The sequence below is a fragment of the Maribacter sedimenticola genome (assembly GCF_900188415.1).
Classification (GTDB): Bacteria; Bacteroidota; Bacteroidia; order Flavobacteriales; family Flavobacteriaceae; genus Maribacter; species Maribacter sedimenticola.
This window is the reverse complement of the sequence record NZ_FZNV01000006.1, coordinates 1-115,343: the sequence shown is the minus strand read 5'-3', so window position 1 is coordinate 115,343 and position 115,343 is coordinate 1. Positions and strand designations below refer to the sequence as shown.

The following is a 115,343-nucleotide window of genomic DNA, read 5'->3' as shown; positions in this document are numbered from 1 at the left end:
GCAACTCATCATTGTGCTGGGACTATTAATGCCTTTGGGGCTACTTGCACAAACAGAAAGTAAAACCTATAAAGAACGCTATAATGTGGCAGATGATGCCGTATTGGAAATCAATACCAGCTATGCCGATATAGAATTTGAAACCTGGGGCAGGGACGAAGTTGCCATAACCGCAACCATTACCCTTGAAGGAGCAACAAAGGAAGAAGCCGAAGCATATTTTAATGGAAATCCTATTGAAATATTAGGAAACAGCAGCACCATCTCAATTGCATCTAAATCTAAGAACAACAGGTTTTTTGCTATGGAAGGCACTGAGTTTGACCACAACGATCTTCATATAGAAATACCGGAAATTGCCACTTTTGTCATGAGTATGCCACAAGTTGCCCCCTTTCCAAGTATGCCCCCATTACCACAAACGGAAGCATTTTCGTTTGACTATGAGGCTTTTCAGAAAGATGGTGATAAATACATGAAGCAGTGGCAAAAGAATTTTGAAAAAAGTTTTGATAAGGAACATCAAAAACGATTGGAGGAATGGGCGGAAAAGATGGAGAAACGCGCAGAAGAAATGGAGCAACGTTTAGAGGAACAGAATGAACAACGTCAAAAAAGGCTTGAGGAACGTGCGGAAGAGATGGAACAACGACTTAAGGAGCGAGAAGAGGTCCGTGCCAAGCAAATGGTGAAACGAGACTCAATAAGGACAAGTTTTTTTGTACGAAGAGACAGTTTAAGGAGTGCACCCAATATTTTTTATCTAAATACCGATCAAGGCACTAAAAACTACAAAATAAAGAAAACCATAAAGATTAGTTTACCCAAGTCTACCCGAATTAAAATGGATGTAAGGCATGGGGAAGTTAAATTGGCGGCCAATACCAAAAACTTGAATGCGAAACTTTCGCATTCAAGCCTTTGGGCCAATAGTATAGATGGTAAGGAAACCAATGTTTGTGCTTCTTATTCCCCGGTGACCGTTGCTCAATGGAACCATGGTCAATTGAGTACCTCTTATTCTGAACAAATTTCCTTGAATCAAGTTGTACAGCTACAATTAGAAACAGTTTCCTCAGAAGTAACCATAGAAAAATTACTTAAAAGCGCCCTTGTAAAAAATAATTTTGGTGCGGTGCATATTCTTGAGCTCGGCCCTGATTTTAAGGATTTGGATATTAGTCTAAAAAATGCGGAATTTAGATTGGCACTCCCAAAGGTGGCCAGTGATATATACGTAAAAGGAAACTCTTCAACCTTTGACAAGCCCAAAGGGTTGAACTTAAAAGAGACCGTCAATGGATCCACAAGAATCAGTAAAGGTTATCACTTAAATGACAACAGTGGTAGGTCTATAATGATTACTTCTGATTATAGTGAAGTTGTTGTTCAATAACTACTTATCCAAAATCAATGTGCCAAAAGAGTTTGCATTGATCCAACCTTGATTTTTATCTTCTCCGGGAATAAAGACAGATCCAATTAAATTTTCCCGTTTTTCACTTTGGTCATTATCTCCATAGGCCAAGGCAAAACCAATTTTATCACCCTTTTTTAAAACTGCCGGTTCTACATTTGAACTTGTTGTATAAGTATCCGGATATACTTTCACCAATAGCTCCCAGTAGGTCGTGTTTCCTTCGGTTTTATGGGCAGAAATTATATGATCATTAAAAAAATGGGCTTCCTTGTCTTCAGCAAGATCAACCACATTGCCATCCAATGCAACGTGATAGGTAAAGGCATTGCTATTAAAGCGGTGTAGCCCACCAGAATTGTCCTGATCAACATAGACTAGAACAGAATCATCGTTCCACCAAAGTTTCAGTGGGTCTTTGGCCTGTTTATAAATAGAATCATCAACAATTTCTAAAAGCAGGTATAATCCTTCTTCTTTCCAAGCTATTCTATATTTACCGTTGAAATCCGTATGTTCAAACGGGCCGCCTATCCAATTTTGATCAATGGGATACCACTCTAGGGTATTCCAGAAATTTTCAATTGGCCTACCATCTAACTTGGGCGCATCTTCTATATAGGTAACGGTGGTAATATGGGTATCTTTCTTTTTTTCGATATCACTACATGATAAAAGGGATACCAAGACAATCAAAATGAGAGTCCATTTCATAACGTAAAGGTTTGAAATCTTAAGTTCAAAGATAGTATTTTATTGAGAAGTAAGATTTTAAGCACACTACTATATTAAAGACATTGACATTTAGAAAGAAAACAGCCTGCAGCACCTATGACGATGGTGCAGGCTGTTATAACCATAATAATATAACTTATAGGTGGGTTTTTTATAATTTTGGTTCCCAACCATTTTCGTAGGTACGCTTCCAAGACTCCATTACTTTGTCGTTATTGGTTACTTTACCGGTCTTTGCATCTATTTGTATGGTTTCTCCCGCGTCTTGGGCCATATTGCCCAAATGGCACAACATGGTAGAAATACTGGCATCCCTAATATCAGAATTTAAGTTTTTGTCCTCACGTATGCCCGCAAAGAAATTAGAGATATGGTTAATGTCCAAAACACCTTCTCCACGAGTATTTGTTGTCAGGCTCGTGCCACCTTCCAACTCTTCTTTTATAAGGTTACCTTCCAAATCAAAAAGGCGATAGAAATTACGGTCTAGCATAATGGTTCCTTTAGAACCATAGATGGTACTACCTCGTCCAGGTCTCTCCGGTTTCATCATTCCTCTACTGTGCCCTGTCCATGTCAGGAATTTATCATTATCAAAGGTATAGGTGACCTGCTGGTTGTCCACAAACTCCCAATCATCTTGAAAAGTATATTTTCCTCCAAACGATGTAACACTATTGGGAAGGTCTACCCCTAATGCCCATCTGCAAATATCTATCTCATGGGTTCCGTTATTATGAATTTCCCCAGTTCCATAGGTGCGGAACCAATGCCAATTATAAGGGTGAACATTGTTTCTATAGGCTTGTCTTGGCGCAGGACCCTGCCATAAATCCCAATTTAATGTTGAAGGGACGTCTATTTCCTTGCCAATGCCTATGGAGCCCCTATTGTTGGAATAATAAGCCTCTCCTTTATATACATCGCCAATGACACCTTCCTTAATATCCTTGATTGCACTGATTGATGTTTTGGCGGAGCGTTGTTGGTTACCCATTTGCACTTTCTTTCCATACTTTTTATGGGCAGCAACCAAAAGGTCGTTCTCATAAGGATTATGGCTACAGGGTTTTTCAACATATACATGTTTGCCCGCTTGTAAGGCCATTATGGCCATAGGAGCATGCCAATGTTCTGGGGTTGCTATAAAAACGGCATCAACATCCTTATCCTCCAATACCTTTCTAAAATCTTTTTCAACCTTAGGAATATAGCCAATGGTTTCTTGGCACCATTCATTATGTTCCTTAAGTATTACGTCGTCCACATCACAGGAGTAAACGATTTTGGCATTTTTATCTTTATGAATGGCCATTATATGTGCCTTTGCCCTGCTACGTACACCTATAATTGCACAATTTATATGGTCATTTGCACCTAAAATATTAGCATATGAACTAGTTGGGAATACTAAACCACCTAAGGTAACTGCCGCTGATCCAGCAGTTGTTTTTTTTATAAAATTTCTTCTTGTCGTCATGTGCTATTCCTTTTCAATTGGTTTTATCTTGATATTCTTAAATGATACCCTATCTCCATGATCTTGCAATAGAATATGACCTTTTTCAGCTTCGCCAAAATTTGGCCATTTTACATATTTGCTCTCGGATACCAATTTTCTAAAATCGTCACTTTTGCGTTCGTACTCCAACACTTTCATACCATTAAGGTAATGTTCTACGTGGTTGTCCTTAGATACGATATGGGCAGTGTTCCATTCTCCCGGGCCGTTCATAGGTTTGTTTGGGTCTGCTTTGATAAGGTCATATAATGATGATACGGTACGGCTACCTTCATGGTTTCCAAGCTTGGCATCCGGATGTCTTGCATCGTCCAGTATTTGATATTCCAGTCCTATAGAAGATCCAGGTCCTTTATTGATATCTGTATCAACATAATATTTTATACCGCTATTGGCACCTTCGGTAATTTTAAAATCCAACATCAATTCAAAATCGCCATAAAGTTCTTTGGTCACAATATCACCACCGGCAGCAGATTCTTCACCGCCAGAGGAAAGTACGGTCAGTATTCCATCTTTAATCTCCCATCCTTTTGTTGGGAACTCATCTAAGCGGGCCCCTCTCCAACCATTGGTGGTTTCTCCGTCCCATAACATTTTCCAGCCTTTTTTGGCCTCGTCCGCGCCTAAGGCATTTTTGGTAATTATGGGTTGAATTGGTGTTTGTCGAGAATATTTGGATAGACTATCGGTCAATATCTTTATATCTTTCCAAATAATATCCGTTCCATCTTTTTGCTCATCGGATATGCTGTGTACCTGTAGCGCAATAAAACCTTCTGATGTCCTATCATCTATTAAATGAGCCGCAGGTACATCATTGATCCATGTTTTTATGGTATCTCCAATGGCTTCTATCCTATAATGGTTCCAATCGTTTTGTTTAAACGCTTGTTGCGCAGTAGGGTTATCGGTCATAGGATTTAGCCAACCACGTCTGGCCTCATCATAAATACCGGCACTCCATGCCCTTTCTGAAGGGTCAATTTCTATTTGATACCCATGTACGCGACCATCCATATAGTGCGGTAAGCTGTTGCTTCTTATCTGTACACCGGAATTCATACTAGGATCTACTTTGTAGTCCAGTTCCAAGATAAAGTCCCCGTACATTTTATCCGTCTTCATAAATGAATTTGGTGTGTTATGCACGGTAGTACCCACAATGGCATTGTCCTTTATGGTATAGGTAGCTTCACCACCTAATTGTGTCCATCCATTTAAAGTTTCTCCGTCAAATAGATTAACCCATGGGGTATCATCCTTTGGTTCTTGCTGACAGCTATGGAGTAGTGTTGTTAGGGCTACGGTACATAGCAAGTAATTGATCGTTGATTTCATTGGTTTGGTAAATTTTGATTTATAAAAAAGCGCCCGACATAGGGCGCTTGAATATAGTAATTTTTTAGGAGTCTACTAGTGGGCATCTACCTTTAAATAATCCCCAAAATTTTCTTTAAACCTGTTTAGCCTCGGTACGGATACATTACGTATATATGAATTGTTTGGATTATTTTTTTCATAGTCCTGATGGTAGTCTTCTGCCTTGTAGAATATAGTGTGCTTGGTAACCTCGGTAGTAATGGGGTCATTGTCATAAACCTTTTGATCGGTTAGTGCTTTCATATAATTTTCAATGATTTTTTTTTGTTCTTCCGTTTTATAAAAGGCTATTGAACGGTATTGCCTACCACGATCTGGTCCTTGTCTGTTTAATTGAGTAGGGTCATGAGATCCAAAAAACACCTGCACCAATTGTGTAAACGAAATTTCCTTAGGGTCATAATACACTTCAACCGCTTCGGCATGGTCCGTTTTTCCATAACCCACTTGTTCGTAAGTCGGATTTTTCTGTGTACCCCCCGCATATCCGGAAATGACCTCTTTTACTCCTTTAACACTTTCAAAAATGGCCTCTACACACCAAAAACAACCACTTGCAAAATATGCGGTCTCATATTTGTCTAGTTGCTGAGGTGTAAGTTTTTCCGTTTTTTGACTTTTATCAACGGTAGCTTTGGTGGTATCTGAAAGTTCCGGAAGTATATTTTTTTTGGCTTTGGATTGACAGCTGGTTGCCAATAAGGTGGCACCTAGTAATAGGGTCAGTTGAACTAATTTCATAACAATTTTCTTTTAACAATTGGTAGGTAATTTACAAAGACCTTACGTGGTATAGGGTTAAAAAATGTTAAGAACATGTATAGATCAATTATTTTTGATAAATGGATGCATTCATTAAGGATTTAATTTCAGTATCGGATACGACTATTCAAATTTTGGATAAAGATCTAGGAACGGAACAATATGTGCCTCTTGATCTATCTAAAAATAATGTTGAATTATATAATTTAAATATAACCGAGCCTACGGTTTGTCAAGATTATATTGATAAGGTACTTGACTACGAAAAAGGCTCTGTAGCTTTTGGCGGGTATTTGGAAGAACGAAATCTTTATAATGACAAGGAAAGCTTTACCTCCAGTACCGCGCCAGTAAGAAATATACACTTAGGGATAGATTTTTGGTGTCAGGCCCATACAAAGGTCATGGTGCCTATTGATGGGATTGTACATAGTTTTAAATTTAATAACGTTCCAGGTGATTATGGACCCACTATAGTTTTACAGCATAGCCTAAACAACCATATCTTTTATACCCTATACGGTCATTTAAGTTTGTCCTCCTTGGATAATCTAAAATTGGGCAAAGCCTTTTATATGGGCGAAGTATTGGGTGTATTAGGGACTCCGGATATAAATGTAAACTATGCACCACATTTGCATTTTCAAATAATACGCGATATGGAAGGTTATATGGGAGATTATCCAGGAGTTTGTTCCAAAAATAAATTGGAACACTACAAAGGTAATTGTCCTGATCCAAATTTATTATTGAAGTTTTAAAGGACATATCGATAAACTACTTGTTTGATCGCTATGAGGAATTGATGAGGTTTATTGTTCATCGGACGTAATTTACACTTTGTCCATGTTGTTGTATCGTAACGGAAAAACGTGTTTTTGAGCGAATTGGAATGGGGTAGGACTAGGTTTGCTGCGTTATTTAAGTGTAACAAGTCAAGTCATGAAAACAATAGTATCTATCATCTTTATCCTCTTTATAGGAATTGCTGTCCAAGCACAGGATAAAGGTAAGGACGTTAAGGTTGAAACTATTGAAATGATCAATGCACCTAAAATTACCAAGGAATTCAACGCCAAGGATTATAACCAAACAGCACGTTTGTACAGGTCTAAAAATTCGAAGATAAAAAGAGAGCTGAATTTCATCACCAAGGCCAATAAGTCCAAAAAGGTCTAATGTTATCTATAGGGTATTATATTGATAATGATATTCTTCAATTCTTTTTCGTATAAATTGTAAACCTAAGATAAAGACCTGTAACTGTGATTATAAGTAAGTAAATTGTTTTGTAAGAAGGAATATACTGGATATTGAATAATTGTAGGAATTTAATTACAATACGGATGAAATGTACGGTTTTATCGATTATCGGTAAATGTTTTTGTAGGAAAACGGACTACAAAAAATGGTAATACATCGAAAAGCTAACATTTCATCGTAAAAAATATACCTTTTGTCGAATTGAAAGTACGTAAAATTAGAAACGGGTAGTTATCTACAAACCAAATTTACCTACTTATGCGTACCCTTATATTTTTATTCCTTGTTATCTGTTTGGGAACATTGTCCCAAGCACAGGAAAATCCTCCGGCCAAAAGAGTACAGGTTATTGTTATGCCTATGGCGCAAGCAAAACCTTTGGCAGAAAGATTATCTATGAGTTCCCAAACAGCTGCAAGGTTTTTTAAAGTCAAGAATGCTAGAATTAAAAGAGCTTTGGCGTTTAAGCCAATTTCAAGAAGAACATTGGTAGCCTAATTGTTCATTGTATTCTTATCGCTTTCCAAAATTTCCGAATTTTCCAAACCTGTGGTGACTATAGGCTTTAATATTTCCCAAACATTTTCGGCCACAATTTTTTGACCTTCTGCCGTAGGGTGTATACCATCTTCCAAATTCAATTCAGGTATTCCTGCAACGCCTTCCAATAAAAATGGAATGAGATAAATATTATTGGATTCTGCCAAGGCGGGATACATTTGCTTGAACTGTGTAGCATAATCTGCACCCATATTTGGAGGTATCTGCATGCCGGCAAGTATTATTCGGGTTTCTGGGTTCCTGTCTTTAACCATGTTGATCATGGTCTGTAGGTTGTTCATTGATTCCGTAATGGGTATTCCCCTTAAACCATCATTGGCTCCTAGTTCCAATACAAAAATATCTACTGGCTGGTTTAGCACCCAGTCCAACCTGTTTAGACCTCCAGAAGTGGTTTCCCCACTTAAACCGGAATTAATGACTTTATAATGTAAGTCTAAGGAGTCCAAACGCTCTTGTATTCTTTGTGGAAAACCCTGCTCGGTATCCAATCCATAAGCGGCGGTAAGACTGTTTCCATAAAATAAGATGACCTTTCCATCCGTTTCCAACGTTTCTTGTTCCGTTACTTTCGTGCCATTTTCATTAGGTTCAACTTTCTTTTTTTCAACATTTTCCTTACAACCTATAATAAGCAATGCACATAAAAAATAACGAAACTTTAATACTTTCAACATAGCCTTATCTAATTAGAATCCAAATCATTTGCTTATTTTGTTCTCTTGTAGAAAATGATTTATGACAAAGATATTAAACGTTCACAACCTAAAGAAGGTCTATACCAGTGGATCAAAGAAATTAACGGTTCTCGATAATATTTCATTCTCAATAGAGGCAGGTTCAAGTTTTGCCATAGTAGGTCCATCGGGCAGTGGTAAAACTACTCTGTTAGGACTATGTGCGGGTTTGGACCAAATTGATGAAGGAACAATAACTTTATGTGGGGAAGATTTAAACGGCTTGAACGAGGATCAACGTGCTCTTCTTAGAAATGAAAAGGTTGGTTTTATTTTTCAGGATTTTCAACTGCTTCCTACGTTAACGGCGTTGGAGAACGTTAGTGTGCCCTTAGAGCTACAAGGGGTTAAAAATGCGTCCAAAGATGCAAAGGAACTTTTGGATAAAGTTGGGTTGGGCAGCAGATATGACCATTATCCTTCCCAATTATCAGGCGGGGAACAACAACGTGTAGCGCTTGCACGTGCATTTAGTACCAAACCCGAAATTTTATTTGCTGATGAGCCTACGGGTAATCTTGACGAAGAAACCGGTAAAAAAGTGATCAAATTATTGTTTGACCTAAATAAGGAAATGGGAACTACTTTGGTAATAGTAACCCATGACCTGGACTTGGCAAGATTAAATCAGCATGTGTTGCGCTTAAAAGGTGGTAAAATAGTAATCAACGAAACCACGGCGATATCTTGAGCAACTTAAAACGGATTTCAAAGGCAGACTTTAGCTGGTTGGTTAAAATGGCTTGGCGAGATGGCAAAGCCAGTGGCAAACGATTGTTATTGTTCATGGCCTCCATTATTTTAGGAATTAGCGCCGTGGTTTCCATACAATCCTTCAGCAATAATCTAAAAGAAAATATTGGCCTGCAGTCCAAAGCGCTTATGGGTGCAGATTTTTTAATAGACAGCAACCAACCTGCCAATGAAAGGGTAGAGGAATTAATGGATTCCCTTGGTGGGGCAGATGCTAAAGAAGTCAATTTTGCCTCTATGGCAGCTTTTTTGAAAAACGGCAATACAAAATTAGTACAGGTACGTGGTATAGATGGTAATTTTCCATTTTACGGGGAGCTGGAGACGGAGCCTGCCAGTGCCGCAAATTCCTATCAAGAATTAGGCGGGGCCTTGGTAGATGCTACCGCTATGTTACAGTATAATCTTCAGCCGGGCGATAGCGTAAAATTGGGTGACATTACCTTTCCTATTGTAGGTTCATTGTTAACCGCCCCGGGTAGTACGGCCATTGGGGCCACTGCGGCACCGCCCATTATTGTACCCTTTCGTTTCATGGAACGGAGCGGACTATTACAACGTGGAAGTAGGTTGGAATATAACTACTATTTTAAGAATGCTACAATAGATTTAAAACAGCTGGATAAAATGGTTGATCCTATGCTGGATGCCGAAAATGCAGATATGGATACGCATACGGATACCAGTGAACGTCTGGGACGACGCTATGACAATGTTGGCCGGTTTTTAAATTTGGTAGCCTTTATTGCCCTATTGTTAGGGTGCGTGGGTATTGCCAGTTCCGTACATATTTATATTAAGGAAAAATTGAAGGCGGTCGCCGTACTAAAATGTTTGGGGGCGACCCGTAAACAAACATTCATGATTTTTCTACTTCAGATTGCTGGAATGGGTCTTTTGGGCGGACTTATTGGAACGGTAATAGGATTACTATTGCAACAGACGTTTCCATTAATATTACAGGAGTTTTTACCATTTGAGGTGGAGATTTCCACTTCGTTCCAAGCTATTTTTGTAGGGTTGTCGTTAGGGGTGATTATGTCGGTTCTATTTGCACTGTCCCCTTTAATTAATACCTGGTTTGTATCTCCATTACAGGTACTGCGTGTACAAGAGGACACTGGTAAAAAATCTAGACCGTATCAACTTTGGGTCATGTTGACCATTATCCTGTTTGTTTTTTGGTTTGCTTATTGGCTATTGGGCCGTTGGACTTTTGCTGCCGGTTTTGTCCTAGGTATATTGGTAACGTTCTCCATTTTGGGATTGGTGTCCATTGGGTTTATGCGCTTGATAAAGAGATACTTTCCAAAATCATGGAGTTTTGCGGCCCGTCAAAGTTTGTTGAATCTCTTTAGACCGAACAACCAAACCGTAGTACTGATATTGGCAATTGGTATAGGTACATTTTTAATTAGTACTTTATACTTTACCAAAGATTTTTTATTGGCAAAAACTGCTTTTGAAACGAATGAGCAAAGTCCTAATCTAATACTTTTTGATGTACAGACCGATCAGCGCAATGAGGTAGCAAATACAATTACCCCAAAAGGATTGCCCTTAATAGATAATATTCCAATAGTAACCATGCGATTGGAACGTATAAAGGACCGATCCGTAAATGATATTCGATTAGACACAACTACGCGGGTGAACAAGTGGATTTTAAATCACGAGTTTAGAACCACCTATAGGGATTCCATGATCGGGTCAGAAAAATTATTGGAAGGGGAATGGATAGAACGTGTAGACCCCAATGCAAAGGTAATACCAATATCATTGGCGAATAATGTGGCCAATGATGCACTGGTTACCATTGGAGATACATTGTTGTTCAATGTTCAAGGTAAATTAATGACTACAGTGGTAGGTAATATAAGGCAAGTGGATTGGGCACGGATGCAACTTAACTTTTCCATTGTTTTTCCGCAAGGCGTATTGGAGAATGCACCGCAGTTTCATGTTCTTACCACGAACGCACCAGATAAAAAATCATCGGCCAATTTGCAGAGAGAGCTAGTGCGTAAGTTTCCAAATGTATCTATCATTGATTTAAGACAAGTTGTTTCCCTAATCGAAAATATATTGGACAAAATTTCATGGGTCATCACCTTTATGGCATTTTTTAGTATCCTAACAGGAATCATTGTTTTAATAGGTTCCGTACGCAATAGCAAATACCAACGAATACGTGAAAGTGTCTTGTTACGTACATTGGGAGCACAAAGCAAACAGATTTTAAAAATAAATGCTTTGGAGTATTTATTTTTAGGCATATTAGGTAGTGGGGTAGGTGTACTACTTTCATTGCTCAGCAGCTTTTTGCTCGCCTATTTTGTTTTTGACACGCCATTTGTACCTTCTTATGTTCCGTTTATAATTCTTCTGCCTGGCATTACCTTATTGGTGTTGTTTATAGGATGGTTCAATAGCAGGGGGATTTTAAAAAGTCCGCCTTTAGAGGTGTTACGTAAAGAAGGAAGTTAACAGTATTTAATCTAGGGCTAAACAAGGACTAAATACAAAACACCCCACGGTAGTGGATTATTATTGGTCTAAACCCTAATTTTATACCAATAACCTGATAATTGTCTCACTTTGCGTGATTTGTCAACTAATCCACATAGCTTTGCATTTTAATACAAAAGTCATTATATGTCCTTGTTTACCGATTTAAAGATTTCTAGAAACCTTGAAAAAGCGTTGGCAGATTTAGGTTTTGAACAAACTACCCCTATTCAGGAAAAAGCTTTTCCAATAGTTATGAGTGGTAGTGATGTGGTAGGAATTGCGCAAACAGGTACAGGAAAGACATTTGCCTATTTGCTTCCTATTTTAAACACGTTGACATTTTCTAAAGAAATTCATCCTAAAGTAGTAATCTTGGTGCCCACTAGGGAGTTGGTGGTCCAGGTTGTGGAAGAAACGGAAAAACTTGCTAAGTATTCTGGTATTCGTGTACTTGGAGTTTTTGGAGGTAAGAGCATGCTGCGTCAGAAAGAGGCATTGGCTCAGGGTACGGATGTTTTAGTGGCTACTCCGGCACGGTTATATGATTTAATATTGACCAAGGCGGTGCAACTCAAGCAAGTTAAAAAACTGGTGATTGATGAGGTCGATGTAATGCTAGACCTAGGTTTTAGATTTCAATTGATAAATATTTTTGAATTGTTACCTCAAAGAAGGCAGAACATAATGTTCTCTGCCACCATGACCGATGATATCGATATTTTTATTGCTGATTTTTTTAAGGGAGTCCAAAAAATAGCTATTGCCGTTAGTGGTACACCTTTGGAAAATATTAAGCAACTTGGCTATGCCACACCTAATTTTTATACCAAAGTGAACCTTTTGGTGCATCTATTACAGAATGAAACTGAATTTCATAAGGTGTTGGTTTTTGTTTCTAGCAAGCGAAGTGCAGATTTACTTTTCAAGGAAATGGCAGAGTTTTTTAGTGAAGAGATTTGTATCATCCATTCCAATAAAACCCAAAACTATAGGTTACGGTCCATTAACCAGTTTGATGAGGGTAAGAACCGCATTTTGGTGACAACAGATGTAATGGCTAGGGGGCTGGACCTACAAGAAATCTCTCATGTCATCAATTTTGATACCCCGGTATATCCAGAAAATTATATGCATCGTATTGGTAGAACCGGTAGGGCAGAGAAGGAGGGTACTTCAATATTACTGTATACTCCTGCAGAAACTGAATATAAGGAAGCTATTGAGACTTTAATGGGACAGGAAATACCATTAAAAACGTTGCCCGAAGATGTGGAAATAGCAACCAAACTCACCTATGATGAACAACCCAAACATAGGGAGCGTGAAAATCCTCTACACATTAATGAGGAGGAACGTGGTGCCAGCTTTCATGAGAAATCGGAAAAGAACAAAAAGCAGAATCAAGGTGGTTCCTATAAGCGCATTATCAAAAAGAAATATTCCAAACCAAAGACCAGGGGAGATAAAAATTATGCCAAACGTAAGAAAAGATAATTTCAATATTATTTTTAAACTACCCTAACAACAATTCTTTTATATAAAGTACGATAAACATAACCATAAGGTATTGCAGATGATCAAATCTGCTCATATCTAGTGCTTCTTCATCATAAATTGTACTCGGCAATCTAGTTTTTTTTGTACTGAATTACTCCTGTTGAACATTCTTGTAATTTAATATCATCGACGAAATGCACACTGTTTCGACATGTGGTTTTTGACCTAAAAACCATTCGTCGATACTTTTTGTCTATTCATCAATGAAAATTACAATAAGCGAAAATTATAGCACTTCAGCGAGGTCAACGGGCACTCTTCAACACCTGAAGGTATCTTTACATTGTATTTAGATCAGTTATGAAAACACTTTTTACCTTATTAATAATTCTTTTTGCCGGTGGGGTTGCACTGGCTCAAAATACAAAGCAAAATGATAAAGTTGACACTCTTGAAATGGGTATTGTTATGGTTGGTAGCATTAGTGATTCTGACCTTGAGGAAAAGGTTACAGTTTCTGACGAAACTTCAATAGCCCGTTTATATAGATACAAGAATTCTAGGGTCAGTAGGGAATTGGCCTTTATTACAAAGAAAAATTACGGTAAATTGGCATAATCTTTGCCATATTAAAAAAGGTGCAACGAAGCACCTTTTAAATATTGAATTATGATTTTACTTACGATTTTAATACCAGTACTTATTGTTCTTGCAGTGTTTACCATTAATACAAGAAAACAAAATAAACTACAAGCGATCAAAGTGCGTGTGGACAAGAAGAAGTTTTAATTCTTGATACCGGGCTGTTTAATGTTATAATTACTTTTTGCCTTGGCTTCATCTACTTGTCTTTTAACATCAGCCAGTAGGGCCTTGGCGTCATATACGATACCATCTTTGATCGTATACTTTACACCACCAATACGAACCACCTCATTGTCCTCGGTAAGCTTTATGGCTCCAGTTCCATATAACACTTTAAAGTTTTGAAGTGGATTTTCTTCTACTACTACAAAATCTGCGTATTTACCAATACTGACCGAGCCTATTACATCGTCCATTCCAAGAGCTTCTGCGCCATTTAGTGTGGCAGATTGTATAATTTCCAACGGATGAAATCCAGCTTCGCGCAACAACTCCAATTCACGTATATATGCAAAGCCGTATAGTTGAAAAATGAAACCGGAATCCGATCCTGTCGTTACACGGCCACCTCTATTTTTATATTCATTGATAAAGGTCATCCACAGCTTGTAATTGTTTTTCCATTCCACTTCCTGCTCTGTACCCCAATCATGCCAATAGGATCCATGGGAAATCTTACTTGGTTGATAAAACTCCCAAAGAGATGGCAGTGTATAATCATCATGCCATTCTGCACGTCTAGCTCGTTGTAAATCCCTACTTGCCTCATAAATATTGAATGTGGGGTCAATAGTAAAATCCAACGCCAATAGTTCGTTCATTACATTGTTCCAATGTTCAGAGTATGGTGCTGCCGCCTGTTTCCATAATTTACCCGCATTTTCAAAACGGTCCTGCTCATTTTGGTAATTGTAGTCCAACGGAAAATCTTGCACCGTACGGTCCTCAAATAGTGCCTCTGGCAAACCATACCAATGTTCCATTGAGGTCAACCCGGCCCTAGCGGAATGTAAAACGTTCCACCTGGCTACGCTCATCTGTGCATGGTGACATGCCGATCCTAGCCCCAACTTTTTGTTTTCATCCAAAGCGGCTGCCATAATTTCAGGTTCGGCCCCAAAGAATTTAATTCCGTCCGCGCCTTTTTTTGCATTGGCACGTACCCACTCCCGAGCCTGTTCTGGTGTAGAAATAGGTATATCGTTCAAGGGGTTGAAGGTTTTACTTGTCTGTCCAAAGGCAGTATAGGAAATTATGCGTGGCGCAATTATTTCGTTTCTTTTACTCTTTTCTTTTAGATCTAACGCTATATCGATACCTCTTCCCGCTACTTCTCTCACCGTAGTAACTCCATGTGCCATCCACAGTTTAAACACATAATCCGGGTCTGCTCCTTGCGCATCGCCCCCTATGTGGGTATGCATATCTATAAAACCGGGCATGAGGAACATACCAGTACAATCAAGTTCCTTTCCACCGGGTTTAAGTTTTGGTCTTCTACTTTCATCTATTATTACTCCCGGGTAACCAACAACCTTCACATCTTTAATCATGTTGTTCTCAACAACAATATCAACAGGTCCTTGAGGAGGGGCTCCATTACCGTTAATAAGCATAACTCCTCTAATAATCAATTGGTTATGTGGTCCGTCACCTTGCAAAGACTGAGCAGATATATTATTTATAAAAATAGTGGCGATGACCAGTGCTATATGACCTAATTTTTTTTTCATGTTCAATTTTAAAATTTTCAAATATGTATTATTAATCCTGCGAGGGAACTTTTATTTTATCTCCAAGAAAAAGAGCGTTTAAGAATAGCCTGTTTGTTCCATACCATGAGCCTCTAAAATTTGGATTGTCAGCAAATAATACGGCCCTGCCTTTGCCTACCTTACTGACAATAAGCGATGCCGAATTCATAATATGTTCCGCCATGTTTTTTTTGGTTATAAAACCATCAATATGTGGGTCTTCAGCATATTTGGCAACGGTGGCATACGGATTTTTACTGGGAGCCAACCAAACGGAATTGTTTTTATAAACAGGTAATTGATTGTCCCTATAGCCATAGGAGAGTGGATGGGTAATATCCAAGTCAACTTTTAAGATAACACCACCAATACTTTCCTTACCAATATTCTCACGTGCATCTACATAGGGTTTTCTATCAGCTATTTGGGTAGAATCCTTTTCTTTAGCAATGAGCTCTTCTTGAACTATTTTTTTGTCTATAGCCCATTTACTGGCAGAGCCTATAGTCACCAAAGTATTTCCTTTTTCCGTCCATTGCTTTATTTTTTCAATTTGATTTTTAGTAAAATTATATTGTCCCGAAACCATTACTAGGGAGGTATACTTATCTAAATTCAACTTGTTGAAATTGCGAATGGGTACCTTCGTAATAGGCATATGTACACGGGTATCCAGTAGATGCCAAACCTCACCTGCCTCATAGGACCTTACTCCATTACCAATCAACATTACGGCTTTTGGTTGCTTTATAGGTGAGATATTGCCGCTGCCCAAATCAATACCATTATCGCTAAGTCCAGTGTTCACCGCATAAAAAGGAACATTGAATTTTTCCTGTGCTTCTGTTATCATTTGATGAATTGATGTGCCATCTACTTTTTGGAGACTTACCGGAATCAAGACTGCACCATAATTAAATGATTTGTTATCCTTGTTGGCCCTAACTGAAAATGGCTTTGCAGCGGACGAGGCTATAATTCCTTTTTGCTGTAAATAATATAAGGCTGCCGGTGCATTATAATCGTCCCAATCCATGATATAAGCATAGCTGGATTTGGATACGGGTTCTAATTTGATCAGCTCCTGCGTGGTGGAAATTTTCTCCCCTAAGTCCAAATTATTAACGGGTCTATATTTCATATTGTAAAAATTGGCAACGGACCATGCAGAGGCATCATAGTATACACTGTCTCTATATTTTTCATAGGTCTCAAACATTGTTTGCACCATACGGTATTGTGGTTGCTGGGTGGGTACCGCAAACCTATTGCCAGACCGGTATACCTCTACTTTGTGAAGAAGCAATTTATCAATAAAGGCTTTTGTTCTGTTTTGATCATGTGTATCCCCAAAAAGATAGCCTTTAACCTTGTTTTTGGTAGCATTGGTCAAGGCGCTCTTGAAAAAATCTTGTTGATACTTACGCATTATATCTTTATTGTCCACCGCTGTTTTTACAGTGGTTAACCCAGATACATATTGGTTTCTTATCGTAAATGCAAAGGTAATTTCACCAAATGCCGTAGTTTGTCTATGTCCTCTTGAGCTGGCCTGTTCAAACAATAGTCCTAGTCCGCCCTGTAGGTCTGGGTAGGAAGAGCCATAGCCGGGATAAGTACCATCAAAAACTTCCTTTGTAAAATATAATGATCCTATGCTATCCAAACTTTTTGCAAATTCATTTCCAAATAGGGTGTTCAAATCTTCATAATTCTCTTTGGGCATAATGGGGTCAAAAGAGGCATTCGTTTTCATTGGTTCAAAAAAGTATGTGCTTTGGGTTCCCATTTCATGAAAATCTGTCACAACGTTGGGGTACCATTGATGGTACCATTTCAATTTACCCCTACTTTCAGGATTAATGGCCAATAGCCAATCCCTGTTCAGGTCAAACCAATAATGGTTAGTTCTTCCCATAGGCCAATATTCATTATGCTCCGCGTCTTGGGGGTCTGCCACTTCTGGACTCCCTTGATATGTATTTACCCATTGGGTATGCCTATCCCTACCATCAGGATTAATGGTGGGGTCAATAAAAATGACGGCATTGTCTAAATATTTTAAAATTTCAGGATTTTGGGAAGCTACTAGTGTATACGCCGTTAACAATGCAGCCTCTGAACTTGAAGGTTCATTGCCGTGGACGTTGTATGCTAAGTTAATGAAGATAGGAACCTCGTTATAATTGGAAACTTTTTGTATTGGGTCAGTAAAGGCCAAGTGCGCTTCACGTAAATTGTTTAGGTTGTTTAAATTTTTTGGACTGGTAACGGTAAGCATGACCAGTTTTCTACCTTCATGGGTTCTACCGTATTCTTCTATGCTTGCCCGATCGGAAAGTTCGGCAAGTTTTTTCAGGTAAGCTACTATGAGATCATGCCGTGTATGATGTTCACCAATACCATAGCCCAAAAACGTTTCGGGAGAAGGAATTTCAGCTGTAAAGGGTTTGTATTTTTGAACAAAATAATCTTGGGCAGATAAGGTAAATCCAGAAAGAATTACCAAAAGGAGTAATTTTTTAAGCATGCAGTCAGTTTTTTAGTTGGTTGCTTAAATATAGACAAATAACTGCAATTACTTTTGTGCTGAATTTTTCTGAACACCTATTAAATTACTGGCATTTTTCTCAACATAAACTTATAGGGTCTGGTTTAACTGCTGATTAATTTCTTGAAACTGTATGATGTAATTAGTTCCTTTTTTAGAATGGTCCCTTTCTATGGTGCCTCTTAATTGGCGGGTAAGGTTATGTATTAGTTTTAGCCCTAATGATTTAGTATTCTTATAATTTACCGTATCTGGGAAACCTTTTCCATTATCGCCAATTTCCAAAATATAACAGTTTTGTTTGGCCTGGTCTTTTTGTAATTTAATATGGATTTCTCCGGAATCGTCACCTTCAATTCCATATTTTAAGGCATTCGTCAATGCTTCATTGATTAACAATCCTAAAGGTATGGCGGTATCAATACCTAATTTAATATTGGGGATTTCAATATTTAACACAATTGAATTTTCAATTCCTTTTATGGAACGTATAAGGTATTCGCTCAATTCTTGCACGTACGATTTATATTCTATATGGCTAATATCATTACGCATATATAACATTTCGTGAACCATAGCCATGGCTATAACCCTGTTTTGTGTCCCTTTTAGAAGTCCTTTCATAGGTCCGTTTTCAATGTTCCTGGATTGCAGGCTCAATAAACTTGAAACGGTCTGTAAATTATTTTTTACCCTATGGTGTACTTCCTTTAATAGGTTCTCTTTTTCATGAACCTGAATAGCCATATTTTTTTTGGACGTATATAAAGCATTGTAGGTTTTTAACAAACTTTTGCCAAAGGTATTACCCAATAGGAATACCGAGATCAATATGGAAAGAAAACTAAACGTTCCAAAGTATTCTACCGGAACTACATTTTCCGTAACCCTTAAACTTGGTATAGTTTGCGTAAAAAGCAAGCAAATTAGAACGTAAATTAGATTAAAATAATTTCTGCCATATTTACTACTATTGACAAACCCGCCAAAACCTATTAAGGGAAGCATGAATATAAACGGACTTTGAATACCACCACTATAAAGGGTTACCACAAATGCAGATATAAGCCCAATGACCGATGAAAAATTGAACGTAGGTAAAATTTGCTTATGGACCTTGAAATATTGTAGGTTTATAAGGTTTATTATACCAAATGCAACTAATACAAACGGTATTATTTGGGTAACATGCAATATGAAATAGCATATGGCCCCAAATAATATGGAGATGATACTAGTGGCATAACTTACCCTTAAAAATAATTTGGTTTTATCCTGTAGACGCTCTTGGTCAATGGTAAATCCGGGCATAAATGTGGTTTAGGTACTATAAATTATACTGTTTATACAATGTAAATCTAATTATGTTTTTAACATTATACTAGTAAATTTTAGGATAGTATAGCCTTATGCGACAAAAAAATAATTATGAACGTATTTTTTTAGGTTCCAGGTCTGTTAAATCACCAATTTTAATAGCTTTTCCTGACTCTATACTCCTTCTTGCTCCAATTCCTATTAAGACGGACATGGCCCCATCCCTAATGCCTGCAGTTCTGCCATAAGGGTCTGTAGTTTCTGGATTGACAAAGATTTTATCATGAAGACGCTTATCACCGCCTCCATGGCCCCCTTTTTCAATGGGTACTTTGACAACCTCATGTTTTTCCCATAATTTATGCACAACGATCGAACCAAAATTTTCTTCCTCTTTATTATTCTGGGCCATTTCCAAAGCATGTTTTTCAGCTTCACTGACCGTGCTGACCGAATGGTAGGGTATATCCTCAGAAGCTTCAATTCTGCCCTTTGTTCCGTTGAACGAAACACGCCAACCTTCAAAAGGGGAGTAGGTCGTTAAGCTATAATTGACTACCGTATTATCGGTATATTTAACCTGTGCGGACATTTTATCATAAATATCTATCTCGTTCCTAAAGAGACAATTGTCCCTGATATAACCATCTTCATGCTCATGGTCGGCATAAAGTTTTTTCATGGACTCATCCTTTGTAATATCCCAATAGAACTCACAAGTGGATTTATGGTCACATGACCTGCAATTGGGACCTCTTTGCGGTCCGTTTTTGCCATAAAATTCCAAATCGCCATAGGCAAATACTTCTTTAGGTTCAGAATTTATCCACCAATTTAACAAATCAAAATGATGGGTAGATTTATGAACCCATAAAGAACCACTGCTTTCCATTTCTCCATGCCATCTCCTAAAATAAGATGCACCATGATACGTATTAAGGTACCAATGGAAATCTACGGAAACCAAATCTCCTATGGTTTTGTTGCTTATCAATTCCTTGATTTTTGTAGCATACGGACTCCATCGATAATTAAAACCTACAATTAACTTTTTGTCCGATTTCTTTTCTGCATCAATAATTTCTTGGCATTTGATTTCGTCCGTAGTCAACGGTTTTTCCGTAAGGACATCACAGCCCATTTCCAATCCTTTAATAATGTATTCATGATGAGTGGAGTCTTTAGTGGTAACGATGACCAAATCAGGTTCAGTCTTTTGTATCATCTCTTCAAAATCCGTAAAGAGCGGGCAGTCCGCTCCTATGAATTTCATGGCATATTTTAAGCGGCTTGAGTTAATATCGGATAAACCTACAAATTCCAATATTTCACCATATTCATCTACCAAACGTTTACCCCAAAAAGTGGTGCCCCTAATACCGGTGCCTACCAAGGCAACCTTTAATTTAGAAGTTTTGTTAAACGCAAAAGTTGATATAGGAAATGCCGAACTGGCTGCAAGCATTCCTATAGAAGTAATGAATTTTCTCCTGGTATTGTTCATTTTTCGGTTTTTTAAGTGGTAATTTAAATATACCGTTTTTTTTATACCAAAATTTTATAATATTCTGATTTAACAAGTTGGGATTTAAAAGTGAGGATTTTACACATAAAAAAAGCATTTCAATAAAATGAAATGCTTTTTTAAAAGAAATGTATGTTAAATTAGTCTTGTGTTAACACCCAAGAGCCACTTTGAATCAGCGGTTCTGCCTGTTTAAACTTTACGGTTTTACTTTCACCGCTCATTACATTTTTAATGGTAACACGTTCGTTTCTACCAATTTTTGGTTGTTCCCTGGTAATGGTTTCTGTAACAGCAGGTCGCTGTCCTTGGTTTTGACCAACTGCTCTATTACGTGCCGCCAATTCATCACTATTGGGTATTTCCTCTTTGGTGGTTTTTAAATTTTCCCTTGAACGCTGAACCATACGTTCTTCTTGAATAGCATTGGTGTTTTCTGAAGGTAGTTCCCCTTTAAAAAGAAAGGAAACAACTTCTTTGTTCACTTTTTCTATCATGGACTTGAAAAGCTCGAATGCTTCAAACTTATAAATTAACAATGGATCCTTTTGTTCGTGAACCGCCAATTGTACAGATTGTTTCAATTCATCCATTTTACGCAAATGGGTTTTCCAAGAGTCGTCAATAATGGCCAACGAAATATTCTTTTCAAAATCTGTTATTAATTGTTTGCCATTGGTATCGTAAGCATCTTGAAGATTGGTAACAACGTTTAGACTTTTAATGCCATCTGTAAAAGGCACAACGATACGTTCAAAATTATTGGCATTATCCTCATGTACTTTTTTGATTACCGGATACGCAGCTGCGGCATTACGTTCCATTTTTTCATTATAATGTTTGTAGGCAGCCTTGTATACTTTGGCGGTAATTTCCTGTGCACCGGATTTGTCAAACTCAGTTTCCTCTACGGGAGAGGTCATTGAGAAATACTTGATCAGTTCAAATTCAAAATTCTTGTAGTCACTGGCATTTTTATTGCCCTCAACGATTACCTCACAGGTATCATAGATCATATTGGCAATATCTAGCTTTAAACGCTCTCCCTGTAACGCATGACGTCTTCTCTTATAGACCACTTCACGCTGTGCGTTCATTACGTCATCATATTCCAATAGACGCTTACGTACGCCAAAGTTGTTCTCTTCAACTTTTTTCTGTGCGCGTTCTATGGATTTGGTCATCATACTGTGCTGAATGACCTCACCGTCTTCCAAGCCCATCTTATCCATCATTTTGGCTACCCTGTCAGAACCGAACAAACGCATTAGATTATCTTCCAAAGAAACATAGAACTGAGAACTTCCCGGATCTCCTTGACGTCCGGAACGACCACGTAGCTGTCTGTCCACTCGTCGTGAATCATGCCTTTCCGTACCAATGATTGCAAGTCCTCCAGCTTTTTTAACTTCTTCGGACAATTTAATATCCGTACCACGACCCGCCATGTTGGTAGCAATTGTAACTACTCCGGCATTACCGGCCTCAGCAACTACGTCTGCCTCCTTTTTATGAAGTTTGGCATTCAGTACATTATGGGGAACCTTGCGTACACTCAATAGTTTTGATAAAAGTTCTGATATCTCTACAGATGTTGTACCGATCAATACGGGTCTACCAGCTTTACTGATCTTGGTAACCTCTTCTATGATCGCATTGTATTTTTCCCTTTTGGTCTTATAGATTAAGTCGTTACGATCATCTCTGGCTATTGGTCTGTTGGTTGGAATTTCCATAACATCCAATTTGTAGATCTCCCAGAATTCGCCCGCTTCGGTAACTGCCGTACCCGTCATACCCGCAAGCTTGCTGTACATTCTAAAATAATTCTGTAAGGTAACGGTTGCAAAGGTCTGTGTTAGGGCTTCTATTTTTACATTTTCCTTTGCTTCAATGGCTTGGTGCAAACCGTCAGAATACCTACGGCCATCCATAATACGACCTGTCTGTTCGTCAACGATCATCACCTTATTGTCCATGACCACATATTCGGTATCTTTTTCAAATAAGGTATACGCCTTTAATAATTGGCTCATGGTATGTATACGCTCACTCTTAACGGTAAAGTCCTTGAACAATTCTTCCTTTAGTTCCGCTTCTTTTTCAATATCAAGATTCTGATTTTCTATTTTGGCAATTTCACCACCAATATCCGGCATGACAAAGAAATCCCTGTCCTGCTCCCCAGAGATATAGTCTACGCCTTTATCCGTTAATTCTATTTGATTGTTTTTTTCATCTATTACGAACAACAGGTCCTCATCTACTTTAGGCATTTCCCTATTGTTATCCTGCATATAAAAATTCTCAGTTTTTTGAAGCAGCTGTTTTACGCCTTCCTCACTCAAGAATTTTATTAAGGCCTTGTTCTTGGGAAGCCCACGATATACGCGCAGTAAAAGGAATCCTCCTTCTTTGGTATCACCTTCGGCAATCAATTTTTTAGCTTCCGCCAATACACCAGTTAAATGCTGCCGCTGCTTTTGTACTATTTCGCTAACCTTAGGTTTTAACTCATTAAACTCATGGCGGTCACCTTCGGGTACGGGTCCGGATATAATAAGCGGTGTACGCGCATCATCTACCAAAACGGAATCTACCTCATCTACAATGGCGTAATTATGGGGGCGTTGTACCAAATCTTTTGGGGTATGCGCCATATTATCCCTTAAATAATCAAAACCGAATTCATTGTTGGTTCCATACGTAATATCCGCATTATATGCAGCCCGTCTACCATCGGAATTTGGTCTATGGTGATCTATACAGTCTACGGAAAGACCATGAAATTCAAAAATTGGGGCCATCCATGCGCTATCCCTCTTGGCCAAATAATCATTTACGGTAACCAAGTGTGCACCGTTTCCACTTAATGCATTTAAATATAAAGGTAGGGTAGCCACAAGAGTTTTACCTTCACCTGTCTGCATTTCCGCAATCTTACCTTGGTGTAAGGCAATACCTCCTATAAGTTGTACATCATAATGCACCATGTCCCAAGTTACTTCTTTACCTGCGGCATCCCAGGAGTTTTTCCAAATGGCATTATCACCGTCTAAGGTAACATAGCCTTTACTACCTGACAATGTTCTGTCATATTCAGAAGCGGTAACGGTAATGGTCTCATTATTTGCAAAACGTTTGGCCGTTTCCTTGACCACTGCAAATGCTTCTGGAAGTATTTTGTTCAATGTTTCTTCAGAAAGTGCATAAGCTTCTTCCTTTAATTTATCTATCTCCGTATAGATATCCTCGTTCTTGTCAATGTCATTTGAGTTTTTGACCTCCTCTTCCAATGCATTGATCTGTTCAGTCTTTTCTTTATAGGAATCTTGAATGATTTGTTTAAAATCCAAGGTCTTTTGCCTTAATTCATCATGGCTCAGGCTTTCCAACTGTACTTCAAAAGATTTTATTTGGTCCACTAAAGGTTGAAGCTCCTTTACATCTTTTTGCGATTTATCACCAACAAAGGCCTTTAGGATAGAATTTATGAAACTCATATGTTTTAATCTAATTAGAAATGATACCTAACTTGCGTATAGTTGAACAAGGTAGGTTTCAAAATATTATAGAGTCGGCAAATGTGTCGACGTTGAAAAATAGCAAAAGGTATTCCAGTCTTTGTTTTTCTATGAAATAACCTTACTACCTGTCAAAATTACATAAAAAAAAAGCCTCCTAAGAGACTTTTTTGTAGTTATTATGATATCGAATATTAATATTCGTCCTCGTTCCAGAGGTAGTCTTCTTCCGTTGGATAGTCAGGCCAAATCTCTTCTATCGATTCATAAATCTCTCCACCTTCTTCTTCCATAGACTGTAAATTTTCTACGACTTCCAAAGGGGCTCCAGTTCTAATAGAGTAATCTATTAACTCATCTTTACTTGCCGGCCAAGGTGCATCACTTAAATAAGATGCTAATTCTAATGTCCAATACATAGTAATTGTTTGATTTTAAAATTTTTGCAAAAGTAATTTTTAAATTGAGATAGCCAAGAAATTAGCCTTAAAAATCAATTTTTGTTTCATTATTTTTTGCTTTGATAAATTGATAACGAATAAATTAGCTTTTTATTAGTCCTTTTTTTCAGGAACCCATTTTATTTCATTCGCTTTATGATCTACAGACAATTTTCGTGCCAATACAAATAAATAATCTGATAACCTGTTCAAATATGACAGCACGGTCATATCAAATTTTTCATTCTTAAATAACAAGGTGGACATTCTTTCCGCTCTTCTACAAACAGTTCTGGCAATATGACAGTATGACACGGTCGTGTGACCGCCTGGTAGAATAAAATGGGTCATTGCCGGTAATTTTAAATCTATTTCGTCAATGGCCTTTTCTAAAAATTGGAGCTCTTTTGTACTTATTGTTGAAATGGCCAGTCTCTTTTGCCCATTTTTTAAAAGCGCTTTATTGGGATCCGTAGCCAGAATAGCGCCAACCGTAAACAAATCTTTTTGAATCTGTATTAATTGTTCCTTTGTGGTAGTGTCTATTTTTTGATCGCGTATAAGGCCCAACCACGAGTTTAACTCATCAATAGTGCCATAGCTTTCTATCCTAATATGGTGTTTGGGAACCCTGGTCCCACCAAAGAGTCCGGTAGTGCCATCATCACCTGTTTTTGTGTATATTTTCATTGTACTATAAAACTTTAAGGGATAATGAACATATTGTTCTTATTTACCGTTTGTTGATTGTAACTTATTTTTTGGTTCACGAAATTAACGGCTTAATTTTTCTTGTGCTTATCCTTACGCTCATAATCGCCCATGAATTTTTTTGATTTGCGGGATTTGGATTTGTTCCTATTTATTATCGTAAGTGCCAAATAAAGTGCAAATACTACTGCCAGTATAATGTAAATAGTATTGTTCATTTTTATTGATGAGATTAAGTTTAAAATTACAGGTTTATATCCGTATTTTAAAATGTTCTTTAACTTGTTCCTTTCTAACGAAAACCAAGCCACAATAAAACAAATCTATAGTAACGGTTACTTGATTATGTGCCTGTATATGTTTCCATTGCTCAAAAGTATTTTGATTTTTATGGATTTTATCAATGAACAGCATTGTTTTATTTTCAAGTTTCTGATCTAGAATTTTACTGTGCAGGATCTCATTAACGGAGCCAACAATTACAATAGGGTTTTCTTGGGTAAAATTGACATTAGGGCAATGGTCAAATATATCTTTTTCCAGATTTTTGTTCGCGGTCAATAACCTTGCGGTTTGGTAATTAAAGTATAAAATACTTTTTACTAGAACTTTTATACTTACAGGTAGCCTGATTCTTTCTTTTTTATACAAACATTTTGTGACGTAGTCATAGACAAAAGGGGAATGTACACCGTGTTGATTGGTAGCCGTAACATAGAATTTTAAAAAGGACAATATTTGATACAAACCATTTTTTTTTCAAAAATAAGTATCCTTTGTCAACTGTTATTGTTTTGAAGTATTTAGTTTGGAATATGAGTTGGCTAAAATGCGCACGTATAATAAAAAGAGTTAAACGTAACGTTAAGCCATTTTTGGTTGGTTCGCTTTTACGTCGAACGCCAATGCCTTAATTATTCTGTTGTTCTTATGTTTATGCAACCTAGCTACTTCAATTTTGTCAGTTGTACTTTTAATTGGTGTTGCCTTTTTGGTCTCTATCTTTTGAACTAAAATTGTCTTTGTTGTCCTTGTTGTAGCAGGATTGTCTTCTGTTGTTTTTTGGGCATGACCCAAAAAGCTAGTTAAAAATAGTGCGGCAAAAGCGATAAACAGTCTCATATTCGTTTAATTATACTGCTAAAGTAGTAGCATAGTCTAACTAAATTCTATGATGTTAGGTGAGTATCATTTTACTGTAGACGAACGGTAATTTTTGTTCGTTGGTTATTTTGTCCAAACAAGAGCATACCGCTTAATTAGTTTATTGTACCACTAACCTTCAATAATTGCCGATAGTTCAAACCAACGCTCTGTCTTTTGGTCAATGGAATCCGTTAATTCATTAAGTTCAATGGACAGGTCTTTAATTTCATCTGGAGATAATGAGGTATCCGTAAATTTTTCTTGCACTTTTACCTTTTTTTGTTCCAGTTTCTGTATTTCCCGTTCCAATTTTTTAAACTCCTGTTGTTCCGCGTATGAAGCTTTTGCATTTGAGGAAGTATCTTTCCAGTTAGATTTAGGCGTGCTCTTTAATTCTTTCTGTTCTCGCTTTTCCTGTATCTGACTGTCCTCATAAGCCCTATATTCCGAGTAATTACCGGGAAAATCCTCAATTACGGCATTACCCCGAAAGACAAAAAGGTGGTCTACGATTTTATCCATAAAATAACGGTCATGGGAAACGACCATTAGACAACCTTGGAAATCCATCAAAAAACTTTCCAATACATTCAGGGTAACAATATCCAAATCGTTGGTTGGTTCATCCAGTATCAAAAAATTGGGATTTTGAATAAGTACGGTACATAAATATAGCCGCTTTCTTTCCCCACCACTTAATTTTTCAACGAAATCATATTGTTTTTTTCTATCAAAAAGAAATCGCTCTAAAAGTTGCTGGGCAGAAATTTGCCTGCCTTTCATTAACGGAATATAATCTCCAAACTCACGTATGACATCTATTACTTTTTGACCCTCTTTTATCTGAATGCCCTTTTGGGTGTAATAGCCAAACTTTATGGTATCACCTACCACCACCTTTCCGGCATCTGGTTGGTCCTTGCCTGTAAGAATGTTCAGGAAAGTAGATTTTCCTGTGCCGTTCTTACCAATAATGCCAATGCGCTCACCTTTTTGAAATACATATTCAAACTTATCAAGTATTGGTTTATTGGGGTAAGATTTTGAAATCTTATGCAACTCCAATATTTTACTGCCAACACGCTCCATATTCAACTCTAGCTGAACTTGATGGTCCTTTCTCCGCTGGCTGGCTTTTTCCTTGATTACCGCAAAATCATCTATTCTTGATTTTGATTTTGTGGTACGTGCCTTTGGCTGACGCCTCATCCAATCTAATTCTTTCTTGAACAGCAATTCCGTTTTATGTTGCTCTGTGGCCTCCTGTTCTATACGGGCTTCCTTTTTCTCCAAATAGTAAGAATAATTTCCTTTATATGGGTATAGTTTGCCATTTTCCAATTCAATGATTTCATTGCATACACGCTCTAAAAAATAACGGTCGTGCGTTACCATGAAAAGGGTCATGTTTTCTTTTGCGAAAAAATCCTCTAGCCATTCGATCATTTCAAGATCTAGATGGTTGGTTGGTTCGTCTAGGACCAGTAAGTCCGGTTTATTGATAAGTGCATTGGCCAATGCCAATCGTTTTTTCTGCCCGCCGGATAACCTGCCCACCTTTGCATTGAGGTCATCCAATTTTAGCTTGGACAATATTTGTTTGTACTGGGTCTCAAAATCCCAAGCTTCAAAACGGTCCATTGCCTCAAATGCCTTTTGGTAAGCATCTGCATCTTCAGGATTTAATAAGGCTTTTTCGTAGTTTGAAATAACTTGTAAAATTTCATTATCAGACGCAAATATGGTCTCTTCAACGGTTAAGTTGGGGTCCATTACCGGCTCTTGTGCCAAAAAGGAAACTCGGGTAGACTTACGATAATTCACTTGACCGGAGTCTGGGGTGTCCGCCCCGGATAGAATATTTAATATGGATGTTTTTCCTGTACCGTTTTTTGCTATCAAGGCAATTTTTTGGTCCTTGTTAATACCAAAAGAAAGGTTGTCAAACAAGACCAGCTCGCCATAGGATTTTGAAATATTTTCAACGGTAAGTAAGTTCATATATTTTTTATTGTTCGTTATTGATGCTACGTTCTAAAACCAATTTATTCGTGAGAATTTTAATTAATATTGGTTTTTTGGACGGTTTTAAAAAATGAATACAAGAAGATATATCTAATGCCCAATACCCCTAAAACAAGTATCATTAAAATGGAAAATACCTGGATTTTTAAAATCCATATTAAAATGGATAATAGGACCAAAATCATTACAATGATCAAATAGGTATTTATCCATTTAGGAGGGTCGTTTTTTAGAAGATATATTGCCACAATTGCATTTGGAGCAAACGCCCATAAAGCATTATAATTCATTTTTGTTGCCAGGTGGTCGGTACCAAACCAAAGAAAAGCAATTAAAATTCCTGAAAGTCCAGTAAGGATAAACAGTGAAAAATCTAGCCACTTGGTACGTTCTCCTTTGGAATGGTCTCTATAGGTTATCCAGCTAACCAGAACTAAAAGCAATCCTAGCCAAAAAGCGGGACTAAAAACAAAAATAGAACTATAGTCCTGTTCCGGAATATCTAAAAGAACCGTTTCTTTTTTAACAAATGGCTCTCCATTTAGAGTAGTGTGCTTCATCTGCCGATAAACATAAATAGGGAGGAATAAATGTTCATACGGGGTAGCTTTACGGTCTATTACTGAACCTAAAGCCAAGTCTATTCCAAAATTGGACCAGCTATTAGGGTTGAGCTTTAAACGTATAAGTTGCCTAAATGTTAAATGCTCGTTTAGATGATCAAAATTAAAATGTAATTCATTGGCTAGCGTTTTTTCAAATACCATTGGTATTCTTGTGGCACAATTATCAAACAGGAAATCATACTTGTATCTCTTGTTTTCAGGAAGTAAGTTATGCTCTAAAAAGCCAATTATAGCATTGCGTTGTTGTAAATTTAAGTTAAGTGATTGTTCCTTGACCCAACGTTGCTCTTGTTTGTAAGATCTCTCAAAATAAGAATATGGAATTCTGGAAATAGTATAGGCCAATTTACCCCTTGTAAAATTTAAATAAAAATTGGGGTCCTCAAAATCATAGGTGCCGTAACCATATACCTCATCTATTCCTAAGGAAGGATCCTGTAAACGAATGGCGCTATGACCAAATTTTGCGGCCAAATCATCACCGGTACCCACGGTAAGCAAGCTTATTTTGGATAGCGGGGATAACTGCACCTCTTGGGATTGCCCCAAAAAGTTAAAAAGGAATATGGTAAAATAAAAAAGTATTTTTTTGAACATAACGAAACATGCACGTGGCGGATACAAAGATGCGAATAATAACAGATTTAATTCTAAAAGCTTTTATAATTTAGTATTGTCTAGTGGGCTCATAATTTTACTTTCATATATTACATCTATGATCCATTAGAATTATGTTATTTTTATGGCGCATATTTTGTTCCCTGTTGCCAACATGGTTTTAAAGTGTACCTAACTAAGATTCTTATGAAAAAACATATCCCTAATTTTATAACCCTTTTAAATGTCTTTTGCGGTTGTGTTGCCACAATTTTTGCCGTGATGAATCGCTTGGAAATTGCTGCAATATTCGTTGCATTGGGCATTTTCTTTGATTTCTTTGACGGATTGGCCGCAAGGGTTCTTAACGTAAAGAGTGAATTAGGATTACAGCTAGATTCATTGGCGGATATGATTACCAGTGGTTTGGTGCCCGGTATTGTCATGTTTCAGCTATTGGCCATGTCCCAAACAGATGGGTGGGGAGATGGTTCTCACTTTTTTATGGAAGAAGGACAATTAAAGCTCATGCATTTGTTGCCCATTTTTGGATTTATAGTGACAATGGCCTCCGGATACCGTTTGGCCAAATTTAATATAGATGAAAACCAAACCTCATCATTTATAGGTTTGCCTACCCCGGCAAATGCATTGCTTATACTTTCCTTACCGTTAATACTTCTATATCAAAATAATGATATTATAAATGGTATTATTCTTAACCAATGGTTTTTGATCGTACTTACCCTGTTAAGCGCATACCTATTAAATTGTAGTTTACCGTTGTTTGCGCTAAAATTTAAGAATACCAGCTTTAAGGATAATGCTATGCGATATATCTTTATAATTATCAGTATTGTTTTAATCGTAACCATGCATTATATGGCTATTCCTGTAATTATCCTGTTCTACGTAGTAAGTTCCTTTGTGCAGGACAAATTTTAAAAGGTAGAAAAGAGTAGTATAATATTCCCCAAAAGCATAGTTGATTATGGAAGATGATAGTTTAGAATTTTGGTTAAGTGGGCCAATCCCTAATATAACCGGTACATTGCAACCCGCAGCACATGCGTTGTTGCAATCAGAAAGGGAATTAAGGAAATATACGGACAATTTCCCAAAGGAATTATTGTGGGCCAAGGCTAGCGGAAGGGCTTCGGTAGGTTTTCATATGAACCATATGACAGGAGTCTTAGACCGGTTGTTGACCTATGCCAAAGGAGAATCGTTATCTGAGGAACAATTTAATTTCCTAAAACATGAGGGTACATTTAATCTACAGACCGAAGTTACTTTTTTACAGGAACAATTTTCCCGTAAGGTAGAGGAGGCTTTGGAGTATTTTAAAAACTTACCTGAAGAAACCCTAAGTGAAAGAAGAACCGTTGGCAGAAAAAAATTACCTACTACTGTTTTGGGACTGTTGTTCCATGCCGCAGAACATTGTCAACGTCATATAGGTCAGTTGTTGGTTACGGCAAGCGTATTAAACGATCGGGCATAATTGAAAGACATTACCCTTTTATCGTCCCCGTTACAAGGCTTTACCGATTTTAGGTTTAGGAACGCCTTTCATCGGTATTTTGGAGGTGTAGATACGTTTTACGCACCCTACATACGCTTAAACGGAAAGTTGATCATTAAAAACTCCTATCAAAAAGATTTACAACCGCATAACAATAGTACCCTAGAGGTAATCCCTCAGGTTATGACGAATGATGCCGACGAATTTTTATTTGTTGTAAAGTATATTCAAAGTTTGGGATACAAGGAACTGAATTGGAATTTAGGTTGTCCTTATCCTATGGTGACTAAACAGGGAATGGGAAGCGGACTCATATGTAATCCAGGAAAAATAGACCTTATCCTGAAACGTACGCATGAAGAAACGGATGTAACGGTTTCCATGAAGATGAGGATGGGCTATGAGCATGCCCAGGAAATATTAGAGGTATTTCCTATATTGGATAAATACCCATTAAAAAATATTGCAATACACGCGCGTATAGGAAAACAATTGTATAAAGGCGGAGTAGATTTAGAAGCGTTTCAACAGTGTATAGACAATACCCGCCATAAACTATATTATAACGGGGATATTACATCGGTGGCAAAATTTAGGGAGATGAAAGAACGCTTTCCTGGTATTGACCACTTTATGATCGGCAGGGGGTTAATTGCAGACCCGTTTTTACCCAGTATGATTAAGAACGATACAACGGAATATCCAAAGGATAGATGGAAGATTTTTTCCGAATTTCATGATACTATCTATCAACAGTACGATGAAGCGCTATCAGGACCAACCCCAATAAAAATGAAAATGCAAGGCTTTTGGGAATATTTTTCCCAATCTTTCTCCAATCCGCACCAAACGTTTAAAAGAATCAAAAAGGCCAATAACCCTAGGGCATATCAACAAGCGGTACGCGAAAATCTAAATGAAGGATAATCAGTCCGGTAACCATTATCTTTGCAATATTCCTTTAAAATTACCTAGTGAAAGACCTCTTATTAGTAACTCCTCCATTTACCCAATTAAATACGCCATATCCCGCTACGGCATATATTAAAGGTTTTTTGAATACGAAACAGATTACATCGTTTCAATCAGATTTAGGTATAGAGGTCATTTTAAAATTATTCAATAGGGGTACGTTTCAACATCTTTTTGAAAAGGCGTATGAAGAACAATCCATAGTTTCGGAAAATTGTCAACGAATATATCAGTTACGTGAGCAATACCTACAAACCCTGGATCAGGTACTATTATTTTTGCAGGGCAAGAACCATACGTTGGCCAGGCAGTTATGTACCGATAATTTTTTGCCGCGCGCTTCTCGTTTTCAGCAATTGGACGATTTGGAATGGGCCTTTGGGAATATGGGCATGCAGGACAAGGCCAAACATTTGGCAACATTGTATCTAGAGGATCTGTCAGATTTTTTGGTGGAATGTGTAGACCCTAATTTTGGTTTTAGTAGATATGCGGAAAAATTGGGACGTAGCGCAAATTCTTTTGACGAACTCTATGAACATCTAAATGCCGAGCCTACCTTCATAGATGATATGACCTTATCCATATTGGAGCAAAGGTTAATACAACACGAACCCAAGTTGGTATGTTTTTCCGTTCCTTTCCCTGGAAACTTATATAGTGCTTTTCGATGCGCCCAATTTATTAAAAGGAATTTTCCCGATATAAAGATTGCCATGGGTGGCGGTTTCCCAAATACGGAGTTACGTAGCGTAACCGATGTAAGGGTATTTGAATTTGTTGATTTTATTTCCTTGGATGACGGAGAGCTTCCTTTAGAACTTATATATGGGTTTGTGATAAATAGAGTAGGGGAGCTAAAACGGACCTTTATTTTGGAAAATGATGCTATTGTCTATAGGAACGATAGTACCAGATCGGATTATAAGCTGCAAGATGTAGGTACACCGGATTATACGGACCTACTGTTAGACCAATATATATCCGTAATAGAAATAGCCAATCCAATGCATAGTTTATGGAGTGATGGTCGTTGGAATAAATTGACCATGGCACATGGTTGTTATTGGGGCAAGTGTACCTTCTGTGATATATCGTTGGATTATATTCAAGTATATGAGCCTGTAGCCGCCAGCTTGTTGGTAGATAGAATAGAGACCATAATTGCCCAGACGGGAGAAACCGGTTTTCATTTTGTGGATGAGGCCGCTCCGCCATCGTTGATGAAGGCATTGGCCATGGAAATTTTAAAGCGCAAATTGACCATTACATGGTGGACCAATATTCGTTTTGAGAAAAACTTTACCCAGGACCTTTGTTTTCTTTTGAAAGCATCGGGTTGTATTGCCGTTTCCGGTGGTTTAGAGGTAGCTTCTGACCGGTTGTTGCAGCTTATCGATAAAGGTGTAACGGTGGCTCAGGTTGCCCAAGTGACACGTAATTTTACCGAAGCCAATATTATGGTCCATTCTTATTTAATGTATGGCTATCCTACACAGACCGTTCAGGAAACCGTTGACAGCTTGGAAATGGTAAGGCAGTTATTTGAATTGGGAATTGTTCAATCAGGGTTTTGGCATCAATTCGCTTTAACGGCCCACAGTCCGGTAGGTCTACGACCAAAAGACTTTGGTGTTGTTCCGGATCTAAAAAAAATTACTTTCGCCAATAATGATATCGATTTTGTGGATGGTACAGGTATTGACCATGCACAATTTAGCTTTGGATTAAAAAAATCATTGTTCAATTTTATGCATGGTATAGGCTTTGACATGCCGTTGCAGGAGTGGTTTGATGTAGAGTTACCGGTAACGACCATACAACCGGATTTTATTTATAACTGTTTACAGGAGGATACTGTCTTTAAAACCAGACCTACGGCTAGAATTGTATGGCTGGGATCGTCACCTATTTGTACCCAAACGGTAAAGTCCAAAAAAGGAAAGACTTGGGAAATGTTGACCTTAAAATTTCATACAAAGACCAATGTTTTTGAGATAACCGTAGATAGGGTTCATGGGCACTGGTTATATGACCTTTTAAACAGAATTACACCACAACACCCTGCAATGACCTTTAAGCAAGTACAAGCGGATTTTGAACTTCAATCCAGTGATTTTGAACTATTTTGGTATTCCAAGCCAATTAGAAAATTATTCGCTCAAGGTCTTTTAGTAGTATAATTTTGGTTTTTAAGTAAGAAACAAGTAAACTATATTTCCATGGTTATTAAGAACTCAAATCTTCTGGATATTGAGGAAATATTTAAACTGTACCGCATTGCTTCTGATTTTCAACGTTCTAAGCAAGAGGTTGTGGTCTGGCCAGAATTTGACCGTACAATGGTAGTCCAAGAGATTGATCAAAAAAGACAGTTTAAGCTTTTAATCGATAATACAACAGCCTGTATTTGGGCCATAACTTTTTCTGACCCTCAAATTTGGGGAGCTAGAAATGCTGATACTGCTATTTACATTCATCGTATTGCCACCAACCCAGAATTTAGAGGCAGAAATTTTGTAGGTTCCATTGTCAATTGGGCCAAAAAGTATGCTGCATTAAAGCAAAAAAGATATATACGGTTAGATACAATTGGAGAGAACACCGGTTTAATACGCCACTATACAACTGCAGGTTTTGACTTTTTGGGTATGTTTGAATTGAATAATGTAGATGAACTGCCGCCTCATTATAAAGAAGGGCCCGCCTGTTTGTTTGAAATTGATATACTAAAACGTAAATAAATGGAACCAAGAATATTGCAGTTTAAGGAAAAATTGGTTGTCGGTATTTCTGCGGATATGAGTATCATAAACAATAAAACCGGCGAGCTTTGGAGAACTCTAAGGTCAAGGGCGGGTGAGATATCGAGTAGGAATTCCGCTGAATTTATATCGCTACAATTGTATCCTCCAGGATATTTTGATCATTTTGACCCTAATAATACATTTACAAAATGGGCATGTGTTGAGGTGTCAACATTGAATCATATTCCTCTTAACATGCATTATTTGACCATACCAGCTGGTTTATATGCGGTTTTTGATTATGAGGGTTCCAGTGGAGACGCTGGTATATTTCAATACATTTATGGGGAATGGGTCCCTAATTCCATGTATAGATTAGATGATAGACCTCATTTTGAAGTCTTGGGAGATGCCTATAAACATAACGACCCTACATCCAAAGAGGAAATTTGGATTCCAATAATCCAGAAATGAAAGCGACGGAAAAAGCACCTTGGTATTATTTGGTATTGCTAATCTTGGCAGGCGAGAGTGTTTTTATTCTCCCTTTTGTTTTACAACGTGTTTTTAGACCAACGGTCCTTAAAGTGTTTGAATTGGACAATGTGTCATTGGGACTGTGTTTTTCGGTGTATGGTTTTGTGGCTTTGCTCTCCTATTTTTTTGGTGGGCCCCTGGCGGATAAATACCCGCCAAGAAAGTTAATTGCAATGGCACTATGGCTTACGGCGTTAGGAGGATTGGTCTTTGCCACTTTTCCAGACTATGCAACACTTCAAATTTTATATGGATTTTGGGGATTTACTACAATATTTCTTTTTTGGTCGCCCATGATAAAGGCCACTCGCGTTTGGGGAGGAGTGAACGCTCAAGGTAAGGCTTTTGGGTTTTTAGATGGTGGCAGGGGCTTGGTAGGTGCACTTTTTGGTACATTAGGGGTTGCCGTTTTTTCTTTTTTTCTACATACCGATTTAGAAGTTGCATCCTTACAGGAAAGTAGGTTCGCTTTTAGATATGTAATTTTATCATCATCCGCCCTTGTTGCACTAGTTGGTGTATTGGTATTGTTGTTCATGAAACTGCCCAATTTAAATGAGCAGGATATTGTGGTAGAGAAAATTACCGTATCACAAATAGGGCAGGTATTACGCTTGCCATCGGTAATTTTATTAATGGTAATTATTCTCTGCGCGTATGTTGGTTATAAAATTACCGACGTCTTTTCACTTTATGCACAAGATGTTATGCATTTAGATCAAGTTGGGTCAGCACAGGTAGGTACTTTTTTACTATTTGCTAGACCTGTAGTTGGTATTGTTATTGGGGTTTTGGCAGACCGATCCAAACCTAGTGTATGGTTGTTCCTGAGTTTCATAATTGCGTTTGTCGGCTCGATCGTGTTTGCATTGGGAGTCGTAGAAAATATTCCGTATATCTTATTTTTAATTTCAATACTCATAGTGGCCATTGGTGTTTACGCTGCAAGGGCATTATATTTTGCAGTCATGCAAAGCGGTAAGATACCATTGATTTTTACCGGTACTGCCGTAGGCCTAATTTCTTTAATAGGGTATACCCCAGATATATTTGCAGGTGCTGCAATGGGTTATTTGTTGGATGCTTCTCCGGGACTGCAAGGCCATCAACATGTATTTTGGATGCTAGCCTTATTTTCCTTTCTTGGTGCAATGGCCGCATATAAATATGTTCAACTATATGGTAAAAAGGCTAATGAAACTACCTAAATACCTAAATCTATTATTGTCAGGCATAATTGTTATTATAGCAGGCTTGGTATATGGTGGGCACCCTACGGTTTTAATACCGTTAATTCTAGATTATGAGGTAGAGTCCTTAGAGTTGATGAATATGTTACGGGCTATAATGGGAATATACGTGGGAATCGGAGTTTTTTGGCTTATAGGTGCATACAGTGCCAAAGTATGGTATAGTGCAACCCTTTGCAATGTGCTTTTTATGGGCGGGATCTCATTTGGCCGAATTATAAGCACTCTTTTAGATGGTATTTCAACACCCTTTACACCGGCACTATTTTTAGAGCTTCTTTTCTTAGGGTGGGGTATATATAATTTAAAGCGCTATGGAAATGTCTAATAATATTAGCCCTGGTCTTAAGTTCTAAATTTTTCCTGTATTAATTACCTAAACGACTAATCAGTAGAAAATTTCTAATTGGATTTTTAAAATATAGAGTAATGTTTTACCAGTCGTTCACAATTAATTGGATAGTTTTCTGTTTTGTATAGGATGAATTTTGTATTCTAAAGTGTTCATTACAAGTGCTATGGCAATTGTGTCACTACACTATTTGTTGTATGAATTTTAACGCATGAAAAATGTTTTAACACTTTATATTCTTAATTACTAAATAATATTTTGAATGACAACACGTATCCTAGGCCTATTTCTTTTGTTTGTAATTGTACAGCCTTGCAGGGCCCAAGAGATAAGGGGAACTTGGTTAGTGGATAATGGCGGTTATGTAAGGGAAACCAATACCAATATGCTAGGAAATTCCCGAATGATGATTGATTTTGACACCAAGGTCATAAGTGATTTTGATACAAAAGAGGCGTATCCCATTGCCATAAAATCTAAAAAAGCTAGAATAAAGGCAAAAGGTAAAAAGGGGAAATTGGTTTATAAAATGACAAAGAACAACACTCTTGAGGTGCAAGGTTCAAAAAACACTAAATACATATTAAAACAACTGAATTTATCACATCCTATAGATTGGAACGAAAATGATATCATGGACTTTATCATAGATCAGCAATGCAATCCTGTATACGGTGTAGATTTAAAATTTATAAATCAATCTTACCATGATGGTGGGCATGTTAATAGTAAAGGGGTAAACTATAGTTTGCTTAACCAAGATAATGGAAATACTGGCTATTGGTTTGTACGCAAAATAGAGGGTAACGCTTTTATCGTGTTAAATTTAGGGGAAAAAGAACCTGAAAGCATTTTTCAAATTACCTCAATTACCTTGAACGGACTAAAATTACTGCCCATACAAGAATACAAGGAGCTTCAAAATTTAAGATTAATTACTACTTGTCTATAATTAACAAGTAATTTCAGGAAAAGTTTTCTTTAATTAAGGGGGGTAAATTGTAACGGAAAAGGCTTAAAAATCAAGTTTCTTTTTACGAAGCTCAAAATTTTGTCCTAAATAAACTTTTCTTACCATTTCATCCGCAGCTAAATCTTCCGGTATACCAGATTTCAAAATGCCACCTTCAAACATTAAATAGGAGCGTTCCGTAATGGCCAAAGTTTCTTGTACATTATGATCGGTGATTAGAATTCCAATGTTTTTGTCCTTAAGTTGAGCCACAATACGTTGAATATCCTCCACGGCAACGGGATCTACCCCGGCAAAGGGTTCATCCAATAAAATAAATTTGGGGTCAGTGGCAAGGGCCCGCGCAATTTCCGTTCTTCTACGCTCACCACCTGATAATAGGTCACCGCGGTTCTTTCGTATATGGCCCAGACCAAATTCTTCTATGAGCGATTCCATTTTCATGTGCTGCTCCTTTTTGCTTAGTTTGGTCAATTGCAGTACGCTTAAAATATTATTTTCGATACTTAATTTTCTAAATACCGAGGCTTCCTGCGCCAAATACCCAATACCGTTCTGTGCCCGCTTGTACATGGGGAATTTGGTGATTTCCATATCATCTAGCCAAATACTGCCGCCATTGGGTTTTATAAGCCCTACGATCATATAAAAAGATGTGGTCTTACCGGCACCGTTAGGACCTAGAAGACCAACAATTTCCCCTTGGTTGACTTCTAGGGAAATTCCTTTGACCACCCTTCTGCCCCGGTAGGACTTCATTATATTATCGGCACGTAACTTCATGGTTTCAAATCTATTGGTTATTGCTTGGTTAGAAAAGATTTTAGGGATTATTTAACCTTGTCATTTTGCTGTTCCAGCGCTTCCCAATATTCATAGGCCCTTCTTAGGTGGGGTATAACTATGGTGCCGCCTATTAAAGTTGCAATACCTAAAGTTTCCATAACCTCTTCTTTGGAAACTCCTTCATTGTAAGAACTTTCCAGATGGTATTTTACACAATCATCACACCTTAGGACCGTAGAGGCCACAAGGCCCAATAATTCCTTGGTCTTTACATCTAAGGCCCCTGCAGCAAAAGCATTGGTGTCCAGATTAAATATGCGCTTTACAATTTTATTGTTGTCCGCCAACAGCTTCTCGTTCATCTTGGAACGATAGGCATTAAATTCCTCAATTTGGTTTGACATTGGTATGTTTCTTTTTTTCTTTTTCAGCTTTTTTTCGTTCTTTTCTCAACACCATTGCAGATATATAAATACTTACTTGGTAAAGTATCAATACCGGAATTGCCACAATAATTTGGCTGGCAACATCTGGAGGGGTGATTACGGCGGATAATATTAATACGATAACAAGGGCTATCTTCCTATATTTTCTCATAATATCCGGAGTCACCAGACCCACCTTGGTCAAAAAGAAAATAATGATCGGGAGCTCAAATAGAATACCACAGGCAATAACGGAAGCCCTAACTGTTGAAATATAGGAAGCCAAGTCAAATTCATTCGTAACTTCGGCACTTACTTGATATGTTCCTAAAAAATTAATGGATAGCGGGGCCACTACATAGTAGCCAAAAAGAACCCCTAGAAAAAACAATAATGATGCTATTAAAATAAAACCCCTTGAGTTTTTTCGTTCCTGCTCATATAATCCCGGACTAATAAATTTCCACATTTCATAAAGTACATATGGGAAACCAATGATAAAGCCAGCCCAAATAGATGTCCAGATGTGCGCCGAAAACTGTCCGGACATTAAACGGCTTTGTATGGTAAAAGGAAGCTTTTCTGCACAGAAGGCAGAGTCAAAACCAAAATAAGTGGCTACGTCACAGAATAACTGATAGGTTGGGAAATCCATTTTTTTGGGCCCGAAAATGACCGTATCAAAAATGAAATCTTTCATCAAAAAGGCTACGGAGCCAATGATGACGATCGCCAATGTAGATCGTATTAAATGCCATCTTAACTCTTCCAGATGGTCAAGAAATGACATTTCGTTAGGGGGCGTTGCTGCTTTGGAACCCATTATAAAATACCTTCGTTTATTAAATTATGTAAATGGATGACACCAACATAGGTTTCATTCTTCATGGCCAACAATTGGGATATGCCGTTTTTTTGCATGAACTCCAAGGCCTTTATGGCCAAAGTGTCCGCAGGAATGGTTTTTGGGTTGCGGGTCATGATCTCTTCGGCCGTTAATCCTTTGATCACATCATGCTTGTTCAACATGCGCCTTATATCACCATCGGTAACGATGCCTACAACCTTTTCTCCATCGAGCACCGCTGTGACCCCAAGCATTTTCTTGGAAATTTCAACGATCACCTCCTTTACTTCGGCATTCTTTTGAACTTGTGGCACTTGATTTTTTTCTACTAGATCGGCAACTCTTAAATATAATCGTTTTCCTAATGAACCGCCCGGGTGGTACTTTGCAAAATCCGTACTTGTAAACCCTTTCATTTCCAATAATACTATGGCAAGTGCATCTCCCATGACCAATTGGGCCGTTGTACTTGTGGTTGGGGCCAGACCGTTAGGACAAGCTTCTCGCTCCACGTACGTATTAAGGATAAAATCTGCCTGCTTGGCCAAAAAAGAATCGGTGTTGCCGGTCATGGCTATCAATTTGTTGGTTCCCCTTTTGATCAGCGGGACCAACATTTTAATTTCTGGTGTGTTGCCACTATTAGATATACAAATAACCACATCGTTTTCCTGAATGGTACCCAAATCACCATGAATGGCGTCTCCGGCATGCATAAATATTGCAGGAGTGCCGGTAGAGTTCATGGTAGCCACTATCTTTGTGGCCACAATTGCACTCTTTCCAATTCCGGAAATAATGACACGTCCTTTTGCTTCATTAATACAATTAACGGCCAATGCAAAATCATCTGTTAACAGTGCGGAAAGATGGGCAATAGCATCGCGCTCTGTTTCAATGGTTTTTTTCGCCAAGTCAATAATGGTGTGCGTAGCTATCAATCTATTATTCAAATTATGGATTGTAATCCTAAAAGAATGTGTTATCTTTAAGATTACAAAATTAAACAAACTTAATTTTAAATGCCGATTATCGCATAAGAATTTAGAATCACCAAGCTTGGTCGATAATAATTTTGACCACTTATGAGTTTTAAAATAAGTAGTGCTCCCTTAAATGTTAAATGTGACAGACAGTAAAGAATTTGATGATATCGATTTACATGCATCATTAAAGAAGTATTTCGGGTTTTCCCAATTTAAAGGACTTCAGGAAGAAGTAATCAGAAATGTTTTAAAACGTAACAATTCGTTTGTAATCATGCCCACCGGTGGTGGTAAATCGCTTTGCTATCAATTACCCGCCCTTATGCAAGAGGGTACGGCAATTATAGTTTCCCCATTGATCGCATTAATGAAGAACCAAGTGGATGCCATTCGTGGCATTTCTTCGGAAAATGGTATAGCCCATGTCCTTAATTCTTCATTGAACAAAGGAGAAATAAAGCAAGTAAAACAAGATATAACGGAAGGTAAGACCAAGCTGCTATATGTGGCCCCGGAATCGTTGACCAAAGAAGAAAACGTTGAGTTCCTGCGTTCAGTGGTCATTTCATTCGTAGCAATTGATGAGGCGCATTGTATCTCTGAGTGGGGCCATGATTTTAGACCGGAATACCGTAACCTAAAATCCATTGTGGAACGTCTGGGCGAAGATATACCCATAATAGGCTTAACGGCAACGGCAACCCCCAAGGTACAGGAAGATATTATCAAGAACTTGGGTATTGGTGGGGCCAAACTATTTAAGGCTTCCTTCAACAGACCCAACCTTTTTTATGAGGTCCGTACAAAAACGGAAAACATAGAAGCAGATATCATTAGGTTCGTTAAACAGAATTCCGGTAAATCTGGAATTATTTATTGCCTAAGCCGTAAAAAGGTTGAGGAATTGGCACAGGTACTACAGGTTAATGGGATTAGCGCCGTACCATATCATGCCGGGTTCGATGCCAAAACAAGGTCCAAATACCAAGATATGTTCTTAATGGAAGATGTTGAGGTGGTGGTTGCTACCATTGCTTTTGGTATGGGTATAGACAAACCAGATGTAAGATTCGTCATTCATCATGATATCCCTAAAAGTATAGAAAGTTATTATCAAGAGACCGGCAGGGCAGGAAGGGATGGTGGTGAAGGACATTGCTTGGCCTATTATTCCTATAAGGATATTGAAAAATTAGAGAAATTCATGTCCGGTAAACCTGTGGCGGAACAGGAAATTGGTAATGCGTTGCTGCAAGAGGTAGTTGCGTATGCTGAGACTTCCATGTCCAGACGTAAATTTATGCTGCACTATTTTGGTGAGGAGTTTGATGAAGTCAATGGAGAAGGTGCGGATATGGACGATAACACAAAAAATCCCAAGGAAAAAGAAGAGGCCAAGGACAATGTACTGAAATTACTTAAAGTAGTACAAGGTACTAGTGAAAAGTTTAAGTCCAAGGAGATCGTTAATGCCATTCGTGGTAAAACGAACGCCATTATATCATCACATAAGACCAATGAAAAGGACTTCTTTGGTATTGGCGCAGATAAGGACAAGAGTTACTGGATGGCATTGGTACGCCAAACTTTAGTGGCAGGTTTATTGCGAAAGGAGATTGAGCAATATGGCGTGTTACACTTGACCGATGCCGGCAAGGAGTATTTGGAAAGTCCTGTCTCCTTTATGATGACAAAAGATCATGTATACAATGCCGAAAATGACAATGCTATTGTAGGTGCCGCAAAAGGTGGTGGTATAGCGGATGAAATTTTGCTAAAACAATTAAAGGATTTAAGAAAGGCCCAGGCCAAAAAACTTGGGGTGCCGCCCTTTGTAGTTTTCCAAGACCCGTCATTGGAAGATATGGCCTTGAAATACCCTGTGTCGCACGAGGAGCTTTTAAATGTTCATGGCGTTGGCGAGGGTAAGGCCAAAAAATATGGAAAGCCCTTTACAGCTTTTATCAAAGGGTATGTAGAGGAAAACGATATTGTTCGTCCAGATGATCTAGTTGTAAAAAGTACTGGAGTCAACTCGGCTCTAAAACTATATATTATTCAGAACGTAGATCGTAAACTACCATTGTCGGATATTGCATCCTCCAAAGGACTGGAGATTCCTGAACTGATCAAGGAAATGGAACAAATTGTTTTTAGCGGTACCAAATTAAATTTGAACTATTGGATAGATGAGGTTTTGGATGAGGATCAACAAGAAGAAATTCATGAGTATTTTCTTGAAGCCGATACCGATAACCTAGAGGAAGCTATGACGGAGTTTGATGGAGAATACGAAGAGGAAGAACTAAGGTTGTACCGTTTAAAATTTATAAGCGAAGTCGCAAATTAAATTGGTTTAAGTGATCTACTGAGTCCATTGCGAAATTATTGTGATGGGCTTTTTTTATGGCGTTATTTTATTAATTAAATGATTTTCAATTATATAATTATGTTTAATTATTTTATTAAATAGTTATTCATTTGGTAATGTGTATAATGGTAAATATGATTTTTATTTAAATGAAGAACTAAACATTTATTAATTATTAGAAGTCTTTTGTAATATTATAATTTAATTGGAGGTTCTTTCAGAAATTCTATAATGTTTAACATATTATAAAATATATTAAACAATTTTTAAGAGTTTATTGGTGGGCAAGGCGTTACATTTACATCAATCTAAAAAAATAGAACTATGAAAATTTTAAAAATTACAATCTTTAGTGCGTTAATGTTATTCATTTCTACTTCTTATACACAGTCTAAAACGATTGTTGGAGTAGCAGCGGGTAATGAAAATTTTACAACATTGGTTGCGGCGGTTAAAGCTGCAGATTTGGTGGAAACGCTAAATAGTGAAGGACCCTTTACCGTCTTTGCACCGGTCAACAGTGCTTTTGATGCATTGCCAACGGGTACAGTCGACAATTTGTTAAAACCGGAAAGTAAGGATGCATTAACCGGAATTTTAACATATCACGTGGTTGCCGGTAACTATATGGCTGGCGATATAATTAATGCTATTAAAGGTAATAATGGTGTTTTTTCCGTAAAAACAGTACAAGGGGGGTCAATTACCCTTAGTTTGAGTGGTGATAAGGTGATGTTGAAAGATGCGAATGGTAATATGGCAACTGTTATTATGGCAGATGTAGCGGCTAGCAATGGTGTGATACATGCTATTGATACTGTAGTTATGCCTAAATAATCCAAGTATTTTAAATTAAAAAGCCCCATCTGAATTCAGATGGGGCTTTTTATTTATTCCATTTAAGGTTTTGAGGCGCTTTCTAAGTTGGACTTATCCCTTTTTAATTGTCTTTGAATTTTTTTTATGGCCGATTCAATAGATTTTTCCGGTTCTATAATATTGTATTCTCCCCAAAAATTTGGGTCGGCAAAACCTATGGCTTCATCGCTTAAAATTATAGATGATTTTATTCTATCCTTGGTCTTAGGTATTGTGTTCTCCAGATTTTCTTCCCAATCCGTTATAGCCATTTCACAGCTCATACTGTAAACGGAGTTGAACAAGCGCTTGTCCCAATTGACCTTAAATTCTAACAGTACGTTACTATAGCCATAGTACCACTTGCCGTTCTTTTCCCTATAATCTACCCTATAGGAAACATCCGTAGGCCATACCTCTGCATTTTTGGGCTTTCTGCGTACGAACATCTGTGAGGCCAACCTTTTATCGGTAATGTTTAGTGAGTAAATGGCACTGGTCAAAATTTTATTTTCAGCATCTATGTACAGTTTGCCGGTATAAAGTGGGTCCAAGATTTCTTCCTTTTGTTTAAAATCTATAACATAGATAAGTTGGTCGTTTACCCTAGTGGAAGTATTAAAGGAGAATTCATAATAGGACAATGTTTCTGGCGTAAATATATAATCTGGGTATTTGACCATATCAACGAACAAGGTATTGAAAGGGCCGCCCTGCAGTTTTAAGGCTACAGTATCCAGTTTACTATAGTCGGTGCTTTTTCTGGCTTTGTAAAGTTCCAGCGCATCTTTTTTGTTAGAGGAGTAAGGTGCTTTGTATATATTGACAACGGCTTCGGATAAACTAACGTTTGTTCTTCTTTTTTTAATTGTTTCCCTATAAAATGCTGTCATGACCGTATTTTCGTTAAGGTAGTTCGTGCCTTTTTTGTCCAAGACTTCTTTTACTAAGGCTTCTGCATCATTTGGAGCATCTATGCGAGCTTCTGAAAGTGCCATGGCAAACTCCTCCATAAGAATTTTATTCTTTTTGGTCTCTAACTGAGCTATAGGAAACTCTTTGGTCTTGTAACCCAAAAAAGCGACGATTAAATTACGATCCTCAAATTCCATAGGAACCTTAAGTGCAAACTCACCTTCAGAATTGGTTATAGTACTCACATTTGTACCTTCAATACTTAAGGTGGCAAAGACCAGGGCCTTGTTAGTATTGGCATCCAGAACTTCACCCGTATATTCGGTAAAATTAAATGTCTGTGCCTGTAAATAATTAGTGCCTGTGGCCACCAGTAGTATCCAAACTAAAATATGGCCCAATTTTCTTGAAATAAACATGATATATGGTGCTTTAAAATTAAGTGTAATTTTTATATAAGATAATGTTTTTCAGTGAAATAGCATACTTATTTAACACGCTTTTGTTGCAGTTTTAAGAAGATGGACTAGTTTTTTGGTCGGTTTTATAATTACTGTCCGTCAAAGGTTTTTGAAGAAGTGCTGACCAATCTATTGATTTCATTTAATTCTTCTTCCGTAATGTCTCTCCATTTGCCCACGGGCACGTCCAAATGTACATTCATTATTCGTATGCGCTTTAATTTTTTAACCCTATAGTCTAGGTATTCGCACATTCTCCTAATTTGTCTATTAAGGCCTTGGGTAAGAATAATACGAAATTGATAAGTGCTAACTTCAAATACCTCACATTCCCTGGTAACGGTATCCAAGATTGGAATTCCCTTGCGCATTTTGACCAAAAAATCCTTTGTGATGGGTTTGTCCACAGTAACTAAATATTCCTTTTCATGATTGTTTCGTGCGCGTAGTATCTTATTGACAATATCGCCGTCATCCGTAAGAAATATAAGTCCCTCACTAGGTTTGTCCAGTCTACCGATAGGGAATATTCGTTTGGGGTAATTGATAAAATCAATGATATTATCCTTTTCTACTCCGGTATCTGTTGTACAGACAATGCCAACAGGTTTATTAAATGCCAAATAAACATTTTTCCCTTTAGGTTCTTTAATAAGTTCCCCGTCAACTTTAACAATGTCATCCGGGCCAATTTTGGTGCCCATTTCAGGAATTTCTCCATTGATGGTAACCCTGCCTTGGTCTATTAATTTGTCTGCGGCCCTTCGTGAACAATAACCTGCTTCACTTAAGTATTTGTTGATTCTTGTTTTATTGCCGTTATCTTGCATGTATTCTCATTCTAGATTTTAACTATTGTTTTCTTTTTAGCTCAAGGTCATAAATTTCACGACCTAATTGTGCGAGAAAGGGTATGCCAATTTCATTAAACTCATAATGGTCATTATTAAATATGCCATCCTCATTAACCAGAAGTGTAGCGGTCAATAAAAATTCTACATTATTGGCGGTATCTTTAATATAGGCACAATCTGTCACAGTGCCATAAGCAAAGCCTACTTTATTATATATATTTAAGGATGTAGGAATTTCTTCATTGCTGTCACCATACATAAAGAATTTGCAATATCCGTCATGAAAGGTGTTTTGGTCATAGCCAACCTTTCTGGGCACGGTAGACATTGCGTTCAATAAAAGTTCACGTTGTTGTTCACTGATATGAAATTGCTCTTTGGGGTTAAATTGTTCAGGAAATATGATTCGTTTTAAAATTGAGTGCAGCGAAGAAATTGGCAAATAATTTTTTAAACTGAAATCAAAAGGCTCGTCTATTTGCTTACCATTGGCCATGTAGCCAATTCCTTTTTTGATGTTTTGAAGTTTCAACGGCTCAGGGTTGGTGTTGTAAGAGGGTACCGTCATACCGGTTGTTGAGTCATTTAAATAAACGACCAAGGGTTTTGTTCGTAGATCTTCTGAATGGTACCCTAATCTATGCGAAATACGCACGGGTCCTATATTCTTTTGGTTTAAGGAGGAATTAATTGCATTTTGACCAAGCAATTCAAACAAACGGTTGTTGGCCAAATTATCGCTTACGGCAAAAATTGCTGAAATATCCTGGGCAACCGTGCTTTCTATGGTATCGCCCTCAACATAATATTTGGTCAATACATTTAAGCTGTCCGTTTGGTGAAGTCTTTCCAAGGCCAAAACCGCAATTGGTAGTTTTACGGTGCTAGCCGGATAAAAATATACACTATCATGTACTTGAAAATCAAAATCCGTAAATACGATACTATCCTTTGATCGGTCTATTTGGGTGTATTTTATCTGCACCTCATAGCGATCAACACTATCCATGACCCGTCTAATTTTTGGGTGGTCAGAGGTCAATGCTTTTTCCAAAGGGTCAGTAGCTGCGTGATCTTTGGTACATGACCAAATTAGGAAAGCCCATAAGAATAAGATGCAGATTCTCAACTGAATTATTAATTAAGGTTCGTATACTTCACCACGATGTGGTTTTAAGGTGTCTCTAACGGAAATCATTTCATGCTCTTCAACCACCATGAACGCTATGCTGAACATATCGTTAATCTGTTGATGTCCTGTAATATTCAATGCAGTACCTTCAATTGCAATGAATTCCTTTAAATGCTTAACATGATGTTCTGCGGTCTTTAATGCGGCCGGACCTCTAAAATCCCAAATCAACTTAATTTTTCTGCTCAAAAAATAATTTTTAGTATGGTATATATCGTCGCAAATTTACCTAAAATTCATTTGTAAACCCCTTCCTTTATTAAAGAGGCTTAATTGTTTTAGTAGGTTGTTTTTAATTGATAATAAGATAATTGATAAACTGTTCACTTTTAAAAAATGTGTTAAGTAAATCATTTTGCATTTGCACACGAGAGTGTAATTGCTATTTTTGCTCGATGTTTTCTTCTAAAACAAAAATGAAAATGAAAAATCTATACCCTATTATATGTATGGGGCTGTTTTCATTGGTCATTTTTTCATGTACTGATCTTTTTAAAAGTGAGGAGGATAAAAAGCCCATTGCCAGAGTGGGAGCGTCTTTCTTGTATGAAGAGGATATAAAGGCGTTGATTACTGAAAATATGAGTAAGGGCGATAGTGCATCATTTGTTTCTAACTACATCAATAATTGGGCTTCCAAACAATTATTGCTATCCAAGGCAAAGATAAATTTATCCGAGGAAAAATTGGCGCAATATAACGTTCTGGTAGATGATTACCGTACGGACCTTTACACTAGGGCTTATAAAGAGGCTCTAATGTCAAGGGCAACGGACTCGGTAATTACCGATGCTCAATTGGCGGATTTTTACGAACAGGGAAAGGAAAACTTTAAACTAAAGGAGAGAATTGCAAGGATTAGGTTTGTTGCCTTGCCAAAAGGCTTTTTGGATAAGGATGAAGTGTCTAAAAGATTAAAAAGGTTTAAGGTAGAGGATATTCGTTATTTGGATTCTATAGGGGTGCAATTCAATAAGTTGAATTTTAACGATTCTATTTGGGTGCGTTATACCAGAATTTTCGAGGAAATACCTCCAATTACCGCAGATAATGCCGATAAGTACTTAAAAAATTCACAATTTTTTGAATTAGAGGATTCGATCGGGGTATATTTGGGTAAAATTGAAGAGATAAAGGATATTAACGATATAGCTCCTTTGTCATTTATTAGGCCTACCATAGAGCAAGTTTTATTAAGTCGCAGAAAAATGAACTACCTGCGTAAATTAGAAACTGAATTATTAGATGAAGCAATCAAGGATAAAGAATTTGAAGTGTTTGAAATTAAGGAATAGTTTGTTTTTTGGTGCGTTGGCGCTTATTTCAGGTGTTGCCAATGCGCAGGATTCCATACCTACGGAAGCAGAAGGCCAGATGGAACAAATGGAGGCCGTTGCGGAAGCTACAAATGTCCGTAAGGATTCTTCCAATAACTTTAAACGTGTTAAGTTAGATGGTATTGCGGCGGTAGTAGGGGATTATGTAATCTTGGATTCTGACATTGAGAAAACATTGATAGACCTTAAAAGTCAGGGTGCATCCGCAGAGGATATTTCTCACTGTAGTCTATTGGGCAAATTGATGGAGGATAGGTTATACGCAAACCAAGCGGTTCAGGATAGTATCTTGGTTTCTGATGATGAAGTCAATGCAACCGGTGACCGTCAATTACAATCTTTGGTTCAACAGATTGGCTCAATGGAAAAAGTCTTGAAATATTATAAAAAAGAGGACGAGGCCAGTTTTAGGGAAGAGTTATATAAGATCAACAAATTGCGTATGCTTTCTGAACGCATGCAGCAAGATATCATAAAGGAAATTGAAATTACGCCAGAAGAGGTACGTCAGTTCTTTAATAAGATTCCTGTAGATGAACGACCTGTATTTGGTGCCGAACTAGAGATTGCACAGATTACAAAGGAGCCGGAGCCATCTGAGGAGGAGAAACAAAAAGTGATCGATAAATTAAACCAGATCAAGGCAGATGTGGAAGATAATGATGCCAGCTTTAGCGTAAAGGCAATTTTATATTCCCAAGACCCAGGTTCCAAATCTAAAGGAGGTTTTTATAGTATAACCAAGGATACCGGTTTTGATAAGACTTTTAAGGATGTGGCGTTCAGCTTAAAGGAAGGAGAGGTTTCAGAACCATTTGAAACGATTTTTGGTTATCATATAATATATATAGAAAAAATAAGGGGACAGGAATTGGACCTTAGGCATATCTTGATTCAGCCTGAAATTTCACAGGATGTTTTAGAAGAGGCAAAGCAAGAATTGGATAGTATCCGTCAAAAGATCATTAATAATGAATTTACCTTTGCAGAAGCCGCACTTAATTTTTCCGATGAAAAGGAAACGAAATTTGACGGCGGACTTCTGAGAAATCCACAGGATTTTAGTTCACGTTTTGAGTTGACCAAAATGGATCCTACATTATACAATCAGGTACAAGGGTTAAAGGATAACGAAATAACACACCCTGTGTTGGAACAAGATCCTAGAGGTGGGGCACCTAAATATAAAATATTGAAGATTACCAATAGGTTTGATGAGCATGTTGCGGATTTTGCCAAGGACTATACCAAAATTCAGGAGCTTGCGCTTACTGAAAAGAAATACAATGCCATTAAAAAATGGATGGACGAGCATATTAAGGATACCTATATAAGTGTAAACGATGACAATAAGGATTGTGAATTCGCTAACAACTGGATAAAGGAATAAATATATGTCAGACGTTGCCGATATAGAGCTACTTGTTGAAAAACATGCTGCTTTAAAAAAGGAAATAGCCAAGATAATTGTAGGTCAAGATGAAGTTATAGAGCAAATTCTTTTGTCTATTTATACTGGCGGCCATTCATTGTTGATAGGTGTGCCAGGGTTGGCTAAGACACTAATGGTAAACACCATTGCCCAAGCCTTGGGACTAAATTTTAAAAGAATACAATTTACCCCGGATTTAATGCCGAGCGATATTCTTGGAAGCGAGGTTTTAGATCAGAACAGGAATTTTAAATTTATTAAAGGGCCTATTTTTTCTAATATTATCTTGGCGGACGAAATCAATAGAACACCGCCTAAAACCCAAGCTGCACTTTTGGAAGCTATGCAGGAAAGGGCTGTAACCATTGCCGGACACCAGCATAAACTAGAATTGCCCTACTTTGTTTTGGCTACCCAGAATCCAATTGAGCAGGAAGGTACTTATCCGTTACCGGAAGCGCAGTTAGACCGTTTTATGTTTGCAATAGAATTAAAGTACCCTACGGTAGAGGAAGAAATCTTGGTTGTCAAAAATACGACTGCAGACCGTAAACAGGTAATCAACCCTTTGTTCAATGCCAGTGAAATTATCGCAATCCAAGAATTGATAAGAAGAATTCCTGTTGCTGATAATGTGGTGGAGTACGCAGTAAAATTGGTAAATAGTACACGGCCCAATTTACCATCGGCTACAGAATATGTAAAACAGTATTTAGATTGGGGTGCTGGGCCAAGGGCTTCGCAAAATCTTATTTTGGGCGCAAAGGCCAATGCTGCGATCAATGGCAAATTTTCACCTGATATTGAGGATGTACATGTTGTGGTAAAAGGAATTTTGCGCCATAGGATCATTAAAAACTACAAGGCGGAAGCCGAGGGTATCTCAGAGGAAGATATCATTGATAAATTGTTGTAATCCATTTTTTTTCTAAATCGTTTGCGTCTTTTTTTGAGTCATTTTAATCTTAATGCGTAAAATTAGATTCATTATACGTATCCATTTGTGAAAAAGCGATCAATCATACTTAATTAATTTTAATTGCGTTATAGATTTTCTTAAATTTACCGAATTGCGTTAACTTAAAATAACTTAAAGAATGGCATTTGATATTGATATGATAAAAGAGGTTTATGCCAATATGGCTAAACGTGTTGATGAAGCGAGGAATATTGTAGGGAAACCTCTTACTCTTTCTGAGAAAATTTTGTACTCCCATTTATGGGACGGTACGCCTACCAAGGCATTTACCAGAGGTAAGGATTATGTTGATTTTGCTCCAGATCGTATTGCTTGCCAAGATGCAACGGCACAAATGGCCCTATTGCAGTTTATGCAAGCTGGCAAGCCCAAGGTTGCGGTACCAACTACGGTACACTGTGATCACTTGATACAAGCTAAAAGTGGTGCTACCGCAGATTTGAAATCTGCAAATTCTACCAGTGCAGAGGTTTTTGATTTTCTAGAATCGGTCTCCAATAAATATGGAATTGGTTTCTGGAAGCCGGGAGCGGGTATTATTCACCAAGTGGTATTGGAGAATTACGCATTTCCGGGTGGAATGATGATAGGTACGGATTCTCATACCGTAAACGCAGGTGGTTTAGGTATGGTAGCCATAGGTGTTGGTGGTGCAGATGCCGTTGATGTAATGGCAGGTATGGCTTGGGAACTTAAATTTCCAAAATTAATTGGTGTTAAGTTGACAGGAACTATTTCTGGTTGGACCGCACCAAAGGATGTAATTTTAAAAGTTGCCGAAATTTTGACCGTAAAAGGTGGAACAGGCGCAATAGTTGAATATTTTGGCCCAGGTGCCAAATCATTGTCTTGTACCGGTAAAGGAACTATTTGTAACATGGGTGCAGAAATTGGGGCTACCACCTCAACGTTTGGCTATGATGAATCTATGGAGCGTTATTTAAGGGCTACCGATAGGGCAGATATTGCAGACGCGGCCAATAAAGTAAAAGAACATCTTACTGCAGACGCAGAGGTTTACGCTAATCCAGAGCAGTATTTTGATGAGGTTATTGAGATTGATCTAACTGCGTTAACCCCATTGTTGAACGGTCCTTTTACTCCAGACCTTTCTACTAAAGTGGGTAGTGATATGACCAAAAAGGCTACGGAGCATGATTGGCCATTGGCGGTTGAATGGGGATTGATTGGTTCTTGTACCAATTCTTCATATGAAGATCTGTCCAGGGCATCATCAATAGCCCAACAGGCAATAGATAAAGGATTGAAAATGAAGGCTGAACTAGGAATAAACCCTGGTTCCGAGCAAGTTCGTTATACTGCGGACCGTGATGGTATATTAGGCATATTCGAGAAATTGGATGCTAAGATATTTACAAATGCCTGTGGGCCTTGTATAGGACAATGGGCTCGTTATAGTGATCCTAAAAATGCTCCTAAAAACAGTATAGTCCACTCATTCAATAGAAACTTTGCAAAACGTGCGGACGGTAATCCAAATACCCATGCATTTGTTGCTTCTCCGGAAATAACTGCGGCCATTGCCATTTCCGGTCGATTGGATTTTAATCCTATGACGGATAAGTTGATCAACGAAAAAGGAGAAGAAGTCATGTTCGATGAACCGACAGGATGGGAATTGCCTCCAAAAGGTTTTGAAGTTGAGGATGCAGGTTACTTAGCGCCAGATGAGGATGGTTCCGGGGTTGTGGTAAAAGTTGCTTCAGATTCTGAAAGATTACAATTATTGGAACCCTTTACCCCAATTAAGGATGAAAGCTTAATGGGCGCAAAATTGTTGATAAAGGCATATGGTAAATGTACAACCGACCACATTTCCATGGCTGGACCTTGGTTGCGTTTCCGTGGTCATTTGGACAACATTTCTAATAACTGTTTAATCGGTGCGGTAAATGCATTTGGTCATAAGACCAATATGGTAAAAAACCAACTTACCGGTGAATATGGCGGCGTACCGGATACGGCACGTGCATATAAAGCGGCAGGGGTAAGAAGTATTGTTGTAGGTGATCATAACTATGGTGAAGGTTCATCTCGTGAGCATGCAGCCATGGAGCCACGTCATTTAGGTGTTGCCGCCGTACTCGTAAAATCTTTTGCCCGTATTCACGAAACTAACCTTAAAAAACAGGGAATGTTAGGGCTTACCTTTGCAAATGAAAACGATTATGACCTAATCCAGGAAGACGATACCTTTAATTTCCTTGATATTGCGGAATTTGCCCCCGATAAACAATTGACCATTGAAGTTGTTCATGCAGATGGCAGTAAAGATGTGATCAAGGCAAACCACACCTATAACGATGCTCAAATTAGATGGTATAGGGAAGGATCGGCGTTAAATGTTATTAAGAAAGAAAACGCTGCATAAACATCGTTTAAAATAAACACAGAAAACTCCTGATAATATTCAGGAGTTTTTTAGTTTTGGGTCCTATCTAATTTTAATGAAAAGACAAACTGTTTTTACCTTATTGATCATTGCCTTTGTGCTTTCTTTTTTTGTAACGCCTTTAGGTGATTTTAGCAAAATACAGTTGAATAGAATTTTTGCTACTTCCCCAACAATTATAAAAGCGGAAAAAAGAGGTAGAATTTCGGATTATGATTGGAATTTAAAGGATAGCAATTGGAATATCTTCAATTTTCAAGAAGCAAAGGGTAGCGTTGTATTCATTACTTTTTGGACTTCTTGGCATATGCCGTCACAAGCGCAATTAAAAGACGTTCAATATCTTTTTGACACCTATGGGGACCGTATTAAATTCTATGTAATTACCAATGAGGAAAGAGCACCTGTAGAGCTTTTTATGGAAAAAGAGGGCTATACTTTTCCTGTAACCTATCAAATTATTGGTGAGCCAAGTCCCATATCCTTATTAAAACCTCCGGGTTCATATGTAATAGATAAAAAGGGCTCCATAGTAATTCACCAAAACGCGATCGCTGATTGGGACAATGACAAGGTAGATCGGTTATTTGATCAACTTCTTACGGAATAGTTATCTACTAGGATGTACGTAACTATTACTTTTTAAAATATTTAAAGGGAACAAATAACATTCCAAAGCATTCACCATCACCTTTTCCTAAATGTTTATGATGCATCTTGTGAGCCCTTCTTACACCTCTACTGTACCAGTTATTGGCATTCCTGAACAATTTAAAACGTTGGTGTATAAATATGTCATGTACCAAGAAATATGCAATGCCATAGGCTAAAATGCCAAATCCAGTAGGGTATCCGTACCAAGATCCATTTGCCCCAGTGTAGAACAATGCCATACTTACAATTGCATAAAAAATAAAGAAAGCATCATTTCTCTCAAACCATGAATCGTGGTCTTTATGATGGTGATCTTTATGTAGGCTCCATAGAAAGCCATGCATAATATATTTATGGGTAAACCACGCCATAAATTCCATAAACAAGAAAGTTCCTAAGAATAGTAAGATCCAAATAATTATGTCCATTAGACTAAATTCATTTTATATTTAACATACGACCTTGCCAAAAGGCCAAATTTTTGATAGTTGGGTACTCTTATTCGAGCATTTTTAATTTCTAAAGATGGGGTCTTCTGTAGTTTTTTTAATAGTTTGAAATAATATTTGTAAGCCGTATAAACTCCAAATTTTGCTTCTGCGGGCAAGTTGATAATTCCACTATAACCTAATCTAAAATCAGCTTTAATTTCTTCTACAATCCTTTTTTTGGAAAGTTCGTCTAACTCTCTTAGGTTGGTATTTGGAAAGTAAGAACGGTTTAATTGTTCAAAATCTGCCTTTACGTCTCTTAAAAAATTAACTTTTTGAAAAGCCGACCCCAATGCCATTGCGGAATCCTTTAAGCTTTCATACCTGTCTACGTCACCTTTAACGAATACTTTTAAGCACATTAGGCCAACCACATCTGCAGAGCCGTAAATGTATTCCTTGTACTCCGCATCTGTACGGTATATATTCTTTACCAAATCCATACGCATGCTTTTCATGAATGAATCTACCAAATGCTTTGGAATAGAATACGTATGATAGGTATGTTGAAAAGAATTTAAAATTGGATTAAGGCTTATTCTGTCTTGCAGGGCATTTTCCAAATCTTGTTCAAATTTATCAAATAAGAGCTCTTTATCATAATCGTGAAAAGTGTCCACGATTTCATCGGCAAAACGTACAAACCCATAAATGTTATAAATATGGCCACGGATAGATGTATGAAGCATCTTGGTAGCCAAGGCAAATGATGTGCTATATCGTTTTGTGACGATTTTGCTACATTCATACGATACAAGGTCAAATGTTCCTTTCATGTACTAAACTAATTATTGGTTCTAATTAATTCTGACACTAATTTACCGGAAATCAAAGCAGGAGGAACTCCGGGTCCAGGAACAGTCAGTTGTCCTGTAAAATATAAATTCTTAACTTTTTTGCTCTTCAAGTTGGGCCTTAAAAAGGCTGTCTGTGTTAACGTGTTTGCCATTCCATAGGCATTTCCTTTGTACGAATTATATCTTTCAATAAAATCCTTGACACAAAATGTTTCCTTGAATATAATATTATTTCTAATCTTTTGACCTGTTCTTTGCTCAAATCTATCCATGATCATGTCAAAATACTGGTCTCTTAATTCTTGGGTGTCGGTTAAATTTGTTGCAATGGGCACCAGAAAAAAGCCTGCTTCATTATTTTCCGGAGCCATGGTAGCATCTGTTACAGAAGGAAAATTTGCATAGAACAATGGACTTGTAGGCCATTTGGGATCATCATAAATTTCTTGGGCGTGAAGCTCAAAATCCGTATCGAAAAAAAGGTTATGATGTTCTACGTTCTTTAATTTGGTATCGAAACCAATATAGAACAGTAAAGATGAGGGGGCAAAAACCTTTTTATCCCAATAAGAGGCACTGTATTGTCTAAATTTATCTTCTAGCAATTGTTCCGTGTGGTGATAGTCTGCACCGCTAATAACCATATCCGCACGATGGAATTTGCCATTACAGCTTACACCTTTTACTTGGCCGTGTTCTACATTAATGTTGTCTATAGCACTGTTGGTGTGGATGGTTACCCCAAGCTCTTGCGCAAGTTGTTGCATTGCTTTTATGACCTGGTACATACCACCCTTTGGATGCCATGTGCCAAGACCAAAATCTGCAAAGTTCATAAAATTATAGAATGACGGCGTATTGCTTGGTTTTGCGCCAAGAAATAATACCGGAAATTCTAGGGTTGATACCAACTTTGGGTTTTTAAATGACTTCCGTACCTGTGAGCTTATTGTTTTAAAAAACTGATCAACTTTTAAAATAGTTTCTTTGGTTACTAATTCTAAAGGTGAAAGCCCAGGTCTTAGGACAATTTTATTAATGGCAATGTCATAATTTTCCTGTGCTTTATCAATAAACTTTTTTAGTGCTTTTGAACTGCCTTTTTCAATTCTTTCAAATTCTTCGCAGATTTTCTCCATGGTATCGCCAATGGTAATAATGTCATCTGCAAAAAAGATTTTGTAGGCAGGGTCAAGCTTGTCCAATTGGTAGTAGTCTGATGTTTGTTTATTGAAATCGGAGAAAAATTTATCAAAAATATCGGGCATCCAATACCAGCTGGGTCCCATGTCAAAAGTAAACCCGTCTTTGGTGAATTGAGATGCACGTCCGCCCACACTATCATTTTTTTCAAACAAGGTTACATTAAAGCCATCTTTGGCCAGATAGCATGCCGCAGATAATGATGAAAAGCCAGAACCGATTACAATACAATCTTTGCCCATAAAAGAATTTGTTTATAAATGGTTTACCAAATTGTCTATGGAAGAAAAAGTTTTGCAATATGCTGGTTTGGTAGCATCCTCAATATACCTTGTTTGTCTGCCCAGCAACCATAAATTAGGATTGTTATAATTGGAAACCAATTTATCAAAATCCTCCAAATACTTGTTTACCCGATCCTTTTCGGGAAAGACCGTAAAATAGGATACGAAATATACGTTGTCAAAATATTTGAGGATATCCTCTAAATTTTCAATAGGTATGGTTGGGCCCAAATAAATACATTTATAGCCTTTAAGTAAGATTTCATAATTCACATACAGTAATCCAATTTCATGAATCTCATTATCAGGTAAGAATGCTACAAATACCTTGTCGTTTTTTACAGGGCTTAAATGTTGTAGTTTCTCTGTATTCAAGAGAATTTTTTGTTTTATTAAGCTACTGATAAAGTGTTCGTGTGCAGGGCTTATGGTATCCGTTTGCCATAATAGACCTAATTCGTTCAAAAGAGGTACAAAGGTTTCCTTAAATATCTCACGGAATGAATTTTCACCCAAAAGGGCATTATAGGTATTAAAGAACATGGTCTGGTCAAAATTGATCATAGCCAGTTTAAAGGCGTTGATTGCATGACTTTCATGACTATGTTTGGCTACTATTTCCCTAACAACGTAAGCAATTTCCCCTTCTGGTATCTTGGCAATCTTGGAAATTTTTTGGCCGTTGTTATAGAGCAACGTTACATTGAGTAACTTTTGAAGGCTGGACAGACTGTAGGTACGTATATTGGTGTCCGTACGTTCAGGCTGCAATAAATTGTACCTTTTTTCCCAAATTCTAATGGTGTGAGCTTTAATGCCAGAAAGATTTTCCAAATCCCTGATACTAAATTGCTTTTTTACATTGTTCATGTTTTTTGACAAATAATTAAACAAACTTACGATTATTTGTTTAACGTAGTATATAGTTGAAGTTAAAATTATCAAAATAAAAAAGGTTAGATACCATATCTAACCTTTTTGTGCCCACGACTAGATTCGAACTAGCACGTCCTTGCGAACACTACCCCCTCAAGGTAGCGTGTCTACCAATTTCACCACGTGGGCTTCTTATTATGAAAGAACCGCAAATATAGAAACCAATCCTACATTTTAAAATTATTGGCCATAATTAATTCTATAATTCCTATAACTAGATAGTCTGTATGGTCTATATTTTTATTGATTAAATTGTTAGTAGTTTTTTCAATAAATGCTGTAACCAATAAGATTTGCGCCATATTTATCGGAATATCACTGATAAATATGGTTAAAGGGGTAATATACTATTAGGTATGGTTAACATATAAACATAATTCAAAAAGCTTTAACATTACTTTTACGTATCAAAAAAAATAGAATATGAGTATAGAATGGAAAGGTGTCATGCCTGCGGTAACAACAAAATTTACTGCCAACGATGAATTGGATTTAGAAATGTTCGCAACGAATATTAAAGCACAGATAGATGCTGGCGTTAGTGGAATTATTTTAGGAGGTACATTGGGGGAGGCCAGTACACTTACTTATGATGAGAAAAAAATATTGATGAAGGAAACCGTCAAACTTGTTGAAGGTAAGGTTCCCGTCATCATCAACATTGCGGAGCAGACTACCAAAGGGGCTATACATGCCGCAGAAGTTGCGGAAGAATGTGGAGCTACCGGATTAATGATGTTGCCACCAATGCGTTATAAAGCAAATGACTATGAAACGGTAACCTATTTTAAAGAAACTGCCAAGAGTACCGACCTACCTATTATGATCTATAATAACCCTATAGATTATGGTATTATGGTAACTATGGAAATGTTGGAGGAATTGACCGTCTGTGACAATATCCAGGCCGTAAAGGAATCTACAAGGGATATTTCTAACATTACCCGAATTAAGTCCAAGTTTGGAGACCGTTTACGAGTTTTGACAGGGGTGGACACCTTAGGGATGGAAAGTGTACTGATGGGTGCCGATGGATGGGTTGCGGGATTGGTATGTGCGTTCCCTGCTGAAACCTGTGCCGTTTTTGAATTGGCAAAGGCAGGTAGAATTGCAGAGGCATTGGAAATTTACAGATGGTTTCTACCTTTATTGGAATTGGATATTAGTCCGCAATTGGTGCAGAACATTAAAATGGCAGAGGTGGCCACAGGAATAGGTACTGAATTCGTTAGGGCTCCGCGACTACCATTAATTGGTAAGGAAAGGGAGCGTGTTGCTGCGATTATCAAGGCAGGAATGGCTTCTAGACCTACGCTTCCGGCCTATAAGGGTATCAACTAATTGTGGTATATTTAAATGAATATCGCAATATCAAAAATATAGCGGTATGTATACGGATGAACCGGATTTTTACAAAGGTTCTTTCTTTAACTTACACAAGTAGTTCAAAACAGAAGATATGATAAGTGGAAAAAATATAATAGGAAGTAAAATGTCAGCAAATGGGGAAAAAACGTATAAAACGTTCAACCCAATAGCGAACCAGGAAAACGAATGGATTTTTAATGAAGCTACAACTGCAGAAATCAATGAGGCCGTTGCATTGGCCCATGAGGCTTTTAAGGTATACAAGGATATTTCCGGTGCCAGAAAGGCGGAATTTTTAAACGCCATTGCCTCAGAAATAGAAACATTGGGCGATGAGCTTATTCATACGTACTGCTTGGAATCTGGGTTGCCCGAAGGAAGGGCGCGTGGGGAACGGGGTAGGACAATGGGGCAGCTTAAAGCGTTTGCCAATTTACTGACGGAGGGTTCTTGGGTAGAAGCGGTCATTGAAAAAGCCCAGCCTACAAGAGAACCTATGCCTAAGGCGGATATTCGCAAAATGTTATTTCCACTAGGTCCTGTAGTCGTTTTTGGTGCAAGTAATTTTCCCTTGGCATTTTCTACAGCAGGAGGGGACACGGCAAGTGCCTTAGCGGCAGGATGCCCCGTAATCATTAAGAGTCATCCCATGCATGCCGCTACGGGAGAATTGGTAGCTTCTGCCATCATAAAAGCAGCTGTCAAGACCGGTATGCCCAATGGGGTATTTTCCAATCTAAATAGTAGTGGGGTAGAAGTAGGCCAACAATTGGTACAACATCCCAAAGTCAAGGCCGTAGGTTTTACAGGTAGCTACAATGGGGGAATGGCCTTATATCAATTAGCGAACGAACGCAAGGAGCCTATACCTGTATTTGCGGAGATGGGTAGTATTAACCCCGTAATTGCCCTGCCTTCTGCCTTAATGGAAAGTGGAGATATGTGGGCCACAAAATATGCTGCTTCCATAACTTTGGGGGCAGGCCAGTTTTGTACAAATCCCGGATTAGTCTTAGGTCTTGAAGGTGAGGACCTGAATTCTTTTGCCTTAAAATTATCAGAAGAAATTCTAAAGCTGCAACCTGCTGCTATGCTTCATCCAAATATCCATTCAAAATACATGGAAGGTAAAGAGGTATTATCTACACAAAACGGTGTAGAGGTTTTGGCAGACCATAAAGATGCGGTAAATGCCAATACAGCCGGTCCTACAATCCTAAGGGTAAAAGGGAGTGAATTTTTACGGAACCATACCTTGCATCAAGAAGTATTTGGTCCTTTCTCTGTGGTCGTAAGCTGTGAAGATGCAGTTCAAATGGAAGAAATCCTAAATCAGCTAGAGGGTCAATTGACCGGTACTGTCCTAGGTGAAACGGAGGATTTAAAAACTTATGGTGGCATTGTAGATGCATTACAGGAAAAGGTTGGCAGAATTTTGTTCAACGGTGTACCTACCGGGGTAGAAGTTTGTTCATCCATGGTGCACGGTGGCCCTTTTCCGGCAAGCACGGACCCCCGTTTTACATCAGTAGGTACTTCTTCCATTAAAAGGTGGGTTAGACCTGTATCCTTTCAGGATTGGCCCAATAAATTTTTACCACAAGCCCTACAAGATGATAACCCATTGAACATCGTACGCTTGGAAGAAGGAACTTATTGTAAATAACATACTTATAAAGTATATACTTATGCGTAAAATCATTGTGTTAATTGCCTTATTGGGGGTTGTTTTTTTTGCCCCCTGTACAACGAATGCCCAACAGGACCAACAACAATTAGAACAGATTATAGCGGATTTTGAATCATACAAACCCTATGATAGAAAAGCATATCCGCTTGGGTTGTTTACTGAGGCAAAAGAAGAGAAAGATGCGCAATTTGCAAAGGGGTTATTATCCCGTTTGCAAGCCTTGGATACTTCTTCCTTGACGGAAACCCAAATAATTTCAAAGGAGTTGCTACGGTTTAGACTTCAAAACCAAGTAGATGAGTTTAAGTTTAAAACCTTTTTAAACCCTATACAAGCAGACCAAGGCTTTCATTTAAATCTAAATTATAGAATAAAGCCAATATTAAGTTATGCAGATGCCATGAAATATTTAAATATGTTGAATGCTATACCTACCTATGTTGATCAACATATAGTTTTATTGGATAAAGGGCTTCAGCTGGGTATATCGCAACCTAAAATTATTTTTAATGGATATGGTTCTACTTATGACACCCATATAGTAGATAATGCTGAAGAAAGTAGTTTTTATAGTCCCTTTACGGCATTGCCATCGGGTCTGGGTACGCGTCAAAGGGACTCGGTTATCAAAGCGGCCAAATCGGTAATAAATAATAAGGTCGTACCGGCGTTCAAAAAGATAAAGAATTATTTTGAAACCCAATATATTCCTTCTACTAGAACTGCCATAGGAGTTTCTGAAACCCCTAATGGTAAAGAATTTTATCAGAACAGAATTAACTATTATACCACAACGGAAGAATATACGGCAGAGGATATTCATGCGATAGGACTTGCCGAGGTAGCTCGGATAAAATCGGAAATGGAGCTAATTATATCCAAGGTAAATTTTGAAGGTAGTTTTAGTGATTTCCTTACCTTTTTAAGGACGGATCCCCAGTTTTATACGAAAACGGGAAATGAGCTTTTAATGCATGCTAGGGATATTGCAAAACGGATAGACGCGGAATTGCCCAAGTATTTTAAAACGTTGCCCAGAACGCCTTATGGAGTAAAAAAAGTACCCGATGCAATTGCACCCAAATATACTGGTGGTAGATATTCCGGACCTTCTTCTGATACCCAGCCCGGTTTTTATTTGGTAAACACTTATAAATTGGAAAGTAGACCATTATATACTTTGCCGTCACTGACCGCCCATGAAGCGGTGCCAGGCCACCACTTACAGGGTAGTTTAAATAGGGAGTTGGGAGATAGTATCCCCAAATTTAGAAGAAATATGTACTTATCCGCTTATGGTGAAGGTTGGGCCCTGTATACTGAGTTTTTGGGAAATGAACTCGGTATCTATAGAACGCCTTATGAGGAGTTTGGTAAACTAACTTATGAAATGTGGCGTGCGTGTAGGCTGGTAGTAGATACAGGAATTCATGCCAAAGGGTGGACTCGTGAACAAGTCGTGGATTATATGACCAATAATACGGCATTGTCTGCCCACGAGATCAATACGGAGACAGATCGTTATATTGCATGGCCGGGACAAGCGATCTCCTATAAAATGGGAGAGATTAAAATTAGGGAGTTGCGTAAAAAAGCGGAAAGAGAGCTAGGCGAACAATTTAACATTCGCGATTTTCACGAAATTATATTGGAGCAAGGAACGGTAACATTGCCCATATTGGAACAACGGGTCAATAATTATATCAAGCGCAAAAAATAATCCATTATGGCAAGCAGTACTTTTGTTTGTATAGATGCACATACCTGTGGTAACCCTGTACGGGTAATTAAGCATGGTGGACCAGAATTAATTGGAGCTACCATGAGCGAAAAGCGGCAACATTTTTTGACCGAATTTGATTGGATAAGAAAGGGACTCATGTTTGAACCCAGGGGACATGATATGATGAGTGGCAGTATTTTTTATCCGCCCCATGACCCTTTGAACGATTTAGGAATATTGTTCATTGAAACCAGTGGTTGCCTTCCAATGTGCGGTCATGGAACTATAGGAGCTATTACAATTGGTATTGAGGAAGGACTGATCAAACCCAAAATAAAAGGTGAGGTACGTATGGAAACCCCAGCAGGATTGGTACTGGTAAAGTATGGGCAAACCGGCAATAAGGTAGATTGGGTAAAACTTACCAACGTAAAATCTTATTTGGCGGAAACGGATTTAACAATTGATTGTTCCGATCTTGGAGAACTGCAATTTGATGTTTCGTACGGAGGTAATTTTTACGCTATAATAGACCCCCAAAAGAATTTTACCGGTATTCATGATTTTTCTGCCAGTAAATTAATTCAATTCAGCCAGGAAATTAGAGAAAAAATAAACCATAAATATGCCAATGCATTTGTTCACCCTGAGGATGTGACCATTAATGGTGTAAGTCATATTTTATGGACAGGGAACACCATTGCGGATACTGCAACTGCAAGAAATGCCGTCTTTTATGGAGATAAAGCAATAGACCGTTCACCTTGTGGTACTGGGACCTCTGCGCGAATGGCCCAATGGCATGCAAAGGGCAAACTAAAAATTCATGAGGATTTTGTACATGAAAGCTATATAGGTTCACAATTTATTGGTAATATAGAGGAAGAGACCGTACTTGCCGGTAAACCGGCTATTGTTCCCAGTATAAAAGGATGGGCCAAGATTTATGGTCATAACACGATCACCATAGATGATGATGATCCATATGCATACGGATTTCAAGTCATATAAACATAAACAATCGATCAATGAAAAAAATAAACCTTTTAGTAATCCTAACGGCAATAGTATTTATAGGTTGTAAGGAGAAAGTGGTAACAGAAGAACAATCAATGACCGTCATTGAAAAAGCTGCTGCACAATATGAACATTTGTATCATAATGCTATTTCCTATATGGATAGTGATCGACCAATGCCCAGAACAATTGTGAACGGTAAATTGCATACCGTTGGTGTATATGATTGGACAAGCGGATTTCATCCCGGGTCTATGTGGAACCTATATGGACTCACAAATGATATTACATGGAAAAACCGTGCAGTAGCTTACACCCAAATCATGGATACCATTCAATATTATGAAGGTACCCATGATTTGGGCTTTATGATTGGTGATAGTTATGGCAATGCTTTGAAATATATGGATAAGGAGGCTTATGAAAAAGTAATGGTACAAGCGGCCAAGTCCTTGGTTTCCCGTTTTAAGCCAAAAGCTGGGGTCATACAATCATGGAATTCAAATGATCGGTGGCAATGTCCGGTGATTATAGATAATATGATGAATTTGGAAATGCTATTTGAAGCGACAAAAATATCCGGTGATTCTACATTCTATAATGTAGCCATCATGCATGCAGATACTACTATGGCAAAACATTTTAGGGAAGATTATAGTTCATACCATGTTTTGGACTATGATACGGAAACCGGAAAAGTTCTAAAACGCAATACGGCACAGGGCTATAAAGATGAATCTGCTTGGGCTAGGGGGCAAGCATGGGGACTTTATGGATATATTGTAATGTATAGGGAAACAAAAGATGAAAAATACCTGGACCAATCAAAAAATATAGCATCGTTCATAATGAACCACTCCAATTTGCCCGAGGATAAAATTCCATATTGGGATTATGATGCCCCTGTTACTAAAGATACTCCGCGAGATGCCTCTGCTGCTGCTATAACCGCATCGGCACTTTTTGAACTTAGTACCTATGTTGAAGACGATTTAGAACATGCGTATGTAGACAGGGCCAATACCATTCTTGAATCCTTAAGCAAAGAACCCTATTTGGCGGAAATTGGAACAAATGAAGGCTTTATTTTAAAACACTCTACTGGGCACAAACCTCAAAATTCTGAAATAGATGTTCCGTTGAACTATGCGGATTATTATTTTTTGGAAGCTTTACTGCGCCAGCGCGATATGATCAAGTAAGTTACCTATGGCTAAAAATATACTGATAATTGGTGGTGGTATTATAGGTTTATGTTCTGCGTATTATTTAAGCAAAGAAGGGCATAATATCACTATTATTGAAAAAGGTAACGGCAATGAAGGTGCTTCATTTGTAAATGCAGGATATATAACCCCAAGCCATATTATTCCTCTGGCCGCGCCTGGAATGATAGCCCAAGGCATTAAAATGATGTTCAATTCGGCCAGTCCTTTTTATATGAAACCTCGCCTGGAAACTGATTTTTTAAAATGGTCCTGGTTCTTTCATCGTTCATCCACAAAGAGAAATGTTGAAAAAGCCATTCCGCTTATAAAGGAAATCAATCTTATGAGTAGGGCCCTTTTTGCAGATATAAGGGAATCAGGTGATTTGGGAGAATTTCAATTGGAGCGGAAAGGGCTTTTGATGATGTATCAGACCCAAAAAAGTTTTCTACATGAAAAGAAGGTGGCAGAGAAAGCCAGTGCATTGGGCCTAGAAGTTTCTTATTTGGACAGAACACAACTGGGCAAATTACAACCCAATGTCCGCTTGAATGCTGAAGGGGCTATACACTATGAATGTGATGGACATACGACCCCAAATGAAATAATGCCCAAGCTATTAGATTTTTTAAAGAACAAAGGTGTAACAATTTGTATGGGGGAAGAAGTGATGGATTTAGCAATGAACAACGGTCAGATACAAACTGTTAAGACCCAAAAAAATACTTATGTAGCAGATGAGGTCATTTTGGCTGCCGGAGCGTGGAGCGGAACGCTTTCCAAAAAATTAAATCTTAGATTGCCCATACAGGGTGGCAAAGGATATAGTATCAATGTAGAGCGCAAAACCGGTATTACCATACCCGCCATATTAATGGAACCAAAAATGGCGGTCACCCCAATGAACGGATTTACACGGTTTGCGGGTACTATGGAATTTTCGGGGAATAATACAATGGTTAGAAAGGAGCGGGTAACGGCCTTGGTAAATGGTGCAGAATCTTATTATCCAGACCTTAGATTCAATGAAGAAGAAGTAAAAAAGGTCAAAACCGGTCTGCGACCCGTATCTCCTGACGGTTTGCCGTATATTGGAAAGACAAGACATATTAAAAACCTCACTATTGCCACTGGTCATGCTATGATGGGGTGGAGTTTGGGTCCGGCCACGGGTAAACTCGTTTCTGAAATAATAGAAGAGCGAAAAACCAGTATGGCTATTGAGGCATTTTCACCGGATAGAAGGTTTTAATCGTTAAAAGGCAATATACTTATCGATATGTAAATACCGTTCACCGACAGTAAATGAACATTCACCTACAGTGGACCTAAAAAGAGAATCAATTAGTTGAATTTTGAATCTTCAAATATTATGGACTATGGATATCTTGTTAATAGAGGATGATTTAATCGAGGTGATGAAGTTGAAACGTACCGTTTCTAAACTAAATTTAAAGCATTCGATAATTGAAGCCAAAAATGGTGAGGAAGCCTTGGAATATTTGAAGTCTGGCAAAAAATTACCGGACATTATACTATTGGATCTGAACATGCCAAGAATGAACGGCATAGAGTTTCTTAATATCTTAAAGAATGATGAGATATTATGTTATTTACCTACAATCATTTTAACTACATCGGAAAATAGGGCAGATTTACTGAAATGTTACCAAGCAGGTATTGCTGGTTACGTTATAAAGCCCTTAAAATACGAGGATTACCAATTTAAATTAAATGCAGTTTTAGAGTATTGGAGTGTAAATCAATTAGTTAAAGGCTAACAAAAAAGTAGTTTTCACAACATTTCTTTACTTATATGTATTAATTTTCCTACGTTTGATTCCGTAGTAATAGTTTATATTTTCAAATGAAAGGAATTGTATTTACAGAATTTCTGGAAATGGTAGAGACCCAATTTGGTCTTGAAACCGTAGACAGGATTATAGAAAAATCAGATTTGCCATCAGAAGGCATATATACTTCAGTAGCTACCTATGAATTTAATGAGATGGTTGCTTTGATTACGCATTTAAGTGAAGAAGTAAATTTACCTGCCGGCGATTTGATCTATGCATTTGGACTTTATTTGTTTACAAGTCTAAGCCAGGCCCACCCAGAAGTCATACAAAGTTATAGGTCCCCAATTGCCCTATTATATTCCATAGAGGACCATATTCACGTTCACGTTAAAAAATTATACCCCGAAGCGGAATTGCCTTCATTCAAAATTCTTGAGAAAACGGATAATTCCCTATCCATGATCTATACCTCTACCAGAGGTTTGTACAGGTTGGCAGAAGGTCTAATTGAGAAATCTTTTGAGCACTTTAATGGTAAAGCCAGTATCACGTATGAATTATTGAAGGATGATGGTACGGAAGTAAAATTTGATATCGTGCAAAATGGACAATAATGAGGTTTCTCTTCTGAAAAAAGCCCTTGAGCGACAAAAAAAAGCCAGAAAACAGGCGGAAAAAATTTTAGAGGATAAGTCTAAGGAATTGTATGATGTAACCCGTCATCTACGGGAAAGTAATGCCAAACTTGAAAATCTACTTAGTGAAAAAACGTCAGAGCTAGACGGTGTGTTTATCAACATCATAGATCCTTACGTAGTTATGGACCTTAGTTTTAATGTGATAAACATGAACAGGTCCGCTAAGGAATTTTTAGGATTTGACCACAATATCAATAAAGTCCACCTTTCTAAATTTATTCATCCAGAGTTTTTGGATTATACCATAGAGTCCATACGTTCCTTAATGGAAGTGGGTACCTTAACAAATTACCGCGCCAAGATCATATTGGACGAGGCTACCGTAAAGTGGGTACAGATCAATGGTAGTTTAATCTACAATAAGGATCGTAAGCCAATTGCCGCACAAGGTATTTTAAGGGATATTACCCAAGAAATGGAAGTTAAAAAATTGCTTTCGGAGCAAAAAAAGCAATTGGATATTATTGTGGAAAATTCTCCCTTAGGTATCATATTGGCCAAAGATGGTCAAATAGTGAAAGCGAACAACACTTTTGTGGAAATGTTGGGTTACCAAGAAAAAGAATTAAAAAAGGTTACGCTAAACTCCATTTCCGAACCGGATAATGAAATGGTAAGAGATAGTAACATTAATACGGGATTGAATAAGGTTACTTCAATAGTAAAGTTCATTAGGAAGAACGGATCAAAATTTACGGCCAAGACCACAATGACTTCCATCTCTGAAAATGATGTAAAGTCAGATTATCAGGTTGCGATCATTGAGGATATTTCTAAGGAACTGGAAGCGGAAAGAAAACTTAAAGCATCTGAAAGTAGGTTATCTGCCTTGATTTCCAATTTGCAAACAGGCGTTCTTTTGGAAGATGAGGATGGTAAGATTGCCTTGACGAACCAAAAATTCTGTAATATTTTCAATATTAAGGCCAATCCTGCAGAGCTAATAGGTAAGGATTGCGATTATTATGAAGAACTTAATAAGCACCAATTTAAAAAACCTGATCAATTTATACAGCGTATTGCAGATATTTTAGCGAAAAAGGATACCACATTGGCTGATGAACTGGAAATGTTAGATGGCCGAATTTTAGAACGGGATTTTATTCCTATTAACAATGATGGCGCATATAAGGGCCATTTATGGGCCTATAATGATGTAACTATCAGCAAGAACTATAGAAAGAACCTAGAAGTTCAACGAGAAAAATATAGTAGTATCATTGCGAATATGAACTTAGGTTTGGTAGAGGTAGACAATGATGATGTTATCCAAATGGTTAACCAGAGTTTCTGTAAAATGAGCGGTTACAATGAAGATGAACTTATTGGCAAAGTGGCATCGCGCGTAATTCAGTTTAAGGAAGAACAAATAATACCCCAGAAAAATGCCAGTAGGCTAAAAGGTAAAGTAGATTCTTATGAGGTTGAGGTATTTCATAAAAACAATTCCGTAAAGCATTGGCTTATCAGTGGTGCTCCCAGATTTAGCGATACGGGTAAGGTGATAGGTTCTATTGGTATTCACTTGGATATTACGGACCAAAAACATTTGGAACTGCAAAAGGAAAAGTTGTTACACGAATTGGAGAATAGTAACCAAGGGCTACAGGAATATGCGCATATAGTTTCACATGATCTTAAGTCGCCATTGCGCAGTATTAGTGCATTGGCAACATGGCTATACGAGGATTATAAAGATGTACTTGATGATGGGGGTAAGCAGAACCTTGAACTAATGCAGGAAAAAGTTGGTTCAATGGATAAATTGATCCATGGCATTTTGGAATATTCAACAGCAAATAGTTCTGAGCTTGATAATTCTAATGTAAACTTGAACGATGTAATTACGGACATTGCGGAGATTATATATATACCGGAACATGTACAGTTACGTGTGCCGGTAAAATTGCCGGTCATAATGGCTGATAAAACCAAAATGCATCAGGTCTTTCAGAATATTATAGGCAATGCCGTTGTCCATATTGAGAGAGAGCATGGTTTGGTAGAAGTACTTTGTAAGGAAGAAAGTGATTTTTGGCATTTTACCGTAAGTGATAATGGTGTGGGTATACCCAAAGAATACCATAAAAAGATTTTTGACATATTTCAATCTATAGGCCATAACGAACGTTCAACAGGAATAGGACTTTCCATTGTTAAAAAAATTGTGGACCGTTACCATGGTAAAGTATGGATCGATAGTACGGTTGGCCAAGGAACCCAATTTCATTTCACGATTAAAAAGAATGAAAACTTAGAAGAACTTCCATGAAAATCATTCAAGCAATTAAGAAGGCCAACGCACCCTTTGTTTTTAAAGGATGTTCCAGTGGAAAACATTTAAAAAATCCCCTAGTGTTGGTTTTTGGCAATAGGTATATGTTAGAGACCAATTCTATTTATGAAGAGGTCAAGGAACTTTTTACAGATGCGCATGTGGTTTTTGGTTCTACGTCAGGAGAGATTATGGATGATACCGTTTTAGATGGTACCATTGTCCTAACGGCAATAGAATTTGAGAAAAGCTCTATTCTGGTTCACAGAAGCAATGTAGGTGAACATAACAACAATGATGAAAATTTGGGGCAACATTTAATGGCCCAGTTTCCTAAAGAGGATTTAAAGCATTTGTTTATAATCTCAGAAGGTAGTACGGTCAATGGGAGTGCGCTTATTAACGGTTTGGAGAAACATAAGCATAGTATGATAAGTTTGTCCGGTGGTTTATGTGGAGATGACGATCGTTTTGAAAGGACATTGGTCTCTTATAACGAAAACCCAAAAGAGGGTGAAATTGTAGCCATAGGTTTTTATGGAAGCTCTTTGGAAATAACCAGCGCCAATTTTGGCGGATGGACACCTTTTGGTCCCGAGAGAATTATTACGAAAGCTCAAGACAATATACTGTATGAACTTGATGGTAAACCCGCTTTGGATCTCTACAAGAATTATTTGGGTGAGAAAGCCAAGGAGTTGCCAAAATCCGCTTTATTGTATCCGCTGAGTGTTCGTACCAGTGAGGAATCTGAACCTTTGGTGCGTACCATCTTAAATATTGATAATAAGGAAAATGCAATGATACTTGCCGGTGATGTGCCTATTGGGTCTAAGGTGCAACTAATGATGTCCTCTGTAGATGATATTGCAAGTGGGGCATATAGTGCTGCGGAACTTGCCATGAAAGGTAGAAATAAAAATCCAGAGATTGCCCTGTTGATCAGTTGTATTGGACGTAAATTGGTTATGGACCAAAGAACCGAAGAGGAAATAGAAGAAGTAAAGTCTGTTATTGGGAATAGTACTGTTATTACCGGTTTTTACTCTTACGGTGAAATGGCGCCATTTCAAGGTCAGGACCAATGTAAACTCCATAACCAGACCATGACCTTAACCTTATTTAGCGAATAATGCATTCATTAATAAAAAGACAATTAAAGAAACATCTATCTGATGAATTGCAGAATAACAAGGAAATTGCAAATTTTCTTGAGGCGGTAGATAAATCATATGAAAATTATGATGAAAAATTGTCCATGATGCATAGGGCGTCCACAATTAGTTCCAAGGAATTGTACCAGGCAAACCAAAGATTAAAGGAAGAAGCGGATCAACAAAAGAATATTCTTACCTCTTTAATGGAGGCCATCCGTAGCCTCTCGGAAAATTTAAATGAAGAACAATTGTTCGATCATGCAAATTTAAACGAGTTCAATGCAGCGTATCTCGCCGAAAACATAAGTAACCTGGCATCAAAGGTTTCTGAAATGTCTGTAGAAAAAGATAGACTGCTCGTTAGCCTAGAGGTACAGAACCAGTCTTTGAACAACTATGCCCAAATGGTCTCGCATGATTTAAAGTCCCCTATACGTAATATCAATGCTTTGATGGATTGGATCATGGCGGATGAAATGGAGAAATTTTCTCAGGACAGTAGGGAAAACTGTACATTGATCTCTCAAAATCTAGCAAAAATGGATAAGTTGATTACCGGTATACTTAACCATGCTACCCTGGGACAAACGGAAGAATTGAAGGTCTCTTTTAATCTTACCGAAGCTTTACAGGAAATAGAAAAGACCATATATGTTCCTGAACATATTGTTTTTGAATACGCTGATAACTTACCACAGATGTATTTTGAGCGAGATATTCTGGAACAATTGTTCATGAATTTGTTCACCAATGCCGTCACTGCAACGGAACATGTTGAAAAAGGACGTATTAGCATTGGTTATGAACCAGATGAGGTATTCTGGAAATTCAGCGTAACAGACAATGGTAAAGGTATTGCCAAAAAACACCAAGATGGGCTTTTTCAAATGTTCAAAAAATTGGAAACCGATAACAATGCCACAGGAATTGGACTTGCTATTGTTAAGAAAATTGTAGTTCTTTATGAAGGGGAAGTTTGGTTGACCTCTAAAGAAAATGAAGGAACTACTTTTTATATCACTTTAAAGAAGAATTCATGATAGAACGGCCAAATTTAAAATATGTGGATGAACTGGCAGGTGATGATGTTGCCTTTAGAAATCAGTTTATTGCAATAATCAAGGATGAGTTTCCCGTAGAAAAAAAAGAATATTTAGACCATATTACGCAAAATAGGCTAAAGGAAACTGCAGAAATGGTACATAAGCTTAAGCATAAATTCAATATTTTAGGAATGGAAAAGTCCTATCAGCTAGCAGTGGACTATGAGAAGGAGCTACTTATGGGAAAGACAGATGGTAAACTAAAGTTCATGACAGTTTTAAACGCTATAGAATCATATATAAAAACGATATAAATGAATTGTATAATAATTGACGATGAGGCAACGGCTAGGGCCATTGTAAAACAATTATGCTCTAAAATACCTGATTTGGATGTAATCGAGGAGTTTGATAATGCTATTTCGGCAATTAAATTTTTAAATCAACAACGAATAGATGTTATCTTTTTAGATATTCATATGCCCGGCTTTAGCGGTGTTGATTTTGTACAGACCTTAAAAGACCCCCCACATATTGTACTTACGACATCAGATACCAATTTTGCTATTGAGGCTTATGAATATGAATGTATAGTTGATTATTTGGTTAAGCCCATCACCCAGGAACGCTTTGATAAATGCATCAATAAAATAGAAAGTATTGGTTCTCAACCTTCTAAATCCCAAAAAACAACACAACCCGATGCCATTGAGGGAGAAGATCTTTATATTAATATAGATAGGAGGTTAATAAAGCTTAAGCTCAGTGAAATATTGGTTATTGAGGCCAAAGGTGATTATATTGATGTCAAGACCGAAAAAGAAGAGTACAGGGTACATACTACTTTAAAGAAAATTAAGGAGAAACTTCCTGAAAAATTGTTCTTACAGATTCATAGATCTTACATAATTAATTTTACAAAGATTATAGATATTGAGGATAACAGTGTTTTGATCGCAAAAAACGTGGTTCCCATTAGTAGGTCCAATAGACCGGAATTAATGAGAAGGTTAAACCTTTTGTAATATAGATTTGCGTGTACTAGGCTGGTCTACCAATTTTCTTGATATATTGTCTTGAAAATTTCTATTAATTGACCTTTATCAACCGGCTTTATAACATAACCGGTAAGTTCCTCCAAATTGGCGGCCCTTTTTTTATCAAATTCACGCATAGAAGAGCTTACCATGTAAATATTGACCTTATTGGAAATTTGTGGTTTTAATTTTTTAAACTCCGCCAAAAAGCCCCATCCATCCAAGAAAGGCATATTAATATCCAAAAAAATAACTTCCGGTAAAGGAGTTTTTTCATTCGTACATTGTGTAATGTATTCAATAGCACGCTCTCCATCGGTAAAGCTGCCTACTTTTAAGGTATTTGATATTTGATGAATTGTTCTTTCCATTAAAAACAGATAGAGTTCATCATCATCAACAAGTAAAATATTGGACTTTGTATGCATGCTTAAAATATTAATTTAAATATTGTTCCTATTCCTACCTCACTTTCAATTTCTATAGTGGCGTTAAGGGCTTCTAATTGAGATTTTACCAAAAATAGCCCCATTCCCTTGCCGGACACATTTCTATGAAATCTTTTATACAGTTTAAAAACATTTTCACCATGTTGATCCAAATTTAACCCTATGCCATTATCTTCAACATAAAGTACTTTTTTATTGTTTTCCATTGCAGATCTAAACATGATATAAGAGGATACATTTTTCCTCCGATATTTAATGCCATTTGATATAAAGTTGTGGAGAATGCTTTGTAAATAAAATTTTGAATAGGTTAATTGTTCCCAAGCCTCAAAATTTTGTTTGACCTCAAATTCCCCATTGTCCAAAAGTGTTTCGGTAAATTCATGTTTAACCTTATGTATTAACTCAGGTACATTAATTTCGGTTAGCTTAATCTCTTTATTATCTAAAATAGATACATATTCATTGATATCCTGCGTAAGATTGGTTATGCTTTTAGCAACTTGATCAAGCTTGGGCAATAGTAGGTCTAGTGTTTCTGGGTTTTTTTCCTTGTTGATCATTTCAACGATTAGGGACATGCTGGTTACCGGTGCCCTTAGGTTATGGGATATTAAATAATTGAAATCGCTCAATTGCTTGTTACGTATTTCCAGGCTGTTGTTCATTTCCGTGACCATTACATTTTTTTCCTGTAATTGATCTTTACTCTTTAACAACATTTTGTTCTTTTCTTTTAGCTCAAGGTAAAATTGTTCTTTTTGCACCCTGTTTTTTTGATATACATATGAAAAACCCAAAAGGACCAATACGGAGATAAAATTAAAGGTCAGTAGGCTTTCATAAACTGGCTGTAGATAACTTTTTATAACACTTGGCGGTGTTTCTTGGGCCAACACTAAATTAGTTGGGGAAATAACTTCAATGGTATCGTTTTGGCTTGCCCCATAAGGTATTTTGGTATGGTTTAAGGCAATATTTAATTGAGTCCAAATATGATCATTAGCTATGTATGTGGTATCTGTTTCATGCGGAAAAAAGGTCGTTCCTAAAATATCTTTATAATCTTGGGTGAAGTTTTTAGATTCATATGGTAAATCTTCCGGTAAACTGCTAGCACTAATAACATTATTTTCCTTGTCCAATAAAAAAATATTAGTATTGACAATTTTGGATTTAAGTTGGTCAAGAATTCTCTTTACCTTAAAGTTGATGACTACAAGACCTATTTTCTGATTGTTTGAAGTAAATATTGGAGCTACAGTTCTCACTACGGCCTTTTTAGGTTCTTCTATAACCCCGTTTTCCCTGTTCAGGTTAATTTGTGATATATAAAGTTGGTCTTTTTTTAAGTTGAGTCCGGATTGCACATAATCACGTTCCTTTTTGTTTTGTAATTGTCCTATTATCAATGAATCCTGACTATAACGTACCGCCCTAAAAATTTCCTGTCCATTGAGATCAATGAATCTAAATTGATCATAATCCGTAATTTTCTTGATAAGGTTTATAAAAGGTAGCATAAGTTCTTTATGCTTGTTCATGGGGTCAAAATCGTTGGGATAGTTTAAGGTAGACCAATAATGGGTATCACGTAAGAAAGTATAACTATCTTCCATGAAAGTATTTTTCTTAAAAGTAGTTGCCTTATTTTGATAAACGGCCAGTTGGTTGATTTGCCTATCTTTCTGAAAAAAATATAAGAATAATGTTAGCGCAAATAAAGGAAGATATAGGCTAACCAACATTTTTAAAACTCTTGTCCACATAGATGATCGTTTAGAGTTTCATTTTCATAGGCACTCTATATTGTTTTGGGGGACAATTATTACTTACGCTAAAGTAACTAAATTTCTTACAAATGATAATTTTTATAAGTTTATTTTTTGACTTAATAAGATGTGAATTATAAGCGTAAAATAAACACTCAAGGCAATATCATTGCTTAATAATTATCAGGATATATTAATTTTCAGGTATATAAAATCTATTTACTTACACGTGATAATTTCCTAACAATCAATTTTGCAGTTTAAGGGATTTAAAAAATAGTGGTTTGCCTAAAAAGAGCCATTTTGCCTTCAACCCAATCTCCGTAAATTCAAAACCAGCAGCAGTGGCAGACGCTATATTACTGTACTTACCATATATATTTAGACTGAATCTTTTTGAGAATTGATGTTGAATGGAGGTTTCCGCTCTAAAAATGGTAGTATTTGGGTCAGATTCTACCCTTTGTATTCCTGTTGCCGCACTTGCCATATAGGTTGTCTTATCACTGAACGTTCCTCTAATATCGCCAAAGAGTTCTATAGCCCTATATTTTTCCGGACTAAAATAGATGGTTGGTAGTTGATTCTTAAAAGTGATATATTGATAATTAATTCCCATTTTTAATGCCGGCTTTTGCAGTACAGTATAATATAGTGAGGTGAAGAGTAAATTTCGCGTGTTCGTATCACTTTGTTGGGTATGCATTAATTGGGTATACCATCCTAAATTAATGTTCGTGCCCAAATTATAGTTTAACCCATAATGATGCTGAACAATTTCCCGTTCTATAAGGTCTGCATTAAAGTTCTGTACTTCACGTTGATATCCCAAATTTAAGTTTTGAAGTTTTAATGGTCGTAACATTAGTTTTATATCTATTACCGGTTGGGTGTAGGAATCTTCCATAAACCTAGAATTGTTGAACCCTATGATTGTCTTTAATAAGGTTTTGGGCAATAATTTATAGTGTAGTCCTGCCAACACTACATGAGATTTAGCTTGATTATTAGTAACCGTATTTTCAGTTGTTCTATAAAAATAGGACAGGGTAGTCCTAAACTTGGTAGAAAAAGGTACCTCAACGGTAGTGTTGGTAAAATAGGCCACATTCTTACCATTATCAAATGTATAGGCCGCATGTTCTTCTATGGTGGGGGTGTGCATTAAATTTAGTTTTTCAATAAAATCTTTTGCATCCTTTTGGTTTTTATAATATGTAAGGGTTTGGTTTGCCATATGATAGGCCGGTAGTATACGCTCTTCCGCAAATAATGCATTAGCCATTCCTAAATTTCCATCAAAGGAAGTACTGTCGTTGGTCAATATTTTGTTATAGTTCTCTACACTGTATTTGGAATTGCCGGTATAAAGACCCAGCGTGGCCTTTAATGCGTAGATCCAATTACGGTTTGGCATGGTATTTTCCAAACTGTCAATTTGTTTTTTCGCACTAATAAATTTTCGGTTCCATATAAGTGCTTGTACATAACGATCATACGTACGTTCTTTTAATTCCTCATCGTTAATATGAAGGACTTTGGCTATAGCGGACGATGAAATTTTAAGAGCTTCTTTGTCATTCTCATCTATATGCGCTGCCAAGGCTATTCCGTTAAGGGAATTTATAGAATCTTTTGGCGTTACGGCTAGTTGTTTATAGGTGGCCTTAGCTTTATCTACCTGTTTAGTTATCAAGTAAAGGTTGGCCAAATTCAATAGGGCATCCTTATCTTGTGGAAAATCAATAAAAATTTCTTTTAGTAACTCTTCTGCTTTTTGATACAATTGGTCATTTACGAACTGATTGGCATACCCTAATTTTATATATTTTCTGGAAGTTTGTGCACTTAAGTTGTTAGGTTGAATCAATAATGCTTTTTCTACCCATTGCAAAGCATTTTTATATTCTTTAAGATTGCTTAAGGTATTGGCAAGTCCTAAAACGGCGCCAAACTGATCGGGGTTTTTATTGACCAAGTCTATATATAATGGCTTTGCTCGCTTATATTCTTTGGCCCATAGGAAAGATTCGTTATAGTTGATTTGAATCTCAAAATCTTCAGGATAGTCCAATAATAAATTAGCGAACAGAGTGGTTGCTTTTTCTGGTTCACCACTCAATCCTACCGCTCTTCCATAGCAAAGTCGTGCCGTTTTATTTTCGGGGTCTGTTTTAAGATACGCTTCAAAGAACTCTTCTGCTTCTTGAAAATTTCCTTTTTCTAACATAGTAAAACCTGGATCCATTTTGGATTGAGCGCTTAAAACCATGGTAGTAAGCATAAAAAGGAATATAATTTTTTGCAACATTTAATGTAAGATTATTACCACAAATACCTAACGGAAATTTTTGCGTTTTATTAGTTTTATATATTTTATAAAGGTAGTATGAGTCTGTAATTATTTGGAAGTATGATAGTTGTAGTTCAACTACACTTAAAGACTATTGGTCTATATGGTGCTATTTTAAACCACTGAAAAAAAGATATTTGTACCGGAAATAGTTCAAAAATAGGGCATAACGGTAATTAATTATGAATAATGAACTTTGTAAGAGTACGGGTTTAATTGACGGGAACTTAAAAAATCTAATAGATTTTTTTAAATGTATTGTTCGTGAAATATATACTATAAATTTTTGGTTAGGTTCAGTGGAAGAGGGAGTAGTGTGGTTAGCTGCTCCCTTTTTAAATACATGAAATCATAAGAATTAATGTTGAAATTCAATCTACTTTTTACCCGCAAATTTTTATGTCAAACAATCATGAATGACGTCAAGGAATTTTAACTATATCAATGCTATGCATCGTATTGATATTTGAATTACATCAAATAATTAACACTATTATCTTACAATATAATAAGAATAAAACGTTATATGTAAGTTAAATCTTACCTAAATTTTAAAAATGAAAATTTTAACTATAGATGATCAACAGCTTATTCTTTTATCTGTTGAAAAACGTTTGACAGAGTTGGGTTATCAAGTAATGACGGCTAATTCTGGCCAGAAAGGCATAGAGTTGTTTAATTCTTTTAAGCCCGATTTGGTACTTGTTGATATCAATATGCCAGATATGTCTGGTCTGGATGTAGTTAAACATATAAAGATAGGTAGTAGTAAAAATATTCCTGTATTAGTAATGTCCGGTAACACTGAGGAACAAATTATTATGGACGGTTTTACTTTGGGCATTGATGATTATATGAAAAAACCGGTAAGTCTAGATGAAATGGCCGCTCGTATAAAACGACTTATTGGTTCTCCTGAAAATGTGACAACACTAACCTCAAATGCCTCAAGAATTTTGCAAAAAAATTGTGTGGGCGTGGTCATACCTTGTTATAATGAAGAAGAGCGACTCCTTAGTATGCAGTTCAAGGATTTTGCGCATAAAAATTTAGGATATCATTTATGTTTTGTCAACGATGGTAGCACGGATAATACGTTGTCAGTACTTCAGGAGCTCCAAAATGGAAGTGAGAATAATATAAGTGTATATAACTGTGAAAAAAATGGAGGTAAGGCAGAGGCCGTTAGACAGGGCATGCTGCATTTGGCCAAAGATACCCAGCTGGATTATATTGGTTTTCTGGATGCGGACCTCTCTACGGATTTTAGGGATTTTGATGATTTGGTAAGCACGTTGGACCAATCTGATTTTAAGATTGTCAGCGGGTCAAGAATGAGTAGAATGGGAGCCGATATTACTAAGGAATCCGCACGAAAAATCATAAGCAAAACCATTAACCTCATCATAAGGACTATATTAAGAATGCCTTTTAATGATACACAATGTGGGGCCAAAGTGATGGAACGCTCAGTTGTGCCCTTACTTTTTAATAAGCCATTTATTACCAAATGGTTATTCGATGTAGAAATGTTCATAAGAATGCGAAAGCATTATGGCAAGACCGAAGCTAAAAAACTTATATGTGAGCAGCCTTTAAAACGTTGGATCCATGCAGACGGCTCTAAACTATCCATGAAAGATTCCGTAAAAATAGTTGGTCAACTTGCTAAAATAGCCTTTGTATATAGATAGTATTTCTTGATAGGGCATTTAAAAAGAACGAACTCATGACCACCGTAAAAGTAGCATTGAACAAAGTTACTTCCAAGCATTTATTTATGGGTAGTGCCATCCTTGTAAACGGCGGTAACTATCTATATAATTTATTACTTGGCCGTATTCTAGGACCGGAAGCATTTGCAGATGCGGCATTGTTGGTTACCTTATTATTGGTTTTATCCTTTGTAGGGATGACATTTCAATTGACAACGACAAAATTTGCCGTACTTTTTTCTGGGAATACATGGACTGTATTTAAAAGTACAATGTATAGATATGCTTTAATGTTTGGGGTATGCACTGGAGCCGTGATATATCTATTTTCCGAACAATTGCAAGTGCTTTTTCAAACTGAAAACCATGGGATGTTCAAAATTTTTGCGCTGTCCGTTCCCTTATATTTTTTTATGAGTGTGAATAGAGGAAGGTTTCAGGGCAAACATCATTTTGGTAAACTTGCGGCAACCTATCAAACCGAAATGTGGAGCAGACTTATATTAACATTTTTACTATTGCTGCTTTTACCCCTAGAGTCAAGTTTGTTAATTGCTATGGGTATAGCACTATCTTTTATATTTGGTCTATTTCCTTCTGATATTAAAAATATCCAGGTATTTGCCAAAGAACGTTTAAGCAGTGCGCACTTGAAAGAGGTATGGATATTTATAGGCCTTACCGCAGGTTATGAGCTTACCCAGATTATCATAAACAATAGCGATATCCTTCTGGTAAAACATTATTTTAATGATACGGATGCCGGCCTTTACTCTTCTTTGGCTTTGATTGGCCGTGTTGTATATTTTGTTGCATGGATGTTTGTCATGTTATTAATGCCAACAGTAATCCAAAAACAAAAAGATGGGGAACCCACTGCTCCCATATTATTTAAATATGTCTTTTTCATTAGCGCTTTGTCAAGCACAATAGTTCTTGCATGTTATTGGTTTCCGGAACTGATTATTTCCTTAATGTTCGGTGACGCCTATATTAGTATAGCCCATTTACTTTGGCAATATGCCTTGGCAACTTCATTGTTTGCCATTAGTAACATCTTTGCCTATTATTTTTTGTCCTTAAACCAATATGCCCCCGTTATTCTTTCCGGAATTTTAGGGCTTTCACAAGTAGTTTTGGTAACTCTTTATCATGATACTCTAGAAACTGTAGTTCAGGTTCAGATAATTGCCATGGTAATTCTGTTAATAGCGCAGGTCATATTTTTTCTTATAAAAAATTCTTCATCTTCAAATAACAATGATTTAAGGGATGTACGTCCACGTACGCTATAACCACTATACATATTAAAATTTAATTAAATGAAATTAGCCATTGTAACCGCATACCCTCCTAGTAAAGTAACACTGACCGAGTATGGGTATTATTTAGTAAAACATTTCAGGCTTCAAGAAGAAGTTACGGAACTTATCTTGATCACCGACCATACAAATGCTCCTAAGGATTTAAATTTTGAAGAACAAGGTTGTAAGATTACGGTAAAGGAATGTTGGAATTTTAATAGCTACAAAAACTTAATCAATATTAGTAAGGCTATTTCCCAAACTAAGCCAGATGCTGTTTTATTTAATCTTCAGTTTTTAAAATTTGGGGATAAAAAGGTACCGGCCGCTATGGGACTAATGCTGCCTTTTATTTGTAAAATGAAAGGTATTCCTACCATATCGCTATTGCATAATATTCTTGAAAAAGTAGATTTGGAAAATGCCGGTTTTACCAAAAACAAGGTATTACAGGGTATATATAATTTTATTGGTACTTCATTGACCCGTTTTGTTTTGGCTTCGGATATATTGGCGGTAACCATTAGTAAATATGTGTCAATTTTAGAAGAGAAATACAAGGTTAAAAATGTTGCATTGATTCCCCATGGTGCTTTTGAAACTCCGCCAGAACCTAGTTATCAACTTCCTGCCGGTCCTAAACAGGTAATGGCTTTTGGAAAATTTGGAACATATAAAAAAGTGGAGATATTAATAGAGGCGGTAGAAGAAATAAGATCTAGGAGCAATGTTGATATTGAAATCGTCATTGCAGGTACGGATAGCCCAAACACTCCTGGATATTTAGACGGGATAAAGGAAAAATATAGTCATGTTCCAAAAATTAGGTTTACCGGTTATGTGGCCGAAGAGGACGTTCCAAAAATTTATGCGGAAAGTGCGGTCACGGTTTTTCCTTATACCTCTACTACAGGTAGCTCCGGTGTATTGCACCAAGCGGGTAGTTATGGTAACGCTGTGGCATTGCCTGACCTTGGCGACTTAAGTACATTGGTAGAGGAAGAAGGATATCAAGGAGAGTTTTTTGATGCCCTTAATACTTCATCATTGGCATTGGCAATTGAAAAAATCATTACGGATGATGCCTATAGAATAAAATTGGGAAGACAAAACTATAAGGCTGCCTGTTCATTGCCTATGTCAACTATTACCCAAATGTATATAGATTATTTTAAGGCAATTCAAAAATCCAAGGATACCGGGTACACAATTGATATTCCAGCTATGGAGAAGAAACTGGTTCATTGAGGATTGGTTTGGTTATGAAAAGGGTCGGCAATTTAGCCGACCTTTTTTATTTAATGATTTCTTGGTAGGCGGGCTTTAGGTTTCCTTGATTGTCCAATATCCCAAAATGTTGTTGTTGACTTTTGCGCCAAGGCAATCTGCCTACGACATTATCCGGTACCTCAGTAAAATCATAAAGTGTCCATAACAAGAATGGTAATTTAGCATTGGTGATCATGGTTTGCATTTCCTTGTAGTAGTTGGCCTGATCTTCCTCAGAACCCATATAAGCGTTCCAAATACCGTCGTATGATGAATAGCCATATTCCTGTAATACGATTGGTTTATTGTTAATGGCATCTTGTAATGCATTGTAGGATGCTAAAAAATCTTTGGGTTTCCTATAATAATGAAACGAGATGAAATCTAATTCAGTGGTAAGGTTCAATGCGGCTTCTGGATTGGACCAACCTATGGTAATGGGGGTATTGTTATCCCATTTTCGAATTTCCTTAACCATTTGTCCTAACCAAGAAAGTACATTTTGTTTACCACGTGATTTAAAATCCAAATCAGGTTCATTTTTAATATCCCAAGCCTGCAAGGCCTTATGGTCCTTTAATGCCGTTATAATTTTTTCTGCATGTCTATGTGTTAAGGTCCAATCGGCCAATGAATAATCCCCATAAAAATCGAACAGGGTTACCGTAACCTTTAGTTTATTTTTGCTGGCTAGGTCCATGGTACGTTGTAATTGTGACATTTTATCAGTATCAAGAGTCGTTTTACCAAATCCTTCATAGGGTATGAATATTCTAATGGAATTTAGTCCTAAGGATTTGATCTTGCTAAAATCACTGTCAATGACAGTATCTTGAAAATGTTTCCCAAACATATTCCATGGGTTTTCACGTGGATAATAATTAAGCCCTTTAATATCTCTAATTTCTGAAAGAACAGTTTGTGGAATTGATTGATCTTTGGATACTGACACAGGTGTGTTCTCAATTTCTACTAGATGACGTACACGCCAGAAGCCATCTTCCAATAGTAACATTGCTTGGAATGAACTTTCATAACTCCTTTTTAATAACATTATGTTGTCAACAAAAACCTGTTCTTGTATTTGTACGTTCTTATCGGTCAGAACGGCCAACTTACCATCTGCACTATAAAAATTAAGTATGGGGTTATGTTCTATGGTAGTAGTTTTTACAGAAATATTATTCGCTTTATTATGGTCAAGCACTTTATACAGTTTTACTCTTGCGCTATCTGTGTAATAATCGTTTACACCATAGTGATTGTTTGTTTCTAACGCATTGTTCTTTACGTACCAAGCCTTTATATAATCTCGCTCTAATTCTTGTAAGGTCTGTAATTCCATAGGCCTGCCATCATTGTTTAGCGGCGACCAATTAACCTTGGGTAAATAATTGGAAGTCAGTTGGGCGGGAAGATGTAACATTGTCTTACGGTCTGCACCCGTATTTAAATAGGACCATATAGAACTGATACCGTATAAAATAAGGCCATTCAACGTTAAGAACGTTATCAATAAAAAAGCCCTATATAGATTGCGGTTCATTTTCATTGCAGTGTAATCATTTGTTCTTTAACAATACCGGCCACATTGGCTTTAATTTTGTAGTTGCCGGATTTATAATATTCCCGGGGCAGAGTAAACCCAATTTTTCCCAGTCGTGAAGTTTCCTTGATCCTAGTGATATAAACACCCTGTTCATCATAAAGTTGTAAGGTAACTGGTAAGCCATCTGGGACAATCTGGTCCATAAAGCTTAAAATGTTTTCTAAAGTTATTGTACGACCGGTTTTGGACGGTGTTATGTCATAATCCTTAATAGCTGCTGTAAAAGAAACACTTAACGGACTACTTACTGCTGCACCGGTAATATATGCTTTTACGCTCCAAGTATCTTCTTCGTAAGGATGAAGAAAACGTGCATTCGCCACCCCGTTTAAAGTTGTTCCGTTTGCGCTTAATTGCAGCCCTTTGGAGTTTGTCGCCAAAAAATGGACCAAAGTACCATCACTGATTACATTGTTATTTGCATCCTTTATATCACTGGTGAAAAATGTTATAATTTGGTTGCCGTCCGCAAAACTGTGGTTTCGTTGAAAATCAATTTTAAAATTGGTACCATTTCCTGGATATACAATTGTTGTAAGTTCTTTTGAACTACTAGCGTTACAACTAGAGGTTACTAAAATTCTACCGGCTTGGGTAGGGGCATAAATAGAGGTCCATGCCAAAAGATTATTGATTTCTAAAGTAGTCGTATTAATTTTATCTTGAAATTGAAAGGTGCTTATAACGTCGGTTCCTTGGGATAGTGGGTTGTCATAGGCATCAGTGGGTGATATTACATGCGTGGAAAAGTCTGTAGCAACGGCAGTGATGCCTCTAGGACCCAAATAAGATTCTATATGGGTTTTTAACGCTGTATTGGGTGTAATGTCAAAAGCTCCTTCATTTAGAACTTTGGCATTATGAACCAAACTCCAATGGCATATTCCGGATTTTCTAATGAGGTTTTTTGGAAAGTCAAATAGGAATTGATCATTATCAATTTTGGGGGTTAGTACAGTAATACCCATACTATTTCTTACCACTAATTTTAACTGATGGTCTAGATTTCCTTTAAAACGTAATTGAAAAGGTTCACCCGCCGCTATTACTTTATTGTACGGCATTAGGGAAACTTTAGTTAGGGCAAGGGGAGTATCATGTGTACTGTGTTTGCATCCAACGATAAGGAATAAAATTGCCACTATGTAAAAACTTGTATTCAAATTACTTAGGATTTCCAATATAACCGTTCACTTCAATTTTCATATACGAATACCCTTCTCCCCTTACAGGTTGCAGTTGCTCAATGGCGTGCCCTTTATCCCTATTTGGAATGGCATTTTCCATTACTGTTTTGTTAGGCATACCGTTTATAAAACAGTTTTCCAAACTAGAATTTATTACAACGAGCCCTGTAAGGTCTTTGGGCTTAAACTCAAAATATTGCTTTCGCTGTATACGTACACCCTCGGTCAAAAAATGATGCTCTACCCATAGTAATTCTTTTGCATTTGAATAATATGAGACCAATAATTGGGGAATGGTTACCTCTTGAATACCGGAATTAAAAAGTGCACCTGATATAACGCCAGGGTTAAGTTCAACTTCCTGAATGGTAATTTCTTTATAAAGATCAGTATTTGCCACATTACCTGCGCACTGAATGTTAAATTTTGTGGGCTGTTCCAGAAAGTCTATTGGTGTAAATTCATCTGGATCAAAAGTTGGAGGCAAGGTGTCCTTGGTAGATGACCACGCAATTCCTTCAAAATCTATTCTAAAAGTGGTCGTTTCCTTGGGCATTAATTTATGTTTCATCTGATATTTGCCATTATAACTGGCGAGCTCGGTATTTTGATCGTTGTAAAGGCTTACCTTAAGAACTACATCAGAAGGTACGTTATCTACATTTTGTAACTCACCTATTATACTGTAACTACCTTTGTTCTTTACCAATTTGGCGGTTAAAATTTCAAGTGTTGGCTGTTTTAATACATCTTCATGATTGGTCTGTTGTGTGGTAATTCGTCTTCTACCATGATTATAGAATGATGTACCGTTAGAAGATAATAGCTGATCTGGGGGCAGGTCATTGTCAAATGTATCTGGATCAATATACCATTTGCCATTTTTTTTGACCAGGTCATGCTCGTAAAGTTTTTCTATTTTCTCCAACGGTGTAACCCAATGTGTTAAGACTTTGGCTCTTGCGGCAGTTTGGGTTTCATTAAAAAGTTCAACCCCTATGGAATCTAATTTGGCATATGAACTTAAAATACCATCCGTTACGGAAACTTCTAACATATATTGGGCAATATCTACATTACTATCGGGGTTTAAATAAGAGTGAGCCCTATTAAACTCCTTAAAATCAAGGGCATCATAATAGGAAACAATTACGTTCTTTGGGGATATTTGTGTGGCGTTAGATAAGTAGAAATGATACATTCCAAAACCTAAAATCAATAAAAGTAGTAATGCCCAACCATGGCTGATATTGACCAATGTTCTAGAAAATTTTTGATAACGTAATTCATAGTTTAAGAATACGCCCTGTACCAAAGGTCTGGACTTTAACATTCTAAACCATGCCATCTGTATATTGATAATAAAGGCAATGATTACGGTCAATAGCGGTATAGTGCTCCACATAATCTTGAGTAGTACAGAAACATCTTCCTTTTCAATTATTGCAGGAATTGGGGGTACATTTAATTTCTCCCAGACCATGATTCCGTTTTCTAACTGTTGCAGTCTTTGCCAGCCACAGAAATAGAGTAGTGGATCATAAAACTTATCATTGGAGAAAATATATTTCAAATTATACTTTTCAGGAACGGTCAAAAATTGCTGGAGGGATCCAATTCCTTGAACGCCCCTAAATTTTGAATTTTCCAATCTTTCTATAGGTCTTGTAGTTAGTTCTGGAAGTCTTCTTGCGGAATGATAGTTGCCATCCACCGTCATGGCATTGGTCTGTGCGGACAACCATGCCATTTGATCACCAAACCCTAAGGGTAAATAGCGCCAATGGTCATGCATATCCTGGCTTAAAAAATTGACGATAGGTAGCATGTTTATTTTCTGGGGTTGTGAAGGCCTAAAGTAATTTAGACTCATGGTAAAAATGACCATGGCCAATATACCACCAGCAAAAAAACCACCTAATATTCTATGGTATACCGCGCCAAACCGATGCTGTAAGTTTACCTTTAGGTCCCCTTCTACAAACCTATACATGAACTCGCCAAATATTGGTAATGCCATTATCGTGGCCCAAAGCGTAAAACGATCTAGGGTCAAAATATTGAAAGCGGTTTCCCCTAGGACCAAAAGAGGTACCGGAGTAGTGCCACCGGTTCCCAAAATGGTCAGTACGGTAAACGATAATCCAAAGAATAAATACCGCTTGCTAAAGTATCTATAGAAGATATAGGGTAGTATAAATAGTAATATCCCCCAAGGAATTAAAAAAAAGACCAAGCCAGATGAGGTCACCTCTAAAAAATTATCACGTGAACCATGCGGTATTGGTACTTGGGTAATAGGATTTTTTTTGGAATTGATCCAGTAAGGCAGTATACAGAATATGAACAATAATAATGAGCCAAAACCAAAACCTACTATGCGCCAGAATAATTTTTTAAATTGTTTAAAAAATATTTTGAAGGTTATGGATTTTATATGATCCACTTGATCTTTACTGGCATCCATTATTACCATACCTATTAATGGAAAAATAAAGAATACCATGCCAAAAATAGGGGTAACATGATGGGATGTAACCGTTACCGAAATTAATGACAAGCTCGTAGCTAGATATCTAAGTTTACCGGTTTTTATCCATAAATAAATTTCGGGTAGGGCATGTAGTAAGATTGAAAGTGCTAAAATACTTGGCAATTGCCCAAAAATATGTAATGTCTCTACAAAGGTCGATGAAAACACCGCCAATAGGGCAGTGTATCCTGCAATCTTACGACTTCCTGTCATTAAAAGAGCATATCTGTAAGCGCCTGTTATAAAGAGTATTATACCAATTATAGCTATGGTGAACATTCCAAACTTTAGTCCACCTATATAGGATAATGCCGCAATGCTTTGATGTACCAACGGAGGGTACGCCTGTACGGTAAAACCGGTATACCACCGGTAATCCCATGGTTCAAACCAGCTATTGGCATAATGGTCTGCAAAGAATAGATGAATCAATGCATCATATGTAGTTTCTAGCGTAAAGAATATGCTAGAACCATGGAAGGCGACTCCAATAAAAAGTGCCAGTATTAGTAAGACATTTGTCTTTTGCATTAATTGTTAATTGTAAGAAAATATAACAAAACAAAGATAGGTTTATTGTACACTTTCCTCATAATCAACCACCGATGCAATAATGTCATTCGTCTACAGTAATCCGCATACTACCTTTCATGACTCCTTGTAGGCTATACTAATGGTTAATTTTGTACTTGTTCCAAATCTTATCATTAAACCTAATTACCATGAAAATTTTAGCAATAGATAACGATACTCAAGTTTTACTTTTTTTAGAAAGGCACTTATCTCTTTTAGGGTATGAGGTTATTACTACTCATGAAGGTGAAGAGGGTATAGCACTTTTTGATAAGGAGAATCCAGATTTAATTCTTGTGGATATCAATATGCCTGGCTTATCCGGTCTAAATGTATTAAGACATATACGATTTGTACAAAATTCCAAGACCCCGGTTATAATAATGCTAGAGGAATCCTATGAGCAGATTGCCAGTGCCAATTTAGGACCTGGAGTGGATTATTTTATGAAGAAACCCTTTGGTCTTGATGATATTTCTAAAAAAATTGCACAAGTATTGGATATTAATACCGGTTCTATTAACAATGCTCCTAATGAACAAACGTATAAGAATGACCAAGTAGGTATCGTTGTACCTTGTCAGGATGTAGAGGATGAACTATTGAGTAGCACGTTCATAAACGTGCCATTTCATGATTTAGGATATCATATTTGTTTTGTTAACCAAGGAAGTACAGACCAAACCCAGCCCATACTAGATAGTTTGCAGGATAAATATCCTGGGATTATAAAGGTATGTCAAGGTCATAACCTTGATAATGATGCGGCCATTAGCATGGGAGTTGAACATCTTTTACAAGATGAAAGTACGCGTTATGTTGGTTTTTTGAATGCTCAGATTACATCGGATTTTACGGATTACAAAGATTTGGTGAAGATTGTAAAGAATTCGGACTTTAAAATTGTCAATGGTGCCAGAATTGCCCGTATGGATAGAAAGGTCTCAAAACAAAAGGCCAAAAGAATTATAAGCTCTACCGTACATATTATCATGCAGACGATTTTAAATATTCCGTTTATGGCACATAAAGGACAGGAAGGGGAAGTGCATTATAATTAATTTTAGTAAAAGGAATTTTAAATAAAATGCATATAAAATTAGGAGATAATACATTTTTGAAATTATAGGTATTATAAAATTTTAGAAGATAAAGATTAGTAAGATTTTGTTTGGTTGTTTAGGTTGTATTTTTTGAAAAAGCCTTAATCCGTTTGTGTGATTAAGGCTTTTTTTTGTGACCAGATTCGATGAAATGCCCTGTATTATCGTTAATGTATTAATGGTCCAAACATCAAAAAAACTTCACATCTACAATTTATAGGGCATTGGCTTTCAGTGACTTTTTTTTCAATTAGCTAACAATCTAAAATTCATTGTGTTTGGGCCAATATTAAGAATTTGTTAATAAAGTGTGGAAAACCTAAATCCATTTACTGAAAAATGAGCGAAATATGTTGCGACCTTTACACTTCTCTTAAGTACCAATTCTTATATAATATACAATGACAATTACACATCTTATTAAGCGCGATTCTACCAAGAAAACTTTTCAACTTCACAAAATTACCGATGCCATTTTAAAAGCCATGACTGCTGTTGAGCATGGTGGACCGGGAGATGCGGAAAAGATCGCCAATAGTGTGTATGCGTCACTTTTAGAACGTAAAGCACGTGATGAAGGTTATGTGCCTACCATTGAGGAAGTGCAGGATTTTGTGGAAAACAGGTTAATGGAAAGCGGCTTTTTTGATGTGGCCAAAGCTTATATCCTGTATAGAAATGAACAGGCACAAAAGAGAAAATTAAACATCTTTGAAAAGCGTATTAATTTAAAACCATATGAATATCCTCAGTTATATGAATATGTACCTGCAATTCGTCATTCATATTGGATCCACACGGAATTTAATTTTACCAGTGATATCCAGGATTTTAAGACCGGCCTACAAGATGCGGAAAGAAGCGCCTTAAAGAATACCATGTTGGCTATTTCGCAAATAGAGGTTGCGGTCAAAAGTTTTTGGGGAGATATCTACCATAAAATGCCTAAACCTGAAATTGGTTCTGTTGGGGCAACATTTGCGGAAAGTGAAGTGCGCCATGCAGATGCCTATTCTCACCTACTTGAAATCTTGGGGTTAAACGCCGAGTTCAAGAACTTGAAGAAAAAGCCGGTAATGATGAAGCGTGTGCATTATTTGGAAACCGCTCTGAAAAATTCCAAAAGTTTGGATAATAGAGAGTATGCTGAGTCTGTATTGTTGTTCTCATTGTTCATTGAGCATGTTTCCCTATTCTCACAATTCTTGATCATAATGGCTTTTAATAAGTATAAGAATATGTTCAAGGGTATCTCTAACGTAGTGGAGGCCACCTCAAAGGAGGAACAGATTCATGGAGATTTTGGAATTGATATCATTAAGATCATTAAGGAAGAAAATCCATCTTGGTTCAATGAGGAATACCATAACATGATACAGGATATGTGCCATAAAGCATTTACCGCTGAGAGTGAAGTGGTAGATTGGATTTTTGAAAAAGGTGAATTAGACTTTTTGCCTAAAGCGGTCATTAATGAATTCATAAAAAATCGATTTAACAATTCTCTTAAAAGTATTGGTATCGATAAAATATTTGAGGTCGACGAAAAATTATTGGCCGAAACAGAATGGTTCGATGATGAGATCATTGGTACCAAACATGGCGATTTTTTCGTAAAACGCTCCATCAATTATAGTAAAAGAACCCAAAGTATAACTAGTGACGACCTTTTTTAAATGAACGAATTAAACACTACACCACAGATTAAAGGAACAATTTCAGAAAGCGAACAACTTGTACAGGCAAGAAAAGAAGCACTGAAAAACAGTAAAAAAGAGCCAAAAGGCGGATTTGAATGGCTTACGGACCATAGCTTGAATTTTTTAAATTCCGGTTATTTGACCAAAGGGGTCACGGCAGAACAGCGTATACGCGAAATTGCTGATAGGGCGGAACAATTATTGGGTATGCCCGGTTTCTCAGATAAATTTTATGGCTATATGTCAGAAGGGTTTTTCTCATTGGCATCTCCCGTTTGGTCCAATTTTGGAAAGGAAAGAGGTCTGCCGATCAGTTGTTTTGGATCACATATTGGCGATGATATGGGTAATATTCTATATACCCAATCAGAAGTTGGTATGATGTCCAAACTAGGAGGCGGAACTTCTGGTTATTTCGGTAAAATAAGACACCGTGGCGCAGAAGTAAAAAATAACGGACAAGCATCTGGGGCCGTGCATATCATGCAGCTTTTTGAGTCTATGGTAGATGTTGTAAGCCAAGGCTCGGTCCGTCGGGGTCGATTTTCACCGTACTTGCCTATAGAGCATCCGGATATTAAGGAATTTTTGGAAATAGGGACGGAAGGTAACCCAATTCAAGAACTTACCCATGGTGTTACCGTTACCAATGAGTGGATGCAACAAATGATCGATGGGGATACCGAAAAACGTTCAATATGGGCAAAGGTGTTGCAACGAAGAGGAGAAATGGGGTACCCTTACGTGTTCTTTAGCGATAATGCCAATAATGGTGCTGCAGATGTGTATAAGGACAAGAATTTGCCTATCTACGCAAGTAACCTGTGTACGGAAATCATGTTGCCTTCAAATGATAATTGGTCTTTTGTTTGTGTGTTATCTTCAGTAAACGTATTACATTATGACAAGTGGAAGAATACAGATGCTGTGGAAACTATGGTTTATTTCTTAGATGCCGTTATTACAGAATTCATTGAGAAATTGGAACGTTACCGTGATTCTGATAGTAGAGAGGACAAGCAGACCTTCCTCTTTATGGAACGTGCATATAATTTTGCAAAGGATAACCGTTCCTTGGGTCTTGGTGTTCTAGGATGGCATTCCTTACTTCAATCAAAACGTTTGCCTTTTAACAGCCAAGAAGCCTATAATTTAAATAGTGAGATCTTCAAAAGTATTAAAGAGCGATCGTACAAGGCATCAGAGGAGCTGGCCGTTAAATTTGGTGAGCCAGAAGTGCTTAAAGGTTATGGTAGAAGAAATGCAACCCTGAACGCCATTGCACCAACCACATCATCTGCCTTTATCCTAGGGCAAGTATCGCAAGGTATAGAGCCTATTTGGTCAAATATTTATGTAAAGGACATAGCCAAAGTAAAGACTACCATCAAGAATCCGTTCTTAATGGAGCTTTTAGAGGAAAAGGGCAAAAATACTACAGAAGTATGGCATAGTATCCGTGATCGTGATGGGTCTGTTCAGCATTTGGATTTCCTTTCGGATTTGGAGAAAGATGTATTCAAAACCTATTCAGAGATAGACCAGATGGATATTATATACCAAGCGGCAAATCGTCAGAACCATATTGATCAGGGACAATCCGTGAATATTATTGTACATCCGGACATGCCTGTTAAGGAAATCAATAAAATTCATGTAACGGCCTGGAAACTTGGTCTTAAGTCATTATACTATCAGCATAGTATGAACGCAGCGCAGAAGTTCAAACAAAAGAAAGAATGTGCAAGTTGTGAGGCTTAAATGATTAATCCTATACTATTAATATTAAAAAGGTCGGCTATTACAGCCGACCTTTTTAATTATGTGTTTTTAAGTTTTTTACGCTATGCTGTTGCGTTTTGCGGTGCCCAATGGCTACAAGACATACCAGGGGCTGCCTTTTGCGGGTTGGCACAATCGCTAGATTCGTACCGTACACAGGTTATACAGTTAGTATCGTCCTTTAAAGCGGCCTTCATTTCAAAACTATCGCACGTATAGCTATTGCCTACCTTGACACCATGTACTTTACAGGTGTTGCCTTCCAATAAATTTTCACAATTAATACAGCTATTACCTAATCTTATCGACATAACAAATCATTTTAAATTCTCTCCAATATAAATTTCAGTTGTTTTAGAAACAATTTAAATTGCTGATATTTATGTATTTAAATTTGGATTGTATAAAAATAAGTAAGGTGTAAGCCTTAGGATCGGTATGCGTATTTAATAGTTCTGGTCACTATTTTTAAATAGTTGCTAAAGGATTTTCGTTTCCTATAACCAATAGAGTACAATAACTTTTTAGGTAAGATTATACTATTGTAAACAAGTTTACCTTGTCCGTTGCTAGAGCGCAGATTTTCAAATATCAATGGTAGTAATGTAGCTTGCTGGGTAAAAAAAACCTTTTAAGAAGGTTGCTGTACAGGGAGATAAAGTGACCTGGCTGGGGCTCGAACCCAGGACCCTCTCCTTAAAAGGGAGATGCTCTACCAACTGAGCTACCAGGTCAAAATAAAAAGAACAAAATCATGTATTCCAATTCCAAAAAAAAAGGTCACATGTTGCAATAAAAAAGCCTCTTTTTGTTGAAGAGGCTACTATTTACTGGTGACCTGGCTGGGGCTCGAACCCAGGACCCTCTCCTTAAAAGGGAGATGCTCTACCAACTGAGCTACCAGGTCTAAAACATATCAAGATTATTTCCCTCAATGCGGGTGCAAATATAAGTCGATTACTTTATTATGCAAACCCTTTTCAAGATAAATTCATTTTTTTTTGAAATCCCTTTATTTTAGTTCAATTTTGCGCAAATGGAGAATATGAAAATAGTATTGCTGGGGTATATGGGCAGTGGAAAGACTACCATAGGTAGAATTGTTGCTAACCATTTAGGTATTAAATTTTTAGACTTGGACGAGTATATAGAGGAGCAGGAAAAAATGACCGTTGCAAATATATTCAGAGAACGTGGAGAGCTTTATTTCAGAAAAAAGGAACGTGAATATCTTGCTGATATTTTTTTACGGAAAGATAATTTTGTGCTTTCATTGGGCGGTGGTACACCTTGTTTTGGTGATAATATGCAATTGGTAAACCAGCAAACCAAAAATTCATTTTATTTAAATATCCATATAGACGAACTTACAAATAGGCTAAAGCAGGAAAAGGAGCATAGACCTATAATCGCCCATCTTGCCAATGAAGAAGTGCAAGAGTTTATTGGTAAGCACTTATTTGAGCGTAGCTACTTTTATAACATGGCCCATCAGAAATTAAAGGGCAATCAACGTACACCTTCCGCCTTGGCAGAAGAAATCATTGGTATGTTAGTCTAAATAAACCCGATCGTTCTTGGTTTCAAAATGTACGTTTACATGCTCTTGAAGTGACGTTGATAATGAAATGCCCTTATAATCTGCTTTTACAGGATATTTTTTATGGTTTCTGTTCACGAGAACGGCGGTTTTCAATTGTTTTAATGGGGTTTTTAAAAAATGATGCACCCCGTAGATCAATGTAGTGCCGGAGTTAAGGACATCATCTACAATTACTACGGATTTGTTCATGAATTCCTTTTCATCAATAGAAGTGGATACTCCACTTTGTAAAGGATTCTTTTTATCCATCATTACTTTGCATAGTGTAATTTTGGCCGTCGTTATCTTGCGGAGGGTGGTCGCAATTTTTTTTGCAAAATTTAACCCGCCACCTTCAATGCCGGCAATGATAATTTCTTCTTCAGAAACGTTTGCTTCATAGATCTGATAGGCAATTCGCTCAATTTTATGCTTGATCTGTAAATGGGAGAGTATTGTGTGTTCCATGCAATTTATCTATAAGTAATAAAGATACTATTGTTTTTAAAAGTATTCTTATTCTTCTTCGTCTTTGGGTGTATTTAAGGCTTCTGGTCTTTCTGCGGTATCGCCTAACGCAGGGGCGTCCAAAAACTCATCAATTTCACGCCGGTCTTTCTTGGTGGGCCGTCCTATACCTTTTTTACGGTAATAATCCTTGGAATATTGCAAAAGCTCGTTATGTTCAAAAGCCTCTTTAGGTGTAGTATCCTTACGGTAAATGTCTACCAACTTTGCACCAACCCTGCTTTTAGGAATATCCAGTACGGTAAATTTATAATCTATCTGGTTTTTGCGTACTATAATATCATCCATTGGGTAAACTTCCCTACCAGGCTTAACCGTTTGGCCATTTATTTTGACATGCCCTTTTTTACATGCCGTAGAGGCAATGTTCCTGGTCTTGAAATAACGGGTGCTCCATAAGAATTTATCTATGCGCATGTTGCTACAATTCTTTGTTAACTTCTCAACAAAAATAGGGGAAAATTGTATCTTGCGCGCTTAAATAAGATTTTTGATGAATTTGAAATATGCCTATTTATTAATTGCCGGTTTTTTTGTTATAAGTTCCTGTAAGAAGGATGATGACCCTATTGGGGAAATTGTACCGCCAAGATTACTTAGTGAGGTAGCGGTAGAGGACGATGCAGAAATCATTGAATTTTTAAAAACACATTTCTACAATGAAGAGGAGTTTGAAACTCCGCCAGATGGTTTTGATTACAAAATTAAATTTGACACCATAGCAGGGGATAATGAGGGCAAGGAATCCATTTTTGACAGTAAAAATTTAATTACAGAAACCTTTACCGTGGCATCTTCGGATTTTGGCAGGGATGATGATGAGGTAATGACCGTTAAATTGTATACACTGGTCGTAAGACAGGGAATCAAGGAGGGTAAGCCTACAATTGGTGATAATGTTATTATCCGTTATGAAGGATCGCTGTTGGATGGAACGTTGTTCGATGCATCTACCAACCAACCAACGGTTTTTAACCTGTCTGGGGTTGTAAGGGGATTTGGTAATGGAATGAAAAATTTTCAAACAGGACAGGGACCTATTGAAGTAGGTGATGGTACGGTTACGTATGATGGTTATGGAATTGGTGCCATTTTTATACCTTCTGCCCTAGGTTATTTTGATGATTTACAAAACAGGTTGTCAGTTGCTCCAAAATATAGTCCGTTAGTTTTTAAGATTGATGCTTTTGCCTACGAACCGGATTTTGATTTTGATGGGGATGGAATACCTTCCATTCAAGAAGATCTTAACGGTAACGGAAATTTAAACGACGATAATACGGATGATGATTTGGAAGGTTTAACCGTTTATTTACCAAATTATAATGATTCTGATGATGATAATGATGGTATACCTACTATCGATGAAATAAAGATTAATGGTGTTATCGTGAAAGATGACAAAGGAATTGTGCAATTTCCAGATACGGATAAAGATGGTATTCCTGATCATTTGGACAATGATCTGTAACAGCTCATTATTAAGTACAAAAAAAGCCTCCTAAAATTTTAGGAGGCTTTTTTATGCTTTTAAAATAATTTTATAGCGCCAAGGATAAGCTCAATATCAACTGGTCTGGCCTTGTATCAATTCTACTAGGACCTACATTGGTAATATTGGTATTGATAAAAGAAGCTTCGTTATCGCTAAATCCTCTTTCGTAACGTAGATCAATACCTAGTTTTCCTAGATTTACACCGGCTCCTATATTCATTCCTACGGAAAAGTCATTTTCTACATCATCAATGGTAATTCCGTCAAATTCAGTGTCAAGGATATATTGAAAGGCCGGTCCGGCAAATACATGTAATGGTCCTATAACATTAATGCCCAAAAGTACCGGTACATCTAATTTGCTCATATCAAAATCATTGCCGTCATAATCAGATTTTGTCTTTGTATAGACCAATTCTGGTCTAACATATACTTTAGATGCTCCTATCTTACCGAAAACCCCTAAATGATATCCCACATTTCTATCAGGATTTCTGGCAGCGTCACCGGCAGACTCAAAATAATCGCCGTTTGCACTATAGTTTAAACCTCCCTTTAAACCAAATTCGCCCTGAGCCATTGTATAAAGACCAGAAAGAGCCATAAAAACTATTAAAACTGTTTTTTTCATATTTGTCATTTTTTATAAGGAACCATCAGCAATAACAATACCAAAGGTTCCCTTTCTCGTTATACCATCAAAACGTGCAGGTTATTTCTTTATTGTTTAACAAAGCATTTGGGTTGATCTTCATTTTTTTGAGTTATTAATTATATTTTTTCTATTGCTTTTTAGATGAACATCTTTGGTTTTTATTAAGTTTTTACCACGTGCAGTTCATTATATTTGCACTTATATTTAGACAATTTGAAATTTACATTACACAAAACGGATGCACAATCCAAGGCTAGGGCAGGTACCATGGTAACAGATCATGGTGTTATTGAAACCCCAATATTTATGCCGGTAGGCACCGTTGCCTCTGTAAAAGGGGTGCACCAAAAAGAATTAAGGGAAGAAATCAATCCAGATATTATTCTAGGCAATACCTACCATCTTTTTTTAAGACCCAAAACGGATATATTAAAAAAAGCGGGGGGTCTTCATAAATTTATGGGCTGGGACAGGAATATTTTGACCGATAGCGGGGGCTATCAAGTATATTCATTATCGGCCAATAGAAAGATAAAAGAGGAAGGGGTAAAGTTCAAGTCCCATATAGATGGTTCCATGCATATGTTTACTCCAGAAAATGTGATGGAGATTCAACGTACTATTGGTGCGGATATCATAATGGCCTTTGATGAATGTACCCCTTATCCATGTGAATATAATTATGCCAAGCGCTCCATGCATATGACACATAGGTGGTTGGACCGGTGTATAAAACATTTGGAAAAAACACCTTTTGAGTATGATTACGAACAAACTTTTTTTCCTATTGTACAAGGTTCTACCTATAAGGATTTAAGAAGACAGTCTGCGGAATATATAGCTAATGCAGGAGCACAAGGCAATGCTATTGGCGGGCTATCCGTAGGTGAGCCGGCAGAGGAAATGTACGGAATGACGGAAGTTGTCTGTGAAATTTTGCCAGAAGATAAACCAAGGTATTTAATGGGGGTAGGAACACCGATCAATATTTTGGAGAATATAGCGTTGGGTATAGATATGTTCGACTGTGTTATGCCTACCAGAAACGCTAGAAATGGTATGTTGTTTACTGCTCATGGTACCATTAACATTAAGAATAAGAAATGGGAAGATGATTTTTCTCCCCTTGATGAAATGGGAACCACATTCGTTGACCGTGAGTATTCCAAGGCTTATTTAAGACATTTATTCGCGGCAAATGAATATTTGGGCAAACAAATTGCAACAATACATAACTTAGGGTTCTATATGTGGTTGGTGCGCGAAGCCAGAAGGCATATAATAGAAGGCGATTTTAAAACGTGGAAGGATATGATGGTTAAACAAATGGATAAAAGGCTGTAATGCTTTCAATAATAGATAGATACATATTAAAACGTTACTTGGCGACATTTTCGTTAATGCTGCTCTTGTTCATTCCCATTGGTATTATGGTGAACCTGGCTGAGCAAATTGGCAAGATGATAGACAATGAGGCTCCGCTGAACGAGATTGTAATGTATTATGTAAACTTTACCATTTATATAGGAAACCTATTGTTTCCTATCTTCTTATTTCTGTCCGTTATTTTCTTTACCTCAAAGTTGGCAAACAATACCGAAATTGTGGCCATATTAAGTTCTGGGGTTTCCTATAGTAGATTTTTAAGACCTTATCTAATTGGGGCCTCCTTAATTGCTATTGTAATGTTTTTTATGACAATGTTCATTGTGCCCAATGCAAGTGTAGGGTTCAATGAGTTTAAATATAAATACCTTAAAAAAGGCAAACAAGATCGTGTAACAAACAATATTTTTAATCAGCTCAATGAAACCGATTTTATCTATGTAAGCAGTTTTGACCCTGCCAGGCAATTGGGACACAACTTTACTTTTGAACGTTTTGATGAGAACAATGAGTTGGAGTTCAAGATTTCTGCCGCAAACATAAGATGGGTAGAGAAAGATTCTAATTATAGGTTAACTTCATACAAAAAACGTAAAATTGTTGGCGATACGGCTATTCTGGAAAGTAAACGACGGTTAGATACAATTTTTGCCTTTGATATAGGCGACCTTACTCCGGTATCATATGTGGCGGAAACCAAAAACCTTTTTGAGTTGGATACCTTTATAAAGGACCAAAAAAGAAAGGGAGCTTCAAATATCAATACGTACGTACTTGTAAAGTATAAAAGATGGGCATTGCCACTCACTGCTTTTATTTTAACATTGATAGCGGTGGCGGTATCATCGGTCAAAAGGAGAGGGGGGATGGGTGTTAATTTGGCGTTTGGTATTTTGGTGGCCTTTGTGTTTATCTTTTTTGACAAGGTATTTGGTACCCTTGCAGAGCAATCCGGTTTTTCACCATTACTTGCCGTAACCATACCCAATGTAATATTTGGTTGTTTGGCCTTTTACCTGCTACAAAATGCCAAAAGATAGATTACAAAATCTGCTACATTTACATTTCATTGTATTTATATGGGGGTTTACCGCAATTTTGGGGAAACTTATAACTATAGATTCCCTTCCGTTGGTATGGTCAAGAATGGGGCTTGCTACATTGTTTATTTCCTTATATATCTACTTTTCTAAATTTAACATTAAAGTCTCCAAAAAAACTTTTGTTTGGTTATTGCTTGGTGGTATAGTGGTTGCCTTGCATTGGGTAACCTTTTTTTTGGCCATCAAGGTATCTACTGTATCCGTTGCTTTGGCCATGATGTCTACAGGAGCCTTTTTTACGGCACTTATGGAACCGTTTTGGTATAAACGTAAAATCATAACCTATGAGATATTTTTTGGTCTGTTGGTAATTATTGGGCTCTATTTAATTTTTAAGGTAGAAACACAATATATGTATGGTATGGTTATCGCTTTGATCTCTGCATTTTTAGCCGCGGTATTCTCACTGATCAACGGTAAACTGGTACAAACGCATAAACCTTCTGTGATATCCTTTTATGAACTTGGTATTGGTGTGGTTTTTTTAAGTGTAGTATTGCTTATCAAAGGTGATTTGAATATGTCCCTCGTTCAATTAACCAGCATGGATTGGGTCTATCTGTTAATCCTTGCAATTATTTGCACTGCTTATGCATTTATCGCATCGGTAAAAATTATGCGCGTACTTACCCCGTATACGGTCATGTTGACTACAAATTTGGAACCTGTATACGGTATTTTATTGGCATGGTTCATCTTTGGTACAGAAGAGGAAATGAAACCAATGTTCTATGTTGGGGCTTGTATCATTCTTTTAACGGTCATAGCAAACGGTATTTTAAAACAAAGGGCAAATATTAAAAAAAGGGTACCTAAAATTTAGGTATTAAAGTTTTATCTTTGGCCTGACAACTAATGAAACTTTATTGAAATATGGAATATTTGGATTTTGAGCTTCCTATTAAAGAATTGGAAGAACAATTGGACAAGTGCATGATAATTGGCGAAGAAAGTGATGTAGACGTTACGGAGACTTGCAAACAGATAGAGAAAAAACTTGCTGATACTAGAAAAGAAATTTATAAGAACCTTACTGCTTGGCAACGCGTACAGCTTTCTAGACATCCAAATAGACCTTATACCTTAGATTACATTAAGGCCATTTGTGGAGATACTTTTTTAGAGCTGCATGGCGATCGTAACGTTAAGGACGATAAGGCCATGATCGGTGGTCTTGGAAAAATCAATGATCAAAGTTTTATGTTCATTGGCCAACAAAAAGGGTATAATACAAAAACACGCCAATACCGTAATTTTGGTATGGCCAATCCAGAGGGATATAGAAAGGCCTTAAGGCTAATGAAATCGGCAGAAAAGTTCCAAGTGCCCGTTGTATGTTTTATTGATACTCCTGGTGCTTACCCAGGTATTGAGGCAGAGGAACGCGGACAAGGAGAGGCAATTGCACGCAATATTTTGGAAATGACCCGCCTTAAGGTGCCGATCATTGTAGTGATCATTGGTGAAGGAGCATCTGGAGGAGCATTGGGTATAGGTGTAGGTGATAAGGTACTAATGTTGGAGAATACATGGTATTCCGTAATTTCTCCGGAATCCTGTTCGTCTATTCTATGGAGAAGCTGGGAATATAAGGAAAGAGCTGCCGAAGCCTTGAAGCTGACCGCTACCGATATGAAAAAATTGAAACTGATCGATGAAATTGTAAGGGAACCTGCAGGTGGTGCACATGCAAACAGAGAAAAAACGTTCGAGACCGTAAAAAATAAAATTGCTTCCCATTTTGAGCAATTGCAAAAGTTATCACCAAAAGAATTGGTAAATCAGCGAATGGAAAAATATGCCCAAATGGGTGTTTTCAACGGCTAATCTGCAATTTAGGCAACTTAAAAATATACCGAGGATTTTATTCCTCGGTTTTTTTATCTTATCAACAGAAATTTGTAATTTATTAACAAGCAATTGTTAGTCAACTGTGAACATCGTAATGACGATTTTTAACGTTAACTAAAGGTTAATTGTATATTTTCGTACTATGGAGAACACTAAACCTATTGTGGGTCGCAAGATCGACAAATCTACTATTATTAACCTCGAAAGGGGTAAAATTCCACCGCAAGCTGTTGATTTAGAGGAGGTTGTGCTTGGTGCTATGATGATAGATAAAAAAGGTGTGGATGAAGTAATAGATATTTTACATCCAGATGTTTTTTACAAGGACGCGCACCGTTTTATTTACGAAGCCATCTTTATCCTCTTTGAGGAATCACAACCTGTGGATTTATTAACCGTTTCTTCACAATTGAAGAAAGCAGGTAAATTAGAAGCCTGTGGGGGCGATTTTTATTTGATAAAACTTACCCAAAAAGTAGCTTCTTCCGCCCATATTGAATTTCATGCTCGTATAATTCTACAAAAATTTATACAACGTAGTTTAATTAAAATTTCAGGAGAGATCATTGAAGAGGCCTATGATGAAAGTACAGATGTCTTTAGCCTATTGGATGCTGCGGAATCTAAATTATATGACGTTACCCAGGGAAACTTAAAACGTTCTGCGGAAACCGCCCAGGATTTGGTAATACAGGCCAAAAAACGAATCGAGGAAATTGCCGGAAAAGAGGGTATGAGCGGTATTCCTTCCGGATTTGATAAATTGGATAAACTTACATCAGGTTGGCAACCAAGTGATTTGATCATTGTGGCTGCAAGACCGGGTATGGGTAAAACCGCCTTGACGTTATCAATGGCAAGGAATATGGCAGTGAATTCAAATACACCGGTAGCTTTCTTTTCGTTGGAGATGTCCTCTGTACAGTTGATTACTCGATTGATTTCCTCGGAAACGGGACTTTCATCAGAAAAGCTGAGAACCGGTAAATTGGAAAAACATGAATGGGAGCAATTGAACGTTAAGGTAAAGTCCTTGGAAAAAGCCCCGTTGTTTATTGATGATACACCATCACTTTCTATTTTTGACCTTAGGGCAAAAGCTAGAAGGCTGGCATCACAACATGGTATTAAAATGATCATGATTGATTATTTGCAATTAATGACTGCCGGGGGATCGCAAAAAGGAGGAAACCGTGAACAGGAAATTTCTACCATCTCAAGAAACTTAAAGGCTTTGGCAAAAGAACTTAACGTACCCGTAATTGCTTTGTCTCAGTTGTCCCGTGCAGTGGAAACGCGTGGGGGAAGTAAACGACCAATACTATCGGATTTGAGGGAATCTGGGGCCATTGAACAGGATGCGGATATCGTTTCCTTTATCTATAGGCCGGAATATTATAAAATAGAGGAGTGGGACGATGAGGAACACACCCCAACACAAGGGCAGGCAGAATTTATTGTAGCCAAGCATAGAAATGGTGGTCTGGAAAACATACGACTGAAATTTATTGGTAACCAAGGTAAATTTGATAACCTTGATGATTTTGATTCCCCTTTTGAATTTCAATCAAAAATGAACGCCAATGAGGAAAACCCGTTTATAACCAAAAATTTACCGAGTGCAGATGATGCTTTTGGTAGTAGTATGAACGCTGGTCCAGATTTTGATGAGGATAATGACGTTCCTTTTTAAAAGCGGAAATAACACATGTTAAAAGCCTCTTTAAAAGAGGCTTTTTTATTTTTTGGCAATTGAAGACCTAAATAGAACGTTATATATTTATAACGGCTTTAACGAGAGCATAAATGCAATGCCAAAGATTTTACCATATCTTTGAATAGCTATCTTGAACTATCCCATATGTCCAAAATTGTAACTTTAGTTTTTATCCTGTTTTTTTCCGTTCAATTGAAAGCATCATCCATTCTTATTCCAATGGATGCCGATAGCCAAAAAAATCATTTAAAAGCGTATGGCATTACGTATTGGGTATTGTCCAAACAACAAAAAGTGCAGTGGTTGCTCAATTATCGTGGGGGGTCCTTTTTATTGCCAGATGGTGAAAGTATACGAAAGGAATGTCAAATAAGAGGAGTAAGTTTTGAGGTGCTGTCCGATGGTCAGGCCAATTCTATCCTTGATGAAATTAGTAGTCCCGCCAAGAACCAAGATGCGGTCATTCTGGAAAAGGCACCTAGGATTGCGGTTTATTCCCCAAAGGATAACCAACCCTGGGATGATGCGGTTACCATGGCCCTGACTTATGCGGAAATACCTTATACCACTATATATGATGAGGAGGTTTTGGGGGACAAGTTGGCATTGTATGATTGGTTGCATCTTCATCATGAGGATTTCACGGGTCAATACGGTAAGTTTTATGGGGCATATAGGGCAACCCCTTGGTATATTGAAGGAAAGAAGAATGCGGAAAAATTGGCAAAAAAGCTGGGTTTTGATAAGGTTTCCGAAGAAAAAAGGGCCGTTGCACTAAAAATCAGAAACTATGTAATAGGCGGTGGTTTCATGTTCGCCATGTGCTCCGCTACCGATAGTTTTGACATTGCCTTGGCTGCAGATGGTATTGATATTGTTGAGCCTATGTTTGATGGTGATGCTTCAGACCCCAATTATCAAGCTAGTTTGGATTTTGGAAAAACTTTTGCCTTTACCGATTTTATTTTGGAACGTAGCCCATTAAAATATGAGTTCTCATCAATTGATATGACCACCAAGAGAGGTAATGTACCTAAGGAATCCGATTATTTTTCGTTAATGGAATTTTCCGCAAAATGGGATCCCGTTCCTACCATGCTCTGTCAAAACCATACTTCTTTGGTCAAGGGTTTTATGGGACAGACTACAGCATTTACCCGGAGCCAGATTAAACCAACGGTCATGGTTTTAGGGGAAAACAAAATTAATGAAGAGGCAAGATATATTCATGGTATTAAAGGAAAAGGATTTTTTACTTTTTACGGAGGCCATGATCCTGAGGATTACCAACACAGGGTAGGGGATCCTAAAACGGAATTGGAGTTACATCCTACCTCCCCGGGATATCGATTAATTCTTAACAATGTATTATTCCCTGCCGCCAGAAAAAAGAAACAAAAAACCTGATAATATCTATTATCTCCAAAAATTAAAAAACCGTTGCCACAACTTGTGGCAACGGTTTTTATTTGCGTATACTTAAATTACTGTAAAATAGGCATGCTACTTTTAGAATACACCAATAAAATGGCTTCCCGTAGCATTGATCAACTCTGCTCCTTTGGTCACTTCTCCGGTTTCGGTATCTACAACATAAATGTTACCATTCTCTCCTACGGCACCTTGAGTCAAATAAATTTCAGAACCCTCAACTACAAAACCTTGGTATTGAAATAAATAGAAATCTGGGTCATAAGGTATATCGTCAATTTTAACAGCCGTTCTTGCGTTTAGGTCTACCAATGCAAAGAACCCTTGAGCTCCTGCAACACCCTCTTCAGAGCCTTCATGGCGATAAGCCAAAACCGCCTTACCGTTTGCAGCAGGTCTCCAGGCCAATACATAGGCACCGGTAACACCCAAGGCTTCGTCCAGATTAAAGTCGTAAGTATCATCATAGGTGTTATCAGCGTTAATTTTCAAGATATAAGAACCCTCTGGATCTCCTTGGTTGGCTTGGTACACACTACCGCTATATTCAAAGGCATTGATACTACGGTACCCGTTGGTGTTACCATGACCAATAGTAGATGTAATGACTGTTGGGTTTAATAATGAAGGGTAATCCAAAACAATAGTTTTAGAGCCTAAAATTTCATAGTCACTATCATTTTCTAAGGTCGCGGGATCGATCTTGCTAACACGTGCACCAATATATAATTTATTTCCGGCAGCATTTAAAGTAGGCATATCTATTCTTGAAATGTAGTATCCTGCAGCTGATTCCTCATCGCTTAAGGTAAGAACATGCTCTTCAAAGTTATTGATTTGGGAATCTACCAAATCTAAGGTCACAACGCCAATGGTAGAATTGGTGTATAGATAGGTGTCGTCCGTTACATCGTCAGGAGTACCGTTATCATCCACTTGATGTTCAGTATCCACATATACTGCAGCTCCTGTTTTATCTCCATCAAAAAGTTTTATCCATCTTGGTGCGGTCCCTACATATGGGGCAATACTGATCTCTGATCCTGTTTGGGTAAATGTTCCGCCACCGTCAACGGTATATTTAGTATAATTTCCACCGGTATCCCCTGCATAACTGATGTTAAAAATTGTATTTCCATCCTCTGAGGATTGTAATCTTGCCGTTCTATTGGAAGGGGCTACAAAGCCATTGTTAAACGGATCAATCTGTACGGATGGATCCTTGGCATCTTCACTTGTAACTGAATAGATCAAAGTTCCCCCATTGCCATCACCCGGGTTTTCTCCCATTTTTGCACCGGCAATGGTAATCCACCTTGAATCTTGCTCAACAGGTTCTTCCGTATCTGGAGTTTCTGTTTCGGGATCTGTATCTATTATTGTATCGTCGCTACTGCAAGAGGTCATTAGACCGGTAGCCAGTATGATAGAAGCTAAGGTTTTAAAGTTTAAAAAATTTAGTTTCATATTTGATTCTATTTAAATGATTAAAAATTATTGATTATGTAATTCAATTTTAGATAAAAAGCTCTGCCTGGTTTTTGTACTGAAAGATTATCATAAGTAGCTTGATCAAAAATATTTTTGACATCAAAGCTCATTACAAAATTTTTCTTGGGAAAAGTATAGCTTAGCCCAAAGTCATGTGATACTTGTTCCGGAATTAAAAATTCTTCCTCTCCTGTAGTATTGGTCCCTGCCGCAAATTTGAACGTAAATTCATCGGTATAGTATGTGTTATAAAACAGGTTTAGTATAGAGTTTGTTTGGAAAACATCCTTTAGGGTGTATCGTAATCCGGCATTCATGGTAAACAATGGCACATTGGGTACATTGGTTTCTACGCCAGAGTTGACAGTTGTCAAGCTCATCCGGGTTACATTGAAATTAAACCCTAAATTATTGTCGTAGGTGTAAAAGAATTCTGCTTCAATTCCTTTGGACTCTGCCGTATTTTCCAAATTGGTGTATTGAATGAACTCATCACTTTCCCTAAGTCCGTCTGCATTGGCGGGTAATCCTATTCTATTTTCAATATTTCGTGCAAAGAAATTAGAGGACAGGGTAACAGCATGTTTGTTAAAGTTGAACTTTCCTAAGCGAAACCCAATATTTAGATTGTTACTGGTTTCTGGTTTAATGGAAAGATTTGGTAATAAATTGTCCCCCGCATCACCAAATACCTCATTTTCGCTTGGTAATCTAATCGCTTTTTCTGCTGATGTCAATAAGGTTATTGTAGGAATTACTATGAAGGATGCGGCAAAACCATAACCGGTATAATCGTTATCGCTTTGATAAATTTCATCGATTACTGCTGTATTGTCCTCATTAAAGACGGGTTTTGTGTTTAGGACCTTCTGCCAATAATGTTTACCAAAAGCATTGAGCTTAAACTTATCCTCAAACGTATTTAGTTCATAGCTAAGCGAAAAGATATTCTTGTACAAATCACTGGTTTGCTGAAAGGTATTTTCCAATAACGATACCATTTCATCACTATCTTCCCTATCTACACCGCTATATACATGGTTGAACAATACTTTGTGATGGTCGTTAACGGTATAGGACAGACCAGAGCGTACCGAGGCTACTTTTCGTTCTATATTTGCAAGGGTGGGTCCATTTTCATTTTGTGAATTCCAGATATAATCCAAATATTCCCCATCAAAACCTACCAATCTTTTTCCTGCCCAAGTATATGCTTGTGCTACGGTGTCATTTATAACACGGTTGCGTTTACCATAAACCCCGGTGATATTCAAATCCAGACCCTTGGCAAGAAGATTCTTTTTTTGATAGGTAAGATTGGCCAATAGAGCGTCTGACTCCAAAAATCTTCCATTATAAGGAGATATGGTCACAAATGTGCCGTGCTGTACTTCCTTATATTCATCAGAGGCGGTGAATCCTACTAAAAACTGGTCTGCCCAGTCTACATTGGTATAACCAATTTGGGCCATGCCGCCGGTAGAACGGTATGCATCATGAAACCTTCTGGCCACAATGGGTGTCTGTACCCCATTGGGTGCAATATCAACAATTGTCCTGCCAGATATCTTATAGTCATTGTCAGAATAGTTATGAAACGCAGATGCTTTTACCGTAAATCCAGATTCCGAAAATCTATACGCGCCATTTAAATTGGTCTGTATGGTATTGAAAGAACCATAGGAAACAGATGCGTTCAAATTGTTTTTACCTCCTTCATGAAGTACAATATTTATAGCACCGCCCACGGCATCACTTGATAAATGTCCGGGAACTACTCCTTTGTATACTTCAATGTTTTTGATCATTGAAGGGGGAATGCTGTTTAAACTAAAGGATGAACCGTAAATTGAAATAGGAATACCATCTATGAATATACTGACCGACCTACCAGACAATCCGTTTAGACTATATTCTACATTAGAACCTAAGCCTCCGTTCTGACGTATTTTTACACCTACAGTCGTATTTAATAATTCATTGGTCTGGATACTTCTAAGTCCTGCCTCCTTGGTTTCTATAGAGTTTACTGAAAAACCTTTTGTTTCTAGCGCTGTTTTTTCAGTTTTACCGTTTACGGTTACCTCGTCCAGATTTTCTACGTTTTCTTGAATAGTAAAATTTACCTGAATGTCGGTGTATTCCTTATTGACCTCTATTGTCTTGGACCTGGTATGGTATCCAATGAACGAGACCACAATGGTATGTTTGCCAAATGGAACATTAGATAGATTGAAATTGCCTTCCTCATTGGTCAACACCCCGCGATTTAGTCCTTCTATCAAAATATTGGCATAGGACATTGGTGTACCTGAAGGGTCTTTGACAGAGCCTGTAATGGTGCCTGTTTGCACTTGGGATAAACCTGTGTAAAATGTTGATAATAGTAAAAGGGTTATTAAATTTTTCATGTAAATAAAAAAGCGGTCTATATTTATTAAGATTTAGTCTAAATAAATACCTTTGCAAATCTAAAGCAGGAACATACGGTGCAGTACCGTAAAAAGAATTTTTACATACGCATAAGGAAGTAATGATAAAAGGGAGCGAAAATGGAGTGAGACCGGTTCTATATAAAAATATATGTACCAAAGATTTATTTAGGGGATCCTACATCAATAATGCTGTTCAATATAATACGGTAGAGGTTTCCAATAAAGATGAAATTGCGTTTATTACTGGAATTGATTTTACCAACAACAAATTGCTTTTTGAGTTTGATTCAGAGATTAGGGTCAAAAGTGATGAGCATTTGATTAAATTTCATTTTAGCTTAGAAGGGGAATATTCCTATCAGCCTTTAAGTCATATTAAATATTTAGTACAGATTCCTGAAAACCATTGTAATATGTTCTATTATCCTACAACTGAAGGAAGGGATATTTTCTTTAAAAGTAATATTAAGGTTTTTGAAATTTATGTAAAGCCAAAATTATTACAAAATCTTTTGGGTACGGATTTTGCTACCGGTTTTGGTAAATTGCAAGATGCCATAACCAATTCTAATTCATTTGTACTTTGGGATAAAAGTAAATTTATTCCCCCACAGATACGTAGTTATATCAATGAAATCATCCAATGTCCCTATACTGGTCTGGTAAGAAAAAAGTATCTTGAAAGTAAGTTGACCGTACTATTGATTGATTTTATGATGGGAAGGCATACGGCAAAAATATCTAAAAACAATGTCAAATTACTCAATTCGGATTATTTGGCTTTGGTAAAGGTAGAGGCACATATTCGTAATAATTTAAAAGAACCACTTAAAATTTTAGATCTCTCGGAAATTGCAGGATTTAATGCCACAAAATTAAAAAGAGATTTTAAAAAAGTATATGGAATGCCGGTTTTCAAATATATTACCGCATTACGTATGGAGTTTGCCAAAAGTCTTATTACCCAAGATGGTGTATCCATTGCCCATGCCGCATATGAAGTTGGTTACGCCAATCCCCAACATTTTACCACAGCTTTTAAAAGGACCATGGGGTATTTGCCCAGTGAGCTAAAACCTGCTGTTGAACAATAAAAGAGGTGTATTTTTTGTAGGATTGTTTTTTTGAATGGTCTATTTAACCAATAATTCTAAAATATGTTCCACACCGTTCTCATCATTACTTAATGTGGTGTAATTGGCCATTTTTTTAACATTAGGATGTGCATTGGCCATGGCAAAACCATAATCCGATAAAGCAAGCATCTCCAAATCATTGTTATAATCACCAAAAACTATTAACTCGTCTGATTTGATATTGTAATTTTGCATAAGTTTTTTAAGGGCATAACCTTTATGCGCATTATTACTAGAGATGTCCAACCAATTTTCTCCGGACACCTTTACCTTCAAATCTTTTTCAAAATGCTTTACAAATGGATAAATATGTGCCTCTGAACTTTCAAAGTGATAGATGGCAATTTTAATGATTTCCAGATCAACATCCTTTAAATTATCCAAAATTTGAAATTCGGTATAGTATTCTTTTAGCTTTTGGGTAAACTTAGCTGAATTTCCTGCCGTAAATGCCGTATATTTTCCACATAGTACGGCGTGTATATTTGGTATTTGATCAAGGGTTTTTAATATTTTGGAGATATGCTCCTTGACCAGGGGAGTGGTTATTAGTTCTGTTTCCTGTTTTTTGGCAAATCCACCGTTTTCCGCAATAACGATTATATCATCCTTTATTGGGTGTAATTTTTCTACAATACTGTTATATTGTCTTCCACTGGCTGCAACAAATACTATTCCCTTTGATTTTAGTTTCTCAAACAAAGTAAAAAATTGATTGCTAACTGTATGGTCAGAATTTAAAAGGGTGCCATCCATATCCGTTACCACCATTTTTATCTTTGATAAATCCATTCATCCTATATTTAATTACAAAGATATTTCATGTATGTTTAGTAATTGAACGAATACATAAAGTTTTACACTCAAATGATATAAAAGTATTATGAAGATATTTCAAAAGGAATTTACCTTAACACCCTATAGAAGGGGTTATCACATCATTACCCAAAGCATAATTGATAACATACCGGAACTAAAACATATTCAGCAGGGTTTTCTCCAAGTATTTATTAAACATACTTCCGCAAGTTTAACCATTAATGAGAATGCCGACCCTACTGTTCGTGATGATTTTGAAAGTCATCTAAATATCGTAGTACCCGAAAATGCTCCTTATTATAAACATGACTATGAAGGTTCAGATGATATGCCGGCCCATTTAAAGGCGTCTTTAATGGGGGCATCTGTGCAGATACCAATTACCAATGGTAGGCTAAATATGGGTATATGGCAAGGTATATATCTCTGTGAACATCGAAACTATGCATCTGGTAGAAACCTTGTTCTCACTGCGTGGGGTATATAGTTTTTTATTAACTTGAAATTGAAATAAAAAAATATGACTACAGAAGAATCCATTTTAAATAAAATACAGATATTAATAACCAATCATTTTGCGACACCCGAAATGGCCTTTAATTATTTTGATGAAGATCATGATCAAAAATTGACCAAAAAAGAAATCGTAAAACTGTTAAAAGAGGCAGAAATAAGCGGTTTTTTACGCGGAATAGTATCATCCAAACTTATAGAAGGGTATGATAAGAATGGTGATGAGCTGATAGATTGGCAAGAATTTAAGTCCGCTATAGCTAAAATTAAAAAATCCGATTCATAAAGAATCGGATTTTTATAAAGTGAGATTGTTATTAATTTATTTTACCTGATCTACAACCGCCTTAAAGGCTTCTGGATGGTTCATTGCTAAGTCAGCTAGAACTTTTCTGTTAAGTTCTATATTGTTAGCTTTTACTTTACCCATAAATTGAGAGTAGGACATTCCATGTTGTCTGGCACCTGCATTGATACGGGTAATCCAAAGTGAACGGAACGTTCTTTTCTTGTTTCTACGATCTCTATAAGCATATAACATTGCTTTTTCAACCGCATTTTTGGCTACTGTCCAAACGTTTTTACGTCTTCCAAAGTAACCTTTGGCTTGCTTCATCACCTTTTTTCTTCTGGCTCTGGAAGCTACTGCATTTACTGATCTTGGCATTTTTTTCTAATTTTTTGTAGTAGGCGCCCTAATTTATTCAGGAACTTTTTTGGCCTAACTCCATGGTTAATAATTTTACCTTTTTAAAGAACGCTTATTTTAAACGTAACTGTTCTTTAATACTGTTAACATCATGTTGGTGAACCAATGTATCATGAGTTAAAGCAAGCTTTCGCTTTTTAGATTTCTTCGTAAGAATGTGGCTCTTAAAAGCGTGCTTTCTTTTAATTTTACCGGTACCCGTTAGCTTAAATCGCTTTTTGGCACTGGATTTCGTTTTCTGTTTAGGCATTTTTCCTAATTTATTTAATTATCTCACTTTGCATGCTGAACGCTACTTACAAACGTAAGTAGCGTTCAGTATTTTTATAGTTACGGTTTATATGTATTAAACCGATCGTAATCTTATTTTCCTTTGGTCTTAGGTGCTATGAACATTGTCATTCGCTTACCTTCCAATTTTGGCATTTGTTCTACTTTACCAAGTTCTTCCAATTCTGAAGCTAATTTTAACAATAAAATTTCTCCCTGGTCCTTATATACTATGGAACGACCTTTAAAGAATACATACGCTTTTAACTTTGCTCCTTCTTTCAGGAATTTTTCCGCGTGCTTCTTCTTAAATTCATAATCATGGTCATCCGTATTAGGTCCAAACCTTATTTCCTTAACAACAACTTTGGAAGCTTTCGCTTTCATTGCCTTGTCCCTCTTCTTTTGTTCGTATAAAAACTTTTTATACTCCATAATTTTACAAACAGGAGGGTCTGCTTTTGGGGAAATCTCCACCAAATCCAAACCTAATTCTTCTGCTTTCTCAAGAGCCTGAGGAAAAGGATATACACCTACTTCAACATTGTCACCTACCAACCTAACTTTAGGGGCCGTAATCTTTTCATTAATATTATGGGGATTCTTATTTTCCCTTCTAGGTTGTGGTCTAAATCTTTTACGTATTGCTATGACTTAATATTTTTAGTTAAACTTTATTCTTTAAACGACTTTAAGGTACTATTTATTTCTGTGTTAACCAAGTCTGTAAACGTGGTTAAGCTTATAGCTCCTAAATCTTCACCTCCGTGTTTTCTAACAGAAACGGTGTTGGCAGCTTCGTCGCTTTCCCCTACGATCAGCATGAATGGCACTTTGCTCATTTCAGCTTCACGTATTTTTTTACCGATTGTTTCATTTCTATTATCGATAAGGGCGCGAATTTCGTTATTTTCTAGGGATTTTAAAACTTTTTGGGCATATATTTCATGTTTCTCGCTTACCGGAAGAATTATTGCCTGTTCTGGTGTTAACCATAATGGGAAATTACCCCCTGTATGTTCCAATAATAGCGCTATAAAACGTTCCATACTGCCAAATGGCGCTCTGTGAATCATGACCGGTCTGTGCAATTCATTATCACTACCTTTATAGGTAAGGTCAAATCGTTCAGGTAAATTGTAATCTACCTGTATAGTACCTAATTGCCATTGCCTGCCCAAAGCATCTTTCACCATAAAATCCAGTTTAGGGCCATAGAAAGCTGCTTCACCAGCTTCTATAATGTAATCCAAACCTTTTTCTTTCGCTGCATTGATAATTGCTTGTTCCGCTTTTTCCCAATTTTCAACAGAACCTATATACTTGTCTGGGTTATCTAAATCCCGTACGGAAACTTGGGCTGTAAAGTTTTCAAATCCTAATGATCCAAGAACATATAATGAAAGGTCAATTACGTTTTTAAACTCTTCGTCTAACTGGTCGGGCGTACAAAATATATGGGCATCATCCTGAGTAAACCCTCGTACACGTGTTAATCCGTGCAGTTCACCGCTTTGTTCATACCTGTATACTGTTCCAAATTCGGCAAAACGTTTGGGTAGCTCCCTGTAACTGAACGGTTTGGAATTGTATATTTCGCAATGATGTGGACAATTCATTGGTTTAAGTAAGAATTCCTCATCTTCTTTTGGGGTGTGTATGGGTTGAAAACTGTCCGCGCCATATTTCTCATAATGACCAGAAGTTACATATAGTTCTTTTTGACCTATATGTGGTGTAACCACCATTTCATAGCCTGCTTTTTTCTGAGCTTTTTTTAAGAACTGTTCCAGACGCTCCCTCAAAGCAGCGCCCTTTGGCAACCATAGGGGCAGACCTTGTCCTACTTTCTGGGAAAATGTAAAGAGTTCCAGCTCTTTCCCTAACTTACGATGATCTCTTTTCTTGGCTTCTTCCAAAAGCTCAAGGTACTCTGTTAATTCTTTTTGCTTTGGAAAGGATATGCCGTACACTCTTGTTAATTGGGCGTTATTCTCATTGCCTCTCCAATATGCACCGGCCACACTTAGTATTTTTATGGCTTTTACAATACCTGTGTTGGGTATATGGCCTCCTCTACATAAATCGGTGAACGTATCGTGGTCACAAAATGTAATGGTGCCATCTTCTAGATTTTCAATTAATTCAACTTTATACTCATTCCCTTGGTCTTTGTAGAATTTTAATGCATCTGCCTTGGAAACTTCCCGTAATTTATAATCATGTTTTCCCCTGGCAATCTCTAAAGCTTTCTTTTCTATTGCAGGAAAATCCTTTTCCGAGATAACGCCTTCAGGTAAATCAACATCATAGTAAAAGCCATTGTCAATAGCCGGTCCTATAGTAAGTTTTACTCCAGGGTATAATTCTTCCAAAGCTTGGGCAAGAATGTGCGATGTGGAGTGCCAAAAAGCGGTTTTACCTTCCTTGTCATTCCAAGTGTAGAGGATCAAGCTGCCGTCTGACTTCAAGGGAGTGGTGGTTTCAACTGTAGTATTATTGAATTTTGCCGAAATAACATTACGGGCCAAACCTTCACTGATACTCTTGGCAACCTCCATAGGTGTTGTGCCTTGTTCAAATTCCTTAACTGAGCCATCTGGCAATGTAATCTTGATCATATGCTGTAAATCTTTTCAGGTGCCAAAGATACTATGTTGTATTCATGTCCACAATAGTATAAGGTTATGTTTTGCCGATACTATTTATACGCAGGTCTATTTTATAATTCTACGCGTTGATTCAATAGATTAAGGTCTCTTCTTCTAAGAATATAGATTTGTTGTTGCAAAAGTGATTGTTATGATAAGGTATATTTATTTTCGGTTGGTTCTGGGGGCAATGCAGATAATAATTAGTTAGTTGGTTTTTGTATTCTTAGTGGTCAGTATACAATTTGTATATATGTATAGTGTAGTGTGATGTATTTTATATGATGCCTTACTCTTGAAATGGTGATGTTTTTGGGGCTTTTTTGAAAGCCTAGTCTGGAATTTCTTTTCCTAGGGGCCTGGTCTCGTTTCTCAACCTGCTGTAAACATGTCGGTTAGCGCGCCGTTGCAATGGCCGTATGTTTTAATAGGTTGTTTATCAGAACGTTGCGTATTATTTATCCTTTAGGGGTATTTTCCGTTCCCATAAAGTTCAGTAAATCAGCGGGGTAGATGGCGGTCCAAAAAAAACCTCATTTTTTTTAAAAAAAGCCTTGTAGGTTTGGAAATAGGGTGTACATTTGCAGCCCGCTAACGATGAAGATCACGGTCTTTGTCCGCCGCCGGG

At 37.2% G+C, this 115,343-nt stretch carries 100 protein-coding genes and 3 tRNA genes (1 of these 103 running past the window's edge); 54 read left to right on the top strand and 49 right to left on the bottom strand.

All coding sequences use genetic code 11. The annotated features are described in order from the left end of the window. Positions 1-1,396 carry the 3' portion of a hypothetical protein gene (locus CHB68_RS15060; protein WP_143815218.1) on the top strand. The gene continues 29 nt to the left of window position 1, outside the view, so the window shows 1,396 of its 1,425 coding nt (coding positions 30-1,425); its start codon lies beyond the left edge, outside the window; it ends in the stop codon at positions 1,394-1,396. Here the strand turns inward: CHB68_RS15060 and CHB68_RS15055 are convergent, their stop codons facing one another. The 4 genes from CHB68_RS15055 to msrA all read right to left on the bottom strand — a co-directional run bounded on the left by CHB68_RS15055 (position 1,397) and on the right by msrA (position 5,798). Then, entirely contained in the window at positions 1,397-2,131 is a 735-nt protein-coding gene (locus tag CHB68_RS15055) for a sugar-binding protein (RefSeq protein ID WP_089262110.1), read from the bottom strand. 172 nt (positions 2,132-2,303) lie between these two features. After that, entirely contained in the window at positions 2,304-3,632 is a 1,329-nt protein-coding gene (locus tag CHB68_RS15050; RefSeq protein WP_089262108.1) for a Gfo/Idh/MocA family oxidoreductase, read from the bottom strand. A 3-nt stretch (positions 3,633-3,635) separates the two neighbouring features. Further along, positions 3,636-5,015, bottom strand: coding sequence for a 3-keto-disaccharide hydrolase (locus CHB68_RS15045; RefSeq protein WP_089262106.1), 1,380 nt, complete (start codon positions 5,013-5,015; stop codon positions 3,636-3,638). Between the two features lie 75 nt (positions 5,016-5,090). After that, positions 5,091-5,798, bottom strand: a complete 708-nt coding sequence (gene msrA, locus CHB68_RS15040) for a peptide-methionine (S)-S-oxide reductase MsrA (RefSeq protein WP_089262104.1) — start codon at positions 5,796-5,798, stop codon at positions 5,091-5,093. A 101-nt stretch (positions 5,799-5,899) separates the two neighbouring features. Here msrA and CHB68_RS15035 point away from each other — a divergent pair, with 101 nt between their 5' ends. The 3 genes from CHB68_RS15035 (at position 5,900) to CHB68_RS15025 (ending at position 7,580) form a co-directional block, all read left to right on the top strand. Then, on the top strand, positions 5,900-6,580 hold the full coding sequence (locus tag CHB68_RS15035; protein ID WP_089262102.1) for a peptidoglycan DD-metalloendopeptidase family protein: 681 nt from the start codon (positions 5,900-5,902) through the stop codon (positions 6,578-6,580). Positions 6,581-6,761: 181 nt separating this feature from the next. Beyond that, on the top strand, positions 6,762-6,998 hold the full coding sequence (locus CHB68_RS15030) for a hypothetical protein (protein WP_089262100.1): 237 nt from the start codon (positions 6,762-6,764) through the stop codon (positions 6,996-6,998). Positions 6,999-7,340: 342 nt separating this feature from the next. Next, the gene (locus CHB68_RS15025; protein ID WP_089262098.1) at positions 7,341-7,580 is read left to right on the top strand and encodes a hypothetical protein; all 240 of its coding nucleotides are present in this window, start codon (positions 7,341-7,343) and stop codon (positions 7,578-7,580) included. Here CHB68_RS15025 and CHB68_RS15020 read toward each other — a convergent pair. Next, positions 7,577-8,320 (bottom strand): arylesterase, encoded by a 744-nt coding sequence (locus CHB68_RS15020; RefSeq protein WP_089262096.1) that lies wholly within the window; start codon positions 8,318-8,320, stop codon positions 7,577-7,579. The two genes, CHB68_RS15025 and CHB68_RS15020, sit on opposite strands and share 4 nt — an antisense overlap. 61 nt (positions 8,321-8,381) lie before the next feature. Here CHB68_RS15020 and CHB68_RS15015 point away from each other — a divergent pair, with 61 nt between their 5' ends. The 4 genes from CHB68_RS15015 (at position 8,382) to CHB68_RS15000 (ending at position 13,759) form a co-directional block, all read left to right on the top strand. After that, complete coding sequence (locus CHB68_RS15015) at positions 8,382-9,071, top strand: ABC transporter ATP-binding protein (protein WP_089262094.1); 690 nt, start codon at positions 8,382-8,384, stop codon at positions 9,069-9,071. Positions 9,072-9,118: 47 nt separating this feature from the next. Further along, positions 9,119-11,620 (top strand): ABC transporter permease, encoded by a 2,502-nt coding sequence (locus tag CHB68_RS15010; protein WP_089262092.1) that lies wholly within the window; start codon positions 9,119-9,121, stop codon positions 11,618-11,620. Positions 11,621-11,788: 168 nt separating this feature from the next. Further along, complete coding sequence (locus CHB68_RS15005; protein ID WP_089262090.1) at positions 11,789-13,138, top strand: DEAD/DEAH box helicase; 1,350 nt, start codon at positions 11,789-11,791, stop codon at positions 13,136-13,138. A gap of 363 nt (positions 13,139-13,501) precedes the next feature. Further along, positions 13,502-13,759 carry a hypothetical protein gene (locus tag CHB68_RS15000; RefSeq protein WP_089262088.1) on the top strand — a complete coding sequence of 86 codons (258 nt, stop codon included), beginning with the start codon at positions 13,502-13,504 and terminating at the stop codon, positions 13,757-13,759. Positions 13,760-13,926: 167 nt separating this feature from the next. Here the strand turns inward: CHB68_RS15000 and CHB68_RS14995 are convergent, their stop codons facing one another. From CHB68_RS14995 to CHB68_RS14945, 12 genes are all read right to left on the bottom strand, one after another. Beyond that, the gene (locus tag CHB68_RS14995) at positions 13,927-15,519 is read right to left on the bottom strand and encodes an amidohydrolase family protein (protein ID WP_089262086.1); all 1,593 of its coding nucleotides are present in this window, start codon (positions 15,517-15,519) and stop codon (positions 13,927-13,929) included. Between the two features lie 31 nt (positions 15,520-15,550). Then, positions 15,551-18,070 (bottom strand): M14 metallopeptidase family protein, encoded by a 2,520-nt coding sequence (locus CHB68_RS14990; protein WP_089262084.1) that lies wholly within the window; start codon positions 18,068-18,070, stop codon positions 15,551-15,553. Positions 18,071-18,181: 111 nt separating this feature from the next. Continuing rightward, on the bottom strand, positions 18,182-19,402 hold the full coding sequence (locus CHB68_RS14985; RefSeq protein WP_089262082.1) for a sensor histidine kinase: 1,221 nt from the start codon (positions 19,400-19,402) through the stop codon (positions 18,182-18,184). Positions 19,403-19,517: 115 nt separating this feature from the next. After that, positions 19,518-20,912, bottom strand: a complete 1,395-nt coding sequence (locus CHB68_RS14980) for a Gfo/Idh/MocA family oxidoreductase (RefSeq protein ID WP_179213213.1) — start codon at positions 20,910-20,912, stop codon at positions 19,518-19,520. A 161-nt stretch (positions 20,913-21,073) separates the two neighbouring features. Then, positions 21,074-24,436, bottom strand: coding sequence for a preprotein translocase subunit SecA (gene secA / locus CHB68_RS14975; protein ID WP_089262080.1), 3,363 nt, complete (start codon positions 24,434-24,436; stop codon positions 21,074-21,076). Between the two features lie 215 nt (positions 24,437-24,651). Next, a complete protein-coding gene (locus CHB68_RS14970) occupies positions 24,652-24,876 on the bottom strand; it encodes a DUF2795 domain-containing protein (protein WP_027064442.1) in 225 nt (74 codons plus the stop codon). Between the two features lie 135 nt (positions 24,877-25,011). Next, positions 25,012-25,587, bottom strand: a complete 576-nt coding sequence (locus CHB68_RS14965) for a cob(I)yrinic acid a,c-diamide adenosyltransferase (protein ID WP_089262078.1) — start codon at positions 25,585-25,587, stop codon at positions 25,012-25,014. 92 nt (positions 25,588-25,679) lie between these two features. Then, a complete protein-coding gene (locus CHB68_RS18615) occupies positions 25,680-25,826 on the bottom strand; it encodes a hypothetical protein (RefSeq protein WP_179213212.1) in 147 nt (48 codons plus the stop codon). Positions 25,827-25,860: 34 nt separating this feature from the next. Beyond that, positions 25,861-26,169 (bottom strand): hypothetical protein, encoded by a 309-nt coding sequence (locus CHB68_RS18445; protein ID WP_143815217.1) that lies wholly within the window; start codon positions 26,167-26,169, stop codon positions 25,861-25,863. Positions 26,170-26,472: 303 nt separating this feature from the next. Further along, positions 26,473-26,730, bottom strand: coding sequence for a hypothetical protein (locus CHB68_RS14955; protein WP_089262074.1), 258 nt, complete (start codon positions 26,728-26,730; stop codon positions 26,473-26,475). Positions 26,731-26,883: 153 nt separating this feature from the next. Then, positions 26,884-28,755, bottom strand: a complete 1,872-nt coding sequence (locus tag CHB68_RS14950) for an ABC-F family ATP-binding cassette domain-containing protein (protein ID WP_089262072.1) — start codon at positions 28,753-28,755, stop codon at positions 26,884-26,886. Positions 28,756-28,814: 59 nt separating this feature from the next. After that, entirely contained in the window at positions 28,815-30,002 is a 1,188-nt protein-coding gene (locus CHB68_RS14945) for a lipoprotein N-acyltransferase Lnb domain-containing protein (protein WP_089262070.1), read from the bottom strand. Between the two features lie 207 nt (positions 30,003-30,209). Between CHB68_RS14945 and CHB68_RS14940 the strand changes: the two genes are divergently transcribed. From CHB68_RS14940 to CHB68_RS14900, 9 genes are all read left to right on the top strand, one after another. Continuing rightward, positions 30,210-30,947 (top strand): CDP-alcohol phosphatidyltransferase family protein, encoded by a 738-nt coding sequence (locus tag CHB68_RS14940; protein ID WP_089262068.1) that lies wholly within the window; start codon positions 30,210-30,212, stop codon positions 30,945-30,947. 46 nt (positions 30,948-30,993) lie between these two features. Further along, positions 30,994-31,506, top strand: a complete 513-nt coding sequence (locus CHB68_RS14935; RefSeq protein ID WP_089262066.1) for a DinB family protein — start codon at positions 30,994-30,996, stop codon at positions 31,504-31,506. Continuing rightward, a complete protein-coding gene (locus tag CHB68_RS14930; RefSeq protein WP_245838960.1) occupies positions 31,507-32,454 on the top strand; it encodes a tRNA dihydrouridine synthase in 948 nt (315 codons plus the stop codon). It begins immediately after the preceding gene. A 47-nt stretch (positions 32,455-32,501) separates the two neighbouring features. Further along, positions 32,502-34,682 (top strand): B12-binding domain-containing radical SAM protein, encoded by a 2,181-nt coding sequence (locus CHB68_RS14925; protein WP_089262064.1) that lies wholly within the window; start codon positions 32,502-32,504, stop codon positions 34,680-34,682. 39 nt (positions 34,683-34,721) lie between these two features. Continuing rightward, entirely contained in the window at positions 34,722-35,243 is a 522-nt protein-coding gene (locus CHB68_RS14920; RefSeq protein ID WP_089262062.1) for a GNAT family N-acetyltransferase, read from the top strand. Next, positions 35,244-35,720: a GyrI-like domain-containing protein gene (locus tag CHB68_RS14915; RefSeq protein WP_089262060.1), complete on the top strand. Its 477-nt coding sequence runs from the start codon at positions 35,244-35,246 to the stop codon at positions 35,718-35,720. It begins immediately after the preceding gene. After that, positions 35,717-36,991 carry an MFS transporter gene (locus CHB68_RS14910; protein WP_089262058.1) on the top strand — a complete coding sequence of 425 codons (1,275 nt, stop codon included), beginning with the start codon at positions 35,717-35,719 and terminating at the stop codon, positions 36,989-36,991. Before CHB68_RS14915 ends, CHB68_RS14910 begins: the two co-directional genes overlap by 4 nt. Beyond that, positions 36,978-37,361 carry a DUF4345 domain-containing protein gene (locus tag CHB68_RS14905; RefSeq protein WP_245838959.1) on the top strand — a complete coding sequence of 128 codons (384 nt, stop codon included), beginning with the start codon at positions 36,978-36,980 and terminating at the stop codon, positions 37,359-37,361. Before CHB68_RS14910 ends, CHB68_RS14905 begins: the two co-directional genes overlap by 14 nt. Before the next feature lie 286 nt (positions 37,362-37,647). Further along, entirely contained in the window at positions 37,648-38,337 is a 690-nt protein-coding gene (locus CHB68_RS14900) for a hypothetical protein (protein ID WP_089262054.1), read from the top strand. A gap of 63 nt (positions 38,338-38,400) precedes the next feature. Here CHB68_RS14900 and lptB read toward each other — a convergent pair whose 3' ends face one another. Genes lptB through CHB68_RS14880 form a run of 4 tightly spaced genes read right to left on the bottom strand, consistent with a single transcriptional unit; the run spans position 38,401 to position 41,369 of the window. Continuing rightward, complete coding sequence (lptB, locus tag CHB68_RS14895) at positions 38,401-39,141, bottom strand: LPS export ABC transporter ATP-binding protein (RefSeq protein WP_089262052.1); 741 nt, start codon at positions 39,139-39,141, stop codon at positions 38,401-38,403. Positions 39,142-39,188: 47 nt separating this feature from the next. Further along, on the bottom strand, positions 39,189-39,548 hold the full coding sequence (locus tag CHB68_RS14890; protein ID WP_089262050.1) for a carboxymuconolactone decarboxylase family protein: 360 nt from the start codon (positions 39,546-39,548) through the stop codon (positions 39,189-39,191). Then, positions 39,532-40,392, bottom strand: a complete 861-nt coding sequence (tatC, locus tag CHB68_RS14885; RefSeq protein WP_089262048.1) for a twin-arginine translocase subunit TatC — start codon at positions 40,390-40,392, stop codon at positions 39,532-39,534. Before tatC ends, CHB68_RS14890 begins: the two co-directional genes overlap by 17 nt. Next, complete coding sequence (locus tag CHB68_RS14880) at positions 40,392-41,369, bottom strand: KpsF/GutQ family sugar-phosphate isomerase (protein WP_245838958.1); 978 nt, start codon at positions 41,367-41,369, stop codon at positions 40,392-40,394. Before CHB68_RS14880 ends, tatC begins: the two co-directional genes overlap by 1 nt. 172 nt (positions 41,370-41,541) lie before the next feature. Here CHB68_RS14880 and CHB68_RS14875 point away from each other — a divergent pair, with 172 nt between their 5' ends. After that, positions 41,542-43,752, top strand: a complete 2,211-nt coding sequence (locus tag CHB68_RS14875) for a RecQ family ATP-dependent DNA helicase (RefSeq protein WP_245838957.1) — start codon at positions 41,542-41,544, stop codon at positions 43,750-43,752. Between the two features lie 381 nt (positions 43,753-44,133). Then, complete coding sequence (locus tag CHB68_RS14870) at positions 44,134-44,610, top strand: fasciclin domain-containing protein (RefSeq protein WP_245838963.1); 477 nt, start codon at positions 44,134-44,136, stop codon at positions 44,608-44,610. A 62-nt stretch (positions 44,611-44,672) separates the two neighbouring features. On the opposite strand, the gene CHB68_RS14865 is transcribed toward CHB68_RS14870, so the two are convergent. The 4 genes from CHB68_RS14865 to CHB68_RS14850 all read right to left on the bottom strand — a co-directional run bounded on the left by CHB68_RS14865 (position 44,673) and on the right by CHB68_RS14850 (position 48,242). Continuing rightward, complete coding sequence (locus CHB68_RS14865) at positions 44,673-45,965, bottom strand: carboxypeptidase-like regulatory domain-containing protein (RefSeq protein WP_089262042.1); 1,293 nt, start codon at positions 45,963-45,965, stop codon at positions 44,673-44,675. A gap of 131 nt (positions 45,966-46,096) precedes the next feature. Further along, positions 46,097-46,837: a 23S rRNA pseudouridine(2604) synthase RluF gene (gene rluF / locus CHB68_RS14860; RefSeq protein ID WP_089262040.1), complete on the bottom strand. Its 741-nt coding sequence runs from the start codon at positions 46,835-46,837 to the stop codon at positions 46,097-46,099. A 22-nt stretch (positions 46,838-46,859) separates the two neighbouring features. Further along, entirely contained in the window at positions 46,860-47,990 is a 1,131-nt protein-coding gene (locus CHB68_RS14855) for a serine hydrolase (RefSeq protein WP_245838956.1), read from the bottom strand. A 12-nt stretch (positions 47,991-48,002) separates the two neighbouring features. Then, positions 48,003-48,242: a hypothetical protein gene (locus tag CHB68_RS14850; RefSeq protein ID WP_089262038.1), complete on the bottom strand. Its 240-nt coding sequence runs from the start codon at positions 48,240-48,242 to the stop codon at positions 48,003-48,005. 233 nt (positions 48,243-48,475) lie between these two features. Here CHB68_RS14850 and CHB68_RS14845 point away from each other — a divergent pair, with 233 nt between their 5' ends. From CHB68_RS14845 to CHB68_RS14825, 5 genes are all read left to right on the top strand, one after another. After that, positions 48,476-49,348, top strand: coding sequence for a peptidyl-prolyl cis-trans isomerase (locus CHB68_RS14845; protein WP_317043833.1), 873 nt, complete (start codon positions 48,476-48,478; stop codon positions 49,346-49,348). Continuing rightward, complete coding sequence (locus CHB68_RS14840; protein WP_394339891.1) at positions 49,332-50,780, top strand: peptidylprolyl isomerase; 1,449 nt, start codon at positions 49,332-49,334, stop codon at positions 50,778-50,780. Before CHB68_RS14845 ends, CHB68_RS14840 begins: the two co-directional genes overlap by 17 nt. 4 nt (positions 50,781-50,784) lie before the next feature. Next, positions 50,785-51,738 carry an AAA family ATPase gene (locus CHB68_RS14835; RefSeq protein WP_089262034.1) on the top strand — a complete coding sequence of 318 codons (954 nt, stop codon included), beginning with the start codon at positions 50,785-50,787 and terminating at the stop codon, positions 51,736-51,738. A gap of 181 nt (positions 51,739-51,919) precedes the next feature. Then, entirely contained in the window at positions 51,920-54,193 is a 2,274-nt protein-coding gene (locus tag CHB68_RS14830; RefSeq protein WP_089262032.1) for an aconitate hydratase, read from the top strand. A 76-nt stretch (positions 54,194-54,269) separates the two neighbouring features. After that, complete coding sequence (locus tag CHB68_RS14825; RefSeq protein ID WP_317043832.1) at positions 54,270-54,824, top strand: TlpA family protein disulfide reductase; 555 nt, start codon at positions 54,270-54,272, stop codon at positions 54,822-54,824. A gap of 25 nt (positions 54,825-54,849) precedes the next feature. On the opposite strand, the gene CHB68_RS14820 is transcribed toward CHB68_RS14825, so the two are convergent. From CHB68_RS14820 to CHB68_RS14800, 5 genes are all read right to left on the bottom strand, one after another. Next, on the bottom strand, positions 54,850-55,296 hold the full coding sequence (locus CHB68_RS14820) for a sterol desaturase family protein (RefSeq protein ID WP_089262028.1): 447 nt from the start codon (positions 55,294-55,296) through the stop codon (positions 54,850-54,852). Beyond that, positions 55,296-56,135 carry a phytoene/squalene synthase family protein gene (locus CHB68_RS14815; RefSeq protein WP_089262026.1) on the bottom strand — a complete coding sequence of 280 codons (840 nt, stop codon included), beginning with the start codon at positions 56,133-56,135 and terminating at the stop codon, positions 55,296-55,298. The genes CHB68_RS14820 and CHB68_RS14815 overlap by 1 nt, the downstream gene beginning before the upstream one ends. 8 nt (positions 56,136-56,143) lie before the next feature. Next, on the bottom strand, positions 56,144-57,601 hold the full coding sequence (locus CHB68_RS14810) for a phytoene desaturase family protein (RefSeq protein ID WP_089262024.1): 1,458 nt from the start codon (positions 57,599-57,601) through the stop codon (positions 56,144-56,146). 12 nt (positions 57,602-57,613) lie between these two features. Beyond that, positions 57,614-58,513 (bottom strand): MerR family transcriptional regulator, encoded by a 900-nt coding sequence (locus tag CHB68_RS14805; RefSeq protein WP_089262022.1) that lies wholly within the window; start codon positions 58,511-58,513, stop codon positions 57,614-57,616. A gap of 111 nt (positions 58,514-58,624) precedes the next feature. After that, positions 58,625-58,708 (bottom strand) — tRNA-Leu (locus CHB68_RS14800). 294 nt (positions 58,709-59,002) lie between these two features. Between CHB68_RS14800 and CHB68_RS14795 the strand changes: the two genes are divergently transcribed. The 13 genes from CHB68_RS14795 to CHB68_RS14735 all read left to right on the top strand — a co-directional run bounded on the left by CHB68_RS14795 (position 59,003) and on the right by CHB68_RS14735 (position 73,582). Continuing rightward, positions 59,003-59,920 (top strand): dihydrodipicolinate synthase family protein, encoded by a 918-nt coding sequence (locus CHB68_RS14795; protein ID WP_089262020.1) that lies wholly within the window; start codon positions 59,003-59,005, stop codon positions 59,918-59,920. 118 nt (positions 59,921-60,038) lie between these two features. Then, positions 60,039-61,613, top strand: coding sequence for an aldehyde dehydrogenase (NADP(+)) (locus CHB68_RS14790; RefSeq protein WP_089262018.1), 1,575 nt, complete (start codon positions 60,039-60,041; stop codon positions 61,611-61,613). Between the two features lie 22 nt (positions 61,614-61,635). Further along, positions 61,636-63,357 carry a DUF885 domain-containing protein gene (locus CHB68_RS14785; protein WP_089262016.1) on the top strand — a complete coding sequence of 574 codons (1,722 nt, stop codon included), beginning with the start codon at positions 61,636-61,638 and terminating at the stop codon, positions 63,355-63,357. A gap of 6 nt (positions 63,358-63,363) precedes the next feature. Then, positions 63,364-64,371 (top strand): 4-hydroxyproline epimerase, encoded by a 1,008-nt coding sequence (locus CHB68_RS14780; protein ID WP_089262014.1) that lies wholly within the window; start codon positions 63,364-63,366, stop codon positions 64,369-64,371. A 17-nt stretch (positions 64,372-64,388) separates the two neighbouring features. After that, on the top strand, positions 64,389-65,579 hold the full coding sequence (locus CHB68_RS14775; protein WP_089262012.1) for a glycoside hydrolase family 88 protein: 1,191 nt from the start codon (positions 64,389-64,391) through the stop codon (positions 65,577-65,579). Positions 65,580-65,586: 7 nt separating this feature from the next. After that, positions 65,587-66,837, top strand: a complete 1,251-nt coding sequence (locus CHB68_RS14770; protein ID WP_089262010.1) for an NAD(P)/FAD-dependent oxidoreductase — start codon at positions 65,587-65,589, stop codon at positions 66,835-66,837. A gap of 127 nt (positions 66,838-66,964) precedes the next feature. Further along, complete coding sequence (locus CHB68_RS14765; protein WP_089262008.1) at positions 66,965-67,366, top strand: response regulator; 402 nt, start codon at positions 66,965-66,967, stop codon at positions 67,364-67,366. An 86-nt stretch (positions 67,367-67,452) separates the two neighbouring features. Beyond that, positions 67,453-67,998 carry a heme NO-binding domain-containing protein gene (locus CHB68_RS14760; RefSeq protein WP_089262006.1) on the top strand — a complete coding sequence of 182 codons (546 nt, stop codon included), beginning with the start codon at positions 67,453-67,455 and terminating at the stop codon, positions 67,996-67,998. Next, positions 67,988-70,354: a PAS domain-containing sensor histidine kinase gene (locus CHB68_RS14755; protein ID WP_089262004.1), complete on the top strand. Its 2,367-nt coding sequence runs from the start codon at positions 67,988-67,990 to the stop codon at positions 70,352-70,354. Before CHB68_RS14760 ends, CHB68_RS14755 begins: the two co-directional genes overlap by 11 nt. Further along, positions 70,351-71,490, top strand: coding sequence for an FIST signal transduction protein (locus tag CHB68_RS14750; protein ID WP_089262002.1), 1,140 nt, complete (start codon positions 70,351-70,353; stop codon positions 71,488-71,490). The genes CHB68_RS14755 and CHB68_RS14750 overlap by 4 nt, the downstream gene beginning before the upstream one ends. Next, positions 71,490-72,554, top strand: a complete 1,065-nt coding sequence (locus CHB68_RS14745) for a sensor histidine kinase (RefSeq protein ID WP_089262000.1) — start codon at positions 71,490-71,492, stop codon at positions 72,552-72,554. The genes CHB68_RS14750 and CHB68_RS14745 overlap by 1 nt, the downstream gene beginning before the upstream one ends. Next, positions 72,551-72,871 carry a histidine kinase gene (locus CHB68_RS14740; RefSeq protein ID WP_089261998.1) on the top strand — a complete coding sequence of 107 codons (321 nt, stop codon included), beginning with the start codon at positions 72,551-72,553 and terminating at the stop codon, positions 72,869-72,871. The genes CHB68_RS14745 and CHB68_RS14740 overlap by 4 nt, the downstream gene beginning before the upstream one ends. After that, the gene (locus CHB68_RS14735) at positions 72,872-73,582 is read left to right on the top strand and encodes a LytR/AlgR family response regulator transcription factor (RefSeq protein ID WP_089261996.1); all 711 of its coding nucleotides are present in this window, start codon (positions 72,872-72,874) and stop codon (positions 73,580-73,582) included. It begins immediately after the preceding gene. Positions 73,583-73,608: 26 nt separating this feature from the next. Here CHB68_RS14735 and CHB68_RS14730 read toward each other — a convergent pair whose 3' ends face one another. The 3 genes from CHB68_RS14730 to CHB68_RS14720 form a co-directional block, all read right to left on the bottom strand. Next, positions 73,609-74,022, bottom strand: a complete 414-nt coding sequence (locus CHB68_RS14730) for a response regulator (protein ID WP_089261994.1) — start codon at positions 74,020-74,022, stop codon at positions 73,609-73,611. Between the two features lie 2 nt (positions 74,023-74,024). Beyond that, entirely contained in the window at positions 74,025-75,812 is a 1,788-nt protein-coding gene (locus CHB68_RS14725; protein ID WP_089261992.1) for a sensor histidine kinase, read from the bottom strand. A 250-nt stretch (positions 75,813-76,062) separates the two neighbouring features. Continuing rightward, entirely contained in the window at positions 76,063-78,126 is a 2,064-nt protein-coding gene (locus tag CHB68_RS14720; RefSeq protein ID WP_245838955.1) for a tetratricopeptide repeat protein, read from the bottom strand. Between the two features lie 599 nt (positions 78,127-78,725). Between CHB68_RS14720 and CHB68_RS14715 the strand changes: the two genes are divergently transcribed. From CHB68_RS14715 to CHB68_RS14705, 3 genes are read left to right on the top strand one after another with little or no spacing between them, the layout of a single operon-like run. Continuing rightward, on the top strand, positions 78,726-79,862 hold the full coding sequence (locus tag CHB68_RS14715) for a response regulator (protein WP_089261990.1): 1,137 nt from the start codon (positions 78,726-78,728) through the stop codon (positions 79,860-79,862). Between the two features lie 35 nt (positions 79,863-79,897). Continuing rightward, entirely contained in the window at positions 79,898-81,178 is a 1,281-nt protein-coding gene (locus CHB68_RS14710; protein ID WP_089261988.1) for an oligosaccharide flippase family protein, read from the top strand. 27 nt (positions 81,179-81,205) lie between these two features. Next, positions 81,206-82,435, top strand: coding sequence for a glycosyltransferase (locus CHB68_RS14705; protein WP_089261986.1), 1,230 nt, complete (start codon positions 81,206-81,208; stop codon positions 82,433-82,435). Between the two features lie 46 nt (positions 82,436-82,481). Here the strand turns inward: CHB68_RS14705 and CHB68_RS14700 are convergent, their stop codons facing one another. The 3 genes from CHB68_RS14700 to CHB68_RS14690 form a co-directional block, all read right to left on the bottom strand. Beyond that, positions 82,482-84,002, bottom strand: coding sequence for a glycoside hydrolase family 2 TIM barrel-domain containing protein (locus tag CHB68_RS14700; protein ID WP_245838954.1), 1,521 nt, complete (start codon positions 84,000-84,002; stop codon positions 82,482-82,484). 2 nt (positions 84,003-84,004) lie between these two features. After that, the gene (locus CHB68_RS14695; protein WP_089261982.1) at positions 84,005-85,129 is read right to left on the bottom strand and encodes a hypothetical protein; all 1,125 of its coding nucleotides are present in this window, start codon (positions 85,127-85,129) and stop codon (positions 84,005-84,007) included. A 100-nt stretch (positions 85,130-85,229) separates the two neighbouring features. Then, positions 85,230-88,316 (bottom strand): hypothetical protein, encoded by a 3,087-nt coding sequence (locus CHB68_RS14690; protein ID WP_089261980.1) that lies wholly within the window; start codon positions 88,314-88,316, stop codon positions 85,230-85,232. A gap of 191 nt (positions 88,317-88,507) precedes the next feature. On the opposite strand from CHB68_RS14690, the gene CHB68_RS14685 reads away from it, so the two are divergent. From CHB68_RS14685 to CHB68_RS14675, 3 genes are all read left to right on the top strand, one after another. Next, positions 88,508-89,419 (top strand): response regulator, encoded by a 912-nt coding sequence (locus tag CHB68_RS14685; protein ID WP_089261978.1) that lies wholly within the window; start codon positions 88,508-88,510, stop codon positions 89,417-89,419. Between the two features lie 443 nt (positions 89,420-89,862). Continuing rightward, on the top strand, positions 89,863-91,137 hold the full coding sequence (locus CHB68_RS14680) for a ribonucleotide-diphosphate reductase subunit beta (protein WP_089261976.1): 1,275 nt from the start codon (positions 89,863-89,865) through the stop codon (positions 91,135-91,137). After that, entirely contained in the window at positions 91,138-92,922 is a 1,785-nt protein-coding gene (locus tag CHB68_RS14675; RefSeq protein WP_089261974.1) for a ribonucleoside-diphosphate reductase subunit alpha, read from the top strand. Positions 92,923-93,005: 83 nt separating this feature from the next. Here the strand turns inward: CHB68_RS14675 and CHB68_RS14670 are convergent, their stop codons facing one another. The 3 genes from CHB68_RS14670 to CHB68_RS14660 all read right to left on the bottom strand — a co-directional run bounded on the left by CHB68_RS14670 (position 93,006) and on the right by CHB68_RS14660 (position 93,850). Then, positions 93,006-93,254: a hypothetical protein gene (locus CHB68_RS14670; protein ID WP_089261972.1), complete on the bottom strand. Its 249-nt coding sequence runs from the start codon at positions 93,252-93,254 to the stop codon at positions 93,006-93,008. Between the two features lie 350 nt (positions 93,255-93,604). Then, positions 93,605-93,677, bottom strand: a tRNA-Lys gene (locus CHB68_RS14665). Positions 93,678-93,774: 97 nt separating this feature from the next. Next, a tRNA-Lys gene (locus tag CHB68_RS14660) sits at positions 93,775-93,850 on the bottom strand. A 138-nt stretch (positions 93,851-93,988) separates the two neighbouring features. Here CHB68_RS14660 and CHB68_RS14655 point away from each other — a divergent pair. Next, a complete protein-coding gene (locus CHB68_RS14655; RefSeq protein ID WP_179213211.1) occupies positions 93,989-94,504 on the top strand; it encodes a shikimate kinase in 516 nt (171 codons plus the stop codon). Here CHB68_RS14655 and CHB68_RS14650 read toward each other — a convergent pair. Then, positions 94,496-94,993: a phosphoribosyltransferase family protein gene (locus CHB68_RS14650; RefSeq protein WP_089261970.1), complete on the bottom strand. Its 498-nt coding sequence runs from the start codon at positions 94,991-94,993 to the stop codon at positions 94,496-94,498. The genes CHB68_RS14655 and CHB68_RS14650 overlap by 9 nt on opposite strands. A 48-nt stretch (positions 94,994-95,041) precedes the next feature. After that, positions 95,042-95,470, bottom strand: a complete 429-nt coding sequence (locus CHB68_RS14645; RefSeq protein WP_089261968.1) for an RNA-binding S4 domain-containing protein — start codon at positions 95,468-95,470, stop codon at positions 95,042-95,044. Between the two features lie 76 nt (positions 95,471-95,546). Between CHB68_RS14645 and CHB68_RS14640 the strand changes: the two genes are divergently transcribed. Next, complete coding sequence (locus CHB68_RS14640; protein ID WP_089261966.1) at positions 95,547-96,524, top strand: FKBP-type peptidyl-prolyl cis-trans isomerase; 978 nt, start codon at positions 95,547-95,549, stop codon at positions 96,522-96,524. Between the two features lie 70 nt (positions 96,525-96,594). On the opposite strand, the gene CHB68_RS14635 is transcribed toward CHB68_RS14640, so the two are convergent. Beyond that, entirely contained in the window at positions 96,595-97,179 is a 585-nt protein-coding gene (locus CHB68_RS14635; protein WP_089262208.1) for a porin family protein, read from the bottom strand. A gap of 237 nt (positions 97,180-97,416) precedes the next feature. Between CHB68_RS14635 and tgt the strand changes: the two genes are divergently transcribed. The 6 genes from tgt (at position 97,417) to CHB68_RS14605 (ending at position 104,667) form a co-directional block, all read left to right on the top strand. Further along, positions 97,417-98,547 (top strand): tRNA guanosine(34) transglycosylase Tgt, encoded by a 1,131-nt coding sequence (gene tgt, locus CHB68_RS14630; RefSeq protein ID WP_089261964.1) that lies wholly within the window; start codon positions 97,417-97,419, stop codon positions 98,545-98,547. Further along, the gene (locus CHB68_RS14625; protein ID WP_089261962.1) at positions 98,547-99,629 is read left to right on the top strand and encodes an LptF/LptG family permease; all 1,083 of its coding nucleotides are present in this window, start codon (positions 98,547-98,549) and stop codon (positions 99,627-99,629) included. Before tgt ends, CHB68_RS14625 begins: the two co-directional genes overlap by 1 nt. Further along, positions 99,616-100,515, top strand: coding sequence for a DMT family transporter (locus CHB68_RS14620; protein ID WP_089261960.1), 900 nt, complete (start codon positions 99,616-99,618; stop codon positions 100,513-100,515). The genes CHB68_RS14625 and CHB68_RS14620 overlap by 14 nt, the downstream gene beginning before the upstream one ends. 50 nt (positions 100,516-100,565) lie before the next feature. Further along, positions 100,566-101,519, top strand: a complete 954-nt coding sequence (locus CHB68_RS14615; RefSeq protein ID WP_089261958.1) for an acetyl-CoA carboxylase carboxyltransferase subunit alpha — start codon at positions 100,566-100,568, stop codon at positions 101,517-101,519. A 166-nt stretch (positions 101,520-101,685) separates the two neighbouring features. Then, on the top strand, positions 101,686-103,236 hold the full coding sequence (gene dnaB / locus CHB68_RS14610; protein WP_089261956.1) for a replicative DNA helicase: 1,551 nt from the start codon (positions 101,686-101,688) through the stop codon (positions 103,234-103,236). A gap of 168 nt (positions 103,237-103,404) precedes the next feature. Beyond that, on the top strand, positions 103,405-104,667 hold the full coding sequence (locus CHB68_RS14605) for an asparagine synthetase B (protein ID WP_089261954.1): 1,263 nt from the start codon (positions 103,405-103,407) through the stop codon (positions 104,665-104,667). Between the two features lie 102 nt (positions 104,668-104,769). On the opposite strand, the gene CHB68_RS14600 is transcribed toward CHB68_RS14605, so the two are convergent. Then, positions 104,770-106,158, bottom strand: coding sequence for a hypothetical protein (locus CHB68_RS14600; protein ID WP_089261952.1), 1,389 nt, complete (start codon positions 106,156-106,158; stop codon positions 104,770-104,772). A gap of 20 nt (positions 106,159-106,178) precedes the next feature. Then, positions 106,179-108,593, bottom strand: coding sequence for a TonB-dependent receptor (locus CHB68_RS14595; RefSeq protein WP_089261950.1), 2,415 nt, complete (start codon positions 108,591-108,593; stop codon positions 106,179-106,181). A 122-nt stretch (positions 108,594-108,715) separates the two neighbouring features. On the opposite strand from CHB68_RS14595, the gene CHB68_RS14590 reads away from it, so the two are divergent. Beyond that, positions 108,716-109,711: a helix-turn-helix domain-containing protein gene (locus tag CHB68_RS14590; protein WP_089261948.1), complete on the top strand. Its 996-nt coding sequence runs from the start codon at positions 108,716-108,718 to the stop codon at positions 109,709-109,711. Positions 109,712-109,750: 39 nt separating this feature from the next. On the opposite strand, the gene CHB68_RS14585 is transcribed toward CHB68_RS14590, so the two are convergent. Then, positions 109,751-110,545: an HAD family hydrolase gene (locus CHB68_RS14585; protein WP_089261946.1), complete on the bottom strand. Its 795-nt coding sequence runs from the start codon at positions 110,543-110,545 to the stop codon at positions 109,751-109,753. Positions 110,546-110,636: 91 nt separating this feature from the next. Here CHB68_RS14585 and CHB68_RS14580 point away from each other — a divergent pair, with 91 nt between their 5' ends. Both CHB68_RS14580 and CHB68_RS14575 read left to right on the top strand, forming a co-directional pair. Further along, entirely contained in the window at positions 110,637-111,059 is a 423-nt protein-coding gene (locus CHB68_RS14580; protein ID WP_089261944.1) for a secondary thiamine-phosphate synthase enzyme YjbQ, read from the top strand. Between the two features lie 33 nt (positions 111,060-111,092). Continuing rightward, positions 111,093-111,371, top strand: coding sequence for an EF-hand domain-containing protein (locus tag CHB68_RS14575; RefSeq protein WP_089261942.1), 279 nt, complete (start codon positions 111,093-111,095; stop codon positions 111,369-111,371). Positions 111,372-111,407: 36 nt separating this feature from the next. Here the strand turns inward: CHB68_RS14575 and rplT are convergent, their stop codons facing one another. From rplT to thrS, 4 genes are all read right to left on the bottom strand, one after another. Continuing rightward, positions 111,408-111,752, bottom strand: coding sequence for a 50S ribosomal protein L20 (gene rplT / locus CHB68_RS14570; protein WP_089261940.1), 345 nt, complete (start codon positions 111,750-111,752; stop codon positions 111,408-111,410). A gap of 94 nt (positions 111,753-111,846) precedes the next feature. Continuing rightward, positions 111,847-112,044 (bottom strand): 50S ribosomal protein L35, encoded by a 198-nt coding sequence (rpmI, locus tag CHB68_RS14565; protein WP_047245905.1) that lies wholly within the window; start codon positions 112,042-112,044, stop codon positions 111,847-111,849. Positions 112,045-112,157: 113 nt separating this feature from the next. After that, a complete protein-coding gene (infC, locus tag CHB68_RS14560) occupies positions 112,158-112,715 on the bottom strand; it encodes a translation initiation factor IF-3 (protein WP_089261938.1) in 558 nt (185 codons plus the stop codon). 23 nt (positions 112,716-112,738) lie between these two features. Continuing rightward, positions 112,739-114,685: a threonine--tRNA ligase gene (gene thrS, locus CHB68_RS14555; protein ID WP_089261936.1), complete on the bottom strand. Its 1,947-nt coding sequence runs from the start codon at positions 114,683-114,685 to the stop codon at positions 112,739-112,741. Positions 114,686-115,343 lie beyond the last annotated feature (658 nt).

Excerpts from the sequence above, each read along its gene's own strand:
- CHB68_RS15055 (WP_089262110.1), bottom strand. The coding sequence starts at position 2,131 with ATGAAATGGACTCTCATTTTGATTGTCTTGGTATCCCTTTTATCATGT.
- CHB68_RS15050 (WP_089262108.1), bottom strand. The coding sequence starts at position 3,632 with ATGACGACAAGAAGAAATTTTATAAAAAAAACAACTGCTGGATCAGCG.
- CHB68_RS15045 (WP_089262106.1), bottom strand. The coding sequence starts at position 5,015 with ATGAAATCAACGATCAATTACTTGCTATGTACCGTAGCCCTAACAACA.
- msrA (WP_089262104.1), bottom strand. The coding sequence starts at position 5,798 with ATGAAATTAGTTCAACTGACCCTATTACTAGGTGCCACCTTATTGGCA.
- CHB68_RS15035 (WP_089262102.1), top strand. The coding sequence starts at position 5,900 with ATGGATGCATTCATTAAGGATTTAATTTCAGTATCGGATACGACTATT.
- CHB68_RS15030 (WP_089262100.1), top strand. The coding sequence starts at position 6,762 with ATGAAAACAATAGTATCTATCATCTTTATCCTCTTTATAGGAATTGCT.
- CHB68_RS15025 (WP_089262098.1), top strand. The coding sequence starts at position 7,341 with ATGCGTACCCTTATATTTTTATTCCTTGTTATCTGTTTGGGAACATTG.
- CHB68_RS15020 (WP_089262096.1), bottom strand. The coding sequence starts at position 8,320 with ATGTTGAAAGTATTAAAGTTTCGTTATTTTTTATGTGCATTGCTTATT.
- CHB68_RS15015 (WP_089262094.1), top strand. The coding sequence starts at position 8,382 with ATGACAAAGATATTAAACGTTCACAACCTAAAGAAGGTCTATACCAGT.
- CHB68_RS15010 (WP_089262092.1), top strand. The coding sequence starts at position 9,119 with ATGGCTTGGCGAGATGGCAAAGCCAGTGGCAAACGATTGTTATTGTTC.
- CHB68_RS15005 (WP_089262090.1), top strand. The coding sequence starts at position 11,789 with ATGTCCTTGTTTACCGATTTAAAGATTTCTAGAAACCTTGAAAAAGCG.
- CHB68_RS15000 (WP_089262088.1), top strand. The coding sequence starts at position 13,502 with ATGAAAACACTTTTTACCTTATTAATAATTCTTTTTGCCGGTGGGGTT.
- CHB68_RS14995 (WP_089262086.1), bottom strand. The coding sequence starts at position 15,519 with ATGAAAAAAAAATTAGGTCATATAGCACTGGTCATCGCCACTATTTTT.
- CHB68_RS14990 (WP_089262084.1), bottom strand. The coding sequence starts at position 18,070 with ATGCTTAAAAAATTACTCCTTTTGGTAATTCTTTCTGGATTTACCTTA.
- CHB68_RS14985 (WP_089262082.1), bottom strand. The coding sequence starts at position 19,402 with ATGCCCGGATTTACCATTGACCAAGAGCGTCTACAGGATAAAACCAAA.
- CHB68_RS14980 (WP_179213213.1), bottom strand. The coding sequence starts at position 20,912 with ATGAACAATACCAGGAGAAAATTCATTACTTCTATAGGAATGCTTGCA.
- secA (WP_089262080.1), bottom strand. The coding sequence starts at position 24,436 with ATGAGTTTCATAAATTCTATCCTAAAGGCCTTTGTTGGTGATAAATCG.
- CHB68_RS14970 (WP_027064442.1), bottom strand. The coding sequence starts at position 24,876 with ATGTATTGGACATTAGAATTAGCATCTTATTTAAGTGATGCACCTTGG.
- CHB68_RS14965 (WP_089262078.1), bottom strand. The coding sequence starts at position 25,587 with ATGAAAATATACACAAAAACAGGTGATGATGGCACTACCGGACTCTTT.
- CHB68_RS18615 (WP_179213212.1), bottom strand. The coding sequence starts at position 25,826 with ATGAACAATACTATTTACATTATACTGGCAGTAGTATTTGCACTTTAT.
- CHB68_RS14955 (WP_089262074.1), bottom strand. The coding sequence starts at position 26,730 with ATGAGACTGTTTATCGCTTTTGCCGCACTATTTTTAACTAGCTTTTTG.
- CHB68_RS14950 (WP_089262072.1), bottom strand. The coding sequence starts at position 28,755 with ATGAACTTACTTACCGTTGAAAATATTTCAAAATCCTATGGCGAGCTG.
- CHB68_RS14945 (WP_089262070.1), bottom strand. The coding sequence starts at position 30,002 with ATGTTCAAAAAAATACTTTTTTATTTTACCATATTCCTTTTTAACTTT.
- CHB68_RS14940 (WP_089262068.1), top strand. The coding sequence starts at position 30,210 with ATGAAAAAACATATCCCTAATTTTATAACCCTTTTAAATGTCTTTTGC.
- CHB68_RS14935 (WP_089262066.1), top strand. The coding sequence starts at position 30,994 with ATGGAAGATGATAGTTTAGAATTTTGGTTAAGTGGGCCAATCCCTAAT.
- CHB68_RS14920 (WP_089262062.1), top strand. The coding sequence starts at position 34,722 with ATGGTTATTAAGAACTCAAATCTTCTGGATATTGAGGAAATATTTAAA.
- CHB68_RS14915 (WP_089262060.1), top strand. The coding sequence starts at position 35,244 with ATGGAACCAAGAATATTGCAGTTTAAGGAAAAATTGGTTGTCGGTATT.
- CHB68_RS14910 (WP_089262058.1), top strand. The coding sequence starts at position 35,717 with ATGAAAGCGACGGAAAAAGCACCTTGGTATTATTTGGTATTGCTAATC.
- CHB68_RS14905 (WP_245838959.1), top strand. The coding sequence starts at position 36,978 with ATGAAACTACCTAAATACCTAAATCTATTATTGTCAGGCATAATTGTT.
- CHB68_RS14900 (WP_089262054.1), top strand. The coding sequence starts at position 37,648 with ATGACAACACGTATCCTAGGCCTATTTCTTTTGTTTGTAATTGTACAG.
- lptB (WP_089262052.1), bottom strand. The coding sequence starts at position 39,141 with ATGAAGTTACGTGCCGATAATATAATGAAGTCCTACCGGGGCAGAAGG.
- CHB68_RS14890 (WP_089262050.1), bottom strand. The coding sequence starts at position 39,548 with ATGTCAAACCAAATTGAGGAATTTAATGCCTATCGTTCCAAGATGAAC.
- tatC (WP_089262048.1), bottom strand. The coding sequence starts at position 40,392 with ATGGGTTCCAAAGCAGCAACGCCCCCTAACGAAATGTCATTTCTTGAC.
- CHB68_RS14870 (WP_245838963.1), top strand. The coding sequence starts at position 44,134 with ATGTTATTCATTTCTACTTCTTATACACAGTCTAAAACGATTGTTGGA.
- CHB68_RS14865 (WP_089262042.1), bottom strand. The coding sequence starts at position 45,965 with ATGTTTATTTCAAGAAAATTGGGCCATATTTTAGTTTGGATACTACTG.
- rluF (WP_089262040.1), bottom strand. The coding sequence starts at position 46,837 with ATGCAAGATAACGGCAATAAAACAAGAATCAACAAATACTTAAGTGAA.
- CHB68_RS14845 (WP_317043833.1), top strand. The coding sequence starts at position 48,476 with ATGAAAAATCTATACCCTATTATATGTATGGGGCTGTTTTCATTGGTC.
- CHB68_RS14835 (WP_089262034.1), top strand. The coding sequence starts at position 50,785 with ATGTCAGACGTTGCCGATATAGAGCTACTTGTTGAAAAACATGCTGCT.
- CHB68_RS14830 (WP_089262032.1), top strand. The coding sequence starts at position 51,920 with ATGGCATTTGATATTGATATGATAAAAGAGGTTTATGCCAATATGGCT.
- CHB68_RS14825 (WP_317043832.1), top strand. The coding sequence starts at position 54,270 with ATGAAAAGACAAACTGTTTTTACCTTATTGATCATTGCCTTTGTGCTT.
- CHB68_RS14820 (WP_089262028.1), bottom strand. The coding sequence starts at position 55,296 with ATGGACATAATTATTTGGATCTTACTATTCTTAGGAACTTTCTTGTTT.
- CHB68_RS14815 (WP_089262026.1), bottom strand. The coding sequence starts at position 56,135 with ATGAAAGGAACATTTGACCTTGTATCGTATGAATGTAGCAAAATCGTC.
- CHB68_RS14810 (WP_089262024.1), bottom strand. The coding sequence starts at position 57,601 with ATGGGCAAAGATTGTATTGTAATCGGTTCTGGCTTTTCATCATTATCT.
- CHB68_RS14805 (WP_089262022.1), bottom strand. The coding sequence starts at position 58,513 with ATGAACAATGTAAAAAAGCAATTTAGTATCAGGGATTTGGAAAATCTT.
- CHB68_RS14795 (WP_089262020.1), top strand. The coding sequence starts at position 59,003 with ATGAGTATAGAATGGAAAGGTGTCATGCCTGCGGTAACAACAAAATTT.
- CHB68_RS14790 (WP_089262018.1), top strand. The coding sequence starts at position 60,039 with ATGATAAGTGGAAAAAATATAATAGGAAGTAAAATGTCAGCAAATGGG.
- CHB68_RS14785 (WP_089262016.1), top strand. The coding sequence starts at position 61,636 with ATGCGTAAAATCATTGTGTTAATTGCCTTATTGGGGGTTGTTTTTTTT.
- CHB68_RS14780 (WP_089262014.1), top strand. The coding sequence starts at position 63,364 with ATGGCAAGCAGTACTTTTGTTTGTATAGATGCACATACCTGTGGTAAC.
- CHB68_RS14775 (WP_089262012.1), top strand. The coding sequence starts at position 64,389 with ATGAAAAAAATAAACCTTTTAGTAATCCTAACGGCAATAGTATTTATA.
- CHB68_RS14770 (WP_089262010.1), top strand. The coding sequence starts at position 65,587 with ATGGCTAAAAATATACTGATAATTGGTGGTGGTATTATAGGTTTATGT.
- CHB68_RS14765 (WP_089262008.1), top strand. The coding sequence starts at position 66,965 with ATGGATATCTTGTTAATAGAGGATGATTTAATCGAGGTGATGAAGTTG.
- CHB68_RS14760 (WP_089262006.1), top strand. The coding sequence starts at position 67,453 with ATGAAAGGAATTGTATTTACAGAATTTCTGGAAATGGTAGAGACCCAA.
- CHB68_RS14755 (WP_089262004.1), top strand. The coding sequence starts at position 67,988 with ATGGACAATAATGAGGTTTCTCTTCTGAAAAAAGCCCTTGAGCGACAA.
- CHB68_RS14750 (WP_089262002.1), top strand. The coding sequence starts at position 70,351 with ATGAAAATCATTCAAGCAATTAAGAAGGCCAACGCACCCTTTGTTTTT.
- CHB68_RS14745 (WP_089262000.1), top strand. The coding sequence starts at position 71,490 with ATGCATTCATTAATAAAAAGACAATTAAAGAAACATCTATCTGATGAA.
- CHB68_RS14740 (WP_089261998.1), top strand. The coding sequence starts at position 72,551 with ATGATAGAACGGCCAAATTTAAAATATGTGGATGAACTGGCAGGTGAT.
- CHB68_RS14735 (WP_089261996.1), top strand. The coding sequence starts at position 72,872 with ATGAATTGTATAATAATTGACGATGAGGCAACGGCTAGGGCCATTGTA.
- CHB68_RS14730 (WP_089261994.1), bottom strand. The coding sequence starts at position 74,022 with ATGCATACAAAGTCCAATATTTTACTTGTTGATGATGATGAACTCTAT.
- CHB68_RS14725 (WP_089261992.1), bottom strand. The coding sequence starts at position 75,812 with ATGTGGACAAGAGTTTTAAAAATGTTGGTTAGCCTATATCTTCCTTTA.
- CHB68_RS14720 (WP_245838955.1), bottom strand. The coding sequence starts at position 78,126 with ATGTTGCAAAAAATTATATTCCTTTTTATGCTTACTACCATGGTTTTA.
- CHB68_RS14715 (WP_089261990.1), top strand. The coding sequence starts at position 78,726 with ATGAAAATTTTAACTATAGATGATCAACAGCTTATTCTTTTATCTGTT.
- CHB68_RS14710 (WP_089261988.1), top strand. The coding sequence starts at position 79,898 with ATGACCACCGTAAAAGTAGCATTGAACAAAGTTACTTCCAAGCATTTA.
- CHB68_RS14705 (WP_089261986.1), top strand. The coding sequence starts at position 81,206 with ATGAAATTAGCCATTGTAACCGCATACCCTCCTAGTAAAGTAACACTG.
- CHB68_RS14700 (WP_245838954.1), bottom strand. The coding sequence starts at position 84,002 with ATGAACCGCAATCTATATAGGGCTTTTTTATTGATAACGTTCTTAACG.
- CHB68_RS14695 (WP_089261982.1), bottom strand. The coding sequence starts at position 85,129 with ATGCCGTACAATAAAGTAATAGCGGCGGGTGAACCTTTTCAATTACGT.
- CHB68_RS14690 (WP_089261980.1), bottom strand. The coding sequence starts at position 88,316 with ATGCAAAAGACAAATGTCTTACTAATACTGGCACTTTTTATTGGAGTC.
- CHB68_RS14685 (WP_089261978.1), top strand. The coding sequence starts at position 88,508 with ATGAAAATTTTAGCAATAGATAACGATACTCAAGTTTTACTTTTTTTA.
- CHB68_RS14680 (WP_089261976.1), top strand. The coding sequence starts at position 89,863 with ATGACAATTACACATCTTATTAAGCGCGATTCTACCAAGAAAACTTTT.
- CHB68_RS14675 (WP_089261974.1), top strand. The coding sequence starts at position 91,138 with ATGAACGAATTAAACACTACACCACAGATTAAAGGAACAATTTCAGAA.
- CHB68_RS14670 (WP_089261972.1), bottom strand. The coding sequence starts at position 93,254 with ATGTCGATAAGATTAGGTAATAGCTGTATTAATTGTGAAAATTTATTG.
- CHB68_RS14655 (WP_179213211.1), top strand. The coding sequence starts at position 93,989 with ATGAAAATAGTATTGCTGGGGTATATGGGCAGTGGAAAGACTACCATA.
- CHB68_RS14650 (WP_089261970.1), bottom strand. The coding sequence starts at position 94,993 with ATGGAACACACAATACTCTCCCATTTACAGATCAAGCATAAAATTGAG.
- CHB68_RS14645 (WP_089261968.1), bottom strand. The coding sequence starts at position 95,470 with ATGCGCATAGATAAATTCTTATGGAGCACCCGTTATTTCAAGACCAGG.
- CHB68_RS14640 (WP_089261966.1), top strand. The coding sequence starts at position 95,547 with ATGAATTTGAAATATGCCTATTTATTAATTGCCGGTTTTTTTGTTATA.
- CHB68_RS14635 (WP_089262208.1), bottom strand. The coding sequence starts at position 97,179 with ATGAAAAAAACAGTTTTAATAGTTTTTATGGCTCTTTCTGGTCTTTAT.
- CHB68_RS14625 (WP_089261962.1), top strand. The coding sequence starts at position 98,547 with ATGCTTTCAATAATAGATAGATACATATTAAAACGTTACTTGGCGACA.
- CHB68_RS14620 (WP_089261960.1), top strand. The coding sequence starts at position 99,616 with ATGCCAAAAGATAGATTACAAAATCTGCTACATTTACATTTCATTGTA.
- CHB68_RS14615 (WP_089261958.1), top strand. The coding sequence starts at position 100,566 with ATGGAATATTTGGATTTTGAGCTTCCTATTAAAGAATTGGAAGAACAA.
- dnaB (WP_089261956.1), top strand. The coding sequence starts at position 101,686 with ATGGAGAACACTAAACCTATTGTGGGTCGCAAGATCGACAAATCTACT.
- CHB68_RS14605 (WP_089261954.1), top strand. The coding sequence starts at position 103,405 with ATGTCCAAAATTGTAACTTTAGTTTTTATCCTGTTTTTTTCCGTTCAA.
- CHB68_RS14600 (WP_089261952.1), bottom strand. The coding sequence starts at position 106,158 with ATGAAACTAAATTTTTTAAACTTTAAAACCTTAGCTTCTATCATACTG.
- CHB68_RS14595 (WP_089261950.1), bottom strand. The coding sequence starts at position 108,593 with ATGAAAAATTTAATAACCCTTTTACTATTATCAACATTTTACACAGGT.
- CHB68_RS14590 (WP_089261948.1), top strand. The coding sequence starts at position 108,716 with ATGATAAAAGGGAGCGAAAATGGAGTGAGACCGGTTCTATATAAAAAT.
- CHB68_RS14585 (WP_089261946.1), bottom strand. The coding sequence starts at position 110,545 with ATGGATTTATCAAAGATAAAAATGGTGGTAACGGATATGGATGGCACC.
- CHB68_RS14580 (WP_089261944.1), top strand. The coding sequence starts at position 110,637 with ATGAAGATATTTCAAAAGGAATTTACCTTAACACCCTATAGAAGGGGT.
- CHB68_RS14575 (WP_089261942.1), top strand. The coding sequence starts at position 111,093 with ATGACTACAGAAGAATCCATTTTAAATAAAATACAGATATTAATAACC.
- rplT (WP_089261940.1), bottom strand. The coding sequence starts at position 111,752 with ATGCCAAGATCAGTAAATGCAGTAGCTTCCAGAGCCAGAAGAAAAAAG.
- rpmI (WP_047245905.1), bottom strand. The coding sequence starts at position 112,044 with ATGCCTAAACAGAAAACGAAATCCAGTGCCAAAAAGCGATTTAAGCTA.
- thrS (WP_089261936.1), bottom strand. The coding sequence starts at position 114,685 with ATGATCAAGATTACATTGCCAGATGGCTCAGTTAAGGAATTTGAACAA.